The following is a 115,343-nucleotide window of genomic DNA, read 5'->3' as shown; positions in this document are numbered from 1 at the left end:
ATGTCGTGCCGTAATTGACCCGCCCCAGCTCGTTGGACATCACGTGGTTGAAATCCGACCGGCGTTTGCGCAGGTAGAACTCCCACTTGGCCCGCAGCAGCCCTTCATACGTCTCGGTCCGCAGCGTCCGGATAAAGGATTGAATAATCCCTGCGTTCAGGAGGGTCTGGCTTCGCTGCAGCAGCGCTTGTCCACCCAGGATGAGGACATAGGCCGCCAGGACCAGCGGCAGGCTGAGCTGCAGGGACCAGGAATGGATCAGCCCGGTAAGCGGGGCCAAAAACGGCAGGCTCCCCGAATCCATTTGCAGCAGGCCGATCATGCCCAGCAGCGGGACGATCAAATACATGCCGATGCCGTCCAACAGGCTGATGAGAAGGGTCATGGACATGTTCAGGTACAGTTTGCCTCCGGCGACCCGCTGGATTTTGCGAATATAGTAGAATAAATCCTTCATTGTACGTAGCTCCTTATCCGGATTGCCGCGTCATGAGCCCGGCCTCTCGGTCCGCTGCCGCCCCATTGCCGAAAATGCCCACAACCGTATACTTCTCGTGCCCTTCCCTTCCCGTCACGATGTACGACCCGCAGCGCAGCCAGGCGTGAGCCGCCAGCCGCCCCTGCTCGTCCCTGCCGCTTCCCAAATACAGCGTGCTCGACAGGCCGCGGCGTTCCAGCATTTTCATGGCAGCGATCGCCTTGACCAGGCATTGGCTCTCCCACCACGTGTACCGGCTCATCCCGTGAACGGCTTTGGAGACTTGGCGGATGGTCAGCAGTTCCTGCCGGCCAAGCTCCACCTCAGAAGTCTCCTTCATATAACTCCCCAGGGAAGGGGCGACTTTGGCGAACGGGAGTGCCTTCAGCACTCTTCCCCATGCCAGGAGCACGTAGGCTTCGGCATACATCGTCTTCTGGGCCAATGGAAAACGGACAAAAGCGCGCAGCTGCCTACTCCAGCTCATGCCCGCTTCTCACCTGTATCAGGCCTTCGGCCGCAAGCTTGTTGAGAAACGGATGCACCTGCTGCTCGCAGGCTTCCGGCCCGATATCATACTCTTCGACCAATTGGCCCACCAGATCCGTCAGACTGGTCGGCGCAGCTATCAGCTCCCAGATCCGCCCGCCGATCTGCCCCAGGTTGTAATACTTTCCGGTCTCGATGCTCAGCATGACTTTCTCCCCATCCATGTCGCTGACGAGATAGCCGGGGGATTGCTGGATAAATTGATCTAACTTAGCCATTTTAGTATTCAAGAGAAGGCCCCCTTGCACATTTTAAGTTACATTATGTATCATTATATCAAAAATTGTTCCATTATGTATACATTTGAATTTCTTTAAAAATGGGGTATATCCCCAGAGCAACTGTCACCGATAAATCAATATAATATTTGTGACATACATTTTGGGTATCAAAGGGATTGTTAAAAGGAGAGGGATACAAATGACCAAGGTATATGTTGACGATTTTCCTAGGACAGATTCAGAGGTTGATGATACCCATAGAATTCAACGCGCTATCGATTATGCCCGCAAACAGATTCAAGGGAGCAATTTTGTTGGAGGCAGTGCATATTACGGGAATGCGGTTTCGATTGTATTTGGCCCCTCTCAATATGTTACAAGCTCTCCGATCACCGTTTACAAAAATATCTATCTGGAGTCAGAAGGCCAGACCTACTTGATCGCTAATCCAGGCAATAATTCTTTTGACTGCATTAATGCTGCGAGTCAGGCAACTCAATTCAGGGCTGAAAATATAACCTTTGTAGGTTATAAAACAGCACTTTATTTAACAACCAATAATGTGGACGTATCAACAATTCATCTAACAGGGCTTTATTTTCATATGTGTAGAGTAGGCGTCGATACAGGAAGTTTTTCGGAAAGCCGAAGTACGATATTAACGTTGTCTCAATGCAGATCGTGGAAAACGTCTGTCATGTTAAGAAACTTTTGCGATATGGCATCAATGAACGATTGTTGGATTACTCATGATGGGTCGGATGGCCCAGCCATATATAACGATGGCTATTTGAACATTAGGGGGGGAGTTTTCGTATCTCTTTCTCCTCAACAAAATGCCAACCCTAGATGGATTGATTGCCATGAAGATTCTGGTCAACATAGCGGCTTATTTATTGACGGTGCCCGTTTTGGTGGTGAAGGCGGAGGAGGGTATCCCATTGTCTATAATTTCATGCCTCCTGTGCTGAATCTCAGTAATAACGAAGGCAACGTCATCTCCATTACCAATTCCATTCTCTATTCGTCATCGGGGACTAGGGATTCGTCCATTATCTTGTTCAATATCCCAAACAGAATAAGCATAAAAAATTCAGTTGGATTTACTGATTTACTAAACGGGATTATTTCTTGCGCTCCATCATTCAGTCCAGACCAAATTCCTTACTCTCCATATATTTCAATTGATTTAGATGATTCTGTATATCAAGCGTGGGGATTGAAAAGGCTAGATCCTAGATTAGAACGGTTCTTTTCATCAGGTAGTCGGCGATTTAAACGTACGTTTGGATTCAGTGAAAGACAGCTCGTTCCCAAGGCAACTTCTTCTCATGACGCGATGGTTACCATTGACATTGAACAACTTAATGGAAGTCGAACAGATCAACAGCGACAATTAGGATTCGCTATGCTTGCAGTAACTACAGCACCGGGATCATCTAACGATACCGGTTACAAATGCATCTCTACAGCACTAGTGACTTGCGTTGGCGGTAGCGACGGAACAGGCGTAGTCAAACGTTTGCAATTTTTCACTAAAGATTCCATTCCAGGCGGACTTCATTTTTCAGAAAACTGTGATATCATCTCCGTACATTGGGGAACAGGTGAAACAGGGACTACGGATCAAGCTAAATCTTCAACGAATACCAAAGTCACAATCGTATTTAAATGTCCTGGAAACATAAATGCAGCAGGAATCACGTTCACCCCGTTACTCGGCCTCGATTTATAACATTGGATCATTAAGTTCTTTTCATTAAACGCCAGAACCACAGAAAAGGACGAAGCGGAATATATAGAAAGAAAAACGGCTTGGCAATCGGCAGCACTTCTGCATCAAGAGAACTGGGGAGCAATTTCTTCACCAACAGCAGCGCCTTCTGTTTAGGAGTCATTGCAGAATGAATATTGCGTTTATACTTTGCCACATATTTGTCAGACATGTTAGGACCATACTGAATACCGGTAAGAGCTAGCTCAGCCAGTTCAACTGATTTTCGGTTAGCTTCATTCGGCAAAAACTGCTTTAATCGAAGGTTTGAACCTAGTAACGTTTCGCATAACCAAACCGCCTGTTGCACATATACTTCTCCCCCATAACGTTTAAAGTACTCGATTAATCCCTCTTTTTCAATCTGATGATCATTTACGAGCCGCTCGACATCCAATAGCCAGCGCAGTCGGGACCATCCATGTCTGGCGCCGTGATCCGCCAAATAAGCAAGCAGATCTTCATTTCCCAAATGATGAAATTCTTGATTATATACGGTTATCGTTCCTTTTCTGCGCCATAGTTCTTCAAATGAAGGAGAACTTATAATATTGGGGTTGAGACGCCAATGAATTTCAACTTGTATTGACTTTTCCGGATGAAAAAAAGACATATGATGTGATTTCTTCTCCCAAAATATAAACTGATCTGTTTGATCCGACTGATAGCCGAGTTGAAGTAATATTGCATTTGTTTTAGCGACATCGGACCCGTCAATTAATAAGTCCAAATCTTTAGATGTCCGGTAAGATAATTCACCATATAGTTGCAAAGCCAAGATGGGGCCTTTCAATTGTAATGTCCGAGTACCGCTTTCTGTTAATGTCCTGCATATTTCACACATTTCCCGGGTTAACTGCATCATCCTTATCGTATTATTTTTGTACAGTTTATGAAGATTCGAGGTAACCCTCTCAGGGATTAGATCTCCCCCCATATTTTTAATTCTGAGGTAGATAAGCGGATACACCCTATGATGAATAACGAGGTCCAAAAAAGCATCCCAATCGATTTGAGAGACATGCCCTCTTAAGTCTTCCGGCATTGTCTCTTTTCTTTTTAGTAATAGCAGCATAAACTTCAATTCATTGGTTTGGCCAAAATCATCAATGGGCTGAATAAGCATGGAATTTAACCTCACAAGATTAAAATAATAAATTACTATAAAATCACTGCAATAACACGGGATCGTTGACTCTTACACCCTTGTTCATGTTCGGCCGTCCGATGGAATAGTAATTAAGTTCCGTTCCGGCTAGGTCCTCTTCACTATAAATGTTTCTGCCGTCAATAAGGTTCGGCTGCTTTAACCAAGATTGAATGACCGACGGGGACGTATCGCAAAATTCTTTCCATTCTGTGAGAATACACAGTGCATCAGCATGCCAGGCAGCTTTCTGGGCGCTTACACAATATTCAACTGCCCCTTGAAAATGATTCTTGAAATTATCCGCTGCAATCGGGTCATAAGCCCGTACGACGGCTCCTTTACGCAACAGCGCTGATATAATTTCAAAAGCAGGGGCATCCCTTACGTCATCGGTTTCCGGCTTAAAAGCCAACCCCCAAATCGCAATTGTTTTACTCCGCAAGTCCCCCAGAATAGCCTCTAATTTTCGTAGCATATTGAATCTTTGATCACGATTCACCTCGACGACAGACTTTAAAAGTTTGAAGTCATAGTCCATCTGTCCAGCTATTTGAATCAATGCTTGGGTATCTTTCGGAAAGCAGGATCCCCCGTAGCCAATCCCCGCATTTAAAAATGAAGGACCGATTCGCTTGTCGCTGCCCATTCCAAAAGCCACCTGCGTTACATCGGCTCCTACCTTTTCGCAAATATTAGCAATTTCATTTATGAATGAAATTTTTGTAGCCAGGAAAGCATTCGAAGCATATTTAATCATCTCGGCGCTTCGAATATCAGTAACAATAATGTTATCCGTCAAAGGTGTGTGCAGTTTGGTCAACCATTTTCTTGCCGTATCATTAGAAGTTCCAATTATGATTCTGTCCGGGTACAGTGTGTCCTGAACAGCGGTTCCTTCACGCAAAAATTCCGGAACCGAAGCAACTTCGAACAAGCATGTTGTGTGCTGTTGAATTATGTTTCGTATTTTCTCATTCGTTCCCACAGGGACAGTGCTTTTAGTCACTACAACCTTGAAACCATTCATGGATCTCCCGATTTCCTCCGCAGCTTGTTCAATAAAGCTTAAGTTGGCTTCACCGCTTGGGAGCGAAGGCGTGCCAACCGCAATAAATATAATATCCGAGTCATGAACTGCTCCAGTTAAATCGGTTGTGAAGCGAAGTCTGCCCTCATTTTTATTTTTTTGGACTAACTCTTCAAGGCCAGGTTCGAAAATAGGTATCCGACCCTTATTCAACATATCGATTTTGGCGCTCACCTTATCGACGCAAACTACGTCATTGCCGAGTTCTGAAAAACAGACGCCGGACACCAGGCCGACATAACCAGTTCCAATGACGGTTAATCTCATAATCACCCAACTCCCCTCAGTTGCTAAAGCATATTTGAGCCAATTCAAACCTTTATACAGTGCTCTGCAATTTCGTTCCAGTTTTGATAAAGCTCTATAATCTGATTAGGCTCCTGTTTCATTCCGCTTTGCACCACAATGATTTCGAGCTCCGTCAAAGCTCTGATACTGTGAAGTGTTTTCATCGGAATATGAAGAACATTGCCGGCACTTACTTCCATATAATTTCCATTTTGAATAAATTCCCCTTTACCTTTAACAATAGTCCATACCTCTTCGCGACCGACCTGCATCCGGTAACTTAGGTTCTTTCCTTTTTGGATGCTGACCCGTTTCGTGCTAACACAGCGACCATCTTCATAGTATTGATCATCCAAAATCCGAATCCACCCCCACTGCCTCTCTTCATACATGGGGCCCTGATCAAAATTAACGTAGTTTTTTATTTTGGGACTTGCGCTCTTATCCGTTACCAGTATCCCGTCCGGACTAACGGCTACGACCACATTAGATAATCCTAATATCGAAACAGGGATATCAATCTCATTGATGAGATGGGTATTATCGCAATCATCACTCATAATCCCTTTGCCAATCTGTCTATTCTTCATTTCTTCCGTTAGCGTATTCCAGGTACCAAGGTCCTTCCAATACCCCTTATAGGGAATAACAACTATATTGGCCGCCTTCTCCAGCACTTCATAATCAAAACTGATTTTGGGAATTTTGTAGTATTCCCGCGACAATTCTTCAAACCGGACCGGCAGTCCTTTTCGTTCCAGCAAGTCGATCATGTAGCCGAGCTTGAATGCAAAAACACCGCAATTCCAAAGCGCGCCTTGGCTCATTAGCAATTCGGCTGCCTCTTCTGTTGGCTTTTCATGAAAGTGGCTGACCGGCAAATACACACTGTCAATTTCATGTTTTCTAAGTGATGGAATAATGTAACCATATTTGGATGACGGATAAGTCGGTTTAACGCCAATAAGTGCAATCTCTGCTCTGGCACTATTTAATACAGATTCCAATTGTTTTACGGCACTAAAAAAGTGGTTTTCTACATAAGGATCTACAGGTAATACAACGACTACTTCATCTAAAGAAACGAGCTCTTGTGAATATAAATAGGAAGCGGACAAAGACACCGCTGCAAAAGTATCCCTCCGTTCGGGCTCCACGATCAGGGGAACGTCTTCTCCAACTTGACTCCGCATGATTTCAATTTGAGATTTGCTTGTGGCAATATAACTTTGATGGGATAATCCGTTTGCTGTAATCTGGCTCCATACCCTTTGGACCATGGATACCATCTCATTGCTTTCATTCTCTAGCACTTTAAGGAATTGTTTGGATCTTGCATCGTTCGATAACGGCCACAATCTCTTGCCGGATCCTCCTGACAACAGCACGAGTTTCATATCTACCCCTCCATCATGGGAATCTCTTAGTTACTTATATAGACAATAAGAGGCTTCGGTATTTATCCAACGATTGCTCTCTCTTTAAGTGTTGATCCAAGTACTCCCTTCCTTTCATCCCCATTTCGGCCAGTTCATCTCGTTTGAGCTTATACAGATAGGTCAGTTTCTTGGTAACCGCAGCATAATCCTGTGGCTCGGCGACCACCCCACAACCGCTTGCCTGAATTAGTCGGCAGGCTTCGCTCCCCTCTTCCAAAACGCCTAAAATCGGTTTTCCTGCAGCCATAACACCATAGATTTTGCTAGGAACCGATACGCCCTTAATCCCCTTCTGATTGACAACGAGGTGAACGTCTGCGGCATTTAAAGAAAACTTTAGATCCGATTTCAATTGAAAAGGAAGAAACGCTACATTATTCAGCCGATTACTGCTTACGAATGCCTCCATTTCTGCCTTAACAGCGCCATCGCCTATAAAAACGAATTTCATATCCTCGAAGTGTGCTAGATCCTTTGTTATCTGAATTAGATTTTCCAAGTCGTAGTAAAGTCCCATATTGCCTGAATACATGACGATAAATTTGTTTGGCCAGCCGTGTGTGTGAATAAACTCTTGAACTCTTGGATGTTTTTTTGGTAAAGGCACAATTTCCTGTTCATCCGTCCAGTTGTTTATCACTGTATTTGCTGTAATCGCCCGGTTAGCAAACCTTTTATACAAGGTTTCTTGCATATCATGACCCACCGTAATAATATGGTCTGCATATTTGCAATTTAAGGTATCTACCCACTTGGCTATCCGATATAACGATTTGTTTTTCATAAAACTTACTGCTTCCGCCTGTTCTGGGTTAAAATCCTGAATATTATAAATATGCTTTGCCCGTTTAAAAAACTTGCCTATGGATCCGATGAATCCGCCAAGGATGGGCGGAGTAGAAATGGTGTACAAAATGTTGATATTCCTTTGTCTCAAAACAAGTAAGTTCGCATAAAAAAAATAGGCGGCAATATATCGCAGCCTACTCCATTTATTCTTTTTATCCTGTTTAGGGAGTCGAATTCTTATGATTTCAATATCCTGCAATCGATCATTCGTGAATCGAGTACCTAATGAACTGTCAGCGTTCATGTCTTCAGGTTGTGCCGCAATCACAATAATGTGAAAATCTTTTTGAATGTGGAGACAGAGTTCGGTTAACAGTTGCCCCGTTGATGCATAATCCGGATAAAAATAATTAATCACAAAAACAATCTTAGGTTTCATAGCCCAATCCCTTTCAATTGTCTCTTTTCTCGACTCTCATCAAATCTATATTTCTTAAATTGCGCAGGCGTACCCGCATGGATTTCATTTGCTGGCACATCACGAGTAACCGTACTTCTTGCGGCAACTACTGCCATAACACCAATAGTGATGCCTGGATTAATGAAAACGTCACTTGCTACCCAGGCCCCATCCTTAACTATTACGGGCTTAGTCATTAAACCGAATTTAGGGTCATGGATATCATGGGTTCCTGTGCATAGATAGGAACGCTGTGATATAACGCAATGCTCCCCAATTTCAATACGATCCAAACTGTAAAATTCCACCTGATCACCAATCCATGAGTAATCACCGATGCTCACTTTCCATGGGTATGTAAATTTTGCCGAAGCCCTGATTTGAACACCTTTACCAATATGGGCACCGAATAAGCGCAGCAGAAAATTTCGCCATTTATACATCGGATGAAGAGAAAAGCGAAAAAGACTTCCTTGAACAAGCCACCAAAACAGCACATACCAACCGCTTCTCCCTCTGGAATATCCTTCTTGATGATATTGATCCAATCGAATACGGTTACTGATCATGGACAATCGTGCTCCCATTCGAAATTGGTTTATTTTGCAGCAAGGTGTCATACACTTGGACCGTAGATTTAATGTAATGCTCTCTGGTAAAACTTCTCATCAAACGTTTTCTGCTGTTCATTCCAAGTTCATCTTTATTTTCTTTGCTGAAAATTTCCATGATCGCATCAGCAAGTGCTTCTCCGTTCATTGCAGGGACCAGTTTCCCTATATCGGTTGTGACCATCTCCGGGACTCCACCCACATCAGTAGCCACAATCGGCAGCGAAGCAGCCATAGCTTCCAAGATTACTGTAGGGAAGATGTCATAGACGGAGGGCAAAACAAAGAGATCCGCCTGCGACAATAATTCAGGAATGTCTCTGCGCAATCCCAGAAAGAAGACATTATCCAGTTCCAGTTCATCTGCCAAGCTCATTAATGACTCTTTGTAATGTAAGTCGGAATCAAAAGCAACATCTCCCACGATAATATACTTTAGCGATGGATCTGTTTTTTTTGTTAGATGAGCTGCCTTAAGCAGATACTCTATTCCTTTCATTGGCGATAAACGAGCAACCGTGATGATAATTTTATCTTGGTCTTTTAAATCAAGTTCCTTTTTTAAAGGATGAACCGTCTTGTTGTGAACCGCTAACTGTTCCACATGAATTCCGTTATAAATTTTGATCAGCTTACTAGAATGCTGCTTTCCCCACTTGAACATCGTCTTGCTCCGGTCACATAAAACAATGACTTTGTCATTAAAGCAATGATTCAAATAACCAACAAATTTATAAGCGATTAGCGGTTTTCTAGGCAGCTCGTGAACGGTTTGCAAAGTAGGTATTCCCATCAGCTTACCCGCTATGTTGCCTCCAATCAGCTCCATCTTATGAGAATGAATTAAATCGATGTTGTACTTTGATGCGATCTGCCGGATAGAGCGAATACTTCGAAATAAATTAACGAAATTACGAGCGAAATACATCGGATCCGTCGGCTTGCCAAAAACAGCAAGAACACTGAACAACACAGTAGCTCCAGCGGCTTCATACTTTTCTACATAGGGACTGTGACCAGGAAGAACAACATATGGTTTATACTTGTTTTTATCCAGTCCCTGAACAAGTTGAAGAAGGACTGTATCAACGCCCCCGACATGGCTGGCATACGGTTGAATGTAAAGGATATTGATCATTTTCAAGCACCTCATGAAATTGCTGTTTTGATTGCTTCAGAAACGGCCTTGGCATAGGAATGAGGATGTAATTTTCTCCATAATTGAAAACTCATTTTCCATTGGGAGCGTACGTAATCCTGATGGTCCATTAACCACCGGAATGCCTGTAACAGGTCATTAACATCCAATGGGTCAATAATCAGACCGTTCTGTTGGTTGATGATAATATCCTTCGTAGCACCAGCGTATTTGGATGCCAGTACAAAGGTGTTCGTGGCCAAAGCCTCGTTAACGACAAGCCCCCATACTTCGATCAAAGAAGGAAATAACAAGCAGTCGCTTTGAATAAGGTAATCTGTCAATTCTTCTTTTTGTTTGTAGCCCTCAAAATGGATCTGACTTTGTAAACCATAGTTCTTGACCCTTTGGGCTAATTTTTGTTCGTCTGGACCCGACCCGACAATCTTTAATTCCCAGGAGGAATCCCCAAGTAAATTCAATGCATCGATGATTTGCACTAATCCTTTTCGTTCAATTAACTGACCTATAAACAGTAACTTCAATTTATTCTGCTTTTTATAATCGGAATCTGCTCGATTTAAATACTCCTTGTATTTGTTTCTAAAAAATCGAATATCAACCGTGTTGTAACCAACCACGATTTTTTTCTGTTCGACTCCGTAATGCTTTAAGCAGTTGGCTGATTCCGTTCCGTACGTAATAAAAGCGTCCGCAGAATGAAAAAAAAGTTTCCTTGCCCGATTGACTAATCCATTATTGACTCTGCTGCTTTCCAGAGTGCTTCCCCACCAAACAATAAATTTCTTCCTGAACATTTTGCTATAATACAGTGCTGACCAGTAGCCCAAAGAATCGTAACCTGAAGTAATAATAACGTCCGGATTTTCCTTCACAAGTCTAAAAAAAATGCCTGGATTAATATGCACCCCCATATCCATCCTTTGGATATAAGTGTGAATTCCAGGCAAACAGGTATAGTTATAATTAATTTCTTGGTGATTAATATTCCACTGCCGATTCTTTTCACGTTCTTCCAAATACCATACCTTTAATTCGATGTCATTATGTTCTTTTAATCTATTCAGTACAGGAATTCGGTAAGGAGCAATAGTATTAGTAAGTAAAAGTGTTTTTATCATATCATTCACCCTATATTTTTTGCTTTTGTTGAACCAGTTCTCTTACGAAACAAATAGATAATAATGATAGGAAGTATGGCGAATTGGAAAGATAGCTTGATGAGGACGGAGATTCCCCCTCTATTCAGCTGAATAATGACAAAAGGAATAATGGATGAAAATAGGATCTGACCGATAAAATGATTGGTATGAATGGCCTTCCACATGGAACGGTTAAGGAATTTAGACATAAAGCCTAAGACCATCGAAAAAATAAAAATAAAGAATATACCTCCATTTACAAATAGCTCTGTAAGTAAATGGGCCGTGCCAACAGGTTTCATGTTTTCAATAGATGAATATCTGGCGATAAATTGCTCAAAAAACTGATAGCTGTTTTTATCATTCAATAGAAAAGAAGGAATCATTTCAATAATCGGATCCAGCATCGTTTTCCCATACAAAAAATTTATTGAGTATTCTTTAAACAAGTTCAGGCATTTTAGAAAACTTACATAATTGAACGTCGTTTCGTAAAAGAAGAAACGCAAAGGTGATTTGATTAAGGATAAAAATGAAAATGTTTGCTCTCCACCGGATCTAAACATTCCTATGAAACCAAAAAAGACAAGTCCCGTCAGGCCAATTACGATATCTCTTGTCCTCAGTCTGAATTGGTAATGAGTCAATTTGTATAACATGATCAGTTGAATAATGAATGTAAATGTCAGCTGCCTGATCCCTAATGGGAAGAGCAGTAAGTGAAAAAAAGCTGCGATCACTAGGTACTTTTTCTGAAAGTTGGTCATTCGAAGCAAAATCAATATACTGATATTGATGGCAAACACTGCTGTAAATAAATAGACATATCCTGGATTTTTCAGGCTGTAGCCTGACACGATAGCATTCATATAATTAATTTTGTAAATTCCGAGCAAGAATAAACCTGCTGACGCAAGCAACCAATAATGTATAAATAATTTTGAATGAAAATAATTAAACTTATTGGTGGCATTTTGGGATTTGGAATACTCTTTCGCTTTGTCAGGAGACAAAAAATAGGCAAAGTAAAAGGAACAGATAAATAGGATATTATAATAAAGCGACTCAGAAACCGTAACATACGAGTAAACTTCGTCAAAATAAATTTTCGTACCAAGGAAACGCTCTAGTCCTCCATTTGTCAATAAATACAAAGGAGTTCCAATAGAATAAACAAAAAAGGACCACCCCACGATTTTATCCCATGTGATCCCTCTGGAAGTAACCATAATATTGGAAACTCCGAGCAAAATGTATAACACATAAATCATCGATAAATCCGTCTTTAGATAAAGTTTAAAATGCAAGCCAATCATAGTTAGAATAATGACTAAAAACATACTAGTCAGGTATATGCCTCTTACCTGTGGCTTGCTTATAGAAATTTTCGGATAGCGGTATGTCGTCTCGGTTGTTTCAATGAACATAGGAATTCTCACATTTTTCCACCTATCTCCCTTGAATCATTGGCCATAGTTTAGGCATGCGTTGTTTCTGTAAGTATGTCATGGATTTTATTTTCTCCCTGCTTATTTGGTTTTATTGTTAGTATTCTCTTATGCACATAGACAATAGAGAATATGACAAGCGGGATACCTATTAATCTGGATATCCCTGTTGAGAGATCTCCAAAATAAGGTGTAAGGACAAAGATTGATGAGAATATAGCTATAGAGGTAGACATCGATAAGACGGTATTTAGCTTAATATAATTCGTTCCATTCAAACAATAATTTGGAATAACATTAAAGGCTCCGATCGCAACAGAAATGATAAGTACACGAAATAAAAACGCATGCTCACTGGCGAATCCGGGATCGATCCATACGCTGAGAATCGGATAAGCAAAAACTACAGCTATGGAAGAAGAAATAATAATAAATATGGATTTAAACAAAAAAGCCCTAAAATATATCTTTCTAATTTCTTTTACCTTTTTACCTTCATATAATGCGCTGAATTTCGCGAATAAAAAAGCGCTCGCCGCTGCAGGAATTTCATGAATTTTCATCGCAAGCTGCATACAGACAGAATAATATCCCAGCACATGGGATCCTAGCAAAGCACCGATGATAATTTTATCCGCCTGGTTATTCAGAGCACTGATGATCATTTGGAACCATGAAAAGACCCCATATTTGAATATTCTCACAAAAACCGATTTGCTAAATCTAATACGATACTGAATATTTGAATTCACCTTTTTAGCAATAAAGGCATTAATGATAAGGAGTAGGATAGAAGAGATAAACAAGAAAACGACGAGCATTTTAATATCCTTGTAAAGTACAGCCAGTATAGTAAACAAAATGGATGTTATCAGATTATAGGCAATATTAACTTTACTGTTGATATCGTATCTCTGCTTAGCCATATAGGATCCTGAAATTACACTATTAATAATTCTAAGACCAACGACACCACCAACGAGGTGAATTACTGGCAAAATAGAGTCTAAACTGGAATGACCAAAAAAAAGCGGAAAAAGGGTGGTATCCAATGCTAATGCCAGTACATTCATTACAACGGCCAGAATAACGGAAAGTGTAAATGATACAGAGAACATCTGCCCAAACCTAGGGTCATCTTCATCGGACGCATATTCCGATCCAAGTTTGATAAATGCATTTCCAAGACCAAAATTCGAGATGCCTAGAACATTTATCAGCGAATTAATTAGCACCCAAATGCCGTAATCGGAGCTGCCTAACGTTTTTAAAAGTATGGGAGTCGTTACAATAATGACAATGGGCGATACGAAATACGATGAGAGACTGTATAATACATTTTTTAAATCCCCGTTTTTTTTTAATGATTGCAGCTTATTAAGCAGTTTCATAAGACGCGTCTCCACTCCGAAAAGGATCAATTGTATTTCAACAAAAGCGCCGATCCACTAATTTGTTGCATTAATGTACAGCGGGGACTTCATATTTTACACTCTCATTTCTAACTCTCCTCAAATCCTCATCAACCATCATCTGAATCAACTGTTTAAAGCCTACTTCCAGTTGCCAACCCAGCTTTTCCTTGGCCTTCGAACAATCGCCCAGCAATAGATCCACTTCTGCGGGACGCACAAATTCGGGATCAATCACAACGTAATCTCTGTAATCCAAACCAACGTAAGAGAAAGCTACTTCGAGAAGCTCCTTAACGCTGTGCATTTCACCTGTGGAAATAACATAGTCATCCGGCTCGTCTTGCTGCAGCATCAGCCACATGGCCTTCACATAATCCCCGGCAAATCCCCAGTCCCGAAGCGAATCGAGATTCCCCATTCTCAGTTCGTGCTCCAGACCGAGCTTAATTCTGGCTACGCCGTCCGTTACTTTTCTGGTCACAAACTCAAGTCCGCGCCGCGGAGACTCGTGATTAAATAGGATTCCGGAACAAGCAAACATGTTAAAGCTTTCGCGATAGTTGACCGTGATCCAATGTCCATATACTTTCGCAACGCCGTAGGGGCTGCGCGGATAGAATGGAGTTGTTTCCTTTTGCGGCGTTTCAACGACCTTTCCAAACATCTCGGAGCTGGAAGCCTGGTAGACTTTAGCCTGCGGCTTTATAATGCGCACGGCTTCCAACATGTTGGTTACCGAAATCGCAGTCATTTGTCCCGTTGCCAAAGGCTGGGGCCAAGATGCGGCAACAAACGATTGGGCGGCGAGGTTATATACCTCGTCAGGATCGGATAAGCGTACCGCTTCAATCAAGGAAGCCAAGTCCGTCAAGTCCCCGGAAATCCATTTAATCTTGTCTTTGATGTGTTGAATATTTTCGTAATTTGGCGTGCTCGTCCGTCTCCGCAGTCCAAACACTTCGTAGCCTTTTGCCAACAATAACTCCGCCAAATAGGAACCGTCTTGTCCTGTAACCCCTGTAATCAGCGCTCTCTTCATATTATCCTCCGATATTTTCTATACTTGTTTGATTAAAAGGTCGTTCCGGTAAGCCTTATAAACCGATTCCAGACCTTCCTTAAGTGTAACTTTGGCTTTCCAGCCGAGCTTGTTGATTTTCGTAACGTCTACCAGTTTTCTGGGGGTACCATCCGGCACAGTCGAATTGAACACAATCTCCCCTTCATAACCAACCACCGACTGGATGAGCTCCGCCAGTTCCCTGATTGAAATATCCTGACCAACGCCGACGTTAATAATGTCGCTGTCATCATACTGATCCATAAGGAACAAACAGGCCTCAGCTAAATCATCCGAATGGAGGAACTCCCGTCTGGGGTTTCCAGTCCCCCATACCTCGACCGAGCTGAGATTGTTTTGCTTCGCCTCATGGAATTTGCGGATTAACGCCGGCAGAACATGGGACGTTTGTAAGTCAAAATTGTCGTTGGGGCCGTACATATTCGTCGGCATCACCGATATGTAATTCGTTCCGTATTGGCGGTTGTACGACTGGCACATGTTGATGCCTGCAATTTTGGCAATGGCATAGGGCTGATTGGTCGGTTCAAGTTCACCGGTAAGCAAGTATTCTTCCTTTAGCGGTTGCGGGGCAAACTTCGGATAGATACAGGTGGAACCAAGGAATAACAGCTTCTTCACTTGGTTTTGGTACGCAGCGTCAATGACATTGGTTTGGATGAGTAAATTGTCCCTGATGAAATCCGCCGGGTAATCATTGTTCGCCGTAATCCCCCCAACCTTGGCAGCCGCTAAAAAAACGTATTCGATCTGTTCCTGTCCAAAAAAACGATCGACCTCGGCCTTATTTCTCAAGTCCAGTTCTGTGCTTGTACGGGTGATTAAATGGTGGAACCCCCGCTGTTGGAGGGCCCGCAGAATCGCAGACCCCACTAATCCTCGATGTCCAGCCACATAAATTCTCGAATTCAAATCCATAAACCATCAGCTCCTGCCCGATCTTTAATAAGCATTCTTTGAACCTGCAAACATTCGGATCGTCATAAAAATAATCTTCCAATCCATCATCACGCCGCGCTGCTCGATATACCGCAAATCCAGCTCCACCATCTCGCTGAAGCTCAGCTCGTTTCGCCCGCTCACCTGCCAGAGGCCGGTGCACCCGGGGATGACCCTCAGGCGCAGCTTATCGTAGCTGCTGTATTCCGCGACCTCCCGCGGAAGGGCCGGCCGGGGGCCGACGAGCGACATATCTCCGCGCACAACGTTCCAAAGCTGCGGCAGCTCGTCGATGCTCGTTTTGCGGATGACGGCGCCCACCCGGGTGATGCGCGGGTCCTTTTTCATTTTGAACATGGCGCCGCTGATTTCGTTTTGCTCCAGAAGTCCATCCAGCAGCTCCTCGGCATTGGATACCATGGAGCGGAACTTGTACATCCGGAACGGCTTTTCGTCTTTACCGATACGGGTTTGTCCAAAAAAAACGGACCCTTTCGGGTCCTCCAGTTTAATCAGAATCGCAACGATCAGAAACAACGGTGAGAGCACGACAAGGCCGATCAGCGCAAGGACGATATCCGTCGCTCTTTTAAACGCTTGATAAATGACCCGGGGATTGTCGTTCTCCAGAACATATGGCGAGTACGCCGGCGTACCCTCGAATGCGACATCCGACTCGTTTCTTTGCGGTGTGGGAGAGATCACCACCTATCACCTCACTAGCGATTTATTTTGCCGAGCTGTTCCCGCTCGAGAATATGCTCCATCCCCTGCAGCAGCGGGGTGCGCAGTTCTTCGTACTGCAGCGCAAAATCCAGTGTCGTCATGATGAAGCCCAGCTTCTCGCCGACATCGTAACGCGTGCCTTCGAAATCGTAAGCATAGACGCCCTGGCTCTCGTTCAGCTTTTGAATGGCGTCGGTCAGCTGAATTTCCCCGCCGGCTCCTTCTTCCTGCAGCTCCAGGTAGCTGAAAATTTCCGGCGTCAGAACATACCTGCCCATAATGGCCAGGTTCGACGGAGCCTGTCCTGCCGGCGGTTTCTCCACAAAATAGCTCACTTCGTGCAAACGTCCGAACTTCTCCAAGGGCGCAACCACCCCATACCGGTGCGTCTGCTCGCTCGGAACAGTCTGCACGCCGATGACGGACTTTTCAACTTGCTCGTACTGCTCCACCAACTGGCGAATGCAGGGTACCTCGGACTGTACGATGTCATCCCCAAGCAGCACTGCAAAGGGCTCATTGCCAATAAAGTTGCGGGCGCACCACACCGCATGCCCCAGCCCTTTGGCTTCTTTCTGGCGTATGTAGTGAATTTCCACGTTGGAGGACCGGCGGACTTCGTCCAAAAGATCAAACTTCCCCTTACTGAACAGGTTGTTCTCCAGCTCAAACGCATGATCGAAATGGTCCTCGATGGAGCGCTTGCCTTTGCCGGTCACGATAATAATGTCCTCGATTCCGGACGCCACCGCTTCTTCTACGATGTACTGAATCGTCGGCTTGTCGACGATCGGCAGCATTTCCTTCGGCATCGCTTTGGTCGCGGGTAAGAACCGGGTTCCAAGCCCCGCGGCGGGAATAATCGCTTTTTTCACTTTCCTCATCTCATTCACTACCCATCTTTTATATTTTTCTTTGTACCCCAGATGCATGCTGTGTATGTAGAAAACCTAGCTATATGCTCTTCGCAAACAGGGAAAAGACCATAGCTCCATTTTCTAAAAAACAGGGCATTCAACCCGTCCTCACATCACACCCTCGACAATGAATGTCTAAGGTCCATAGGACCCACAGCGTGACCGAGTGCCTCCAGTGATAAAGGTGCAGTAGGCATTACCTTCTTGAAAAACATGTCTTTATTGAGCCTGCATACCGTAATGGTCCGCAGCAAAGGCCTGCTGGTCGCGGCTGCTTCGGTTAAGCACCAGTCCCAGCATGTTGGCCTTCACATGATCCAGCTGTTCCTTGGCCGCCCTCAGGTGGCTCCGTTTGACCTTGCCCGCGGCAACCACCATGATGACGCCGTCGCATAACGCACTCGTAATGACGCCGTCCGATACCGCAAGCACCGGCGGCGTATCGATGAGGATGACGTCGTACTCCTGCCGAAGCTGCACCAGCATGTCCCGCATGGCGGCCGAGTCCATCAGCTCTGCCGGATTTGCCGGCACGGGCCCGGCCGTCAGCATGGATAAATGGTTAATGCCCGTCTCCTGAACGGCCTGCTGCACCAGCACGTCCCCGGCCAGTACCGTACTCAGCCCGTGCCGGTTGGAAAGAGAATAGATGTCATGCAGCGCCGGTTTGCGCATATCCGCATCAATCAGGAGCACCTTCCGGCCTTCCATCGCATAAGTCACCGCCAAATTGCTGACCGTTGTCGTTTTGCCTTCGGAAGAACGCGTCGATGTGACCATGATGACCTGATGCGCCGCGTCTTTGGGGGAAAAATGAATTTTGGTCCGGAGCAGCCGGTATGCCTCGGATACCCGGGAGGTTGGATTCCCGGATACGACCAGGGCTTCTTTATTGATTGAGCGTCGCATACTTGCCTTCACCTACTTTTTGATTTGGTATACTTGTGCCGCTTCGGGTTTTCAAATCCGCCCGGTTCATTTCGCTGATGACCGCAAGCACCGGCATGTCCAAAATTTCCGCAGCCTCGGCCTCCGTTCTCACCGTATCGTCCAGATAGTCAAGCAGGAAAACCAGTCCGATGGCGAGCATCAGGGAAACGACAAAGCTGATCAGCATGTTCATAACCGGGTTAATGTTGATCGGTCCAGGGGAAGCTTTGGTATCGGCTTCGCTAAGAATCGTAATGTTGTCCACGTTCATAATGCGGGGAATCTGTTCCTTAAACACCATGGAGACGGCATTAACGATTTTGGCCGCCCGGGTATAGGACGGATCCTGATACACCAGGTTCATGACCTGCGAATCATTAGCTGAAGTGACCGAGATCATCGCTGCAAGTTCACCGGGCGATGCTTTCAGATCGGGATATTTTTGCACGACTTTGTTCATAATGGCGGACGACTTGATGATTTCTTTATAGGAGTTAATGAGGAAAATGCTGGTCTGGATCGTCCCGGCATTCAAGCTGGCCCCGCCGTCCGCAGAGGCAGATTGGTTTACGATCAGTTTGGCGTTGGCCTCATAGACTGGCGTCGTGAGGTAGAGGCTTTTGACTCCGGTAGCCGCAACGGCAATAACGACAATCGCCGCGATTAACCACCACTTTTTTACAATGATTCGAAAATACTGTTTAAGCTCCATAAACACGCTACCCCCGCTAATCATTTTTCAACTGCAGTTGTGGGTCACACCTTACCGATACAATATGTATTATTCATCCTACACTTTAAGATACAAAATGTATCATGTCAAGCAAATGACTCTAATTTTTTTCGAAAAGCGACATGATTATGCAGCGAAAAACCGCTTTCATCCGCATTTCCATGCATATTCAGACAGTTAAAATTCTCATTCTCTTTCCGGGCGATAAAAAAATTGACGGCCTGCAAACTTGAAATCCGAAAAATGCTGCTATATACTTGCCGAAAAAAGTTACATTATGTATCGTAAACACGCCTTCTCTCATCTCAGAACGGACACATATATAATGGAAGCGCTTTAAATGAAGGAGGAATTATGCGCATTTTTCTCACCGTGACCTGGGCGGTCTGCCTGTTCGTCTTTACTTGTTCTTTCGATTTCAACGCCCTTCTCCACCATCACCAGGCGGATTTCCGGCTGAACCCCTCACCCGATTGGAGTGAGCTGCTCAAGCTTGATTTACAGTGGTCGAGCGAGGCCTGGATCAACCGAAAAATTGGGCATTTTATCGGTTTCTTTCTATTGGAGCTGCTCTTGTCCAATTTGCGCGGCTCGAAGCTTGCCGTCATGACGGCGATCTTGTACGCAGCGTTAACCGAGGTTCTTCAGCTGTATTTTTTCCGAAGCGGACGGATTTACGACATCGTGAACGATACGTTCGGCATCCTCTGCGCCTACCTGTTCTGCCTTATGCTCCAGGCTTATATCAAGCGGACAAACCGTTCCAGAACGGCAGCGCGGCCTCCGCGTTCAGCTCTCCCATCCGACAAAAAGCAAACCAGGTAATCTTTCCTCATCCAAATTCACTAAATTTCGCAAGCTGAAAAAAAATGTTGATACAATATGTATACATGTAGTATGATACAGAAGAACTAGATACATATTGTCGCAAATTGTTTGAACGGTACATAACGGAGGAAGATCTCATGAGCGCAATTGCGGGGATTTACCGGTTTAGCCAAGACCCCTTAGACGTCAGCGCCGGAGCGCCCATTATGGAGTCGCTGAAACGGTATCCGGCAGACCGGAGTTCGGTATGGCAGCAGGGCCATGTGTGGTTTGGCTGTCACGCCCAGTGGATCACGCAGCAGTCTGCCCACGAATTGTTGCCCTTCTATTGCGCAGAACGCAGGCTGGCCATTACCGCCGACGCCATCATCGATAACCGGGATGAGCTGATGGATGGGCTGCAGGTCCCTTCCCGTGCAAGACAAGCTATGACGGACGGGGAAATTCTGCTGCTCGCTTACGAAAAATGGGGAGAGTCGATGCCGGAGCGTCTGGTCGGCGACTTTGCTTTTATGATCTGGGACGGCAACAAGCAGATGCTGTTCGGAGCCCGGGATTTCTCCGGTGCACGAACCCTTTATTACCACCGGAACGGGGAACAGCTGTCCTTCTGCACGGCCATTGGCCCGCTGTTATCCCTGCCGTATGTTCAACAGGAGCTGAACGAAGCTTGGCTGGCCGAGTTTCTTGCCATCAGCGGGGTTTTTGAGCCGCCGGACTTATCTACGACGGTTTACCGGCATATCGAGCAGCTGCCGCCTTCGCATACGCTCACGGTCCGCAGCCGCCAGGTGTCCGTCTCCAGATACTACAGCTTGACGGAGACTTCCCCCCTGCAGCTTAAGTCTTCCGAAGAATATCAGGAAGCTTTCCGCGACGTGTTTAACCGGGCCGTTACCTCAAGGCTGCAGCGGACAAGCCGGGTGGTGGGGGCTCATTTAAGCGGGGGATTGGATTCCGGATCGGTTGCCGGTTTTGCGGCGAAAGCGCTGGAACGTGATCACCGGAAACTGCATACGTTCAGCTACGTTCCCGAAGAAGGCTTCGAGGATTGGACGCCCAAGCGAAGACTGGCCGACGAAAGGCCGCTCATCCGGCAGACCGTCCAGCATGCGGGGAACATCGAGGACAGCTACCTCAGCTTTAACGGCCGCAGTCCATATTCGGATATCGACCACTGGCTGGACATTATGGAGACACCCTACAAATTTTTCGAAAATTCATTTTGGCTTAGAGGAATTTACGAGCAGGCGCATGAACGTGGGGTGGGCATTCTGCTAAATGGCGCAAGAGGAAATTACAGCATCTCCTGGGGCAACGCCTTGGACTATTACGCCAAGCTGATGAAGAGAATGGCGTGGGTCCGCCTGCGCGGGGAGATTAATCAATACAGTATGAACATTGGCGTAGGACGCAAGCGCATCATAGCCGAGCTGTGCAAGCAGGCTTTTCCGCTTCTGAAACGCCGGCATGCCGCCTCGTCCGCCAATGAATTTCCGCAGCTGGTTAACCCGGAATTCGCCAGACAGGCCGGCGTTTACGACAAGCTGACGGACAGGCAGTTCACCGAAATCGGATCGGGCGAAGACCTTCCCTCCGACCCGGTGGAGGCAAGAAAGTATCATTTTGACAGCTATAACGTATGGAGCACAACGGGAACGAGCGTCAGCAAGCTGTCGCTGCAGTATCCCCTCTGGGCGCATGATCCGACCAACGACCTGCGCGTCATCCGGTTCTGCCTTTCGGTACCGATGGAGCAGTATGTGCAGAACGGCCTCGACCGCGCGTTGATCAGACGCTCTGCCCAAGGCTACCTTCCCGACAACGTCCGGCTGAATCAGCGGCTCAAGGGGATCCAGGCGGCCGATATCCTCCACCGGATGACTCCGCACTGGGCGCAAATGGTCCAGGAGCTGGACCAACTGTGCCGGGACTCCCGCATGCAGCAGGTGCTGAACATTCCTGTCGTACGCAAAGCGCTTGACGAAGCCAGAAACGGGATGCACCCAAGCCAGGCCTACAGTCCGGCCATCAAGGTGCTGATGCGAAGCTTGATCGTGTACCGCTTTCTGGAGCGAAACTTTTGAAAGGAGGTGAAATCGATGAAAAAAGAATGGACTACACCTGAACTGGAAGTATTGGAAGTCAGCATGACGATGGCTGGCCCCGGAAAGGGCAAACCGGACTCTTTCCAACCGGACCCGGATGATCCTGTCTTCTACAGCTAATTCCAATTCATAACCGAGCGATCAGGAGCAGCCCTTGGTCCCAATGATATGGGGTAAGGGCTGTTCTTATATCCACATTCTTTTGACGAAGCGGAGAAAATATATGATCAAACCAGCGATATATACAGCCTTCGGGCTTACGATAGAAAGTGAAATCCCGCTGCCCGAGCTTCGGCCGGTCGGGCATTTCGGCCAAGATGTCCAAGTGCGGGTCGGTCTGGCCGATCTTAACGATGCCTGGGAACGACGGGAAACGCCCGTCAACAAATTCGCTGTAAGCGAGCAGCAGGTGATGTTCCGGATTCCGAAGCTGGCCGTGTTCAGCGCAGAGAACGGAACCGACATTTACGTCTCGCCGGAGGCAGACGCGGACGAGGATCAGATCCGGTTGTATGTCCTCGGGACCTGCATGGGAGCTATTCTGATGCAGAGAAGGATTTTGCCCCTGCACGGAAGCGCCGTCGTTATGAACGGCAAGGCTTACGCCCTGGTCGGCCATTCCGGACACGGCAAGTCTACGCTGGCATCAGCCCTGCTGCAGCAGGGATGCCAGCTGCTGACCGACGATGTCATCGCCGTTACGATGGATACGGAGCAGCTTCCACTGGTTGCCCCTGCCTATCCACAGCAGAAGCTTTGGCAGGACAGCCTTGACACGTTTGGCATGGACGCGGGCGGTCTCCGTCCTCTGTTCGACCGGGAAACGAAGTATGCGGTCCCGGTTCTCGCCAAGTTTGCATCCGAACCGATTCCGCTGGCAGGCGTTTTTGAACTGGTCAAAACAGACTGCGAGCAGCCCGAGATCCGGGAAATCGGGGGCCTGGAGCGCCTGCCGCTCCTCCATCGCCATACCTACCGCAGCTCGCTCCTCGCAGAGAGCGGTCTAACCCCGTGGCATTTTGAATGCACAACCCGCCTGTCGGGATCCGTGAACATGTATCAGCTGCAGCGTCCCCTGGATCAGCCTACGATCGGCAGATTGACCGAGATGGTTCTGGATGTTATTGGAGGCTGAGGAACCATGTTCATACCGGATACGGCCATCGCCGATCCATGACCAAGCCCTGTTCCTTGCTGGAAGCAGGGTTTTTATGCTGCAGAAATGCTATCATCTCCTCTATCCTTTCAACCGATAGGTCGTACCATACTTGCTGAGGCTCTTCAAATAAATCCCCTTTGACTCTATTGACATGTTACCATAAAGTAACATATATTATATGTGACTTATAAGTAACATATTTGAGGGGAGCGTACTCTATAATGAAACTAAATATGAACATGACTATGGAACACCCATTTTATGATATTGCCGTGATCGGCGGTGGGCTGACCGGTCTGACCGCAGCGATTTATGCAGCTCGGGCCGGGCGATCCGTCATACTGCTTGAAAAAGACAGCCGCCTTGGCGGCTTGGCCCAAACCGCCAGAATCGGGGGAGCCTTGTTTAATTACGGCCCCCGTGCCATGTACGAAGGCAGCGCTGCGCTGCGGATTTTGGAAGAGCTCGGCTGCAAACCTTCCTTGGGCAGCGGGACGAAAAACGCCATGTACGGCATTCTAGACGGGAGGCTGATCCATGCCACTGAAGAGCTGAGTCCCGAAGAGCAGGCGGAATGGAGTACGCTCATGGAAAACCTAAACCAGATCGATCCGGCACCGGTCCGCTCGATCAGCATAAAGGAATGGGCGCCGGGGCATGTCCGCTCGGACCGCGTCCGCCAGTTCTTTTACGCCATGTGCAGGCAGTGGGCCTACGATGACGACATGGAGCAGTTAAGCGCAGGCTACGTTTTGGAGCAGGGACAGCTCGCCAGCCAAGGCGTCCGGTATGTGTTGGGGGGCTGGCAGACGGTCATCGACAGCCTGCAGCGGGAAGCCGTCAGGTCCGGCGTTGTCATCGCCGCAGGTGCCGAAGCTGCCCAAATTGTGCATGAGCAGGGAACGGTCACCGGCATCCTTCTGTCCGAAGGGACCCTCCTCAGAGCAGGCAGCATCATCGCCGCGGCCGGACCGCATGCGGTCAGCAGATGGCTCAAGGATTCCGGATTACACAGCCGTTCGCTGGAGGTCTGGAAGGAGCAGGCTCACCCGCTGTACGTTTCCTGCCTGGACGTCGCTTTGAAGCAGATGCCCCATCCGGATCGGGCGTTTGTACTCGGACTGGATGAGCCGTTCTATTATTCGAACCATTCGGCAGCGATCCCGCTCACAGAAGACGGTTCCCAAGTAATCCATGTGATGACATACCACGGCTCCAGTTCTTCCCGTGATCCCGAGTTGGTCCTGGGGCGGCTGAAGGAAAGGCTTGAGGCCATTCAGCCGGGCTGGGAGCGGGAAGCCGCCGCCGTCCGTTTCTCCCCGAATCTGCTTGCCGCTCATGCGTCCCGGCCTGCGCTGCGAAGCGGGGATGCTCCCGCACCGGGACCGGCCGTTCCGGAAATTCGCGGGCTGTACGTCGCCGGCGACTGGGTGGGCCGCGAAGGGCGCCTTGCCGATACCGCGATGACGAGCGCCAAACTCGCCGGTCTGACGGCCGCGGGCAGGGATTGACGCGCCATGTAATAGTAAAAAGGACCTTCCCGAAGGAAGGTCCTTTTTATTGTGGTTCATCTATCGTATCGACTGATTAAGAGTTGTCTCTTTGACGGGCCCGGGCCTCTCCGCCCTTGCGGCCAGCTTCCTCACGGCTCATTTTGCCGTCCCTGCCATCGCTATCATTTCTCGCTTCTCCGCCTTGCCGGCCGATTTCCTGATAAAATTCGCGGTCATGCGAGTCTGATGTCGCCTCGCCGCCCTTACGCCCGATTTCCTCATAGAACTCACGGTCATGGGAATCAGCCGTCGCTTCGCCGCCTTTTCTGCCGATTTCTTGATAAAATTCTTTGTCATGCGTTTTGGCGGTTTTCTCGCCACCCATACGTCCGGCTTCTTCGACGGTCATCTTACGGTTATCTTTGTTATTTGCCATTTCGAATCACTCCTTCTAGGGTTTTGAGTGTTGCGCTTGCATTCATTACTTACCCGTGCCCCAGGATATGAAACATCGTATTTGTGCATAGATGGGTAATAACGATACGTAACCCCTACCCAAACCGCCGAGAGGAGAGAACCATGAAAAACCGCAGCATCCTGGAACAAACGAGCCATCGTCCGATACCTATGCCTGACGGGCCCTGGGTCATGAAGCAGGGTTGGAACGACCTGCTTTTCGCCCATTGGCCGGTAGAAGAACACAGCCTGCTTCCCCATATTCCCCCCGGCCTTGAGCTTGAGCGATGGGAAGGAAGGCCGTGGATCAGCGTCGCCCCGTTTCTGCTGGATCCGCTCCGCTTGCGGGGTATGCCGCCCATACCGGGGACCCGAAAGTTCCTGGAACTGAACGTTAGAACATACGTGAATTGCGGAGGAAAACCCGGCATTTGGTTTTTGACGCTTGAAGCGTCGAATCCGCTTGCGGTTGCGGGGGCCCGCATGCTGGCCCGCCTGCCCTACCGCTACGCCCGAATGCAAAAGGGCCATCAAGAGGGGTTCATCCATTACATCAGCGAAAGGGATCGCGGGCACGGAGAGTCCCCGGCGGTATGGAAAAGCCGGTACTGCGCGGTAAACCCGAAGGTTTATCATGCCGAGCCCGGGACCCTCGTCCATTGGCTGACCGAGCGGTATTGTCTGTTTTCCGCCGGATCCGACGGTAAGCTCCGAATCGGGGAGATTCACCACCTTCCCTGGCCGCTCCAGGAGGCCGGACTGTGGATCGAGGAGAACAGCCTGACGGCCTCATTCGGCTTGATCCATGATCCGGAGCCGGCACTGCTGACGTATACCCCGCGGCTGGAGGTACTGTTGTGGCCGGTACGGAAAATATAACCCCTGCTTCAGTAAATCCGAATGGCGCCGCATATAACCAAAGAGGCATTCGGGCAGACCGCAGAAAGGCGTTATTCTTCGTACCGCAATGCTGTAATGCGCAATACCGTATTGCGTATTACCGTAATGCGCATTACCGTATTGCGCATTACCGTAATACCGCAATTACTACAATTCAGCAATTCCAGCAATTCTGCAATTACAGCAATATCGCACTCCGCCATGCCGCAAATCCAAAAGGCAGAGAATCCTCTCATAGAGGACGCTCTGCCTTTTCCTGCAAATTCAGCGGTCGGATGCTTGAACGATGTACCTAAAGCGTATGCCCGATGGCGCGGCGAAACTCTTCGAGCGCCTGACGAACCGCCTGGGGCGTATCCAGCGTCAGAACGCTGTCGGCCAGCGAGCGGCAGGCTTCCCGGTCGAGAGCTGACAGTTCTTTTTTGATAACGCCCAGCCGTCCTGCCTCCATGCTCCACTCGTCCAAACCGAGCCCAAGCAGCAGCGGAGCAGCCAGCGGATCGCCGGCCATCCCGCCGCACATACCGGTCCATTTGCCCGCCCGATGGGAAGCTTCGATGACCTGGCGGATCAACTGTAGCACCGCCGGGTGGAAATAATCGTACAGGTAAGCGACCTTATCGTTCATCCGGTCCACGGCCAGCGTATACTGAACCAGGTCGTTCGTACCGATGCTGAAGAAATCGACCTCACGGGCAAAAGCCCCTGCCATGACGGCCGCCGACGGCACCTCAACCATGATTCCCGCCTCGATGCGCTCGTCGAATGCCACCCCGCTGCGCCTCAGTTCTTCCTTCGCCTCCTCCAGCACGCCCTTGGCTTCCCGCCACTCCTGCATCCCGGAAATCATCGGGAACATCACCTTGACGTTCCCGAATGCGCTGGCACGAAGCACCGCGCGCAGCTGAACCTTCAGGAGATCCTGCCTGCCCAGGCCGACCCGGATCGCCCGATAGCCGAGGAACGGATTGTCCTCCCGCGGCAGATCCAGATACGGCAGCGCCTTATCACCGCCGATGTCCATCGTGCGGATGATCACCGGGCGGCCATCCATGGCGGCCGCCGCCTCCCGGTACGCACGGAACTGCTCCTCCTCGCCCGGCATGGCCGGGGCGTTCATGAACAGAAACTCCGTGCGGAACAGCCCCACGCCGCCGGCGCCCTGCGCGGCGGCGGCCTTCGCTTCGGCGGCCGTCCCGATGTTGGCCGCCAGCTCCACGCGCGTCCCGTCGGCGGTCACCGCCGGAAGCACGGCGTAACGGGCAAGCGCGGCGCGCTCCCGCTCGCCCTCCTCCATCCGGAGGCGGCTCTGCTCCGCCTCCGCCTCGCTGGGCCGGACGATGCAGCGTCCGGCCGCCCCGTCGACGGCGATCAGATCGCCGTCCGCGATGCCGTCGATGGCGCTGCCGGCGCCGACGACGGCGGCAATGCCGAGCGAGCGCGCCAGGATCGCCGTGTGCGACGTCGCACCGCCGGAGCGGGTGATCAGCCCCACCACCCGCTCCGGGTCCAGCTGGATCGTGTCCGACGGCGCCAAGTCGTCCGCCACGAGGATGACCCGCTCCGTAATCGCGGATAACCCGCAGTCCTCTTTCTCCGCCAAAGCGTTCAGCAGACGTCCGCCAATGTCGCGGATATCCGCGGCCCGCTCCTTCATATAGTCGCTGCTCATAGCCTCGAACACGCCGGCTACCTGTTCCACGATGCCGGTAACGGCCTGCTCCGCGGGCACCCCCTTCTCCTGCACCCAGGCCTCCATCTTCGGATAGAAGGCCGGGTCATCCAGCAGCCTGCGCTGACCCGTCACGATCCCGGCCTGGTCTTCACCGAGCGTCTCCGCCGCCTTTGCCGCCAGCTCCTCCAGCTGCCGGGCACACCGGCGCTTCGCCTCTCCCAGCCTGGAGAGCTCAGCCCGAATCGCCCCCGGGTCGTCGGGAAGCTCCGCGGGAGCCGGCGCATCGCCGGCCTCTTTCCGCCGGTAGATGAAGGCCGGCGCGATCCGTACCCCTTCCGACACGCCGATGCCTTGAACATACAGCGTGTCCATCAGTCCTCACCGAACTTGCCGTCCACGAGCTCCGCCAAAGCGCGGACCGCTTCTTCGTCTCCCGGTCCGGCGGCTTCGATCGTGACGACCGATCCCGCTTCGAGCCCAAGCGTCATCAGCTCCAGCATGCTTTTGCCGTCGGCCCGGCGTCCATCCTCCGTTACGACCGCCACCTGCGCTTCATATTGTCCCGCCCGGTCCGAGAACTGCTGAGCCGGCCGCACATGAAAGCCCTGTTTATTCCGTATCGTCACCGTTTGTGTAATCATGTTGCTCCTCCCCTTTATGAAGCCGGTCACGCCAGCAGCGCGATCCGGCCCTTATAAGCTTCGATCAATGCCTCGTTATGCGCATCGGCCCCGTCGATGTTGCCGCTCAAAAATACCGGCGGCGTAAGCCCCTTGTCGAACATGATCCCGATCGCCTCCGCGAATACGGCGTTCAGAATCGCCGCTCCGATCACCGTCGAGCTGGGCGCAAAGGCGACCTCCATGCCTGGATACCGAAGCACCGCATCCCCTTTAACGGAAAAGTTGTCGATGACCAGATCGACGGCGTCGGCCAGATGCCGGCCGCTCTCATGGCGGGATGGTTGGCTCTTGGAATACGCCAGGGAGGTGACACCGACGGTAAAGGCACCTTTCTGCCCGGCCATTAGCGCAACATCCACCGGTACCGGATTACGCCCGGAGGTTGACAGCACGAATACCACTTCGCCTTCCCGGATATCCTGCTCATCCATGAAGTCTGCCGCAAGGCCGTTCTGCCGCTCCAGCTCGGATGAGCGCACTGCGCCTTCGTGCAGCATCAGCTTCTCCACGAAGATGGGACGGATGGGAGCAAGCCCGCCGGCCCGATAGAACACTTCTTCGGTAAGGATATGCGAATGCCCGCAGCCGAATAAATGGATGATGCCTCCCTGCTCTATGCAATCCGCGACCTTGACGGCAGCTCTCCGGATCTCCTCCGCCTGCTTCGTCCGTACCTTATGCAGCAGCTCGCCGATAATGTTGAAATACGCGTTCATCAGCATAATTCCTCCCCCTTCGCTTCAAAATCCAGCTTCCTTCTGGCCTGCAGCACCATGTCCGCCATCGCGTCCAGGCTGCGTTCGATGATCTTTTCCCCTTTCGCCCGGCTGGCCCGGGTGGCGTCGCCCAGCACTGCCGAAGACGTCATCTCCTCCCAGGGTGTGGGGGTGCAGTCTGCGTCGGCAGGGATATGCGGTTTCCCGTCGATCGCACGGTCCATGTCCACATGCTCTTCAGCCAAATACAGCATGTAGGACGTTTCGATTTCGTCGGCATGCATGTAGGTGCCATGAGCCGCAGGCGTTTCCCGGACTTCTGCGGTCACTTCCTTCGTCCCGGGATAGAAGAAATAGAATACCTTCAGGTCCGGCACCCGTTCATACAGCACCCTCGCGGCTTCCTTCAGGGCGACGGCATTTCCCAAATGGCCGTTGACCATGGCCAGAATGCGGAAGCCCTGGGTGTGCAGGCTTTCCCCGATATCGGCAAGGAGCCCAATCAGCGCCTCGTTAGACACATTTATGCTCCCCGGAAAATGACGCAGGCTCCACACCTGCCCGTAAGGCAGCGTCGGCAGCACGAATCCGCCGGTGCGCGCAGCCAGTTTGTCCGCGAGCCGTTCGGCAAGCAGATTGTCCGTGCCGAGGGGAAGATGCGGGCCGTGCGCTTCCACGGCGCCAACCGGCAGTATGGCCGTGCGGTGCAGGCGGATCTTATCCATGACGTCAGCCGAGTTTTCATGCTCGAATTTCATGACCCTGCCCCCTTACTTTTTGAATGTAAAGCAGCGGGCCGGGTTGGTGACAAAAAACTTCTCGATCAGCTTTTTGCCGTCAAACCCTGCTTGATCCGCCTCGTCGATGAATCGGGGCACCCATTTGGCAATGATATATTCCAGCCCCAGTCCATGATCGTAATGCTTGTAGTAGGTTTTGCGGGCGGTGTCCCCGCTGATCAGGATTTGGTCTTCGTACCCTTTGCGGACGAGATTCAGAATCAATGCGATCCGCGTGCTTTCAGGCGCGTATTTGATCTTGCCGATGCCGTCAAAGCTCAAAAATGCGCCGGTTGCGGCGATCTGCTCGTGGTAATACGGATCCGGATTCCGGTCCATGTGTCCGAGGCTCAAATAAGACAGGTTTACGCCTTCGCTTCTCAAGAGCTCAATTTGTTCAAGCGCCATCGTGCCGACCTCCGTATGGGAGTGGACGGGAGCTTTCGTTTCGTGATGCGCCCTTGCCACGGCCCGCAGCGTCTTTTCCTCCAGCGGCGTGATCCGGTTGTAGCCCGTTCCGAACTTGACCTGGCCTGCCTTGAACGGCGTCCCTTCCAGCCCTTCCTCGACCTCGCGAATGACGAAATCGGCCAGCTCGTTGATCGTCTTCGCCTCAATCCACTGGGCGTAAGTATCATAGGGCCCGATAAGGGGCTTCAGCTCTTCCTTGATGCCCGCGTCCCACAAAAAGCTTTTGTTGAATCCGGCCGTCCCGACGATCCGGATGCCCGTCTCGCGGGCGATCTCCTCTACGGCATGAACATCCCGGCCATAGTCGACCGCCGTTGCATCCACGATCGACTGCCCGCCGTACCGTTTGAAATCCAGCACGTCCAGCTTCGACTTCTCCTTGTCGTCCAGCAGCAGATCGTCTTCCCCCCGCTCCTTCCAATAGGCCGGGCGGCATACGATATGCTCATGGGAGTACGTAAACCCGAGCTCCTTCGGATCCATATCCCCGTGAAGTGTGCGAATAAAGCCCATAATCGTTCCTCCTCCATTCTTGGTGAGTGGTTGGTGTCGTTGGTAAGATCCGGCTGCATACAAGACCCGCTATGGCCCAGGAAAGACGGCGCTCCGACCGCTCGCCGTCTTCCGTTTGGCCGGTTTCAAATCTCCATTTTAAAAGAGCAGCTTGGCGATAAAGTGCAAAATCGGACCTATGATGAACATATCCGAGTCAGCGGCCCACATGGCCGTGTCCGGCACGGTTGAAGAGATCAGGAAGCTTACCATGACAAACTGCCCCCAGGCTACGATCGTCGATGTTACGAAGCCCCCGATTACCGCTCCGCGCACGCCGCCCGTCGAGTTGCCGAATACGCCGGCCGTCGCCCCGTGGAAGAACAGCACGATCATCGTCGGCACAAAAATGTAGGACACCGTGCTGCCGAGCACGAGCAGCCAGATGATGGCTCCGGCGAAGGCGCCGAGGAAACCGAGCACAACGGCGTTCGGCGCGTAAGGATACACGACCGGGGCATCCAGTGCCGGCTTGGCCCCGGGAACCAGTTTGGTCGCAATCCCGTTAAAGGCCGGCACGAGCTCACCGACAAACATCCGTACCCCCATCAGCACGATTGCAATACCGCCGGCGAACGTAAATGATTGGATAATGGAATAAATGATAAAGTTCTGGTCTCCCGCCTTGGCGATCAGGGCAGCGGCCTCCGGGGTTCCCTTGGTCGACAGAATGATCGCACCGATCAGGAACAGCACGCCCATGCTGAGCGCCGTAATGACGTTGGAGTCACGTAGAAATTCGAATCCCTTCGGTACTTTGATCTTCTCGGAATCGTTCTTTTTGTTACCGAGCACCTTGCCCAGCAGCGCCGCCAGCAGGGCGACGGAGGCTGAGGTGTGGCCCAGAGCGATGTTGTCGTTCCCGGTAACCTTTCTCAGGAACGGCTGGACCAGGGCCGGCTGGAAGGTCCAGTACAGGCCCAGAATGACAGCGATGACGACCACGAGTTTCCATACCGGAACGCCGGTGCCTGCCGCATGGACGATGACGCCCGCAAAGATCGTCGAGGTCCAGAACATCATGTGTCCGGTCAGATAAATGTATTTGAACCGGGTAAACCGGGCCAGCGCCACGTTGATCAGGAAGCCGACCAGCATGGCCAGCGTGACGGCGCTGCCGAATTTGGCGTTGAAGGCTTCCTGGCCCATGAAGCTGCCGAGCGAGCTGGTCTTCAGGCCGAACACTTCCTTCCACATCGGTTCGAACACGTTCAGCGCATTTACGATGACGTCCGAACCCGCTCCGATGATGAGGAAGCCGATGATCGCCTTGAACGTCCCGCTCACCAGCTGGCTGGTCGATTTTTTCTGAAGCATGAGGCCGACCAGAACGATGAAGCCGAGCAGTATAGCAGGTGTTCCGAAAATATTGGTTGCGATCCAATAAAGCACGTCCATGGATGGACACCTCCTCGGTTAGGTCAAGATAGGGCTTACAAGGCTTCCTCCAGCTTTTGCTTGATTTCGTCATTGTCGAAGTAGTTATTGACGACGATGATCCGGGCGGAATGGCCCTCCAGGCTTTGCGCCAGCTCTTGGCTAGTGATAATATAGTCGGCCGCCGTACCCGAAGCCGTGGAGACATCCGTATGCTCCACGTCGGCGCTGACGCCCATCGCACTCAGCACATTTTCCACGTTCATCCGTAGAATCAGACTCGTTCCTTGTCCCAAACCGCATACGCATAATACTTTCATTGCTCATTCCCCCTAATAATTTGTTGGATAGCTTCCACATCGGCCGCCTGTTTGAACTGTTCCAGATGCGCCGGACTGCTCAGCAGCGTCGTCAGCTGGCGCAGCAGGGCGATATGCTCGCCGCTGTCGGACCCGCCAAGAGCGAATACCAGCTGCACCGGATCGTTCGCGCTGTGGCCGAAGACGACCGGTTCCTTCAGCCGGACAAAAGACACCGCGGCCTCAATCACGCCGTCCTGCGCCCGGGCGTGCGGCAGGGCAATACTCGGGGCAAGGACGAAATACGGGCCCCTCTCCCGGTAGGAATCTACCATTGCGTCGGCGTAGCGTGCTTCCGCAGCACCCGCCTCCGTCAGCAGCGCACCTGCCAGCCGGATTGCCTCCTCGGCGGATGCCGCTTCCGCATCCAGCGCAATGAGCGGAGGTTCAAGAAATTTCATGTTCATCTCTCCCGTTCGGATAGTTTAGTCGGAACTTGAAGCCGTCCCGATCTGCTTCAGTATCTGCTCCTTCGTATGCGCCTCCTTCAGCCGGTTCAGGCCGGCTGCGTCCTTCAGCATGCCCGTCAGCTCTGATAATGCCTTTAGATGCGACTCTCCGTCGATGGCTGCCAGCACCAGAACGACCTTCACCTGGTGGCGCGCTTCCCCGGAAAAAGCCACGGGCCTCTCTAATTGCAGAAGGCTCATCCCCAGCCGCTTCACGCCATCCTCTGGCCGGCCGTGCGCGATGGCGATTCCGGGTGCGACCACAATGTATGGGCCAAGGGACTCCACTTTGCCGATCATGGCGTCGATGTAGCCTTCGTCGATGTATTCTTCCGCCAGCAGCGGCTGGGCTGCTTCCCGGATCGCTTCGCGCCAGCTCGCACTCTCCCGCTGCAGGCGGATCATCGGCGCGGGCAGCAGCTCGGCCAGAGAAGGCTTGGGCCGCTCGCCCAGCCATACTTTGCTCCGGCCGCCGGACAGATAGCGGCCGAGCTCGTCGGCGAGGCCCGCTTCGTCGGTCACGTCCGCGTGCTTACGAACGATATCAAGCAGTGCCTGCACCGAGCTCGCCTGTGTCCTTTGGCCTCTGCCGCCTGCCTTGTTCACCCTGCCGAGCAGATTCTCTTTGTCCTTGTCGCTGAGGATCGAATGGACGACATAAACGGGCACTTTGCTGTCCGGCAGCGGGACTGTTGAGAAAATTAAATCGACCCGCTCCTGGAACTGCTCGTATTCCCGCAGGGAAAGCATCGCGATAATGTCCAGAGTGGAGAAAAGCCCCTCCAGCTGGGCCTTCAGCATTCTCGATGCCGAGATCCCGTTCACGCAGACGATCGCCGCCTTCCGCCGGGCTGCCGGCTCCACTTCCTCCCGACGCAGCCATCCGCCGAAATGCATGGCCAGATAGCTGATCTCGACGTCGCTCAGCTTCCGGCCGACCAGCTCCTCGAAGGCATATGCCGAGCGCCGGGTGAGCTCAAATAAATCGCCGTATTTACTGCGGATGTCCTCCATAAGAGGATTGACCAGCTCCAAACCGTATATGATCCGGTAATACGCCGGCTTCAGGTGAACCAGCAGGTCCTCCTCCACGGCTTCCCGGCCGCCTAGCCAGACGCAGGCGCTGCGCTGGAACGCATCCGTCATCTCCCGGGCCGCGTCCCGCAAGCGTCCGATAATTTCATCCGAGCCTGTCAGCTGCTCCATCCGGTTCGCCCTTGCCCCAAGCAGATGCATCGTAAGGTAAGCGTTTTCTTCTTCCGGTACCGGACTGCCGAACAAGCGGCCAAGGCCGTCCGCAATTCGGGAAGCCGCGTCATATTCGGGCGTCTGCCGAAGCACCTCCCGCTCATCCTCATCCACGCGGATCACCCGGCCGGACTGGATCCGGCGGATAAACAGCAAAAATCGGGTAGTCAAATGAAAGAGCATCTCATCGGTGAGCTCCACGTTCAGCATCCGCTCGCTGGCCGCGATCAGCCGGTGGATCTGACGCCGGATGCCTTCGTCCGTATTCTCCGGCATGATGTCCCGCAGCGGATCCTGCTCTCCCCAGTAGCCCGTACGGCTGACCGCCTGCTCCCAGCTGACGCTGCCGGCAAGCTGATCGCAGCAGCGGGTCAGCTCTCTCCTGATCCTCGCCTCTTCGCCGTGCACTTCGTAGCCCCGCTTCCGGTCATACACCACCTCAAGGCCGGCCGTCTCCAGCTGCGCGCGGACCGCATTCAAATCCTTCAACACCGTCCCCCGGCTGACTTGGAGCAACTCGGTTAGTCGGTGGATGAAGACGGGACTCTTTGCCGTGAGCAGCCGGATCGCGATCCAGGCAAGCCGCTCTCGCTGGGACAAATAATACTGCTGGGCCGCAGAACTCTCTGCCCCTGCCGTGTCCGGGATCCCCCGGCGGCTGGCCTCCGGCAGAGAATAACCGGCCGTGCGCACGTACTCGACAGGGGGCAGCTCCAAAGTCTCCAGCCAGTCATTGATTTTGTTCATATCGTAATACACGGTTCTTCGGGAGATGCCGAGCCTCTGCGTCAGTTCATCCAGCGTCACGTAATCGTCCGTCTGCACCAGCAGTTTCAGTATTTCGGTACTGCGTTCATCAAGCATTCCGGCATCCCTCCTGTCATTGACGAAATATGTCGTTCCTTGTGACTCGATTATACCTATGGCCCTGCTGCGAATGACAGTTCAATTCCTGGAAGTCCGGTTTGTGCAAAAATGAATACTATCGATTTCCAGCACTGCATTTATCGGCTTTCTTTCGGCTCCTTCCAAGACGATGTGCATATTTTGGATGACAATCTATGTAAAGAATGGTAAAAAGGAGAATAGATACAGGAAGGGATGATACATCTGTGAATAGGTCGACGGCATGGTTCGCATTATCGTTTGTGTTCATTTTTTTCAGTGCGCCGATGGGTTACTTCTTCTTCAGGAATATATTTTTTCACAATACGAATTTGACCGGCGAATACGAGACGCTGCTGAACTGCACCCTGCTCTCCCCGCTTCTTATCGGCGTCCTCATGTTCTTGGTCGGGCTTGCCGAGCTGAAGCAGAACCGCTAAAAGAAGACCCTCTGCCTGTTGGCAGAGGGTCTTCTGGTTTCATCGTTTCATCTATTCATTTTAAATCAAAGATAACGTGAAATGCGGCATTAGGCCCGCTGTCTTCTGGCCGAACGGTCATCGCTCAGCAGCCACATGTGGTAGAAGTATTCGAAAATCCCTGCCACGATGGTGATAACCAGCATATCCGTATAAGACAAGGACCACAGATTCGATGCACGCACCGCCCAAAGCATGAGAAAAACCAGAACAGCATCGCACAGCGTGGAAACGATATTGTTCTGGGAAGCGCGGAGAATCAGCAGGTCGCCGACCAAATAGGAAATGACGCCGATCGCCAGCGCCGTGGCCAATGCCCCCCAGATCGTTGCCGTAGAGAGTACCAACAGCATCGCCGTGATCACAACCAAATGAGCCACCAATTTAACGGCAAATTTCCCCATATCCCTGACCTCCTTTCCTCATTTGGATTGTTTTTCATGTAAGTAATAAACAGGTTCGGGTGCTTTAAAACTATCAACTGCCTTACAGAAAATCGTTCTTTTTTATTACCATGCGCCAAAAGGGCAGTTTATATGCGCATGGACTTGCGCATAAGCCGGTTTATACCATATAATGACCACAGTCATTTATGACCAAGGTCATTTTTTTAATAATGAGGTGAACGGTTTGCTGAGAGACCAGAAGAAGAAGAGCACCCGGGAAAACATTACCCGCAATGCCATTCAAATGTTTAAGGAAAAGGGCTACGACAACGTCACCGTGGAGGAGATTGCCGCCGCGTGCGGAATCGCGAAAGGAACCTTTTTTAACTATTTCCCCAAAAAAGAGCATGTGCTTCTGTATGTAGCCGATTCGTACGCCGGCCTGATGGACGACATCGTCGCGCGTCATCAGGATGGTCCCTTGAAGCAGCGCGTTTTGCGAATCCTGCGCGACCTGCTGCACATCTATATGCAGCATGAGGAGCTTCTGCGGCTGACCTTGATGGAAACGATCAAAGCTGAAATCGTATCAGGCAGCGAATTAACCAACATTTCGAATTTCAAAAATGCACTGCGCCGGGTGATGTTGGATGCCGGAGAACAAGACCCGCAGCAGCGGCTGACAGACCCCGAGCTAAGCGCAGGAGTGGTGGTCGGGCTGTTCTTCCAAACGCTGATCACGCTGTCCTCCAAGATGAATGAAGACGGGATATACGGGTCGATTGAACGGCAGCTGAATGCCGTGTGGGAGGGAATCGGAAGGTGAAACGGCTGAAGCGGATCGTACGAAGCAAAACCTTTATGATTTTGGCACTATTGCTTGTTTTTATTTATCTGAATAACACCTCCCTGCTGGCCAAGCCCCGGGATGGTTCCCCTTTTCTGCTCGCCCATCGCGGATTGGCCCAAACCTTCACGATGGAGGGAATCACGAACGACACCTGTACCGCGGAACGAATTTATCCCCCCGAGCACCCCTATCTGGAAAATACGCTTCCGTCCATGGAAGCCGCATTTCAGGCCGGTGCCGATATGGTGGAACTCGATATCAAGCTGACAAAAGACGATCAGATCGCCGTGTTCCATGACTGGACACTGGACTGCCGCACCAATGTGAAAGGGATGACGACGGATTACACGATGGCCGAGCTGAAAAAGGTTGATATCGGCTACGGTTATACCGCCGACGGCGGACAAACGTATCCGTTCCGTGGAAAAGGCGTCGGGCTTATGCCTACGCTGGATGAGGTGCTGAAGCAATTTCCGGACCGGTCTTTTCTGATTCATATGAAAAGCAGTGATCCAAAGGAAGGCACCCGGCTGGCGGATGCGATGTCGGCGCTGCCCGAACAGCGGCTGAAGCAGCTCGCCTTCTATGGCGGGGATGAGCCGGTTGCGGCTCTCAAAGCAAAGCTTCCCGAAGCCCGCGTCATGTCCATCGCTACGATGAAGCGCTGCCTGATTCCGTATCTGGCCGCGGGATGGACGGGGTATATGCCTTCAGCCTGCAAGCATACGGAGCTGCATATTCCCGAGAAAATCGCCCCGCTCCTGTGGGGATGGCCAAACCGCTTCCTGAACCGGATGGACAAGGCTGACACGCGGGTCATCGTCGTGGGCGGCGACGGCAGCGATTTCTCATCGGGCTTTGACAGCCCCGAAGACATAAAGCGGCTGCCTGCCCACTACAGCGGCGGTATCTGGACGAACCGCATCGACCGGATCGCCCCTTTATTTAAAGGCAGTTCCGCGGAGGAACCCGCCACTTAGAGTCCTCTTAAAGCCGGGCCTCTCCCGAAATGATTTCAATATCCAGCTGCTTCAGGGCGTCGATCCATTCCCTGGAGCAGCCCGCATCGGTGACGACCATCGAGATCTGCGTAAGCGGCGCGATCTGGGCGAAGGTGGTGACCCCGAACTTGGAATGGTCCGCGACGAGAATAGCCTCTTCCGTTCGCTCGATCATTTTGCGGGACAGCAGCGCTTCTTCCAGATGATAATCGGTGATCCCGTCGGTCAGCGATATGCCCCCTGCGGAAATAAACGCCTTATTCACCTTGAAGCGATCGAGCAGCTCATGACTGATCATCCCCGTAGCCGCCTGATGCTCCGGATTGATTTCGCCCCCAGCAAACACGATTTTCCCCCGGAACCCCTCGAGGGCAAGGTTTAATATCGGCACGGAGTTGGTGATGACCGTGACTTGAGGGCGCTCCATCACATTCCGCATAATTTCCAGTGTCGTTGTGCCATTGTCTAGCAGCACTGTCTCCCCGTCTTCAATCAGGGACGCCGCCAGTTTGCCGATCTCCTGCTTTTCGCTCCGGTGCATCAGGGAACGGTTCGTAAACGTCGGCTCCGTGAAGCCGGAACGGACCCGGACCGCGCCGCCGTAAACTTTCCGAAGCTTGCCTTCCTTCTCCAGGCGGTCGAGGTCCCTGCGGATCGTCTCTGTCGAAACGCCAAACATCTCCGCCAGCACGTGCACGCGGACTTTCCCTTCCATCCCCAATTGGCCGAGAATGGTCTCCCGCCGCTCCTCATAGGTTAAGGACATATCGAAACCCTCCTTTATACCAAAGGCTTAGTATTGGACACATGTGGTTTTCATCGCTTACATGTGTTTTGTTGTTGTTTCTTATAAGTGTAGTTGGCGATCGAGAGGAATGTCAAACTTCGAAAAAATCAATTGACAGCAGCCTTGGCCAGGACTAAAATCAACTAAAACCACATAAACACACACAATACAACATTGATATGTGTGGTTTGTTAAATCAACGTAAAATGACGAGGGGGACACGTGAGATGAGCAAGAGCTTGTCTTTTCGAAAGGACGGCACCTTTACGATTGTACAGTTTACCGATTTGCATTGGATGGACGGCAGACCTGAGGACCAGCGCACACGTGAGATCATGGAACGGGTCATGGATGCAGAGAAACCGGATTTGGTTGTTATCACCGGAGACGTCATTTATACCGGACCCGTGTCCCCGGGAAATAAAGAATGCGAGCATCCCCGGGAAGCCTTCCGGGATGCGGTCGCTGCCATGGAAGAAAGCGGCATCCCGTGGGCGGTCGTCTTCGGCAATCATGATACGGAAAACCGGATCAGCCGGGACGAACTGATGCAGACCGTGCTGGAGCACCGGCACACGGTAACAGAGCCTGGTCCGGCGGACTTGAGCGGGTCGGGCAATTACACGCTGGAGTTGGTTGACGCGGAAGGGCGTCCAGCCGCCAACCTGTATTTCCTCGATTCCGGGGATTATTCGAGCCTCGAGCAGGTTCCCGGGTACAACTGGATCCAGCGGGACCAAATCAACTGGCTCGCCGCCGAATCCGCCAGGCTGAACCCGAGCGGGCAGGCGGAGAAGCTGCCTGCGCTGGCATTCTTCCATATCCCGATTCCCGAATATCAGGAAGTATGGGACACCCAAGTCTGCTATGGACATAAATACGAACGGGTCTGCAGCCCTCCGGTCAACTCCGGACTGTTTGCGGCACTGGTCGAAATGGGCGACGTCATCGGCACGTTCTGCGGACACGATCATATCAACGATTACAGCGGAACGCTGCACGGGATCCGCCTGAGTTACGGGCGGGCCACCGGCTGCAACACATACGGCAAAGAAGGATTTATGCGGGGTGCCCGCGTCATCCGCCTGTCCCTTGGCGAGAAGGACTTCGATACCTGGCTCCGGCTGGAGGACGGGTCCGCCGCTCTGGAACAGCCGATTCATGAACCCGATACCCAAGGAACCAACTAAACAACCAAGGGGCTGACTCATTTTGTTATTACCGATTGTCCTAGTGATTGCATCAGGCATGGCTCATGCCGTATGGAGCATGTTCACCAAGCGAAGCCGCAGCAAAAGCGTCTTTCTGTGGTCTATCATGATGGTCGCGACCATTCTACTGCTGCCGGTGCTGATCACCGAGCTCTGGAAAAATCCGATGAACGCCGCTTCCTACGGCCTGCTGCTGCTGTCGATGCTTCTTCAGGCCGTCTATTCCTGGCTCTTGTCGAAAACCTATGAGCTGGGCGACCTGTCGCAAATCTATCCGATCATGCGGGGCACCAGCACGCTGCTCGTCCCTGTGATCGGCGTCCTATTTCTGAACGAATCGCTGTCCGTCTTCGGCTGGCTCGGCATCCTCTGCATGCTCGGCGGATTCGCCGTGCTGAGCGGCATTGGCTCCAACAGCCGCAGCGGCGGGCAGCAGGCCCAAGGCTTGAAGCCCGTGCTTATGGCTTTGTGCGTCGGGCTGTGTACCACCTGCTACGTTTTCGTCGACAAGCTGAATTTAGAGCATGTCTCTCCGATCGCGCTGCTGGAGGTGACCAACATCGGATTTGTGCTCGGCCTGACCCCGGCCGTGATCGCCTCCGGAAAGATTGTTGAGGAATGGAAGGCCAACAAAACTCCGCTGCTGCTTGGGGCGGTTTTAAACCCGGGCTCCTATCTGCTGTTCCTGTTTGCCATGTCCCAGGCACCGATGGCCCATATCAGCCCGCTGCGTGAAATCGGCACCATCTTCGCCACTTTCCTCGGCGTCCTGCTTCTGAAGGAGCAGCAGGGATTGCGGCGGATGCTGTGCTCCGTCGTTATTTTTGGCGGCATTGTTCTGATCGGCATGCTGGGCTGACTGTATTACTCTGACATGAACTCAGCGTCTCAACAAAATAGCAAGCACCAACATGGTTGCGAATCGGTTGGTTTCCAGATAAACATCAGAAAAGTGCGCCCGGGGCGCGCTTTTTATTTACGGATGAGCCAGTATACCAAGTCCTCTGAATCTCTTGAGCTTTTTGCGGATCGTCCATGAGCAGAGTCTTGTACTCCAGCATCTTGTTAAGGGTGTCCAGCATTTGATCGTATTCTTCCCTCTTGCTTTCGATCTCCTTTTTCTTACCGCGAATCCAATCTATAATCTCTAGATTGGTACTCATATTGGTGTCGCATTCCTGCAAAGCTTCCTTCAGTTCGGCCAGCGAACAGCCGATGGACTGGAACTTCTTGATGAGCCCCAACCGCTCGACAGCCTCTTCAGAATAGTTTCGGTAATTGTTGCTTTCTCTCCGGACATGCCGATCATCCAGCAAGCCTTCCTTTTCATAAAAGCGGATCGTATGGATCGTTAATCCCATCTTGTCCGCCAATTCCTGAATTCTCATCATCATTTCTCCTTTGGACCGCTTGCCCTAGAGTTCGCTTCATAGTTTATGCTTAACACGATCAAACAGTCAACCTATGAAGGAGGATATCATCATGCATGTTTTTGTTACAGGAGCAACAGGGTTTGTCGGTTCTGCGGTCGTCCGGGAACTGATCGGCGCGGGACATACCGTAACGGGTCTTTGTCGTTCTGAGGAGAAAGCTGCAGGATTAAAGGCGGCGGGAGCTGAAGCGCTGTACGGCACGCTGGACGATCTCGATACTCTAAGCAGCGCCGCCGCGGCTGCGGACGGTGTGATTCATCTGGCGTTCAGTTCACCCACCAACGATTTTTCCAACTTTGAAGGTGCGCTGGCTCTGGATTTGCGGGCTGTCCAAGCCATTGGAGCGGCGCTCGAAAGCTCCGGGAAGCCGTTCATTACCACAGGTCACCCTCATGAAAATGGACATACCGTGGACGATGCAGTGCTCGCCATGGCAGAGCGGGGTATTCGGGCATCCATCGTCACGCTTGCACCGACCGTGCACGGCGAAGGAGATAGGGCATTCGTGCCGAAGCTGATCAACATCGCCCGGGAGAAGGGGTTCTCCGCCTACATCGGCGACGGATCGAACCGCTGGCCGGCGGTTCACCGCCTGGATGCGGCGGTTCTGTACCGACTGGCGCTGGAATCCGCCCCGGCGGGTTCACAGTTGCTTGCCGCCGGCGATGTAGGCATTCCGTTCCGCGAGATCGCAGAGGTCATCGGGCGGCAATTGAACGTGCCGACGGTCAGCATTACACCTGAAGAAGCTGCCGCCCATTTCGGCTTTCTTGGCCCCATTGCGGCATTCGACATCGCAGGCGTGTTCAACACTGCGCAGGCGAGTCAAGCAACACGGGAGCTTCTGGACTGGAAACCGGTTCAGCCCGGACTAATCGCCGATCTCGAAAAAGGGCATTATTTTGCATAAAAACAGGAGGGTGTACCCAAAGTTAAGCTTATGAATTGGCTTCTCGGGGTCCCCTATAATGACTTCGACTTCACCGAAATGTTCTGTGGCTGGATGATTAGCGTCATAGCAGAAAAGCGCGCCTTAGGCGCGCTTTTCGCATAACCATAATCCCGTTTTAGCCGGTTACACCCTGGCCTGCGATCGGGAACCATCCTGGCGTATTGACGATTTTGTGCCATAACGGATCGGCAATCCCCAGTTTTTCTTGATCGTTTAATGTGATCTCTGTGCGGATTTCGTTTTCCCTGCCTTGCGTCACCTTTTCAACCCAGTCCGGGTCGATAATCAGCTCACGTCCCAGTGCTATAAGCGGGACTCCCGATTGCAGCGCTCTAAGCGCCTCATCAGGTGTGCGGATCGATCCTACACCGATCACGGGAACTCTTGGCCCGGCGAGCTCATCAATCATCTCCATCCTGGAGCGATTGTCCTCTACTCCACGTCTAGGCTTAGACCAGAAGTCCATTAAAGAAACATGCAAATAGTCCAGGTTTTTATTGGCGAGGGCATCCACCAGTTTTAGTGTATCCGCCATCGTAATGCCAGGCGTCATTTCTTCTTCCGGTGAAAACCGGTATCCTACAAGAAACGGCCGTTTAGCATGTTCAGCCACTACTCTGTTCACTTCATCGACCACAGCAAGCGGAAACGCCATACGCTTGTCTAGATCTCCTCCCCAACGATCATCGCGCCGGTTGGTGTATGGCGAAAAAAATTGTTGGATCAGAAACCGATTTGCCCCGTGAATCTCTACCCCGTCGAAACCCGCCTCGATCGCCCTCCGGGTGCTGGCGCCGAACGCGCGGATGATCTCTAAAATTTCCTGCTCTTCAAGCGCCCGGGGGATCACGCTCTGGCCTTCCTTTGCAATCGCGCTCGCACTTACGATATCACCGTTTGATACCGCCTCCGGTAGAGCTTCGCGTCCTCCATGAAAGATTTGCAAAATGGCTTTGGCCCCGCGTTTCTTCATCGCTGCAGCCAGGCGCTGCAAGCTTGGGATCCGATCGTCATGGTCCGCCGCGATCTCCCCTCCGAATACCTTTCCGCTCGATGTGACGATCGCGCTTCCCGTGACCGCCATTCCAACACCGTTCGAACGGCTTTCATAATACGGGATGACATCATCCGATATCGTACCATCTTGCCGGGAATAAGAAATCGTCATGGGCGCAAGAACGACTCTGTTCTTGACTTCGACGCCATTTTTGAAACGATAAGGCTCCATTATAGGCTGATATTTAGGGTTCATGTGCGTCTCCTCCTTCATATGTCAGGGATATGTCTCCCTGATAGAGCACATTGTAAAAGTTGGAGTCGAATCGAAGTCAAGGCCCCTGATGAAGAGCCGTCGTATGAATAAAAAGTAAGCCGACCCCGTTTGACTTGGAGCCGGCTCTAAGATATATAATGCAGTTAAGTTTCCATTACAGGAGGTGCAGGATGATGACCGAGCAAACGTTCACGATCAAGCAAACCGCGGAGCTGACTGGACTTTCCGAGGACACGATCCGTTATTATGAAAAAATCAAGCTGCTCCCTCCGCCGGACAGAAAGGACAATGGGCATCGCGTCTACCGCCGGAAGGATATCCATACGATCAAATTAATATCCTGCCTGAAAAAAACGGGGATTTCCCTGGAGGCCATGAGGCCTTTCCTGAAGGCATCCGGTAACCCTGATCCCGCCGAATATATTGAGCTGACCCAGACTTTAAAAAACCACCGTGAACAGATCGTCGAGCAAATCTCCTCACTTCAGCAGCTCGTTGATTTCATTGACGTTAGACTGGAAGATGGGTACCCAAGCGGGGAATATTCGGACCAAAACCCGGACGGCGGTTTGGAAGACCGATTACAAGACCGTTTCGAAGCCGGATTAGAAGACAGTTTAGAAGATGACTTAGCAGACCTTAAGCAAATAGAAGCAAAGCCCATTTCCATCGAGGAGATGAACTATTTTCCACAGCTGCGAAAACGGGCAAACCGCCGAATCCGATGAGACAAGCAGCGCTGCTTCATGAAGTCCCACAAACACGATTGGTTCAAAAAAAGGCAGCAGCCCAGGACCTTTTTTCTGTCCTCGCTGCCGCCGTTTTTTCGGTCTCCGTCCTGCCACACCGCCATGCTTGTTCCGATTAGTTTACGCTCAGCCGTTTGCCGGTTAAGGCAGACTGCCGGATCGTTTCCAGCAGCCGGTGCAGGCGGGCAGCTTCGTAAAAATCGGGGGCCTGAAACGTCCCTAGACGAATGTCCTCTGCCATGACCTGATGCGCCTTCATCACGTGATTCACGATGACTGAAGGTTCTTCGGTCTCGTCGTACACCTTTTGAAACGGCTCCTGATCTCCGTAACCCTCGATATGTCCTGACGGGTACAGCGCCTGCTCGACCACCAGTCCACCAAACTGAACATGCCCTTGCGACTGGGGCTGGGAAATGCGGATGACCCCTTTCTCCCCTTGAATATCCAATTCAAATTTGGGATAGGTCCCGCCTTGAATATGGATTGATACCGACGCGCCGTTCTCGAGCGTGCCATGAACCATAATCTGGTCGGCTGTATCTTTGGGTACCGTCTCCCCGGTTCCCAGTACCCTGGCCTCCGAATAATTGCTATGCATGGTTGCGCTGACTTCTTTCAGCTCACCCAACACAAAGCTAAACGCGTCGAGCGAGTGTCCCCCGTTAATCGCCAGCAGGGTTGCTCCATACTTCTCCTGAAGCAGATAAATGTTGTTCCGTTCCGTGTACCCTCCCTTGCCCGGCGTAGACACCGACATGCTGGCGGATAACACCCGGCCGATGTCTCCGCGAGTGATGCGGTTTTTCGCATCCAGCAGCGCAGGCGACTGTCTCGCCTGGAGGCCAACGGCATGATGAATTCCTTGAACGGAAGCCATCTCCGCCAATTCCTCCGCCTCTTCCGGCGTGACGGTAAGGGGCCATTCGCTGTACACATGTTTCCCCGCGGCGATGGCCTCCTTGATCATTTCGTAATGATGGGGAACCTTGACGCTGACGACCACCAAATCCACATTCCCGGACTGCACCAGTTCACGATAGTCGTCGAAAGCCTGGGCGACACCCAGCTTGGCCGCGCTTTCCCGGGCGCTAGCCATATTCGAGGTGGCAATGGCTGTAATTTCATGGCTTGCGCTTCGCGTCAAAGCCGGAATGTGTGTTTTGCTGGCCCACTGATTGTTTAACGACCCTCCAATGATCCCGGTGCGTATTTTTTCAGAACCGCTTGTCTCCATTTCTCTTCTCCTCCTGCCTTTATGATTCTTTACGGTTCCAGTATACTGGGATTAAGACATCATGAATAATGCATGTTATCAATAGAGTCATCATCATTTTTGATACCTGGGAGGTCGACATGGATATCGATAATATGAAAGCCTTTGTCAGCGTTGCCGAGCTTAAAAGCCTGTCGGCCGCTGCCGTCAAGCTGAACCATCTCCAGTCCAACATGACGGCCAAGATCAAAAAAATCGAAGCCCATTACGGACAGCAGCTTTTCATCCGGAGTGCCAAAGGCATGGAGCTGACGTCGGAGGGGCGGAAGCTCTACCGCCAATATAAAAAAATGCTTGTTCTATGGGAAGAAACCGAGCTGGATATGAGCGATAGGGAGATGAAGCTGCGGATCGGCACCATGCAATCCGTCTTTGGCAAAGAGCTCACGGATGCACTGACCCGTTTATATGAAAATCACGCCGATCTGTCAGTCACGCTAAAGACCGGAACGACGCAGTCGATGGAGCACGAATTGCTCCAAGGAAACATCGATTTGGCCTTTACGATCGGCAGAACCGATTCGCCGCAGCTGAGTTACAAAAAACTGGGTACGGAGGAGATGGTGCTCATCGGCAAAAAGTTCGCCGACGGACAAAGCCTGGAATGCGCCCTCCACGGGGAGAACTGGATCATTTTAACCCGAGACTGCTTGTACGCTGCGATTCTGGAGCGGCTTTACGCCGAGCTTGGCCTGGAAAAAGGAGAAAGCACCGAAGTGGGGATTCTGGACACCCTCCTTCAGCTGACCTCTCTTGGAATGGGCATCTCCTTGATTTCCAAAAACATCGTGATGCAGCACGGATTTTCGGCGTTTGCCCAGCTGCCCGAGCCGTTCCGCTATGTGGACAAATATTTGGTGACCCGAGCGGGATATGAGATGTCCCCGTTGGAAAAAAGCTTTGTGGAAACGAGCCATTTTTTATAAAGAAATGCCTATCGTTCTAAACTCATCGCAGACAGACTGCAATATCTAAAAAACCGGATCCCCTCTCATGCAGCTCTAGAGGAGACCCGGCTTTTATTGTGCCTTGCTAACGTCATTTATTCAGGCAAAGTTCCGGTGCTTACAGCAGTCCCGAACCTTTAACCTGGTTGTAGAATTCCTGGAACTGCGGAATGTTGAACTGCTGGGCTGCGTCGGACAACGCCGTAGCCGGATCCGGATGCACCTCGACCATCACGCCGTCGGCGCCGGCGGCCAGAGCCGCTTTGGCACAAGGAGCCATGATGTCTTTGCGGCCGGTGGAATGGGTCACGTCGACCAGTACCGGCAAATGCGTTTCCTGCTTCAGAATCGGTACGGCCGAGATGTCGAGCGTGTTGCGCGTCGCTTTTTCGTACGTGCGGATGCCCCGCTCAATCAGTATGATCTGCGTGTTGCCCCGGGATAAAATGTACTCGGCCGCGTGTACGAATTCGTCGATGGTCGCTGCCAGCCCGCGCTTGAGCAGTATCGGCGTCCGGACGTCGCCAGCCGCCTTCAGCAGCTCGAAGTTCTGCATGTTTCTCGCCCCGATCTGGATGACGTCGATGTAATCGCACGCCAGCTCGATATGAGCCGGATCCACGATTTCGCTGATCGTCTTCAGCCCGAATTCGCTCGCCACTTCCTTCAGAATTTTCAGGCCTTCGATGCCAAGCCCCTGGAAATCATAAGGCGAGGTTCTCGGCTTGAAGGCGCCGCCGCGCATCACCGTGATGCCCGCTTCCTTCAAAGCGGCCGCCACGGTGCGGACCTGCTCATAGCTCTCAACCGAGCATGGTCCTGCGATCATGACCGGCTTGCCGCCGCCGATCGTCACATCGCCCAGCTGAATGACGGTATCCTCCGCCTTTTTCTTGCGGCTGACGAGCAGATGCTTCTTATGATCGACCTGCTGCAGTGTCAGCGTCGCTTGAAAAATTTGCTTGAACAGATGCCGAACCGTCTCATGGTCGAACGGTCCTTCGTTGCTGGCCACGAGCTTCTCGAGCATTTCCTTTTCACGGACCGGATCAAACTTCGGCACACCCTGTTTTTCCTTCTCTACACCAAGCTCCTGTGCGATCCGTGCCCGTTCGGACAGCAGCGACAGCAGCTGAAGATTCACCTCATCCAATTGATTGCGCAGTTCTTCCAAGCGCCCTTGACTCATCTCTCATCTCTCCTCACCTAGTGTTAAAAAAAATAAAAATCAAACAAAAAAGACCCCTGTCCGCCAAGGGACGAGGAGTCGTGGTACCACCCTTATTAGACATGCACACGTGTAGGCTGCACATCTCACTTGAACCTTTTAACGCAAGGGAAACGGGTATTCCTACGTCCTGCATTCCTCATGCAGGGAATCAAAATACCGGCTCAGGAATGAACTTCGGCGGGCAGTGTCCCTCGGATGCTTCCAGTCTATCGGCATACCGTCCCTGGCAGGAGCTTTCTCCGCTTACTCTTTCCTTCACAGCTTGTGACCTATGAATTAGCTCGAACTAAAATTTAAAAGCATTGTATTACAATCGGTGGAAGGGATGCAAGATCACAAGGTAACGCGTTAATGAGGTGAAATATTAAAAAATCAACGCCTTTCCTCATTTCAAATGATGCCGAATCCAGCTGAGAAGTCCCTCTTCCTTGGGCTGCCAGCCTAACAAATTCCGGGCATGAACCGAACGCACCCGGCTGTTGGAGGCAATAGCGAACCGCGCCCAGTCTCCCAGCTCCGCTATCGCCTCTTCTGCCGGCCAGCTGATTGTTTTGCCGCGGAAACCTAAAGCGTCACTCACCGCCCGGGCAATATCCCCGTAGGATTCCTCCCCGTCTGAAGCGTAGAAATAGGAGGCCGACGGAGCCTTTTCCAGTGCAAGCACATAGAGCTGCGCCAAATCTCTGATATGCACATTAGACCAACGGTTCACACCCTTGCCGACATGTACGCCCGCTCCCCATTCCCGGGATTTGCGGATGATTTGCGGCAGCTGATCACTTTCGACCGGGAGCCCAAGCGCATCTCCATAGATCATGGACGGGACGATAACAATGCTTCTTACATCTTCATCTACGCCGGCCCGGCGAACCCGCTTGTTAATGTTCACACGGTCGGCCCGGATGTCCATCGGGACAAAGGGCGTTTCCTCATCGTAAATATGGCTGCTGAGATGATCTCCTCTGGCGTCGTCTCCCACCACGCTGGAACCGGAGGTGTGAATGAACGCCTTGCCGGTGCCACGCAAAGACGCGATCAAAGTTTCAACCGCAAAATGATGGTCCGAGTCGGCCGTATGCACGACCGCATCGCTAGCTTGGGCATAGTCTGTCAGCAGCTGTGCGTCGTCCAGCGTGCCCAGCACCGGTTCAATACCGAGCTGCCGGAGTGGCTCCATCTTGTCCGGATTTCGGACCAAACCGTAGACGGTATGCCCTTGATCTACAAACGTCTTGCTTACGGATCCGCCTATATAACCAGATGCTCCTGTGATAAAAATCTTCATCAACTCTCCCCCATCTCTCTGGATTCCTTTTGCGTACCAGATCCTGCGAACGGGCTGAACCCGGGCACGATCACAGTCCTAAATCCCCGTGCTATACGGCTGGTCAAGGATTGTTTATTCCATTGTAAACACGGACTTATCCAGAAAACAAATTATGAATTATCTAATACATCATAAATTTATTTATCAATAGAAGAGGGAACATCCACTTGAAAGCGGCGCTCAAACAACCCCTTGCAGAAGGGACAACGTTTCCTGAATGTGAGGCACATGTTTATGCTTTAGCTGGTAAGCCAAGAAAATATCGTTGCTTACTTTTAATTCTTCCCACAGTATTCGATAGCCCGGTGATTCAGGCTCATGCGTTAGCATATACGTGGGCACCACGCTGATTCCTGCCCCACTCGCGACCGCGCTCAGAATCATATGCAGATTGGGGATGACATGAATGGGTCGGATCAGCGGGCGTTTATGAAAATGCTCCCGCCAGATCCGGCGGATGATCGGCAACTCCAGGCCGTAACTGAGCCAGGGCTGCGCGGAAAGCCACCGTTCGGCTTCTTCCGGATTCCGCACTTCCGGAACGTCCAAGGCCGCTGGCGCAACGATGACAAATTCCTCGACCATGGATTTCGTAAATCCAATGCCTGGAATCGGGTATTTTTTTGGCGTGATGACAATATCCAGCTGTTCATCCTTCAATTGGTCCAACAGGACATCGGCTGTCCCGAAACGGGTTACCGTACAGGTAGGGAACTCTCGAAGTGCGGGAAGTATCTTTTCTTTAAAAAATTCATGGGCTGTCCCGATCTTCGTCACCGCCATCGAAGGCAAAGATGCCGATTTAAAATCATGCGTTGTCGATTCCAGCGATTCGATCAAGGGAGCAACCCGGGAATACAACTCTTTCCCCCGCTCCGTCGGCAAGATTTTTCTGGACGTTCGAATAAACAATGCTTCGCCCACTTCCGCCTCCAGCGCGGCCAGATGCTGGCTCATCGCCGGCTGTGTCATGATGCGGCTCTTGGCGGCTTCCGACAGCGAAAGATGCTTATAAATCGCACAGAAGCTGCGGTACCATTCAAAATCCACCAAATCCACAAGCCTCCTTTTGCTCCTTATTATTTGATTTCCGTCCGGCAAAGATTGCAGACATCTCCTGCTTGCTGGCAAGTACAGCGGCTGTAATTACTTTTCCTAGGCCACGCCTACTCCGCAAAATATGCGGCCACGTGGTCCCTAAATTCGCATGCGGCGGCCGACAAATAACGCTGCTCGCTCCATACGAGGTAATATTGGCGCCGGCACGCTTGATCGGACACGGGCACTAGAGTGACACCGGGTATTTCTTTATCTCCTTTTTTGCAGCCGGACAGCGCCACCCCGACGCCCGCGCGTACGAGGCTTAGGATCGCCGGCGGTTCATCGACCCGGCAAATGTAGCGGGGAGCCGCTCCGGCCTGCTCAAAGAAGCCGTCATTGATTTGCTGGAAAACAAAGTCCTCCCGGTATCCGATAAAGGGCTCCGCCGCCGCTTCTTTCAAAGTAACCTGACGGCGGCCGGCAAGCGGATGCGCCGAAGGCACGGCCAAGTACAATTCCTCGCTCAGCACCGCCTTATAGGCATATCCCGCTTGGTCCAGCGGCAGCGGCGTAAAGCCGAGATCGGCCTCACCCGAGGTAAGAAATTCGCTCATCTGCTCAATGGGAGCCTGGGAAATTTGAAAGTTCACTTCCGGATGAGCCGATATAAATTCGGTGATCGGCCCCGTCATCCGCTCCAGCGTCGCCGTGACCAGACGGATGCTCCCGCGCTCCAGCCCGGCAAGATCCGCCACCTCCCGCTTTCCTTCCTCCAGCAGGCGGAGCGCTTCCTCAGCTTTTGTCAGAAACGCCTTCCCATAGGAATTCAGTCGAATTCTACCCGCTTGCCTGTCAAACAGCGGAACACCGATATCCTCCTCCAGCCGGGAAATCGTCTTGCTGAGCGCAGGCTGGGCGATCCTAAGCTCCTGCGACGCTTTTGTCATATGCTCCAGCCTGGCCACCGTCCTGAAATATTGAAGCTGCAGCAGCTCCATAGCTCTCCCTCCGTTTTCTATATACTTGAATATATAGAATCATAATTAAATATATATTTCCGTTTATCGCAGCCTGATTATAAAATAACCTGAAAAGGAAATCAATGGGATCTACAATTCAGGATAAGTCAAGGAGTGATTTCAATGAAAGCCATAACGTTTAACCGCCTGGGGCCGCCCGATGTGCTCCAGCTGACCGAGCTGCCCGTCCCGTCCGCCGGACCGGGAACCGTCCGGGTACGCGTCCAAACGGCAGGCGTCATGCCAATCGACGCCAAGGTCCGCAGCGGAAGCGTTCCGTACGCGCAGTCCCACCCTTTTCCGATCATCCCCGGCAATGAATTTGCCGGGATCATCGACGAGGTGGGGGACGGCGTCAGCGAATTCGTCCGCGGGGACGAAGTGATCGGCTTTACGATGTTTGGCGGATATGCCGAATATGTCGTCGTCAGCAGCGACCAGTTGGTCCGCAAACCGGCGGCCATGCCTTGGGAGACCGCCGGAGGTTTTACCGGCAACGGACAGGGCGCCCATATGGCGCTGGAAGAGATCCGGATTCAGCCCGGGGATACCGTGCTGATCCACGGGGCGGCCGGCGGGCTGGGCACCTTTGCCGTGCAGCTCGCGCTGGCCTGGGGCGCCGGCAGGGTGATCGGCACGGCCAGCGAGGCCAATCACGATCATCTCCGGCGTTTGGGCGCCATTCCGCTCGGCTACGGGGTTGGGCTTGCCGCCCGCGTACGCGCCATCGCTCCCGCGGGAGTGGACGCCGCCTTGCATGCCGGCGGCGCGGATGACCTCGCCCTGCAGGCATCCGTGGACCTGGTCCAGGACCTCAGCCGAATTGTAGCGATGGTCCCCAGTGTTCAGGCCCAAACGCTCGGCATCCGGCAGCTGATCGGCACGCGAAGCAAAGAACGCCTTGCCGAGCTTGTCCGTATCTATAACGAAGGAAAGGTCGACATCCATATCCGCAAAGTGCTGCCGCTGGATCAGGCCCGGGAAGCCCACCGGGAGATCGAATCCGGCCATGGCCGCGGAAAGATCGTCCTCTCGGTCTAATTTACCTTCGAAATCAAAAAGGGTGCCATCAATCATTGGATTGATGGCACCCTTTTTCGATGCGGGATGATTGGAATCATTATTGGTTTGTTCTAATGGACTTTCATCAAGGCATCAGGGCATCAGGGCATCAAGACACCGTCGGCGATTCCTTGCGGAAGCCGGTCTCGTCCGGCTTGCCCTGCTTCACGTCACGGCGCTTTGCACCAATAATCCAGCGCGAGCCCGGCAGATGCGACAGCGTGTAGCTGATGCCGAGCGAAGCGAGCACGGTCAGGCCGAAGGTCAGGAGCGTAAAAGACACGTGGCTGCCGGCCAGATCCATCGGCCGCGTAAAAAAGGCGATCACGTAAATGATCAGCGCGTGCACAAGATACCCGCCGAACGAATACCGGCCGATCCAGGTCAGCAGCCGCAGGAAAGCCTGGCTCCGCCCCTGCAGCATGATGAGCAGCCCGTACAGCAGGAGCATCTGCGCGACGATGATGACAAAGGTCGATGGCCGCAGGTAAGTGGATATATTTAAATTCACGACCTCGCCCGACCCCTGCAGCACGTCATAGCCCAGCTTGATGTACATCGCCAGGAACAGGAGTCCGGTCCAAGGCAGCAGCCGGGTGCACCACTTCCGCCAGTTGGAGACGGATGCCGCGCATACCGCGCCGGCCACAAAATAAAAACCGTACATCACAAACGAATAGCTGCGGTACTGCAGCAAAACGGACCAGGGTCCGCCAAGCCCCTCGGCCCAGCTCCCCATCCGGTAATAGGAGAGATACAGCAGAGCAGCGTAGATCATAAAAGAACCACCCAGGATCGCGGACAGCACCCCTGCCCGCTTCTTCGCCTCCATAGAACCGATCACGCGCCGCGCCGCCCGGAACGCCCAGGCAAACAGCGGAAACAGCAGGTAGAACTGAAAGATCATCAGGATAAACCACAGCTGGTATCCCGTCTGAGGAACGAACATCTCTTTCAGCAGCGCTCCCCAGTCCTGTCCTCCTTTTTGCCAGAAGGATGGGGTAAATACGTGGACATACAGCCAATAAATCACCGTCCAGCACAGGAAAGGGACATACACATCCCCGAACCGTTTGCGGATAAACGGACCGTACCGAAACCGTTCACCATAGTTGTAGAACAGCAGCACGGCGGACAGAAATACAAAGGTCGGCGTTCCGAAACGGGTCAGGTGGTAGATCATCGTCAGCATGGTGGAATCCGCGGCCACAATGTCGGGCCTGTAGATGTACTCGGCAATGGAATGCTGCATCACGATCGCCAGAAAGGCGAGGCCACGCAGCTGCGTCCATTCTTCGATTCGCGGTTTGCCCATGAGCATGAGGTCCTCCTTCTTCTTGGTCAGGGCCAGTATATCCGGTCAATATTAAATGAACCTTAAAGCAGGCGGAATTAACAGATTTTATCTCATCCAAAAGGTCATTCTTTTTGCCCCGTGCAGGTTCATGATTTTCCAGGTTCTAACAACCTCCCAATACATATAAAAAAAACCGGGAAGTCCATCTTCTGGACGTCCCGGCACGAAGCGCCGTGTATCACGTAAAATGCCTATCAAATGGCAATCCATCCGATTAAGGGGCCCCTTCATGCACCTTTGACGGCCGCACGCTCGGCAGCGGCACTGGGGCGGCTGGCGGATAATGACCGGGTCGCTGCGCTGACGATCAGGGAAACCACGATGTTGGCGAGCAGCGCCACGATCCCCACGTTCAAATCCTGGAACCAGCTCGGGGCCGCAGGGAAAAAGGTGCCCATGGTGGCGCCGATCAGGTTGATATAAGCGACGATCAGCACGCCGACCGTCACTCCGGCAAACACGCCGTACTTGTTCAACGGATTCCGTTTCATAAAGCTTGTGACCACCGCCGGCGTCAGCTGCGACACAAAACCGTACCCGCTCAGCATCAGCAGCAAGATCGCCGAGCCGCTGTTGAACGTGAAGATGAGCGCGACCGCGGCCACCACCGGCACCAGCCAGCGCGCCAAATTCATGACCGTGCGGTCGTCCGTCCGCGGACGGAGCGCTTTGACGACGTTGTTGGCGATCAGCGATGCCGTCGTCATCAGCAGCATCGATCCCGGGACGATCGCCGTCAGCAGCCCGGCAGCGCCAAGGAGACCGACGACCCAGGGGCTGAACGTCTGCTTCACGATGGCAAAAATGGCGATGTCGTTGTTGCTGACGCCATCCACCTGCAGTACCGCCGACGTCCCGATAAACAGGACGAACAGCGTAAACAGCATGTACAGCGGGAGCATGAGCGTATTTTTACGGATGGAGCGCGCATTTTTGCCGGAATAGGTGGCGATGAAGCCGTGCGGCCACATGTAATATCCGAAGGACAGCAGAATCAGGCTGGATACGTACCAGGACGTGCTGTACCCCTTGTCCTCCAGACCGAGGAAACCGGGCTTGGCGTTCTCCACCGCCCGGAACATATCCCCAATGCCGCCATAATAGTGAATCGGCAGGTACAAACCGAGAAACACGACGACCACCACGATGAGGATATCCTTGATGACGGCGGTCCACGCCGAGCCGTGAATGCCCGAAATCATCACATAGACCGTGACGGCGATCACGCCGATCCAGATGGCGGCGGTCGGGGAGATGGCGCCGTACGACGCCTCGGAAATGATCAGCCCCAGCCCCTTCAGCTGGATGATCAGATAAGGAATCATCGAAATGAAGCCGACGACCGCCACGAAAATGCCCAGAGCCGGACTGTTGTATTTTTTGATAAAGAAGTCGGATTGGGAGATCAGATTATGCTCCTTCCCATACTTCCAAATCTTCGGCAGCAGCCAGTATCCGATGATGAAATTGAGCATCGTGATGTTATAGAACGCAGCCCCGCCGCGCCCGAAAGCCCAGCCGCTGATGCCCATCAGGGCGTTGACCGTATACAGCTCGCCCGCCATCAGAAGAAAAATAAACACCGTCCCGAATCCGCGTCCACCAACGGACCATTCTTCAAGACTCATTTTTTTACCTTTCGACGCCCGGATGCCGAGATACAGCGCCAGAACTAGAAAAATGCCGATAATCGAGATGGAAATAGCCTGATGTGACATTACTCCGTCGCCTCCTTCTCTTCTTCCAGGTTGTCCGGATTGAGCCTATGAACCAACAGCATGATGCCAACCCCAAGGAGGATCCACAGCACCATCCAGAACAGCAATAAAGGCATGCCGAGCACGAACACATGGCGTTCCTCGTAAATCCGATTCATCCAGATGACGCCGAGCGGCATCCCCAGGTATGCAATAAGAGACAGCAGATATAATGGAACCTTGCTCTTCATCGTTCGATCCTCCGGTTCGTTGATTTTCAAGCTTCGGTCTGTTACATTAATAATCTGATCATTTTCCGGAGTGGTGGTTCATTGGGTTGAACCCCCTCCTTTTTTTGTATGAAAAATAGCTCTCCCGGTTCTACCGCCGTTATTCGATCTCGACGATGATCTCCACCTCGACCGGCGTATCAAACGGCAGCTCGTTTGTCCCGATCGCGGAGCGCGCATGTTTACCCTTCTCCCCGAACACTTCGATCAGCAGATCCGACGCCCCGTTCAGCACGTAAGGCTGATCTTTAAATCCCGGAGCGCTTTGGATGAAGCCGAGCATCTTCACTACTTTCTTCACCCGGTCCAAGCTGCCCAGATGGGCCTGCAGCGACGATAAAATGTTCACGATGCACCGGCGCGCCGCCTCTTGCCCCTGTTCGATCGTCAGCTCTTCTCCAAGCTTGCCTTTTAGAATCAGCTCCCCGTTCTTGCGGCAATCATGACCCGAAGTGTACAGCAGATTTCCTACCTGGTTTACGGGAACGTACGAGAACTTCGGCTCGCCAACCGGCTCCAGCTCGATGTTCAGTTCTTTCAATCTCTCTTGAATACTCATCATCATTCCTCCTGTAATGGTTGTTGTTGAAGCAGCCGCATGGCGAGCTGCATGTATACCTTGGCTGCGTCCGTGATCTGACGGACAGGAACCCGCTCATCCTTCACATGGGCTTGGTCCAGCGATCCTGGTCCGAATATAACCGTCGGTATGCCCAAGTCAACGGACAGAAACGGCGCCTCGCAGGTCGCTTCGAAAATGCCGATGGCGGACGGGTTCCCGAGAACATCGCCGGTGACTTCCACCAGTGCCTGCACAAGCTCATGGTCCTGCGGAATGGTCGACGCCGGTATAAACAAGTAGTCGTCCACTTCGTAGGTGACTTCACCAGTTCCGGCACTTAAGCCTTCGCCTGAGCTTGTGCCTGCAGCTGCATTTAGCGCCTCTTTCAGCTGCTCCAGCACCTGCGCCGCCGTCTCGCCGGGGATAACCCGGCGGTCGACCTCGATCTCGCAGTGCTGCGGCACGATGTTCGGCGCCGTCCCGCCCTTGATCTGCGTGACGTTCAGCGTCGCGTATCCGAGGAGCGGATCGGCGCTCTCTTTGAGGCGGCTTCGAAGCGGCTCCAGCGCCGAGATGAGCGCCGCCATCTTCGGAATGGCGTTGTCGGGCTCCAGCACCTTCGCCGCATGGCCGGCGACGCCCGCCGTGCGGATCCGGTAGCGGCCGACGCCTTTATGGGCGGTGCAGATGCCGAGATCGGTCGGTTCGCCGATAACGGCGAAATCGGCGTGTATGCCGCTGCGCATAAAGTGGCGCATGCCGACATTCTCCCGCTCTTCGTCCACGTTGAAGAGCAGGATCAGCTCCCCGGCGAACGGGCAGCCGCGCCGGTGCAGCAGGATGGCCGCGTACAGCATGGCCGCGACGCCCGACTTCATATCGGCCGCACCCCGGCCGATCAACTCGCCGCCCCGGACGACGGCGGCAAACGGGTCCTCGCTCCAGCCTTCCCCGGCCGGGACAACGTCGAGATGGCCGTTGTACAGGAGCGCCGGCCCTTCCGCCGTGCCCTTCAACCGGGCGACCACATTCGGCCGGTGCGGCGCGGCCCACTGCAGCTCGGCTTCGATCCCCTCGTCCCGGAGGAGCTGCAAGACGTACCGGGCGGCCGACTCTTCACGCCCCGGTGGATTTTCGCTCGGGATGCGGATCAATCCACAGACGATATCCAGCAGCTCCTGCTCGTGAAATGAACCAAGATCCTTCCCCATGAATCCCAGCCTCCTCTCTGTATCGCTTAGCTGTTCTTGCCCCTTGCGTCGATCCGGATCTTCTCGACCGGCACTCCTCCGCGGAAGCCGACGATTTCATCGCACAGATTCGGAAGGACGCAGGCATGGTTCGGGATAATCGTCAGGTGCTGGCCGATGTGAAGCGATACGGAAGCCGGATCATAGCTGAGGAACCCGTGCTCTTCATTCAGCTTGAAAATTTCGATGTCGGGATGCTCCACGATGTAGCCGAAACCTTTAGAGAACGGCATCGTGTCCGTGGTGAGCGTTTTGGATCCCGCATCGATGATCGCCCGGCCCGGAGCCGGAACGCTGACGACTGTCGTGATCACCCGCAGCGCGCAATCGTCCACCGTGATCATGCCCATCGACAATTGGCCCACGTCGTGGAATATGTAATTTCCGGCGCGGATCTCGGTTACACCCTCCAGCTCCCCTGCGAACTTGGACGACAGCGACGAACCGCCGCTGACGACCGGAACGTCGATCCCCGCTTCCCTCAGCAGATCGGCGGTATTCTTCAAGGTAGCCGCCTCCTGGCGTGCCGTGCTGCGGATCTCTTCCCGGCTCTCTTCGCCGTAAATCTGCCCCGCGTAGGACAACAGTCCGGTGATTTCGATCCCCGGCAGGCTTTGGATGCGCCGCGCAAATTGCAGCGTGTCCTCCCCCGGCTGGCGCCCGCAGCGCCCGATGCCTCCGTCAACCTCGATGTAGAGCGGTATGCGGCGGCCGAGACGCTCGCCCACCTCCGACACCGCCGTGGCGCCTTCCACGCTGTCGGCGACCGTCGTTACTTTCACCTTTTGCGCCAGCTGATACAGTCGCTCTTGCTTGTCTTCGCCAATGATGGGAAAAGCGATCAAAATATCGTCGATCCCCGCTTCAGCCATCACTTCCGCTTCCCCCAGCTTGGCGCAAGTGATGCCGGTGCTTCCGGCCTCCAGCTGCTTGCGGGCAAAATAAACCGACTTGTGGGATTTGATGTGGGGACGGTGCCGGATACCGGCCTTTCTCGCTTCCTCCGCCATGCTACGGATGTTGCGTTCGGCAATGTCCAAATCGACGATGACGGCAGGCGTTGATACGGTTTGAACCATCTTGCTCCCTCCTTGAATGACACAGATCTGGGTCATGGGTATGCCCTTGTGATAGGCTCGCTGAGACAATCAAACTCCATAACTACAAAAAAATAATTAGATCAAAAAAATATTTTTTTGATTGTTCACATTATGAATCCCCTCGTCGCGCATTGTCAATATCATTTCTATGATTCATCACAAATCTGAATGCGCTTTCAATTCATGACAAAGTATAGCCCGACATACAGGCCTACTCTTATGCAGCATCCGTTTCTACTCATATTCATGCGATTTGCGCGGACTCCTTCTGCCTTTGTCTGTCACTTTGCTATTCGAAAATCCATCAGGCCCTGGCCCGAGCAGCCTCTCCTTGCTATACCCTGTTTTTCGGCATGCCTTTGTCCTGGCTTGCCCGAATTTCGTCGAGATAGTTATACAGCGTAAACTTGGAAATATCGAGGAACTGACATACTTTATCTCCTGCTTTTTTCACGAGAAAAGCGCCGCGCATATCCAGAAACTGCACCGCCTTCACCTTGTCTTCCTTGCTCATATGCGAGACCGGCTTGCCGATTTCCTTCTGGCATTCCTGCAGCAGGTAATCAAGCAGATCGTTCACGTCGTTGACGAATACCTCTTTCACTTCCTGATCGAGGCTGTGCATCGTCAGTGAGCGGATCGTATTCTCCGCCACGAGCAGATCGGAAATATCTAGGTTCATGCAGAGCGCTCCGATCGTCTCCCCCTTGCTGTTCTTAAAGTAGGTTGAAGAGGAACGCAATATTTTGCCGTCCTTCGTCTGGGTAATGTAGTTGTAGCGGTCTCCCTCCGTCACGGTTCCGCGCAGCACCTCCAGCCCGAGATTGCTGCCGCAGTCCCCGACCTTCCGCCCGGTAATGTGGCCGTTCTCGATCGCCACGATGGTGCTTTCGTACCCTTGCGTCAAATCGTGAAGCACCACTTCGCATTTCTCCCCAAACTGGGCGGCGATGGCCCGGATAACAGGCAGCAGCACATTCAGCTCTTCCTTGATATGTTCCATAGATCCCACTCTCTTTAATCTGTCATCTAAAAATATTTTTGAACATCAAAAAAACTTTTATGTATCACTAGTTTCTTCAAAATCGTTCCTTTTGTCAAGGCATGACGGCAGATCCGCGGCAGGACTATACGAAAAATGATAAGAACAGAAGAAGCAGCGCATCCTGCTGCTTCTTCTGGGTTCGGACCTTAAATGCGGAGCCCGAACTGATTCCCAACCGCATAAATATGTTCGTCTCCGGCTGTACCCACAACCTCGGCCCCATACCTTATTGAATGGTCATTACCTGTCCGGCTGTCATTGCAACTAGCTCCTCCGGGGTGCAAGAAAATACCGCCTTCGGATGACCGGCTGCCGCCCAAATGGTACCGAATTTCAACAAGTCTTCATCAATGATCGTCGTGATTCTCTCCAGGTGACCAATCGGCGCTACACCTCCGATGACAAAGCCGGTGTGTTCCCGCACGAAATCTGCGTCCGCCTTCTTCAGCTTGACGTTAAGCGAGGAGGAAACAAGCTTTTCATTGACGCGGTTTACGCCGCTTGCTACAACAAGTACAGGTTCATTGGAACCGCTCAGACGGAAAATAATGGACTTCGCAATTTGTGCCACTTCGCAGCCAATCGCCGCCGCGGCTTCTTCCGCCGTGCGAGTGCTGTCCGGCAGTTCCACCACCCGATGGTCGTAGCCCATGTCACGGAGACGGCTCTGCACCCGCTCGGCACTCTCTTTTAATGCCATGATTTATGCCTCCTTTTACTCGCTTGCGCTCTGCACAGCCGCCTGCGGCTCGCCTGGTGCGTCCAGGACGGCGGCGTTGATGCCGTTGAGGAACGCCAGCGCGCTCGCCTTGATAATGTCGGTATCCATCGCCCGTCCCGAATAAGTTTTGCCCTGATATTCCAGCCGGATGTTGACGCGGCCAATCGCCTCTTTGCCCCGCGACAGGCTGTTAATTTTATAATCCCTCAGCTGCACGTCAAGTCCGACCAAGGCCTTGATCGCGCTGTACAGCGCATCGATCGGTCCGTCCCCGACCTTGCTGTCCGTATAGCTTTCGCCGCCTTTTTTCAGCTGGACGGTCGCCGTCGGCACAAGGTCGTTGGTCACAACCTGGAAGGATTCCAACTCATACAGATGGCTGGTGCCTTGATCGATCTTGCGGTGCTCGGTCACCAGGTAGAATACGTCATGGTCGTACACTTCCTTTTTGGCGTCGGCCAGCTGCAGAAACTTCGCAAACAGCTCCTCAAAATCGTTTGGATTGCTCGTGTCGAAGCCGATCTTTTCTACTGCATTTCTGAACGCATGCCGTCCAGAACGGGCGGTCAGGATCAATTCCATGCTCTCAGCCCCGACTTCCTCCGGCGACATGATTTCGTACACGTTTTTATCTTTCAGCAGCCCATCCTGATGAATGCCGGACGAGTGGGCAAAGGCGTTTTCGCCCGTAATCGCCTTGTTGACCTGCACGTCCAGGCCCGTCAAATGCGTCAGCAGCCGGGAGGTGCGCAGTATTTCCTTCAGTTGGATCTGGGTATGGCAGTTAAAATGATTCTCCCGCACCTTCAGCCCCATCACCACTTCCTCAAGTGAGGTGTTGCCGGCGCGTTCGCCAAGCCCGTTGATGGTGCACTCCACCTTCTCGGCCCCGTTCTTGATGGCGGCCAGCGTGTTTGCCGTGGCCAGCCCCAGGTCGTTATGGCAGTGCACGCTCAGGACGACCTTGTCGTTCAGGTTTTTCAGCCGGTCGTTGATTTTGCGGATCAGCTCGCCGAACTCTTCCGGAACGGCATAACCTACCGTGTCTGGAACGTTGATGATCGTCGCGCCGGCTTTGACCACCGCTTCGATCGTCTGCCACAGGTACTCGAATTCCGACCGGGACGCATCCTCCGTGGAGTACTGCACCTCCGGCAGCAGCGTCTTCGCAAATTTGACCGCATCCACACCCATCTGCATGACGGCGTCTTTCGAGCGGCTGAACTTTTTCTCCACATGGATGTTGGACGTGCCCAGCACGATATGGATAAACGGATTTTGTGCCAGCTTGATGCTTTCATACACGCTTTCGATGTCGCTTTTCACTGCGCGGGCGAGCGCGGTTACAGAGACGCTGTCCCCCACGGTTCTGACGATTTCCTGCACGGCTTGAAAATCCCCCGCCGACGACGCAGGGAAGCCCGCCTCGATGATATCTACATTGAGGCGCTTCAGCTGCTGCGCGAATTCAACCTTCTGCTGCGTGTTGAGCTTGGCGCCAGGCACCTGCTCTCCGTCGCGTAACGTCGTGTCCAATACGATAATTTTGCGGTTCATCTGCTATTCCTCCCAAATGAGTGTAGTTTATATATATTTAAAGCGGTGCCGGCCAAACCCGGAATTTGGCCAACAAAAAAACCCCGTCTCTACGCTAGAGACGAGGTTTAACCCGCGGTACCACTCTAATTCATTTTCAGCAAAGCAAAAATGATCTTCTTCGATGGCAATCACCATCTATCCCTGTAACGGTGGAACTCCGGCAGACCCTACATTGTCAGGTGGCGGTTCATAGACGAGTTCGAAATGATCGACCATACCGCTTCGCACCACCCAGCGGCTCTCTGAAAAGTCACTTCACTTCTACTATTTCTAATCGAAACCTTTATGAGGTATGAAATTGTTAATTATATTATGGCATCCATTTGCTTTTGTCAACCCTGGATTTCCCAAAAAGTTGAAGCCAGGAGGTTAAGCAGAACGGAGATGTTCCATCAGCTTCCGGAGCCAGTTGGCGTCATTCGACAGGGCGTGGTAGGCGTGCTCGCTAATAAAAAGGGCCGAATCCCGATACCTGTCCGGAACCTCGGAAAAGCCGGGCCGCTCCTCGATCAGCCGGATTTTTTTCTCCAGCCGGGCGATGGACTCTTCGATGATGTAAGCCAGCTTATGCTTATCCACTTTATCCAGAAACAACAGGGATGAATACAGGCTCGTGATGCTCGTGAAATTTTGAAATACCGTGTAAATTTCCTCTTCCAGCGCCCTGCGGCCCTCGTCGGTAATGCCGTAGGTCGTTTTCTCCGGCCGGTTTTCGGATTGGACGACTTTGATTTTGCGGATGTAGCCCTTTTTCAGCAGGACCTCAAAATTGTAATACAGCGTCCCGTCGTTAATTGTGATCGTATTTTCCAGAGGCTTGAACACCTGTTTCTTGATGTCGTACGGATGGTGCTCCCCCTCGCTGAGCAAGCCGAGAATAAAGATCTGAAGCGACATTGCGATCCCCCTCATCATATGAAAAAAGGGCCGACAGGACCTTTTCCTGTCAGCCCATCCGATCTTATTTTACATGAATTGCGGTTCCGCTGCAGGCTCCTTTTCCGCCTTGGCCGTTTTGACCGGCTTAAACTGGTGAATGAACAGGTTGATGACGAGCGCACCTGCACCCACCAGGACCAAGCCGAGGACGTATTCCGCCGTTTTCCCGCCTCCAAAGAGCAGGTTGTAATCCAGATGAATCGTGTAGAACATCGGCGAAATGTGGCTGAAAGCCTTGAAAAATCCCGGCATCATCTCCGGCGGCAGCACGGCTCCGCCCGCAATCGTCTGCGACAGCAGCAGCGGCAGATTCAGCATCATGCCAGCCTGGCCGAGCAGCAGCACGCAAATGCTGGTGAACTCGATGGCGACGAGCATTTCCAGGGAGTGCACCATCCACATGTTCAGGAACGTCTCCGCCCCGTAGTTGTGGAAGCCGAAGTAAATGGCCAAGCCGACCAGCGGCGCGATCACGGACAGCACCACATGGACGCCCTGCAGGGACAGGAACGCTCTCCATTTGCCTACTTTGGCTTTCAGCTGATTCAGCGCTCCGGAGCTGATCATCGAATAAATCATCGCACCTACGTAGGACGCCATCGTCAGGAACATCGGTGCCATCTGATTATGCATGCCGGCAGGCGGCGTGTTCGTAGACACGATATTCGGCGTCACCTTCGACATCACGCCTTCGACCATCTGCTTGGATTGTTCCGCGGGCACCTTCATGCCCTGCAGCATGGCTTCAAAGCTCTGTGTCTGAATCTGCGTGCTGATCTTGGAGGATACCTGTGTCGCAATGCTCTGCATCGTGCTGTTGACCGAGGCCGGATTGGATTCGTTGATGAAAAAGTCCAGCTTCACCTGTTCGCCCTGGGCGGCCAGCTTCTGCGTAAAATCCTGCGGGATATGCATGATGAACTGAATATCGCGGTTATCCAGGTCCTTCTGCGCCTGCTCAAGCGATTCGTCCGTGACGACGTGCAGCGGCAGCTGCTTCTGCAGCTGCTCTACAAATTGTGCGCCCGACTGCTGGTCTTCATTCACGATCGCCATCGTCAAGCGGTCCACGTTTTTCGGAAGCGCGCTGTAACCGGACATGAAGATCCCGATCATGATCATTTGATAAAAAATCATCATGAAAATGCCGCCGAGGACGGCTTTATTTTTAAAATATGCTTTCAAACTCCACTCCACCTTTTCTCTTTACTTTGTTTTATATACTTTAATTAGAGTAATAAATTTAGAGTTAGATGTCAAATCGAGGCGCGGGTGACTGGAGTTAAGCGGCTAAACGCCAGTTATCTTCAAACGTGAACCACATCGGTATGGTAGAATATTTAATCATATTACTTGTGGGTCAGGTGAAAAGAATGAATGCGGATATCAAGGTAAGGCTGGCATCACTAACCGATGCAGAGGAACTCTCGAGGCTAAACCAAGCGTTTAACGGAGGTGACAAGCGGCCTCCCCATCAAATCATGGAGAGCCTGAAGATCAACAACGAATTAATTGCTGTAGCGGAAATAAAGGGCAAGGTCGTTGGTTTTGGTTGTGCCCAAAGTTTTCATTCATTTTGTTATGAAGAGCCGCAGGGGGAAATAACGGAACTGTATGTTGAAGAAGCCGCACGTAGGAGAGGAATTGCGGGTGCAATCATTTCATGTCTGGAAGAAAATCTCAGGGAACGTGGCGTAAAAAGCGTAAAAGTGTTGACTGGCAAGAGGAATGACGCTGCCATTAAAACGTATGAACATTGCAATTATGTTAAAGGCCACGAGCTGCTGTTGACCAAAAGGATAGAAGACTGACGATTTATTCAACAAAGACCGCCTTGGAAAAGGCGATCTTTTATCAAAGCCTGTGGAGGACGTGCTCCTCCACGGCTTAACCAAAGAACAGGTCGAGAATATTCGATCCCGTCGACGATTGCTTATTGTAAAATTCGGAATAGCCGCAATTTTCGCAATAGACGACAACAAATTGGTTGTGCTGGATATCAAACATCTTGGACAGGCCTGTGCCGGTCATGGCCACCTCTTTCGTTTTGGCGTTGCGGCTGCCGCATTTCACGCATCCCTGTTGTTCATTCATCTCTCATTACCTCCCTATTCGCGTTCGCGATTTGTATCCTAATACGGTTCGTGTTACGCATGGTTGCAAACCGTTACTCTTCCGAATACTTCCCCCGGCCCTTCTATTGGTATAATTCCTCCAAGGCGACGTTGTAATTCAGCCCTTCGATGCTCCAGACCTTCTTATAGACGTACTGATCCCTCGGAATCGGCTCGAAAAGATAATATTTATTTTTTATAGGATGATATAAACACCGAACCTTTTTTCCATCGAGCGACAATATAGGGTGTAAGCTGCTTACCCAGGAGGGCCCTCTGAATGCAAAACGAATCCATGTACCACGTGCTCACAAAAATGATCGAAGGAGATCAGCAGGCGTTTCACACATTGTATGATGCCACCTATCGGGACGTCTACCGGACCGTCTCTTTTCTGGTGGACCATCCGCAGGATCGCGAAGATATCATGAATGAGATTTACATGCAAATGTGGACCTCGCTTCCCAATTATGATCCGAATCGTCCTTTCCACTTCTGGCTGCACGGCTTGGTCATCCGCCAAGTGCAGAGATTCCGGATGAAAAGCTGGAGGAGGTTTCGAATTTTCGAACGCATTCGTGTCTTTTCCCGGGAAGAGCATCACTGGGATCAGCCCGCGGTGAACACTGATGGGACAGACCCCGAGATATCAAAGGCCATGTACAAGCTGACCGATAAACAGCGAACGGTGATCATTCTCCGCTTTTACCACGACTATACGCTGGAGGAGATTGCAACATTACTCGATATTCCGCTGGGAACCGTCAAGTCCAGATATCATGCCGGCCTGCAGTCGCTTCGAAAACACTTGGGAAACCTCCCCCTGGAAAGGATGGAAAAGAACAATGCCTATTGAAAGCCAAATCCGCGAATACCTGACCCGAGAGGCAAAGACCATGGAATGCCCCCCGGCTGTTTCCAAACGAATCGAACAATCCTATTCACAATACGTACAACGACAAAGGAGCAAAAAAACGATGAAAAAACGATGGATCGGCGGTATTGTTGCTGCCGCAATTATGATTCCAACCGCGGCATTCGCGGCCCCTCCCCTGATTGAAATGGCGACGAGAACACCGATGACGGCTGAACAAGTCAAGGTGGATGCGGTTGGCCAGGCAGCGCTTGACAAGCTGTATCGCTCTTACCCGGAAACCAAGTCCTTTGAAATCGTCGACGCCAGCCAGCTTGGAGGAAATCCCGCGAATGCAAGTCAGGGGAAAGCTATCCAAACCAGTATCGTGCTGCAGGAAAAGAGAGCTCACGGCAAAAAGATCCGGCTTGATCTGAACGGTATTACGGGTGAAATCGAACATGTGAATCAGGAGAACTGGCAGCCTCAGGAGAAGCCGGTCATCTCCTTAACCGATCAAGAAATCAAGTCGAAGGTCGATGATCTCATTAACAAACTGTACGGCAGCACCGGTAAGTACGAATACAGCATGGAGCCGATGCAGAATTCGGACTCAAAAACGTTGATATTGAACTATACGGAAAAGGGATCAACAACGCCGTTCTATCAGGCAATGGTTCAAGGGAATACGATCAGCGTTTCGCTGATCGGAGGCGGCCCTGCTCTATCCGTGGAAGGCTTTTTCACTACAAACGGCAAGCCTGACTATACTGCGGATGCCTTTTTAAACGATGAAAAGCTCTTTGCTTTACTTCACATGAGCCCGGCAGAATTGAAACAAGAATTGGCGAAGGGTGCAACTGTCGTCGAAATCGCAGCATCCAAAAAGATCTCCAAGCAACAAGTCATAGACGTCATCGCAAGTACTCAGGCTAAAAAACAAATCCAGGCCGATTCGCATGGAGGAGCTTCCGATGACGAGCGTGCGCTGGAACAATTGAAACAAATGGTTGAACCCAAAGTATTGCAAGTGATTGAACATAAAACGGAAACACCTTGGTAGAAAGAGCAGTACAGGCGCCAGAAATGGCGCCTGTTTTTTTGGGATGCTCCCCTATAGAACTGATCGTCTCAATAAGGGAACCATCCATTTTCTTAAAAACCTAAAATTTTGAGGAAAAGACCTATAAATCTTGTAGGTTTTTGACCCGGTTTGTTTGTTAAAATGGAAAGGAGCACCTATTGCAGCATCCATCCAACCACTGATTAAGGAGGAAACGAGATGACTCAGCCTGTGACACAGCGCGAGCCTTTGGTCACCCACATCTATACCGCCGACCCTTCGGCTCACGTGTTTGAAGGCAAATTGTATATTTACCCTTCCCACGACCTGGACCATGAGCACACGTCCAACGATAACGGGGACCAGTACGACATGGAGGACTACCACATCCTGTCCATGGACGATGCGAACTCTCCATGCCAGGACCACGGCGAGGCGCTGCATCTCCGCGATATCCCTTGGGCCAAGCAGCAGCTTTGGGCTCCGGATGCAGCCTATAAGAACAACACTTACTACCTCTTCTTTCCGGCACGTGATCACGAAAACATTTTCCGGATCGGCGTAGCCACCAGTTCCTCGCCCGCAGGGCCATTCACTCCGCAGCCGGAATATATTCCGGGCAGCTTCAGCATTGACCCGGCCGTTCTTATGGATGATGACGGAAGCGCTTTTATGTACTTCGGCGGGTTGTGGGGCGGCCAGCTGGAAAAATGGCAGACGGGCACCTTTGATCCGAACGCAGAAGGCCCGGCGGCCGACGAACCGGCGCTGGGGCCAAGAGTAGCCGAGCTGAGCGACGACCTGCTGACCTTCAAGGACGCACCACGCGAAATCTCCATTCTTGATGAGAACGGCCAGCCGATTTTGGCAGGGGACGAGGAACGGAGATATTTTGAAGGACCGTGGGTACATAAGCATAACGGACTGTATTATCTGTCCTACTCGACCGGCACGACCCATAACATCGTATACGCTGTGAGCGAGAACCCGCAGGGACCTTTTACGTACAAAGGAAAAATCCTGACGCCGGTCATCGGCTGGACGACCCACCACTCGATCGTGCAGTTCCAGGATAAATGGTATTTGTTCTATCACGACAGCTCCCTGTCAGGCGGTGCGGACAACAAACGCTGCGTCAAATTCACCGAGCTGACGATCCATGAGGACGGTACGATCGAAACGATCGATCCGTACGGGAAGTAATTGCATGTGACACGCTCGAGGCAAAATGAAAAGGCTTACCTCCACCAAATGGAGATAAGCCTTTTTTTGTTTGCAGCGCCGTACAGGCATCACGAAATGGAAAGATAGATAAGCCGGCGATGTCCCTGCCGTCCGGGTCTACTCTGTCCCTTCGGCAAAATTCCGGATCGCGTCCATATAGGACGAGGCCGGATACTCTTGCTTGGCGTGTTCGTATCCCGGATTGCCTTCGGACCACGCACAAGTGAGCTCCAGCTTGGTCTGATCCCCTACCGGCGTCAATTGATAAGTCATATCGCAAAATACGGACTCATGCTGTTCATTGTACGCCGGAGCGGGATGCTGTTCATACGAGAATACGCGGTTCGGCTCGTACTGCTTCACGAATCCGTACACATGAAGTGTCCGATCCCCATCCGGCCCCGGTCCCCGGAATTCGACACGGGCTCCCGGCTCAAAGGTCGATTCGATGCTGGACCCGAACAACGTGGCGCGTGTACCTTCCGATGTGGCAATGGCCGCCCACACCCGCTCGGGCGGAGCTGCGATCAAGACTTCGTACGTCAAGCTGCTGCTTGATGGATTGACTGCCATTTCATTCACCTTCCATTGCTTGATAGGAACTGGTGTTGCTGGATCGTTTCATCCATTTTTTCACTTTAGCATGCAGGCTGGTTGAAGCCAATCTATTTTTTGCTTAAACGAAACGCATGTTCACTCATCCATCTTAAGCAGCAGCTTCCCGCGCGTGGATCCGGTCTCCAGAATACGAAGCGCTTCATTGGCTTCATGTGCCGGGTAAATCCCGAAGATGTCGGCATGGACTTCTTCCTTGGCCAGCATTTGCAGCGATTCATTGGCCCGTTGGCCTGCCCTCTCGGGGAACGCATCGCTGTATGTACCAAGCTGAAATCCGGCGACGGACAGATTTTTAAACCACAGCTCTTGGGTCGATTGCAGTGTATCCGGCTCCCCACCAGCGTTGCCAAGCACAACGAGCTGACCAAATGGCTTCATCACGTCAAGACTCGCCCTTCTCATGGCTCCACCTACGGGATCCAGTACGGCATCAACGCCTTGACCGCCGGTAGCCCTCATCGCCTCTTCGACGAATCCGGAGCGCACAAATAATTCATCGTACCCAATAGTGGAGGCCAGGCTCTTTTTACTTTCCGATCCAACCGTGCCCAACACCAAGCCGGCACCCAGCCGGCGGGCGACCTGGCCAAGGAAACTTCCCAGCCCTCCGGCAGCGGCATGGACCAACAGGCTTCCGCCTGTCTGCAGGCGGATCACGTCTTTCATCACGATCAGAGCCGTAGTCAAATTGACGATGGAAGCGGCAGCCACTGCCAGATCCAGGGTGGAATCGAGCTCTGCAAGCCGTACGGTCAGTTCGGGTCTGACCGATACCACCGTAGCAAATCCCCCAATCTCAGACAGCGTCATCGCCGCAACCGGCTCGCCTACACGGAAGCCCGTGACGCCTGCGCCTATTTCCCGCACATAGCCGGCAACCTCTAAACCGGGAACATAAGGCGGCTGAACGTGGTCAAATTCCCCTCTGGCCAGCATCACATCCACGAAGCCTACGCCGGCATACGCGACGTCGATGGTCAATCTGCCCGGTGCTGCAGACAGAGTCTTTACTTCTTTCAGGCGAAGGGCTTGCGCCTCCCCCGGTTGTTCTACGATTAGAGCTTTCATCAGGTGTACACTCCCCTTCCTAATTTTTAACTGGAATCGCCTGCTGCTGTTTTCGCCTAATCCTTCTGCGCCTCGTTTCCAGCAGGATCATGAAGACGATCAGCGTCAATCCCAATAGCGTAACCCCTCCGGAAAAAAGCGGTACTGCTCGAAGCCCAAACCGGCTGTCGATGACCATTCCTCCCAGCCAGGCCCCCACTGCGTTGCTGATATGCACCGCAGATACGTTCATGGTGGTGGCCAGATTTGGCGCTTCCTTTGCCTTGCTCATTACGAGGACGGTAAGACAGGGAAGAATGCCGAAGCTGAACACCCCCAGAAGAAAAATATCCGCCACGGCAAAAATCTTGCTTTCCAGCGTCACGGTAAGGGCAAAGAGGCATACTGCGAGCCCCGCGGTGATTCCGATCAGCGCAGGTCTCAAGCGCCAATCGGCCAACCTCCCTCCCGCTACATTGCCAAGGGTTACGCCAATGCCGAACAAAACCAGAATCCACGAAACGGAGCGGCCGTCAAACATGGCGATCTGCTCCAGAAGCGGAGCTACGTACGTAAAGGTCATAAACACGCCGCCAAAACATAAAGCGCTCACCAGCAGCGCGAGTAATACTTCCGGTTTGCCCAGAACGCCGATCTCCCGTTTCAGCGGCGCAGGCCGGGTGCTCAGATGGCCGGGAAGCAGCCGGAAGAGCCCCGCCAGCGCCGCAGCCCCGATGACGGCAATCGCTGCAAACGTATAACGCCAGCCAAAGGCATGGCCAACCCACGTACCAAAGGGAACGCCGGCGATGTTCGCTATGGAAGAGCCGCTGACGAGAACGGATATCGCCCAGGCCCTCCTATCGGCGGTCACCATCTCGGCCGCCATGACCGTCGCCACGCCGAAAAACGAGCCGTGCGTTAAGGACATCAAAATCCTCGCTGTCATCAGCACGGAGAAGTCTTGAGCGGATACGGCCAAAGCGTTGCTGATAACAAACAGCAGCATAAGGAGGAGAAGCAGCGTTTTCCGGGGCAAACGTCCCGTCAATATCATGATGAGCGGGGCGGTAACGGCAACGCCAAGCGAATAACCTGAAATGAGCAGCCCGGCATCCGATATCGTGACCTGCAGGTTCGAAGCGATGTCGGGCAGTATGCCCATGATCACGAATTCAGCCATGCCGATGGCAAATGCGCACAAGGAAAGCACCAATAGAGGGCGTAACGGTGAAGATAAAGGCCGGGGAACTTCAGGTGATGGTTTCATACAGACGCCTCCTTTCGGTAAATCACATTACGTTAAGGAGGCAGAGGGAACCAGATCAAATTTTTAACTAGTATAAAAACTAACAGGAAGCTTCAGGGCAAAAAGAAACCCGCACTTCGGCGAAAATATTCGCTTACATGCGGGCAGCGGGGCGAGTCTTCAACCATGCCTCCAGCTTTTCGGGCGTACGTGTCTCCGGCAGCGGCATATAGATGCAGCACATCAGATTTTCCAGATCATTGATTTGGGTAAACGTAATGATTTCAAAGTGCAGATGTCCCATTGCCGGGTGCTTCACTTCGATTCGCAGGCCGTTCTTTTCGGCTACTTCATGAAGAGGCCACCATTCGGCAAATTCTTTGCTGTTAGTGGTCAGTTCCTCAATGAGCCGGGTATACCAAGGCTGACCGGCCGAGCGGTCGTACAGCTTCCTGTAGAAGGAAAGCGCGATTTTGGTCGAGGGCTCCCAATTGATAATTTTGGTCCGAAATGCAGGATGCATAAAAGTAAGGCGAAGCATCTGCATGTCCTCGGGAGGTATCGCTGAAAAATCCGTCAAAATTTCGCAGGCGAGCTCGTTCCAGGCGATAAGGCGATTTTCCGGTCCGATGACGAAAAAGGGATACGGCGTGCTCGTCACCAAATTCATAAAGGCGGGCGACAGCCTGTATGCCGACATATCTCTGGATGGTACCGGATATCTCCCCGCAAGAAGATACAAATATTCACGCTCCGTAGGGCTCAGCTGGAGCGCAGAGGACAGGCGATCCAGTACCTCGGGCGATGCGGATACTTCCCGGCCCTGCTCTAACCATGTGTACCAAGTAATGCTTAAGTCGGCCAGCTGCGCCACTTCCTCCCGGCGGAGTCCTGGCGTTCTGCGGCGCGTATGTCCCTGCGGCAGCCCAAACTGCTCCGGTGTCAGCTGCGCTCGCCGGGCTTTCAGGAAATCTCCGATCGCTTTTCGGTTCAAACCGGCTTCCATCGGTCGAGTCCACTCCTATCCAGGTAGTTTTTATGCTAGTTACGTTTGCTACTGCCTTCAGTATAAACGGCATGTTAATCTCGCTTCAAGCCATGATGTCCCCTAACCAAATATCAGGAAAGAAAGGAACGGATTCTATGACACTGCATGCACAAGCCAAAAAATTTATACAGGATACGGCATCCCTGCCGCCCTCCCACACACTGGATCCTGTAGAGCTGCGCAAAATAGCCGCAGGAACCGTCATTTCAGATACGTTCGAGCTGGCATCGGTTCAAGATAGGAGCATCGAGGGGCCATACGGTGATCTGCCGCTGCGGATCTACCGGCCAGAGCGGGAAGGCGCGCTGCCCGTTATCGTATTCTATCACGGCGGAGGCTTCGTCATCTGCGATGTGCAGAAGTATGACCCGATGTGCCGCATGCTGGCGGCAGTAACCCGTTGTGCCGTCGTATCGGTGGACTACAGGCTAGCTCCCGAACATCCTTTTCCCGTCGCTCCGACAGAGGCCATCTTCGCCGCCAAGTGGGTGGCGGATCATGCCGGGGAGCTCGGATTTGACCCCTCCAAGCTGACCCTAGCGGGGGACAGCGCCGGTGGAAATCTGGCCGCCGTGGTTGCCCAGCAGCTGCGCGATTTGGGACAAGTCGATGTTGCTGGGCAAATATTAATTTGCCCCCTCACGGATTATTCGCAATGCTATGAATCGGAAGATCGATTTGCCGAAGGTTATTTTCTAAACCGTAACGTGCTGGATTACTTCAGGAAGCATTACTTAAAGGAGGGCACCGACCTTTCGAACCCGCTCGCATCGCCGATGCTGGGCCGGCTTGACGGCCTGCCGCAGACACTAATCATCACGGCCGAGTATGATCCGGTCCGCGACGAAGGGGAAGCGTATGGCAGACAGCTTGCGGAGGCCGGGGTCTTAGTCACATTCAGGCGTTATCCCGGCATGATTCACGGCTTCTACGCCATGACCGACCTGTTCGACGACGGCCGCCTCGTTTACGAGGATATCCGCAGATTTCTGCAAACCCTGGTATAATCAGCGGCTTTCTCATTTCTCCTTCCCCGCCGACATATATTGCTATCAATGGTCAACAAACGGAGGGAAGCGGCAAAATGAGCAATAGGCTAAGCACGGTAGATGAGGAGATCGGGCGTTTGACGGCCTATCTCCTGAAGACGCAGCAGCCGGACGGCTCCTGGCGGTTTTGCTTTGAAAACGGAATCGGCATCGACGCCTTCGTTATCATCCTCTTTCGTATTCTGGAGGCGGATCCGGAAGGTCTCATCCGGCAGCTTCACGACCGGATCTGCAAAAAGCAGCAGCCTGACGGATGCTGGAGGCTGTATCCCGATGAGGAAGAGGGCAGCTTATCGGCTTCGGTGGAGGCTTACTACGCCCTGCTTTGCTCCGGTTACAGCCGGCCGGAGGAGGAGCATATGCAGCGCGCCAAACGGTATATCCTTTCGCGTGGAGGAATCGGTAAGGTCGACAGCATTTTGACCAAGGCGATCCTGGCAGCGACGGGCCAGCGCCCATGGCCCCGGTCGATCTCCATGATCCCGCTGGAGGTGCTGCTGTTCCCCTCGTATTTTCCGATCAACTTTTTCGAATTTTCGGGCTATTCCAGGGTCCATCTCACACCGCTGCTGATCATGGCGGACCGGAAGTTTTCGGTTTCTCCGCCGGACGCTCCCGACCTCTCCGACCTTGCCTCCCCGCGCCTGGATGCCGACGAAGATGATCCGCTGCCGCCGGAGTACGAGGACATGCAGGCGGAACTCCACCGAGGGTTGAACAGGCTGATCGGTACACCGCGTTTCATCCATGAAGTCGCCGTGGAACGGGCCGAGCGGTTTATGCTGGATCGAATTGAGCCGGACGGCACTCTGTACAGCTACGCAAGCAGCACGATTCTGATGGTTCTGGCGCTGCTTGCCTTGGGCTATGAGCGGGAGCATCCCGTCATTATTGATGCCGTCAAAGGGCTGACTGCCATGCAGTGTCAGGCGGACGGAACAACTACGATCCAGAACTCGCCTTCCACCGTCTGGGACACCGCCCTGATCGCCGATGCCCTGCAGGAGGCCGGGGTTGCGGAGAATCATCCGGCCATCCGTCAGGCCGCCTCCTATTTACTGTCCCGACAGCAGGACAAACCGGCCGATTGGAGCCTCCATAACCCGGATACGGCTCCCGGCGGGTGGGGATTCTCCGAGTCGAACACGATCAACCCGGATGTGGATGACACAACGGCGGCGCTGCGCGCGATATCCCGCCTAACGGAAACAGACCCGCTGTACCGGGAAGCATGGAACCGCGGGCTGAATTGGGTGCTGTCGATGCAGAACCGTGACGGAGGCTGGCCAGCGTTCGAAAAGGATACCGACAAGCACATCCTGACCTGGCTCGCAATCGAAGGGGCCAAGTCCGCGGCCATCGATCCCTCCGAGGCGGATCTGACGGGCCGGACGCTGGAGTACCTCGGCCATTTTGCGGGTTTGACGCAGCGGCATGAGTTCATCCGGCGGGGCGCAAACTGGCTGATCCGGTACCAGGAAAAGGACGGCTCGTGGTACGGGCGCTGGGGAGTATGCTACATCTACGGCACCTGGGCGGCATTAACAGGATTGGCGGCTGCCGGTGTACCGGCCAGTCATGATGCGATCCATAAAGGCGTCCGTTGGCTTGAGCAGATCCAAAACCCGGACGGCGGATGGGGCGAATCCTGCCGGAGCGACCGGATCATGCGCTATGTCCCCCTCGGAGCGAGCACACCGTCGCAAACGGCCTGGGCTTTGGACGCGCTCATCGCCGTGCAGGAGCAGCCGTCGCCTTCCGTGGACCGGGGCGTCCAAAGGCTGACTTCCCTGCTGCAGCAGGACGGCGTCGGCGGCATGACGGCCTATCCGACGGGGGCCGGCCTTCCCGGCACCTTCTACTCCCGTTACCACAGCTACCGGTACATTTGGCCGCTACTGGCGCTGAGCCATTACAAGCGCAAATACGGCCATGCCGCCCCGGAAACACCAAAGCCGCCGGACCTCTGACAAGAGTCCGGCGGCTTTTTTCAAACCGTTTTTACTGAAATATGAAGTATTGTTCTTATTCCATTGAAGACGTTCCCTGTATCCGCTCCAGCTCATCGCGTTTCTGCCGGAGAAGGTTCTCGATCCGCTCAAGCTCTTCCCGCGCCCGGTTTGAAGCGCTCTCGGCTTGCTGGATCTGCTGTTCATATTCCATCCGCCGGCGCATGGGCATCAGCATGCAATCGTAGACCCATTCGCCATCCCGTTCCACTGCCGAAGCGTTAAGAAGCACGGGAAGGGCTTCTCCGCTGCTCGTCTTAAACGTCAAATACATCTCCTCGACGCCCCGGTTCAGCTTTATGAGCGGAAGAAAATAGAATTGAAAAAAAATCCGGCTGGAACGGGTCAACAGCGATTCGAAGCTGCTCCCGCACATTCCCCGTTTCTCATATCCCAGCATGCGGCACAGCGTGGCGTTGACTTCCTGAATAATGCGATTATCGGCCATGGTCACATATCCGCAAGGCACCTGATCCAATCGTTCGTCCATACTACCGTGTGGACTCGCTTGTCTGACAGGCTTTGGCCGAAGTCAAGTAGGCTTGAATCAGCTGAATCGTTTCATCGGGATGGCTCATGTGCGGACAATGGCCGGTGGCATCCATGAGCTGAAATTCGCTACCCGGCATGTGGGTATGGATATAAGCCCCTGCTTCCAGAGGCGCGATCACGTCCTCGGCGCATTGGAAAATCAAGGAAGGCACGGTTACCTTTCCAAGCGCCTCCCGGTAATCCGAGAGAAACGTCGCTTCGGCAAACCGCCGGGCCACCTTCGGATCGGTTGCGCAGAAGCTCTGCTCGAGCTCGCCGGACAACTCGGGACGACCCAGATTGCCCATGATGACAGGTGCCAGATAACTGGCCCAACCCTGATAGTTTTTGTCCATCATATCCATTAGAGCGAGCAAATCCTCGCGTTCAAAGCCTCCGATATAATCGGGAAGGTCGTTTAAATACCGTGCAGAAGGGCCTATCAGAATCAGCCGTTCAAAATATTCGGGTCTGCGGATGGAAGCGAGAATGCCGATCATGGCACCTACGGAATGACCTACGAAAATCGCGTCCCTTGCCCCCAGTGCCTCGCATATATCCAGCACATCCTGGGCATAGCCGTCCAGATCGCTGTAGCGGACCGGATTATACGCCCGTATGTCTGACCTGCCGGATCCGACAAAATCAAACAAGACCACTTTGTAATGATCTTCGAAAGCAGGTGCAACAAAACGCCACATGTTTTGGTCGCAGCCGAACCCATGGGCAAAAATCAAATACTGCGTGCCGCTCCCGGTGACTTGAACGTTGTTACGGACGAGAATCTGTTGATAGTCCATGTTGCTTCCTCCCGTATACACAGAGTTATTTTCATTAAATTGAAAGGCGATCATTCGACACTAAACTTCATTATACTGCTAAACTCATCCCTCGGGACAAGAGATTAACCATTCTTTTTGAAAGATGGAATCAAAATCCAGGACCACAAGGGTGAACCCTCACCTATACGCTTGAATCATTCCGGCCAGTCGAATCAATCCCCGCTCGAGGTCGTGAAGGGATGCATACGCATACGATAAGCGCAGATGCTGCCGGTCATGCCGGTCATAAATTTGCCCCGGGTTTAAGAGGATCCCCTCTTTCAGGGCCTGCTCGAACAGCTGGTGAACCGGGATGGGAACGTGCAGCCGCAGCCAAATGTAAAACCCGCCTCCGGGTACCTCCCACGTTGCCATATCTTGAAAATATTGCTGAAGGATCGAGAGGGCAAAATCTCTGCGCAGCTTCAGCTTCTGCCGGATATCGGCAAGATGCGGCTCGTACCGGCCTGTGCTCAGCCACTCCGCTACGGCATATTGGGACAGCGAGCTGGCGCCGTAGTCAGTTTGCATTTTGATGTCGGCCAGCCGGTCGATGACCGGTTCCGGCCCGGCCACCCAGCCGATCCGCAGTCCCGGGCCAAGCGTTTTGGACATGCTGCCCATATAGAGGACAAGGCCCTGCGGATCGGCCGACTTGAGCGGCGGGGGCGGCGGTGCGTCCAGCCACAAATCTCCGTATACGTCATCCTCGATGACCGGCAGCCGCTCCAAGGACGCAGCCTTCATCAGCTCTGCCCGGCGCTTCCCTGACATGACCCGTCCGGTTGGGTTATGGAAGCTCGGGATCGTATACAGCAGCCCTGCCTGATGCTGACGTTTGGCCGGTCCCACCGCATCCGGACGAATCCCTTCCAGGTCCATCGGAACGCCGGCGAGCCGGATCCCTGCCGACTGAAACACGTGGATCGAGTTCAGATAGGACGGAGTTTCCGTCAGAACCGTCGAACCGGGCTGGAGCAGACCGACCGATATCAGCTGCAATCCTTGCAGTGCACCCGACACGATCAGAATCGACGACGGGGAAGCGGAGATTCCCTTGGACCGTAAATATTCGCTGAGCGTTTCCCGGAGGAACCGGCTTCCTTTCGGCTCGGAATACCCCAGCGACAAATGCCCACCGGTCCCCTTCCCGATGACTTCCTGCATATGGGCTGCAGGGAGCAGCTCAGGCGACAGCTCTCCCGTTCCAAGCCGGATGATGTCCACCCTGGCCTCGGCCTGGTTAATTCGCTGAATCAGCTGGATGTTGGGCGGATAAGCCCCTGCCCGGACGTAGCGGTTCCAGTCGGGAGCCGGACCAGCCGCAAGCAGATTCCACGTATTGTTGACCACCACGGTTCCTTGTCCAACCTTGGATTCGATGAGCCCATTGGCCGCAAGCTCTCCGAGCGCATAGACCACCGTGCTGCGGTTCACTTGAAACCGGACAGCCAGTTCCCGCTGTGGAGGGATTCTCGTGCCGACAGGCCATTCCCCGTTCATGATTTTCCCCTGCATATATTCGTAAATCTGCCGGTGAAGCGGCACCGGAGACGACTTGTCCAAATGCCATTCCTCGTAACGCATAGACCCTCTTCCTATCATGATTGATTTCGTTTATTCTAACAGATTGGTTGGGTCTTTAACCAACCAATTGGATGGAGACCTAGAGTGGCGCCTTCGATAAAATAGGGACATTACAGGAGGAATGATATGATACATGCCCTATTTCACGGATTTATATTGGCCCTTGGGCTGATTTTGCCGCTCGGCGTTCAAAACCTGTTTGTGTTCGGTCAAGGCGCCGCCCACACCCGCTTGAGCCGGGCACTGCCGGCTGTCATTGCCGCCTCCCTTTGCGATACGCTGCTGATCTCCCTGGCGATCATGGGCGTTTCCGTCGTCGTGCTCGAATATGCCTGGATCAGAACGGTCCTATTGGGGCTGGGGATTCCTTTCCTGCTGTACATGGGCTACGTCACGTTAACCAGCAAACCGACCGTCCATAACGGGGAGGACACCCGTTCTTTATCGACTCGAAAGCAAATCGCTTTTGCCGTATCGGTATCCCTGCTCAATCCCCATGCGATTCTGGACACCGTCGGCGTGGTAGGCACAAGCTCCTTAAACTATACCGGCTGGGAAAAGCTGGCGTTCGGCGCGGCATGCGTCATCGTCTCCTGGGTATGGTTCGCCGGACTCGCCGCGGCGGGACGGGCCGCCAGAAACCTCGATTCGACAGGCAGGCTCAGATCGTGGCTGAACCTCCTGTCCGCCGTCATTATGTGGGTTACGGCCACTTATTTGGCTTTCAGCCTGTTTAGGGGATGATGACGAAGAGTGAAGGATCCGGAGGGTCCAATGAGATCAACGCAGGTTAGTTCAAAGCAGGTCCAAACAGGCTCAAGTAACACGAGATTCACTTAGTATACTTTTTTTCAGTGCTTACCAGAAACCGAAAGAAGAATTATAATGTTACCGAATCCACCAGGAAAAGGAGGAAATTGAAACGTGAAGTATACCTATTTGGGAAAAACAGGATTAAAGGTCAGTCGTCTCTGCCTCGGTACGATGAATTTTGGTCCAAGCACCGAGGAGAAGGAAGCCTTCAAGATTATGGATGCAGCCCTCGACGCAGGTGTCAATTTCTTCGATACGGCCAACGTCTACGGCGGTAATGAGCACCGCGGATGGACCGAGGAAATCATCGGCCGCTGGTTCGCCCAAGGCGGCGGAAGACGGGAAAAAGTCGTGCTCGCCACGAAAGTATACGGCAACATGGAACATCCTATCGTGGATCCCAATGAGCAAGGGGGACTTTCCGCGTACAAGATCCGCCGCCACCTGGAAGGCTCACTCCGCAGGCTGCAGACGGACCATATCGAGCTCTATCAAATGCACCATGTGGACCGGAACGTGTCCTGGGATGAGCTCTGGAACGCTTTCCAAACTCATCAGAACCAGGGAAAAATCGGATACGTCGGCGCCAGCAACTTTGCCGGCCGCGACCTGGTGAAGGCGCAGTACGAAGCGGAGAAGCGCGGACTGCTCGGCCTGGTGTCCGAGCAGCACAAATACAGCCTGCTCTGCCGGCTGCCGGAGCTTGAAGTGCTCCCTGCCGCGGAAGAGCATGGCATCGGTGTCATCGCCTGGAGCCCGCTGGACGGAGGCGTGCTTGGCGGCAACCTGAACCCGAAGGAAGGATCGCGGACTGCGCGCCAGACCGAGCGGCTTGAGAAGCTGCGCCCGCAGCTGGAGCAGTTCTCGAAGCTGTGCAAGGAGCTGGGCGAGTCCGAAGCGACGGTAGCGCTCGCCTGGACGCTCGTGCATCCGGCGATGACGGCCCCGATCATCGGACCGCGGACGTTGGAGCAGTTTGAGCAAACGCTCCGGGTTGTAGAGCTTGAGCTTAGCGAAGACGTGCTGGCGCGCCTGGACGAAATTTTCCCGGGTCCCGGCGGAGAAGCCCCTCGGGCTTACGCTTGGTAACCCGCAGTAAAAGAAAGCAAGCCTGATCGAACTCATCCTGTTCGATGAGCTGATGGCCTTCCGGACATGTTCCGAGTGCTAAAAATCACGCCAGTCTGACAAGAAAAATCCTATATGCTCTTATGCCTTCAATAGAGAACACACCTTGAAGCTTCAAGGTGTGTTCTTGCTGTTTATTGATTAGTCTCTGAACTGCCGGAAGAAGGAACGCAGATCTTCGGCAAGCCGATCCGGTACCTCCATGGCGGCGAAATGGCCGGCCCGGTCGAACTCCGACCAATGCACGACGGTGTACTGGCGCTCGGCAATCCGGCGGACCGGCTGAACCAGATCGTACGGGAGCACTGCGACACCTATGGGAGCCGGGCAAGGAATCGGCTGGCCTTTAAGCTGCGCGTTTTCATAGTACAGCCGCGCGGCGGAACCTGCGGTGCCCGTCAGCCAGTATACCATCACATTGGTCAGCAGCTGGTCGGCCGTGACCGGGTACCGGGAATCCGTCCAATCGGCAAATTTATCCGCAATCCAGGCCAATTGGCCGATCGGCGAGTCGTTCAGGGCGTAGGCCAGCGTCATCGGCCGCGAACCCTGGATGCCCATATGCCCCGCCGGCTGGGCAAGGTAGGCTTTCATTTTGGCGATTCTGCGCGTCTCCTCTTCAGTAGGAGCGTCCGGCCCCTCCTTCGGCATCCAGGGCAAATAGTTGAGATGCACGGCGCAGGCATGCTCCGGATCCACGGCTGCCAGCGTCCGGGAAATATTCGATCCCCAATCGCCGCCCTGCGCGCCGTACCGCTCGTAACCAAGCCGCTTCATCAATTCCGCCCAGGCACGCGCGATCCGCGGGACGTTCCAGCCGGTTTCCGTCGTCGGTCCGGAAAATCCGTATCCCGGCATGGACGGTATAACCACATGAAAGGCGTCCTCCGGATTTCCACCGTAAGCCTTGGGATCGGTTAGCGGGCCGATGATGTCCAGAAATTCGACGAAGGAGCCGGGCCAGCCGTGCGTAAGAATGAGCGGAAACGCGTCCGGTTCGGAAGAGCGGACATGCAGAAAATGAACGGAGGCTCCGTCAATGGTCGTCATGTACTGCGGATAGCGGTTGATCCGCTCCTCATGAGCACGCCAATCATAGCTATTTTGCCAATAATCCGTTAGTTCCCGGATGCCATCCAGTTCTGCACCGTATTTCCCTGCCGTCCCCGGAATTTCATCCGGCCAGCGGGTGCGGCTCAAACGCTCCTGCAGGTCATCGAGCGCTGTTTGAGGAACATCAATCCTGAACGGTCTTACCGAAGTGTCGAGCGTCAAATCCAAATTCATAACGATCTCCTCCTCTAAAATGGGGGCATGCCAGCACATATTGTTGAGTTATCAACTTAATTCCGATCATAAACGATTAACGTTGATTAGTCAACAATATGGTTGGAGGCCACTGACTGAATCCCGAATTGTTGCTTCAGTTCCTGTATATTTCCTATTTTCCCGGGTAAGCCCCTCGTACGGAAGACAGTTGGCCCCACTTTTCGGTTATATCAACAAAAAGATTCCGCAGGAGCCGCGGAATCTTTTCGCTTTAACTGTATGACCTCAACCCGGCATAGAAGAAAGCCGGTCCATATGGCGATGCAGCACATACACCAGATCCGCTTCGTCCCCCTGCTCCAGCCATTCCTCGATGGAGACGCGCAGAGCCGCCATATAGACGGCCACCAGAAACCGGACTTCATCACGGTCCGCCCCGGTTTCGAGCCTCGAGCACAGCGCATCGCAGAGAGCCGGCTCCGTCTCCATCAGCGTATACAAAAATAAGGACGCGATAGAGGGCGTCTGCCCGGCAATCCGGTACCGGAGCACAAGACCCGGGCGCTGATTCTCGTATTGGCTGGCCAGGTAACCAAAGACCGACTGCAGGGCGGCATGGGGTGATGCCGGAGGCTCCGCTTCCAGCAGGTATCGAATCCCATCCAGCTGCGTGCTGCGGATCGGTCCCGACAGCACTTCCTCCTTGGACGCATAATACCGGAAGAACGTGCGCGACGACATCGTGACCGCATCGGCAATGTCCTGAATCGAGGTCTGCTCATAGCCCTTCTGCTGAAAAAGCCTTAGCGCTGCTTCCTCAATCGCCGCCTGGGCCAGACGCTTCTTTCTCTCCCTTAAACCTGCCGGCGCTTCTATGGGATGTATGTTTTCTTTAGGATTCATCTCGAATTCTTCCTTCATTGACTTTTGTCACTCAGTGACATTATATTAAATTTAAGCGCAATCCACAATGCAAAATACGAACACAGCAGCGCGAAGACGTACGCCCAAGCCTTTCGGGACGGGCCATTTCATGATTCCACCTGTTATCACAGCTTATTTCTATCATTCGATCATCCCTAAAGACAGCTCCGTCCTGCTACGGCAAGGCCAAAATACTCTGCTTATGAAAGGATGGTTTGCTGATGAATCCGTCAGATCCCATTGCACCGGAAGCGCTGAATCTGTTCAGCGGTGCCAGCGGGGACAATCCGTTCCCTGTATTCGCCCAGATGAGAGAAATGAACGCCGTCATTCCGATCCCGTTTCCGATGGGCGGGCCGGATCGTCAAGCGTGGATGGTCACCCGGATGGAGGAAGCGATGCAGGTGCTCAAGGACCATGCCCATTTCACGGTGGACCCCGCTTCGATCGACGGGAATGAAGATTTCAGAAAGAGCTTGGCCGGCGGTTCGGATCCGTCCGCACCTCCCACCTTTTTCACCGGACACTCCATGCTCACGGTCGATGACCCGGACCACCGGCGGCTGCGGAGCCTCGTATCCAAGGCGTTCTCGCCGCGATACATGGAGAGCCTTCGTCCCCGCGTGCAGGAAATCGCCGACGAACTGCTGGACCAAGTCGAGGCGCAAGGCGAGATGGACCTCGTCAAAGACTACGCCTATCCGCTCCCGATCAACGTCATTTCCGAAATGCTGGGCGTTCCCCAGGAAGACCGGGAGCAGATACATACCTGGTCGGCCGCTCTCGCCCACGGGCTGGGACTGGGAAGACGCGAGCCGGGCGTTGAAGAGAATATGCGCGCCTTCGGTGAGTACACCGCCCGGCTGGTGGCTTCCAAACGGCGGCAGCCTGCGGACGACCTCATCAGCCAGCTGATCGCGATCGAAGAGGAAGGAGACCGGCTCTCGGAAACCGAGCTTGTGTCGATGATCACCCTGCTCATCTTTGCCGGCCACGAAACGACCTCGAACCTGATCGCCACCGGCAGCCTGATGCTGCTGGATCATCCGGAGCAGCTGGAGAATCTCAAGGCCGAGCCGAGCCTGGTGCCTTCCGCCGTTGAGGAGCTGCTGCGCTTCAACGGGCCGGCCACCATTGCCGGACCGCGCTTTGCCACGGAGGACATCGTGCTCGCCGGGCAGTCCATCCAGAAAGGCGATGCCGTGATCCCCGTGCTGAAATCGGCCAATCGGGACGAGCGCCAGTTCGACCAGTCCGAAGAGCTGGACATTACGCGCCAGATCAACCGGCATCTCGCCTTTGGCCACGGCATCCATATGTGCCTGGGAGCGCCGCTGGCCCGCATCGAAGGGGACATCGCCTTTACTACGCTGCTGAAGCGCATGCCGAACCTGCGGCTGAGCATTCCCCGGGATGAGGTCCCTTGGAACTTTACGCTCAGCTCCCAAGGGCTGGCTGCCCTGCCTGTGGCCTTTTAAATCCATATTCAGTAAAGCCCTTGGGATCCAAGGGCTTTTTCGTTTGCGGGATGAAGCCGTGGTACTCCGATTGGTTCGTAACGTATAAAAATAGAAAACCACGGATAAAGGAAGGGTATCCCATCCTTTATCCGTGGTTTTTATCGTGATATGAGTTCATTTCGGTTGGTTTACCAAGCTGCGGGGAGGACTTAGACGATCCCCTGAGCGATCATAGCGTCCGCTACTTTCCGGAATCCGGCAGCATTGGCGCCTACGACGAGATTGCCATGATATCCGTATTCATCGGCTGCCTGAACGCAGCTCGCATAAATATTTTTCATGATATCATTCAGCTTTGCGTCAACTTCTTCAAAGCTCCAGGACATTCTCATACTGTTTTGTGCCATTTCCAGCGCGGATACGGCCACACCGCCTGCGTTCGCTGCTTTGGCCGGTGCAAACAGGACATCGTTCTTCTGGAAAATTTCGATCGCCTGAAGGGTGGACGGCATGTTTGCGCCCTCTCCGATCGCCTTCACGCCATTCTTAACGAGCAGAGCGGCCGATTCCTCGTCGATTTCGTTTTGCGTGGCGCAAGGCAACGCGATATCGCATGGAACGGTCCAAATGTCACGGCAGCCCTCGACATAAACGGCATCCGGATGTTCATTGACGTACTCTTTAATCCGTTTCCGTTCTACTTCTTTCAGGCGCTGAACCGTATCGATGTCCAGTCCTTTTTCGTCATAGATATAGCCGTTGGAATCGCTGCACGCGACGACCGTAGCGCCGAGCTCTTTCGCTTTGCGCATCGCATAAATGGATACGTTTCCGGAACCGGATACGACGACTTTGCTTCCCTCAAAGGACAGATCGTTGTCTTTCAGCATTTCATCCACGAAATACACGCATCCGTAGCCGGTCGCTTCCGTACGCGCCAGACTTCCGCCGTATCCGATGCCCTTGCCTGTAAGCACGCCGGCTTCGTTGCCGCCCCGGATCCGCTTATACTGCCCGAACATGTACCCGATCTCCCGGGCTCCTACGCCGATGTCGCCGGCAGGGACGTCCGCATCGGGTCCGATATACTTATACAGCTCCGTCATGAAGCTTTGGGTAAACCGCATGATTTCACGGTCCGACTTGCCCTTTGGATCAAAATCGGAGCCGCCCTTGCCTCCGCCGATCGGCTGGCCGGTCAATGCGTTTTTCAAGATTTGCTCAAAACCCAAAAACTTGATGATGCTTGCATTGACGGAAGGATGGAACCGGAGTCCTCCCTTATATGGACCGAGTGCACTGTTGAATTGTACCCGAAATCCCCGGTTGACCTGAATCTTGTTGTTATCGTCCACCCAAGGCACGCGGAATGTGATGAGACGCTCGGGTTCGACCATGCGTTCTAAAATGCCTTCTTCCATGTACTCCGGATGTTTTGCAAGAACAGGTACCAGCGAGTCAAAAATTTCCTTAACGGCCTGGTGGAACTCATCCTCGGAAGGATTCCGGGAAACGACTAAATTGTACACATCGTTAACATACTTTTCGGCTGTATTTAAACCCTTCGTATCCATTACACTATTCATAACCCAACCCCTTTTGCACAATACGCACATTTTTTTGCACTATAACGCTTTGCTTCACTAAATTCTAATGCAGGTTTAGGGGTTTTTTCCAATAAAAAATATTTTTTTAGTCGATTAAATGCATTTATCGGTGCAAAATTACAGCAATTGCTGGCGCAGCTCCGCATCGCTTTTCGCGGATAGATAACCGAGCGGGATATCAAATACCGTTTTGGCGCCAACGGCTCCTTCTTTGGCCAACCGGACGGCCGCTCTGGCATAAGCGGTCAATACGCTTGCGGTAAATTCCGGGTTGCTCTCCAGTTTCAGGCTGAATTCGACGATTTGCTTCGTTCCTTGGCCGTTCACTCCGCTCCGGATCACAAATCCGCCGTGCGGCATGCCGCTGTGCTCGGATTTCAGCTCTTCTTCCGTAATGAAATGAACCGTTGTGTCATAGTCTGCAAAATAGTTAGGCATGTCCACGATCGTCTTTTCAATCTCGGCACGGTCCGCACCCTCTTCAGCAACGACATAGCAAATCCGTTCATGCTTCTCGCGGGTTGCCAGTTCCGGCGTTTCGCCGCTGCGGATTTGTTCGATGACGCTTTCTACCGGTACGGTATACTGCACTCCTGCTTTGACGCCCGGAACGCGGCGGATGGCATCCGAGTGGCCCTGGCTGACGCCTTTACCCCAGAATGTGTATTCCTTGCCCTGCGGGAGAATCGACTCAGCGAGCAGTCTGTTCATGGAGAACAAGCCCGGATCCCAGCCGGTCGAAATGACGCTGACGGTTTGTCCGTTTTTAGCCGCTGCATCCACGCTTGCAAAAAACTCAGGAATCTTGGCATGCGTATCAAAGCTGTCCACCGTGTTAAACAGGGCGGCAATGGCCGGTGTTTGCTCGGGAAGATCGGTTGCGGATCCTCCGCACAGAATCATGACATCGATCGATCCTTTATATTGTTCCACCGTCGATACATGCTCAAATTTGACGCCCGCTTCAGCAGGCATCTGCGACGGATCACGCCGTGTGAATACCGCCACCAATTCCATATCTTCGTTCTGCGCGATGGATGCCTGGACGCCTCGTCCAAGGTTACCATAGCCTACAATTCCAATTCTGATTTTCGATGCCATTTTATGTCCCTCCACTTATTCTGATTATCCTTTTGATTATATGACATGAGATGTCATATGCAAAGCAAAAATACGAAAGAACGAGAAAAAGCCCTTGATCTCCAAGGGCTTTTGCCGATATATAGAAGTATTTACCACGGAAGCTTGTCATCCATGTAGAAAAATCCGCCGGTCGGGCCGTCCTCAGGTATCGTTGCCAGCCGAACAGCCGTCACCGCGCCTTCTTCGGCCGTCAGTTCGGCCTTGTCACCGCCCATGCGGGTCTTAACCAACCCCGGATGCACCGCGTTTACTTTCAGGTTCGTCCCGCTGGTCTTTTGCGCCCAATAGGCCGTCAGCATATTCAGCGCCGCTTTCGAGGCCGAATAGGCCGGAGTCGCAATACGCTGCGCCAGCTCGTTCGTCAGGATGAATTGAATCGAGCCGAGCGCGCTGCTTTGGTTCACGATCCGCCCCGCCTCACTCTTCAGCAGCAATGGCAGCAGTGCCTCCGTAATAAAATAAGGCGCAAACGTGTTCACTTCAAACGTATCTCTGAAAGCGTCCCCTTCATATCCGGGCTTTTCCAACGAAACGCCTGCATTGTTGACCAGGATATCGAGCCGGCCGTATTCCGTTTCAATCCACTTCGCAAGCTCCGCGATATGGGCTTCATCCGTAACCTCCAGTTGAACGCCAACCGCTTCGATCCCCTGCTGACGCAGCTCCGACGTCGCCTGATCTGCCGCTTCTTTCGTCCGGGCTGCTGTTAATACCGTAATCCCCTGCTGCCCCAATTGTTTGGCCACCTCAAATCCGATTCCTTTGCTGGCTCCCGTCACAAGTGCAATTTTACTGTTGTTCATCATCATTTCCTCCCTGTTATTGTTTTGACGAAAATGGTCATTGTTATGAAATGGTCAATAGACTTCAAGTGCTTCGTATCGTACGGGCTGCGCCTCAACCAAGTGCTTGACATACGCGGCCTGGCTGTCGGCGATCTCCTCATCCGTCACATGATGCGCGTTATGCAGTGCAAAGGGCGGAAGATAGCGGGCGCTAACATAGTTGGCCAGCGCTTCCACCGGCTTTGCGATATCCCTGATTGTAAACAGGTTGTATCCTCCCGGTTGGTACGAAGCCGCGGTGCCTGAAGTCGATATGGCAATACCGATTTCTTTCCCCTTCAACCGGTCCCCTCCAGGACCGAAAGCCCAGCCGTATGTGAGAACCTCATCAAACCACTGTTTGAGGAGCGGCGGCGTGCTGTACCAGTACAGCGGGTATTGAAAAATAAGGCGGTCATGGTTCTCCAGCAGAGTTTGCTCCCGTGCGACGTCGATCTTTTTGTCCGGATAGGCTTCATACAGCAGGTGTACGGTCGTCTCTGCTTGCTTTTGTGCCGCTTCGGTCCAGGCTCGGTTGATCCGGGAGGCCTGTAAATCGGGATGTGCAGCAATAATTAACGTCTTCATAATGATCGTCTCCTTTTTTGGGAATGATTGTTCTATTAACAATGCGTCATGCTATGCTCATTAAAAAGTTTTAGCACGGTCATTTTGAGAACGATCATTCTATAATGATTAAAAAAAATATGTTTTTATTTTTTGACGAAGCGTATCGATACGTCTGCGATCCGTTCCAGTTTTTCTTGGGGAATGGACGTCCGTTTCATCACTCGAATTCCCACCAGAGCGTTATGAAGGTACTCCGCCAATTCTTCCGCTTCGTATTCCCTTGTAAACTCTCCGTTCTGCTGCCCCCAAAACACGATTTCCCTCACCAGCTGCTCGGCTTTGGCAAATGCCTCCGTCGCCTTTGCGTCCACTTCTTCATCACGGATCCCCAGTTCCACGGCCGAGTTCACGACCATGCAGCCTGGCGGCACGTCTTCATCCCCGTAGATCATGTATTGGAAAACAAACTTCAGTGCTTGTTCGGCCGTTTCCGACTGCTTAACCCCTGCGGACATTCTGGCGTTGAACCGTTCCCCAAAGCGGTCGATCGCTTTCAGGAACAACGTATGCTTATCGGTGAACGTATCATACAGGCTTCTGCGGTGAATGCCCATATGCTCGACAAGGTCGTTCATGGATGTCTTCTCGTATCCCTGTTCCCAGAACAGCTTCATCGCTTTCTCGAGAACGGCGCTTTCCTCAAATTCTTTGCTTCTGGCCACCCCGTACACCTCCTTCCGTTATATTATTATTTCGGGAAACAGTATTGCCTATTTTGAGAATGCACATTCTACTTCGGACGCTGTGAACCGTCTTCTTTACGAATTGAGCATAACATATTGGGAACGATCGGTAAAGTATTATTTTTATGCATCGGAACACGAACACCTATAATTTGAAGGGTAAACGCTTTAATTTTTAGAGTGCCCCTTATGGTACGATAAGCTTAAACTAACAGCTGGAGGTTGATTATGGCTCTAACGATGCAAGGAGCGTTTTATACCGGCCAATATCGGAATGTATTCCTGGAAGCGGGTTATTCGCAAGAGGAGATCGACGCCAGGCTTGACCAGGCGTGGAACGACCTGTTTGACGGTGCACCTGAGGTTCGGATCTACTTTCCTCTTGGCGAGGATAAAGGTTATGTTCTGGATACAGGCAACTCGGACGTCCGCACCGAAGGCATGTCATACGGCATGATGATGGCCGTTCAGATGGATAAGAAAGACATCTTCGACCTGCTCTGGAATTTTTCCAAATCGTATATGCAGCATAAGGAAGGACGCTACAAGGATTATTTCGCCTGGCACTGCAAGCCGGACGGCACCCGCCTGTCTCCTGGACCCGCTCCTGACGGGGAGGAATACTACGCAATGGCCCTGTTCTTTGCTTCAAGCCGGTGGGGCGACGGACTGCCGCCGTACGATTACTCCGTGCAGGCGAGGACGATTCTTCGCGCTTGCGTCCATAAAGGCCGGGACCAGGAAGGAGATCCGATGTGGGACCCTGCAACCAAGCTGATTAAGTTCATCCCGGAGTCTCCCTTCAGCGATCCATCCTATCACCTTCCCCATTTCTATGAGCTGTTCGCCGAGCGTGTCGACGAACGGGATCGGACTTTCTGGAAAGAAGCTGCCGTCGCCAGCCGGGCTTATCTGCATCTGGCCTGTCACCCCGAAACAGGACTGTCTCCGGAGTATGCGAATTATGACGGCACGCCGGCTGAACCGCAGCCCCATGGCGATTACCGCCATTTCTTCAGCGATGCGTACCGGGTGGCGGCCAACATTGCCCTCGACTGGGAATGGTTCCGCCAGGATCCATGGCAGGTCGGGCAGTCCAACCGGATTCAGCGGTTTTTCCGGGAGATCGAGCCTTCCGAATACCGAAGATACCGCATCGACGGGAGCCCTTTCGAAGAGCCGGCCTTGCACCCCATCGGGCTGTTGGCCACCAACGCGATGGCATCGCTGGCCGCCGACGGTGAAGATGCGCTCCCCTTTGTTCACAAGTTCTGGAGCACACCGCTTAGAACCGGTATTCGCCGATATTATGACAACTGCCTTTATTTCTTTAGCCTCCTCGCGCTAAGCGGAAAATATCGCATCTATTAAACGTGCATAGAAGAAAACCAGAAAACCCTTATTAACAAGGGTTTTCTTTCTGCTTAATTGCAGGTCCTCCGCTGGTGATCTTTAATCCTCCTTCACATTGCGTGTAACCGTCCTTTTCGTGGATTGGGTCGAAATAGACGCCATAATGTGACTATGTAGAGTAAATAAGTCTTGATCCACAAATCATCTTAATATAATGTTTATCTTAACGAGAAAAGACATAAGTCGCATACGCGGAGGAATCAAGATGTCAAAAGAAAAGGACCGCGTGTCACCTGAACTCGCTTCCTTACAGCAGGAAATGGTGCACGAGCTGCGCCAGAACAGCACCCGTGCCGTGATGTTCCATCAGCTCATTTCGGAACGATTGGGTTTGAACGCCACCGACCACAAATGCCTGGATTACTTGAATCAAGCCGGACCTGTCACGGCCGGCCAGCTGGCCCAGTTAACCGGGCTTACAACCGGTGCTGTGACCAGCGTCATCGACCGGCTCGAACAAGCGGGTTATGTCATCCGGGATAAGGATCCGAACGATCGCAGACGTGTCGTCGTCAAACCGGTGCCGGAAGGCTCGGCATCCATCTCTCCAATGTTCCAATCGATTATGCAGTCGACGCTCCAGATCATCTCGCAGTATACGGAGCAGGAACTGCAGCTGATTTTGAACTTCATCCGGCAGTGCAATGAGATGACTTTAACCGAGATGAACAAGATGAAGAACGAGAAAGACAGGATGAGCTGAGTATGAATCACCGTCATGAAAGCCGTTTGCTCAAGCAAATGGCTTTTCTTTTTGGGCAAAAGCCCGCATTTACTTTGCAATTCACATTATTTAGCAATTCTCATTTTTCTCACCGCGTTCTCGGCGGCCTCCATTATGACTTCCCCTAACGTAGGATGGGGATGAATCGTCATCGCCAGATCCTCTACGGTCGCTCCCATCTCTATCGCCAAGGCCAGCTCCGATATGAGGGTTGACGCCTCTATGCCTACGATTTGCGCTCCTTTGACGATCCCCGACGCTTGATCCGCAATGATTTTCACAAATCCTGGCTCTTCTTTCAGCGCCAAGGCTCTGCCATTAATACTAAAGGAGGATTTGCCCACGATGACCGGGATACCTTGCTCCTTGCATGCTGTCTCTGTCAGACCAACGCTGGCCAATTCAGGTTCGGAAAACACAACAAGCGGAATGGCTCTGTAATCCACGATAGAAGGTTTGCCGGCGATAGCTTCTGCCGCGACTTTAGCTTCGTAGGAAGCTTTATGGGCCAGAGCCGGACCTTCTGTAATATCACCGATCGCAAATATATGCGGAACTGCCGTTCTGCACTGAGCGTCCGTTTCGATCAGCCCCCTGCCTGTTGTCTGCAAGCCGACGTTCTCGAGCCCTAATCCGCCGTCCGTATTCGGTCTTCTTCCGACAGTCACCAGCGCATATTCTGCTCTAACAGTACGCTGCTCATCTTGACACACATAGCGGAGTGTCAGCCCGCCCGCATCCTGTTCTGCATGGACGGCTATAGCGTCCGTAATGATAGTTACACCGTCTTCGTTTAACTGCCGTACAACCGGAGCCACAAGGTCCGCTTCGAATCCGGGCAGCACCTGTCCTCCTCCCTCCAGAATCGTAACTTTGGTTCCGAATTTGGCATACATTTGTCCCAGTTCAACGCCGATATAACCGCCGCCGATCACGACCAGGCTCGATGGAATTTGGGAAAGGGACAACGCTTCCGTGGAAGACATAATACGTCCGCCGTAGGGCAAAGCCGCAAGCTCAATTGGACGAGAACCGGTTGCTAAGATGGCGTGTTTAAAAGAAATCCTAAGTTCGGCTCCCGCTTGTTGAATGGAAGCGGTGTGCTCGTCAATCAAGCGGGCCTCTCCTTCAAGAACCGAAACTCCGGCCGTCTTTAACAAATATTGAACTCCACCGGCTTGCTTATTTACGACGGCTTGTTTAAAGCCCTGAGCATCCTCAAAGGAAGCAGCAGCAGCAACTGTGTGATTCCATTGCTTACGCTGCTTGAAGCGATGCGCTTCCCCAATCAACGCTTTGGAAGGAATGCAGCCTATGTTGGTGCACACTCCACCGATCCGGCCGCGCTCAACGACAGCCGTTGTCATTCCAAGCTGTGCTGACCGAAGCGCCGCCACATAACCTCCTGGACCCGATCCTATTACCAGGGTGTCTACCGATTTAAGGTCATTCATAACTTTCCACCTCCGAAATAAAATATGATGAACATAATATATTATAGTCATCATATTTTAAAACAGTCAATATCATCTGCTCATTTGCCGCAAAACCAACCGACTGGACCGAGTGAAATTGACAGGCTTTATTATGATGACTATAATATTTTAAAATGCGTATTTTGCCAGTAGGAGTGATTGCTTTGCCTTATCCGGAAGGTCACAAATTAAAGGTTCGCGGCCGTATTATTGACAGTGCAGCCAAAGCCATTCGAGCCAGCGGAGTACAGGGCATCAGCGTTCCCTTTATTATGAAAGGTGCCGGTCTGACGCACGGAGGGTTCTATTCACATTTTGACAATAAAGAGCAATTGGTCGCTGAAACCTGCCGCTTTGCGATCAGCGAGACCATTGCCCTGCTGCAGAAGGCGGCGGACCAGGAAAAGGAAGCACCCAAGATCCACGCGGTCATTCATTATTATTTGAGTCCGCAGCATCGCGACCAAACCGAGGTGGGGTGCATTCTTCCCGCCCTTTCCGCTGAAGTATCCCGGATGTCCGAAGAGGTGCGCCAAGTCTTTACCGAGGAGCTTCAGCGCATGATTGATTTTATCTCCGACCTGGCAGAAGTCGATCCATTGACTGGCCAAGCTTTGCTGAGTCTTATGGTCGGCACGATTGTACTGGCGCGTTCCGTTAGAGATGCCGAGCTGAGTGACAGTCTATTATCGACAGGCAGGCAGCATGCCAAAGATCTTATCAAGACAAGCGCACAGAGCTAAAATTGAGATTGAGATGGTCACAGCCTTTTTTTCATGAGACCAATATGATTTTCAAGCCCCGTTATTCGGGGCTTTTTTGCTCCTCGTGGGTGTTTTCAACCGCAGAGATTTATTTTTATTGCATTTACAACATAATTCATCCTATAATTTGAATAACGATCATTGAATACATCATGAAAGGGACGAAAACGATTGAAAACCCAAAGAATTAATCTGCCTGAAGAGTTAGAGGCTGCATTTTCTATCCGGAGGAACGTATTTGTTGAGGAACAGGGCGTGCCGCTGAATGATGAATTCGACGAGTTTGATACTTTGGGTGGACCATGTGAGCACATCATCGCCTATTATGATGAGCAGCCCGTCGGGACGGGAAGGATACGAATTCATGAAGAATCCGGAAAGCTGGAGCGGATTTGCATCCTGCAGCCTTACCGCAAATTCGGAATCGGAAGAAGGATCATTGCATCGTTAGAAGAAATCGCTAAAGACAAAGGGGTACAGCAGGTTAAATTGCACGGGCAAAGTCAGGCGGAAGGGTTCTATAAGAAACTTGGGTATCGAACTTCTTCGGAGGAATTTATGGAAGATGGCATACCTCATATCCTCATGGTCAAACAACTGACAAATCAACCTAAATAACGAATAAGGGAGGGTTGTATGATACATACGAGGCCCTCCCCAGCTTATTTTTAACAGATGCATGTTAAGCAGCTGCTCCATGACCTTCATGACATACTCATGCAGTCAGCTGCCGCTTCGGGTCACGTCCAGCGCCATTTCCTGCGCTTTCAAGCACAGCTCAGCCGCCATAAAGGCATGCTCCTGCGTCATGGCATTTTCGGTCCGGTTCAGACAGTCAAGAATGAGTTCTCCAAAGAACGGATATCCGACCTGTCCGTCAACATGAAAATGGTATTCCCCTTCCTGATTGACCAGGTAGACATGATTGCCGGTCCGGTCGCGGGCGATATCGATATATTTTCTCAGCTCAATATAACCTTCGGTTCCCAATATCAGGGTGCGTCCGTCTCCCCATGAACCTAAGCCGTCCGGCGTAAACCAGTCCACCCGGAAATATTGCGTGGCCCCGTTGTCCCCTAGCAGGGTGGCATCGCCAAAATCCTCAAGCTCCGGATACTCAGGGTTATTGTAGTTTGCCACTTTACTGTGCAGCACCTCCGCTTGTTTACAACCCGCATAAAAAAGAAACTGCTCGACCTGGTGGCTGCCAATATCGCATAGAATTCCACCATATTGCTTCTTTTGAAAAAACCACTCCGGCCGGGACGAAGCGTTTAACCGATGCGGTCCGAATCCCGTCACCTGCAGCACCCGCCCGATCGCGCCCTGCTCAATGAGCTGCCCGGCATAAACCGCCGATTCGACATGCAGCCTTTCACTGTAATAAACCATATACTTTCTTCCGGTTTCACGCACTTTGGCGCGGGCCGACTCCAGCTGCTCAAGTGTGGTAAAGGGAGCTTTATCCGTAAAATAATCTTTGCCTGCGTCCATCACCCGAAGCCCCAGCGCACAGCGTTCCGAAGTGACGGCTGCTCCTGCAACAAGCTGAACCTGCGGATCTGCCAGAACCTCTTCCTCGGACTCAGCAATCGTTACTTGGGGATAGGTTCGTGCGAATGCTTCCGCTTTGGCCCGGTCACGGTCATAAACCCACTTTAATGTAGCGCCTGCCTCGATCAGTCCGTTGACCATTCCATAGATGTGCCCATGATCGAGCGCTACCGCGGCAATCACAAATTCACCCGGCCCGACTACTGGATTCGGTTTTCCTTTCGGGGCATAATTCATTCCGTCGTTCTTCTGCATCTCCTTCATCCCTTTCATGCTTAAGGTTCTCCATCCCGATGATCGGGATTTACTGTTCGCCTGACGTTTGTCCATTCGTTACGCCGCCGTAACGGCTTCCTGTCGTTATTTTCAGATCTGCAAAATTTTCAACGCTGCTGCCCTTTTCATAAAAATGAGGTGCATTCTTCATCAGACCTTCCCGCGTATAAAAAGGATCGTCCTGCTGCAGGGGAAGTTTGACCTTTTCTCCGGTGCTTGCGGATTTGTAAATACTCATAATGAGTTCCAACGTATTCCGCCCGCTGATTCCGTCAATCATGACCGGCGCCCCCGTCTCGATGGCATTCAGCACATTATCGATCTGTGCCGTATGGCCTTCGTATGGCAGATCCGGCAGCTCGCTGTAGTATTGCTGGATTTTCTCCTCGAAAGAGGGTTCCCGCTCCGGAAAGCCGTTCGGCAGTGACCTGGAAGCCGTGACCCGCCACGGCGCCGAGATCCGGGCATGCTCACCCTGGAAAATAAACTGCTGTTCTTCACCATGATGAACGACGGAGCTTGTAATTTGTCCCAAGCTGCCATTCGGATATTTCAAAATCGCGATGGACAGATCCTCCACTTCCGCATTGTTATGCGCGACGTTGCTCATATAAGCCTGGAGCTCGCTGGGCTGACCCAGCATCCAGAGCAAGGCGTCGATATGATGAACCGCATGATTCAGCGTCGGACCGCCTCCCTCCTTCTCCCACGTGCCGCGCCACCATAAATCGTAATAGCAATGGCCCCGCCACCAGAACGAATCCACCTGGGCATGAAGAATTTTGCCGGCCAATCCGCTGTCCACAACATGCTTCAGCTTCATAATCGGATTTCTGAAGCGATTTTGGGCAATGACGGATAATACTTTCCCGTTTTGTTCCGCGGCTTTGATCATGGCATCGCATTCCTCAAGAGAAGAGGCCATGGGCTTTTCCACGATCACATGACTGCCTGCATTCAGAAAATCAATGGTGACCGGCGCATGTTCGAACGGAGGCATACAAATGGAAACCAGATCGATCTCCTGATCAAGCAGTTCCTTATAATCCTTGACGATGACAGCGTCCAAACCGTATTGCTCCCGCTTGGCTTCGGCCTTCTCGGGATAAAGATCGCATAACGCAACAATTTGGCAACGGTCCTTCAGCCGCAGATAACCTTCGATATGAGCGGACGAAATCGCCCCGGTCCCTATAATCGCAACCTTGATCATCCCTTTAACCTCCCCTGAGCTTTCTTCATTGGTATATAAGGATATTAACTGAAGCTGCGAGAACATTGTGCTTCGCTGTGGGGGAAAAAATAACACTGGGTTGCGGTTCTGCGATAGAATAGATTCGAAAGCGAGTACATACGGGGGAAGAAGGAGGCAGCAGCCATGTCTTTTGTAGCGGGTAACTATAGCGAGGTGCCCCTGCATTTTGCCTATAAACGAAAAAGCGTCAACTATGAGCATAAGGAAACCTTTCATTCCCACCTTGGGGTGGAAATCTTGTTGATCCATCAAGGGAAAGGGACGATGATCGTCAATAACATCCGCTACGACATCAAACCGGGCATGCTCTGCATTTTTCAGCCTTATCAGCTTCATCATCTCAAGCTCGAATACGACGAAGGCCAATGTTTCGAACGTTCCCTTGTGACCTTTGAACCGACGATGTTTGAGTCTTATTTTGAAAAATGGCCTTCGCTTCATACCTTTTATCGATTCATGTATTTAGGAGAACTCCCTGTTCCGTGCTTGTATGATACCGGGGATGAGCTTCACATCTTGGACGCTGTCTACAAAAGCTTGGATGATCAATTACCGATGCTTTCAGAGGCAGAAAGATATGAGGAATTTTCTTTATTTCTCGTCATGCTGTATCGTTCGATCCAACACGTATGGGATCAGCGGACGGAAGCCGGACTGCCGAAACCTGCCCTTCGCCAAAATCATCAGGTGGAGCACATATTGACATGGATCGAGGCCAACTATACGTTACCGTTTCGGCTGGACGACATGGCCAAGTCGCTGCATTTATCTCCCTATCATGTATCGCATCTCTTCAAAGAGGCGACAGGCATCAGCATCTCCGAATACATCATGGCCCGCCGGGTCCATCAATCCGTTCTGCTGTTAACGACCACCAAAAAACCAATCTCGCTCATTGCTGAGGAGATTGGTTTAGCAAACAGCTCTTATTTTTGTAAATTGTTCAAACAGCGCATGGGCACTACGCCGCACCAGTATCGGAAGAAGTGGGCCAGGGCTTAATATTAAAAAACAAAAAACCTTGATTTGGTGTTAACCCTGTCAAACTGGACAAACAAATAACCCTATTGAAACAAATGAAGTATTATTATGAATTGATTAGTTTCTCAACAATTTGAGCCCCATATGAAATGAGGCATTTTTCTATTCTATAACAGATTAGCGTTCGCGTCCCTAAAATGCCATCGATTAGTCCAATGACCCTAAAGAGCCGCTGTTAAATCTTTACTACAAAAAGGATTGCACTAACATTAGGGAATTCAAAACACAGTTAAAAAAAGGTGCCATTGGATAAGCTAGCATGGCTGATCGAGCTGCTTGAGAATAAAAGGGTTAGGGAAGAAGGAGCATTATCTTAGTTATTAAACCGTCCCGTCCTTCGCTTTGTTTCCAGGGGTATAGATTTGGATCGTTATGCCAAATCGGTCAGTCACGATACCTAAAGCGGGGCTGAAGTACACTTCTTGCAACGGCATCACCACTTGGCCGCCATCCAGGAGAGCATTAAAGAAGCGGGCAGATGTTTCGGTATCGGGGGTTGTGATGCAGATCTGCAGGCGATCGCCGGTCTGATTCGGCCTGTCCGAAATTGTATCCGCAACAAATAATTCCGCTTCTCCGATTTTTAGAACAGCGTGTGCTACCCAATCCTTTGAGTGTGACGGCAGTGGGTGCGACTGATCCTCAGGCCCTTCTCCGAAGGTTTCCATGAATACAACTTTGGCCTCCAGCGCGGATTCATAGAATCGAATTGCTTCCCTGGCATTTCCGTTCAGCATGATAAAAGGTGTAATTTGAAACGTCACGATATAACAACTCCTTCTTGTTTAGTTTAGCTCGGACTGTTATGCCGGGCTCAAGTTCTATTGTATTCCTTATTAGTGACATACCTTGTCATAAACTATGTGGTCGTCAAACTGAGTGAGTTGTGGAGATTGTATGAAGCGGACAAACGCATTCAAGGATCAATCCGAAAACACTAAGGCGTACGCCCTTCAGCTAAAGGGCAGTCAGGTGGAATAGATGTTTACTCAATGATCTCCCCATCCCCCTGCAAAATGACATATACATATTTTCACAATTTCATCTTGGCTATTGACCCATATAATCCTGCTCAGAAATGAAAAAGACACGGAAACACATCTCCCGTGTCTAAGCGATTCGAGACTCTATTGGCTCATTTCTGCCACTTCACTTAAAATCTTTTCCCCGCCCTGTTTATTCCACTTGTCTACAAACTCATCAAAAGACTCGATTGGAGCACTACCCATTACGATTTTGGCAAAGGTTTCTTTCTCGAGTTTCTGCAGATTCGCCCATCTCGAAGTCATGGTGTTTGTCTGACCATAGTAAAGGCTGTACACTTCCTTAATATTTGTATCTGTAGCCAGTGGTCGACCGCCAACCATAATAGAGACGAGTCGCGGAAGATTGGATGCGATAAGATCGCCTCCGCCATCCAGATCCCAGTTGTTAATCGAGTAATCATCCAACGGCTCTTTTTTCAGCTTCTTGATTGCGTTCATGTCATCCTTCAAAAGCTTATGCGAACTGAAATCGACAGCATTCATGTCTATTTCGCCTTTTACATACTTGCTGAGCATATCATGGGATACTTCAATTTCATTCAGATTGTCAAATACGGTAAACAGCGGATATGCGCCTCCTGTGCCGGGATTTTTACCCAGACCGTTTTCCACCCATTTCGGTTCATCCCGAATCAGGAGATTAATGATTTTTAGAGCTGCTTCCGGATATTTGAAATTTTTATTTACAACCAAAAATTGACTGGCTGGAGCCGACATATGGGCATAGAAATTACCGTCATCCGCCTGTGGATAGGCATAAGCCTGCCAATCCTGGGGAGGGTTCTTTTTATACGCATCGGCGATCGTGTATCCTGTCCACCAAGGTCCAAAGAAAATACCGGCTTTTCCGTCAAGAATCAGTGGTAGGCTGTCATCCCGTACCAGGAGTTCCTTATCGATCAAACCTTCCTTATACATTTCGGCCAGCGTTTGCAGAGCTTGCTTGGTCTCCGGTTGTGTCGAACCGTAAACTACGTTTCCGCTGCCATCCTTCAGCCAATACGACGGGAACGATTTGTGGGCAGCAAAAATCGGATCCAGTCCATACAGGTTTCCGTCTGTGCCGCTGAGGACACCGGACTTGGACGGACCGACGATGCCAATAGTATCCTTCTTTCCATTACCGTCAGGATCTTGTTCGATAAAGGCTTTAGCAACCGCTTTCAACTCATCAAGATTTTTAGGCGCTTGAAGCCCCAGCTTGTCCAGCCAGTCCTGACGTATCCACATTTCATTCATACCTGATGCTTTAGGTGAAGGAGCCGGAATAGCCATCATTTTCCCGTCAGATTCAACTAATTGTTTCAACGTATCCCCACCGCTATTGTAGAAATTTTTCAGCATATCACTGCCTGAGGTATTAAATACATCTGTCAAATCCGCAAGCTGATCGTATTTCTGCATCGTTTTGAACTGTGTCAAATTCACGATCGCAGCATCCGGAAGATTATTCGAAGAAATGGCCAAACTGATTTTCTGGTCCCAATCGGACGGTGAGCTGACCCAATCGTACTTCACATCAATATTGAACTGCTTTTTGATTTCATCAATAAATTCATTATTTTCGATCGACTTACCGTCATCAAACTTTGAATTCGGATCAAGCGTACGAACAAGGTGAATGGTCACCGGTTCACTATACTTTCCAAACGGGTCCGGAGATGAGGAAGGTGATGTTACTGTTACATCGTTCCCTTGGTCTTCTGTGGGTGTGCCGCTACATGCTGCCATACTTGTCATAACGATTGTCAATAGCAAACCCAAAACTAGCATTCTTGTCACTTTCATTGCAGTTCCCCCTTATTGTGTAATAGTCCAATCACTATAATTCAATTGCACAGAGGTACAATTAAAATCAGTGCATGTCATTCTTTCACCGAACCGAGCGTAATGCCGGTGATAAAAAACTTTTGCAAGAATGGATAAATGATCAGAACTGGAACCATCGCGATAAATATTTTCGCTGCGTTTAAGGATTTGTTATTCAGTTGTGAGGACAGTTTAATCTGTTCCGTATCCATATTAGATAAATTGAGACTCACCACCAACTGCTGAATGTAAGTCTGTAACGGATAATTCGACTGCTTCGTGCTCAAAACCAAGCCTTGAAAGAATTCGTTCCAGTAGCCTACGACCGTGAACAGCGTAATGGTTGCAATGACTGGCGCCGAAACCGGAACATAAATTTGCAGAAATGTACGCCAGGGGCCAGCCCCGTCCACATAAGCAGCTTCCTCCAATGCGGATGGTACATTTCTGAAAAAGTTGATGACCAGAATGACACTGAATATCGGTAAGCCGCCGGCAAGCACTAATCCCCAAATTGAATCGATTAAACCATAACTGCGGATGGTAAGGTACCAAGGTATGGTTCCGCCGTTGAAAAGCATACAAAATATGAGCACCCACATATAAACATTCCGGTGAGGTAATTGCCTTGATGTTCTTGACAAAGGAAATGCCATCATCAAGACTGCCCCGAGAGTCACGATTGTGCCAAGCACAACTCTTTTCACAGATACCCAAAAGGACATGAAAAACGCCGCTTCAGAAACGATTTTTTGATAAGACAGCAAATTAAATCCCACTGGCCAGAACGTAACCGCACCCGCATTAACTGCCGACTTTTCACTAAGCGAAATCATCAGGATGTACCACAGAGGCGTCAGACACAATAATGTAATTAACATCAGAAAGCCTGCATTTAGACCGTTGAACATTCTGGCCCCTAAAGATTTGTGTTCAATCAAAATGCCACGTCCATTCCGTTATAAATTGTTAAAATATCTTATATCCCGTAAATTTATTTGCTAATACGTAACTGAATACGATTAGAATAAAACTGACAACCGATTTCAAGAGTCCAACCGCAGTAGCAAGGCTGAATTGCAAGTCGATCAGACCTGCCCTGTAAACCCATGTATCAATAATATCCCCGGTGGAATAAACCAATGGATTGTACAAGTTATATATTTGGTCAAATCCCGCATTCAGTACATTTCCTAAAGAAAGGATGATCAAAAGTATAATTGTGGTTCTAATGCCGGGAAGCGTAATATGTATTAGCCTTTTAAACCGGCCTGCGCCATCAATGGCTGCTGCTTCATGCAGAGACGGATCAATGGCCGTGAGGGCTGCAAGATAAATGACCGCATTATATCCGAAGCCTTTCCATATATCCGATCCAATGACCAACGGTCTGAACAAATCCGGACGCCCGAAGAATACAATCGGGTCAACGCCGAATATCCCAAGAAAATTGTTTACAGGACCCGTTGTGCCAAAAATGTTGAGCACGATACTCCCGAGAATAACCCAGGATAAAAAGTAAGGAAGATATACGATCGTCTGAATCGGTCTAACCAGTTTTTTTATCGTAAGTTCATGAAGTAACAACGCAAATATCAAAGGAAAAATAATGTTTCCGATTAATTTGCCTACCGCAATGATAATCGTATTGATAAATACCTGGTGGATATCATCCATACTGAACATGTAGCTGAAATTTTCCAGTCCGATCCATGGAGATTTCATTATCCCTAACGTCGGGTTATAATCCTGGAAAGCCATCACGATGCCAAACATCGGGACGATACTGAATAAAATCAGCCAAATATAACCGGGCGCCATCATGATCCAGTAATGCTTCAAATTCTTTTTGCTGTACATGCTACCGATTTTCCCCTTCCCGTACTTCAAATGTCATTTTGAAAGAAGTTGGTGATAAAGCGCATTCATAAATCCTTTGATTTCGCTTACCAACTAACTATAGCATCGATAAAATTTTGCAAGTATAGAGAGATATCCACGAAAAAGCGGTGTTTTATCACATGCACCCGAGTACTTTTTTGCTTATAGCACTATCATTTTACATTTACAGAACAATACACATCATGTTTAATTTTCGTCTCTAGACACAAAAAAGGCTGCTACGGTGCTAACTTTGAGTTAGTCTCGCAACAACCTCCCGCGGCCTATTTTATTCCGTTTCGTTTTCTGTATTCACCGGGTGTCATTCCCGTAAAATCGCTGAATACCCGGATAAAATAGTTAACATCCTCATAGCCGATTTTCTGTGCAATATCCGATACCAGACTTTCGGTCTCGACTAATAACATTTGAGCAGCCCGAACCCGCTCCTGGCGGACAAACTCATTAAATGCCATTCCGGTATATTTTTTAAAATTGACGGAAAAATAACTCCTGCTTAGGTTAACGGTTTGGGCAACGTCCTCTACATGCATCTTCGTCCCCAAATGTTCCTTTGCATAAATGACCGCTTTCATAACACAAACCTGTATGTTACCGTATTTGGCCTCTTGTGAAGCTGTTTTGTACAGCCCCTCCCTGAAAGAAGTGATCCATTCAAAGAAGTCATCGAGATCTTTATATTCCTGTAATACTTTTTCGACAACACCGATATTTTCTTCAGCCACACTCGTTAAAGGAAGCAGCACCTGCGCAGCTCTCCACATGGGGATATGAAGGGCTTTCGTACGATTACATAGATGTTCAAAAGTCATGTCATCATACAACCAATACATCTGCTTCCATTTATCAACGAGATGCTCCCATTCATGTTCATTAAAATCCTGGGGATTACTGTCAGCTTCAGGCATCTTAATTTTTCTCTTCACGGTTCCTTCGACTTTTTTACTGATATCTCTAAGCAGTTCATTACAGTCAGCGCTTTCCATCTGCAATTTAGAAATATAATCGATGGCTCCCATTCGCAACGCACTCTGTACATAATGAAAGTCTTCGTGAAAGGTAAGCACGACAAAAAGTACCTCGGGATAAAGCGCTCTGCTTTTCTCCATCAAAGCAATACCGTTCATGACGGGCATTTCTAGATCTACAAATAATACGTCAACCGGTGATTTTTCTAAAAAAGACTTTTCTAAAAATTCCAGCGCTTTTTCACCATTCTGTGCCTCACCAACAACATGCATCCCATACTTTTCCCATTGCATCATTGAAATGATACCCTGCCGAGCCAGGCGGTCATCATCTACAATCAACACACGATACATAGCAGCTTTTTCTCCTCCTTCGCTGTCTCATTCTTGCCGGGGCGGCGCTATCGATTTCTCACGATCGATCGGTAACAGCAAGGTGACCTTCGTTCCCCGGGTGAACTCGCTTTCAATATTAATGATGGCTTCATTTCCATAGAATGATTCCAGCATGTAATGCACATACCGCAGACCAATGCCCGACATTTTTCTGTCACCATCCGAGGTTTTTAGCATCGTTTGTTTAATGCTGTTCAGTTCTTCAGTGGTGAGCCCCTTTCCGTTATCTTCCAACACAATGATTACAGCATTGCGTTCATCCGAGTGAGACACGCTAATGCTAAGGCATCCCTTATCCCCGAGACCATGATGAATCGCGTTTTCCGCTATCGGCTGTAGAATCATCCGTGCTGTGGGTGTTTCCAGATAGTCTCCTTCTTCCACCTTTAGATCCGTCTGAAAATCATAGCGCATTTTTTGTAAATGAAGATATGAGTGCAGCATTTTCAATTCCGTCCTTACCGTTGCTTGCTTATCGATTTTGCCGAGACTATAGGCCAGAATATAATTAAGCTCCGTTATAAAGGTTTGTATTTTAGTTTGTCCATCCATTTTGGCAAGCCAGTGTATGGAATGAAGAGCATTCATCAAAAAATGCGGATTGATTTCATGATATATTTTCTCGATTTCGAGCTTATGTTTTTCTTGAGACACTTGCTCGGCATCCAGCATAAGATTGTGAATTTGTTGTTTCATCGTATTAAACTGTCGAAACAGCTGATCAAATTCGATGACCCCGCTGTGAACCGAAACGGTATTCAAGTCACCTCTGCCCATTTTTCTCATCTCGCTCATAAATACGGTAAGCGGTGTATAAATTAAGCGGGACAAGACGAAGTAAGATGCGCCAAACAATAATAACGCTAACAACAAAATGCTTGTGACGTCTCGTATCCACGCGAACAGTTCACGATTATAGTCGGCACTGGGCAATAACAACACGTTGGCATATCCCATATCCGACGCGAGTCGAACGCCTACATACTCTCCGGATTTTCCAAATAGGCCGCTGCCTACCGTTTCCTCATCAGTCATCTGAAACTGTTCCCCGCTACCAAACGTGTCATCACTTGAGTACTGGATTCTATTGTCGGCATCCAGTTGCAGCAGAACATAATTCATACCTTGAGATTTGGAAAGGTTTTCGATTTGCTCTTTGGCCTCGAATCTGGACTCGATGTAAATGACAAGCTCCCTTCCGTCCCCGATATTGATTTTACGAAGCATCGATAAAACCTGATAATCCCCCAGGCCTTTGACATTCGATAGATGCAAGGAGTGAAAGTAAAAGTTCCCGTTTTGTTTTAGCACATGAAATCGTTGGGGTGCGTTCGTCGGCAAAAAATTATAAAAATAATATTTGCCTATTACCGGATCAAAATATGCTCTGCAAATGAGATCAGTATTCGCGAAAGTGATCTTAACCAAACTATCTAGAATCTGTTCTCCAGTCTGATATTTATCAAAATTTGAATTGGCCTGAAAATAATTATCCAACAAGGAGCCAACGTTACCCTCCGGCGACATCTGCTGGGAAATCTGGGTCATATTCATATACTTTTCCGTCGTTTTTTCAGTAATCTGCTGCAGGTCGACTACCATTGATGTCTTTAATTTATTCTTCTGTATGGAGTGGATTGTCTGATAAGAAATCAGCACTAATATCAGTAAAACGACAATGCTCTCGATTACTATTATGAAAACCAGTCGCTGTTTTAAGGTTTTGAACGCAAAGAACTTTGATGCAATTTTCACTTGATTCATCATCCTCATATCATTTCCCCCATCGAATCTTGAAGCACGATAAAACCATAACTTTAATCGTTCTGTACAGAATGACGCTAGTTGATGGCGTCATCTAAGAAAACGTTTGCACAGAGGCACAAAAAAGAAAAGATCCCATTCTAGTAAGCGCTTACGAACTTTGGGAAGCGAAATAGCTCGATCCTTGTCACTCGACTCATTATAAACTCAAATAATAAAAGCTCACAATAGATAATATACAACGAACTGTGTTCGAGTATAATGCTCCCATAGGTTGAAACACTTGAGAGGAATGTAGTACGGGAATAGATCTTATTTTATAACCAAAGTATGATTTCAGAAAAAATTGAACAACCGTTTCCCGGTGAAATACCGGGAAACGGTTGCTACTTAGATGATATGTAACCTCTAGATGCTTAGATCAAGGGCAGACGTGACCTCATCAAATATTAGTATGGACGGGTTTCTTAACAAAGCACGGGCAAGTGCAATTCTCGGCTGAAGACAATCCATACAAAAGGTTTCTCCTTTAATGTACGGTTCCAAATAACCACATTTTGTGGGACTATACCAATCGTTTGTCTTAATAACTTCTTGTTCCACTGAACAGTTGCGCAGCCTGCGATTTCCACCTTTCCCTTTAGGGGATCATACAAACCAGTAATGAGATCAATACCCTAGGGCCCAATCTCAAGCATTTCCTGAAAATAGACTTGTACCAGTAAAGCCAACGGCCAAACAATGTTTAACAACGTTCAAATGATGAATGATGTCTGAAGTATATACCCGGTAATTATTTTGATCCCTTAATACGTGTTCATCCGTGATAATGCCGATTTGCTCATAGTAACGGATCGTAGAAATCGGAAGATCAACACGTTTTGCTACTTCGCTTATCTTCATAACCAACACCTCGTTTTTAGCGCTTGCTATAAAGTTTACTTTATAGTTTACCATCTTGTTAGTAATGATGAGTAACATCATTGCCAGACTAAACCAAAAAAGGAGAGGAACCGAACCGTAGATGCGATTACTAGATGGGCTTGATCGAAGCTCGAGTTAGTTTGGCGATCACGAGGGATTGGAGGCCGGCAGTATTTTATAAGATAAGGCGTGCAATGCGCGTCTTTTTATTTGCTTAAGGGAAGTCTGCTTAATGCTGCACTTCTCTTTTTTTGAATCTCTTTGGTTATTTGAGAAAATTGGGTTATTTTACCGTAACTTCTTCTTTTCTTTAACCGTCATGAATATGACACATATTTTTTAAAATTAATTCATGTTACAAGAAGGAGGAACCATTTGAAAAAGCTTTTTCTTGGATTAGCAATTGGATTTGCCGGAGCAGCGATTGTTTTTAATATGTCTTCAGTTTCTGCGAAAAATATTGAAACAAATATTTCTGCAATTTTTAATTCCATAACAATAATGGTGAATGGCAAATACGTAGATACCGATAACTTTAATTATAAAGGTGTAACTTATGTCCCTCTTCGCAGTATTAGTGATCTTTTAGGTAAAGAAATAAATTGGAGTAATGAGAATAAGACTGTGTATATTGGAGAGCAAGTCCCGGAAGAAGATCAGAATCCTCCTCTTACAATAGGGGAATACGGAAATACTGCAAGTAACTTAGCCAACGGTGGTTTAATTGCTGGAAATGATAACTGGGTCTACTTATCTTATAAAGAAAGCCTTGCTACTCCTTCCACAAAAGATGGTCTTTATAAGATGAAACCAGATGGAACTCAGCAAATTAAAATTGCTTTTAATGCGGCGACATATTTAAACTTAGACTCCGACAATATTTATTTCGTTGATAATGGGATTTACAAACTGAATTTAAGCAATAACCAACTTCAAAAGCTATCGAGCAGTGGTACAAGACTAGTTTTAGTTGGTGATTGGCTTTATTATAACGATGAAGATAATCGTATCTATAGAATGAAGAGAGACGGATCACAGAAACATTCGGTTGTTAATGATGGAACGTTGATTAACATAGTTAATAATGATTTGTTCTTTATGCGTAAAAATGTACTCTTCAAAACCAATATTTTAAATCCACAGGAGAGGAAATTATATACGTTTTCTAGTGAAACTACACTTGAACCAATAACACAATATGGAAAAATATATTTTCATGACCATAGAATTGTTTATTCAATGAATTTTGATGCTACGGACAGAAAAGCTATTTATCAGTCAGAAAAAGACAACATTTTCTCGTTAATTGTAGACAATAAATTTATATTGTTGAACGAGGGGAATGATGGTAATCACGGACAGAAAACGCTGGTTAAATTAACGTTAGATGGAAAAGTAAAAGATGAAATTGGAGAAAGTGGTCTTCGATTGTACTCTTCATCAAACCACTATTATGTAACGGATATTTCTGCTGGTTATAATGAATGGTACTATATTGATGGAAATAAGCGGATCCCAATTAATATAAATTAAATTTAGTATTGCTTGAATTATAGAAAGGCGTTATTTGTTGCGATTTGTGCAACAAATAACGCCCTTTCAGTGTCAGCCAGGCTTTATGAGCGATAAACTGAATTTTCATCCAGCAATAACTCCCAAGGGTTCTTTCCGGATGCGCACAGTTCGGTCATACCACATATCTTTAATGCTATCTACGATTCTTTTCAAGAACTCCATTCTACTTTCCAGCTTAATACAGTTAATATTAAAGCTATCGTTCAAAATTATCTGAGAAAATACCCCCGTACTTCCAGCCAATTGTTAACTCTAACGTATCCTGTTTCATTTATATTATGCGGTGCAGTAAACAAAATTCCTTGACCCTTAAATCTTTGAAAGTGTCTTACATTATCATCAATGAGGTAATCCGCATGGATAATACTCTTATCTCCACAAAAAACAAAATTCATCTCATCTAAAAAAGGGAAATGTTCCTTTAACCATTCATATTTTGCTGTGAAAGAAGATGGAAACTCCATCGCCGCTGTGGTGATGAAAACTTCAAACCGCTGACTTAATTGCTTGATTACTTCTTGGCAATCTTTCATTACATCTAAATCACGGAAAAACGTAGGGTCATTCAAATAAGCAATAATCTCATTCTGAAACTGAGGACGCAATTCCCTAAGACGAGTTCCCATCAAGTCATTCAAAGTGAGATTCTCATTGTAATCACGATTGAACACTCTTAAGTGTTTAGGATTAAAATCAGCTATAACTTCGTCCATATCAATTGCAATTCTTTGCATATAGCCTCTCTCCTCCTATCTTTAAACACCATTATACATGTTTGTTGCTAAAACCGTTACATAGTATGCTGAAATCAGAAAGGAGAATTGGTAAGGCTCTTCTTTTTGATTTTAAGATATGCAACTCGGCAAGAATCCGGTTGGCATCGACCGGGTCTTTATTGGATATAGGCTTACTCTCCAATCGATGCAAGAAATCTATTGAACGATAAATGTTCATTTCAATCCCTCACCCATCCGCTAAATTCCGGACAACGAAACGGGAATCAAACTAAAAGGAAACGGGAACATTACCGCTCCCGTTTCACTTTTTGGATCTTAAGAAATATGACCTACATCGATTGAACTTGCTGGAATATTTTAATACTCCATCTTCCACATATAACGGCGCACCGAAAGCGCATGTCCGGTTTCTTCAGATAAATGCTGTGCGTACTGTCTGAGTACTACACCAGCTACAAGGTTCGTAAAGTACGGACGCACATCCGGGGAGATTCCCTCCAGGTCGAAAGTCTCCGCGTCAATCAGAATAGTTTTGTCGGAATATTTTGCACAGAAATCGTAAGCACGGTCATCCAGCGGTCGGGTTTCTCCCAGCCCTTTAATTACGATAAACGGTACATCAAAGTCTGTAATTTCAAAAGGTCCATGGAAGTATTCCCCGGCATGGATGGCACTGGAATGAATCCATTGCATCTCCTGCAGCAGGCAGATGGCGAAAGAGTAGGCTACAGAATAGTTAATTCCGCTGGCCATGGTGTAAATCAGCTTTTCCCGCTTGTAATTGCGTCCGAATGCTTTGGCAGCTTCCAAGGTTAAGGCCTTATTCCGTTCATACACACCATGCAGGCCGTTCTCAATGGAACTGATCGCGTTGGCATATTTCTCATTCGGATACAAAGTCTGGAGAATTCCGAATACCAGCCGGTACAGGATAGCCATACTGGTCTCTTCCCCTCGGAGAGCCTCACCATAAGGGGCATAATTGTAATGCAGTTTGAATTCCGCAGCCTCCCAGAGCGGTGAATCCACCAGATTGGTCAGGCAAATCGTTAATGCACCCTTCTCACGGGCAAATGTCGTTGCCGCAACCGTTTCCGGGGTGTTTCCGGAGTGAGAGCAGGTAATGACCACGGAACCGGGTCCAAGCGCTTTGGGGGAACGGTGAATAAATTCGTTAGAGGAATAAGCGGCTGAGGGGATCTCAATCTCACGATCCAGAATATATTGCGCTGGTGTAACGTTTGCGAGCGAGCCGCCGCAGGCTACAAAATAGAAATTGGATACCTTTCTTTGGGCTACGGCCTGAATCGCTGCTTCCAGTTGTTGCACATGCTCTTGGTTCATTGATAAATTCCTCCTCTTGTAGTAGATATCTCCGGCAGGCCAGAAACACCTATTTGTTACTATATGTAACGTAATGTACCTATATGTTACTATACATATCCTCTGAAATCAACCCTTTTACTGAAGTTCAAACAGGTTACATTATAAAAAAAGTATTATATATTACCTGTGGTTGGCTTTTGACAGCAATAATCGCCAACGTTATAATAGTTAGTTGAACTCTAATAACGTTCTCAAAAGGAGCTGCAATGAGACAATTACAGCCGGATAGCATTATCCCTCTTTATGTGCAGTTAAAAGACATTATCAAATCCGATATAGAAGCCGGTATTATGAAGCCAGGGCAGAAGATTCCCACTGAATTTGAGTTATGCGAAATGTACTCGATCAGCCGGCGCACGGTCAGAACTGCGATCAGTGAATTGATTGAAGAAGGTTTGCTTGACCGCAAGCAAGGGAAAGGTACCTTTATCACCACACCTAAGATTCAAGCGAAATTCGGTCCCTCGGTATTGGGATTTACAGAAATTTGCAAGCTTAACAACCTTAGACCTTCCTCCAAATTGGTTGAACAGCGGCAGATCAGTGCCACCTCCAAACTGGCTGAAGCGCTGAATGTTCCTTTGAACTCCAGTCTTGTAGCGATCCGCCGCATTATGCTGGCCGACGAAGTTCCGGTAATGTTGGATTACGCTGTGTTTACAGATGCCTATAACTTTTTGCTGCAGGAAAATTTGGACAACCATTCGCTGTACGCTACTATCAAAGCCAAACGTGATGTCTCCTTCATGCGCCAGCGCAAATCGATCCAGACCGTATTTGCCGATTCGGCACAAGCACAATACTTGGAGATTCCGGTCGGCTATCCGCTGCTGCTATCCCAGGGCACCGTTGTTTCCTCCACCATGGAAATCATTCATTACGGGGAACAGCATATCGTAGGCGACAAATTCGTTTTGTATGTTTAGTATGCAATAAATAACATGTCAAAAAGCTGTTCAAGTAATGAACAGCTTGTGACCATGCATTCAGGTGTATAGTTACTCACCTATGGGTTTGGGATACCCGAACCCCCCGTAAAAGGTGCAGGTATACGCGGCAGAATTTGCCCCGGACTGCAGTGCCTCTTCCATAACTCCTTTTTTTAGATAAGATACCAGAAATCCGGCAATGAAGCTGTCTCCCGCTCCCATCGTATCCACGACCTCCGCTGGAGTGACCCCTTGTTTGTACAGCATACCGTTTCTGGAGAACAGCGCCCCTTCACTTCCTTTCGTTATGCCTACAATTTCCGTCCCCAATCGGTGGCAGGTCTTTATTAGTGCTTCGATCTGCACAGAGTCAAGCTCCGCACCCGAAAAAAATGCATATTTAATATGAGGGCATACCTGCCCCAAATAATCTTCATCCGTCCTTGTGGAGAAGTCGAAGGAAATATCGCAGTGTTCCTTAATTACAGGAAGCTCCCTCTCTATGCTGGAATAACAGCTGGTATGGCAGACGTCATGTCCCGCAATATATTCCAGATCCGCAGGCGTTAGGCGCAGCCGAAGCACATGCTGAGCTGTATCCTGGGCACCGCGTACGAATACTCTGTCATTGCCGACCAGCTTCACACCGGGCGAGCCGCTGTTCGCATACACTCTGCGTGAATAACGGTAGCTGATTCCTTCCTTATCCAGCGAGTCCATAATATGATCGGACTTCTTGTCATTCCCGAATACACCGATATAGGACACTTCCTCGCACCCGTTCCGCTTGCAGTTCACGGCCACATTGACGGCATTACCTCCGGGATAGTAGAGCCCTTGATCCAAATAACAATCCGCAACATTGTCGCCTACGGCAATCATTCTCATGGATAAATCCTCCCAAGTTCTTATGTGAGATATTCAGCCTTTTACAGAGCCTTCAGACATGCCCTGAATGAAATATTTCTGCATAAAAATAAATAGAATAATAAGCGGCATTGAAGAGATGACCAGCCCGGCCAGCAGAACTCCCCAATCGGTTGACAATGCATCTTTAAAGTTCATCAGTCCGGCCGGAATGGTTCTGTATTTGTCAGAGTCAATAAAGATAATAGAGAACAGAAACTCGTTCCAGGCATAGTAGGAGGTAAGGATGATGGTAGTCATAATAATAGGAAGAGACATGGGCAGGAAAATATTGAGATAGGTCCGGAAGACCGAACAACCATCTATGGTTGCCGACTCTTCAATCTCTTTGGGGATGCCCAGGAAATAAGAGCGGATAAGCAGCACTGCGATCGACAGCCTGAAGGCAATGTAGGGCAGAATCAGGGCGAAATACGTATTATGAATATTTAAATTCTGCAAAAGCTTGTACAGTGGTACCAGACACACCTGCGGGTCCAGCATCATTCCACCGAGCACGAACATAAATAGTGTCTTGCTGTACCGGAAACGGAAGCGGCTCAGTCCATACGCACACAGTGAAGCAATGATGACAACGCCCGCAATCGTGCTGACGGTGACAATCACACTGTTCATAAAATAATTGCCTATCCCTTTGGTCCAGGCGGTTGCGTAGTTCGAAAACAACCACTCGCTTGGCAGATTCCAAACAGCTCCAAAAATTTCATCGTAGCTTTTAAATGATGAGGACACCATCCAGAACAACGGGTACATCACCAGCACTACCCCTATCAGAAGAGGCAGCAGCACAATGAGTCTGTAAACAGGCAGCTTGCCGGCCATTTTCAGTCCCCCTTCCCTGTTCTGAATGATAATGTCTGTATGAGCGCCAGCACTGCTGTAATGACAAAAATAAGCAGTGAGATGGTCGCGGCATAACCCATGTTGTCTCTGACAAAACCGTTCTGATACATCAGAACTGCAATCGTAATAGAGCTGGTTCCGGGACCTCCACCCTTGGTCAGAATAAAGGGTTCGTTAAATACCATGAACGCCCCTGTTATGGTCAGAAGTGAATTTACAAAAATCATTTCTTTCACCTGAGGCAGCGTGATGCTGAAAAAGACTTTTACTCTGCCTGCCCCGTCGATTTTGGCCGCTTCATAGAGGTCGCGCGGAATTTTCTGAATGGCCACAATGAACAACATCATGCAATAGCCGATACTCTGCCACTGCGATACGGCAATAACGGCATAAATGGCTGTAGCACCGGAACCCAGCCACGGTTTAGCCCAGGCATCAAGTCCCACGGCTTGCAGAAACATATTCAGCAGACCGTCCGTCGGGTTATAGACGAAGGAAAATAGCAAACAGATAACCGTAATAGAAATAATAACGGGAATAAAAAAGATCGTCCGGAATACCGCCGAGACCTTTCTCAGAAACTCTTCCTCCAGGATGGCAGCCAGAACCAGCCCAAATCCTACCTGGCAGATTAAAGAGATCACGGCATATTTCACATTATTGATTAAGGCTTTGCCCACAACAGGGTCGGAGAAAAGCGTTTTATAGTTATCCAAACCGGCGAATGAGCTTTTTCCTGACAGCAGTGAGATATTCTGAAAGCTATAGAAGAAATTCTGGATCAGAGGCATATATACGAAGACTGCAAGCATCAGCACACACGGCAAGACAAACAAATAAGGAGCTATCGTTCTTCTTGTTCTCATCACTTTCCCCCTGTTTTATCCCGGGAACCCAGTTAGACGCATTTCCCTGTATCTTAGAAGAAAAGAGGGGAGCGAAGCCCCTCTTCACAGCTAAAGCACTTCGTTTCTACTTTTTGACGGCTTGAAGCTTCGCCGCTGCAGCTTGAACTTCTTTGAGCACATTTTCAGGCGTCTCAATACCCGCGGCAATGGCTTGGCCTCCACGCATAAAGGCATCAGCTACGCTGGGATCCACCGCATTATCAAGCCAAGGGGTGGTTTCTGCCGCATTCTGGATCACTTTGATCGCTTCCAGGGTTCCCGGCGGGGAATTCTCCTTCGTAGCCGCACCTATTATAGTTGTCATAGAACCTACATCCTGCTGAAACTTCGCTGCATTCTCAGGGGAGACAATGAATTTTACAAATTTCTCGGCAAGCTCTTTATTGGCTGTTTCCTTGCTGATCATGAATCCTTCAGGTGCACCTGTCAGACCTTCGGGATTCCCTTTACCTTCGGAGAACTGCGGAAAGTTAAAGTAATCAAACTCAAGATCGGGTTTATTTTTCAGATAACCTAGCTCGGCAAACTGCAAATAATGGATCGGCACTGCTCCGGCGATGAACATATTTCTCGTAGCTTCATGATTGACGGAAGTCGCGTTTGGTCCCATATATGAGGATAATTTCTGCCAATACTTCAGTACTTGTAGATATCCCGGATCCGTAAACTTGCCTGTACCCACTGCATAGTCAGTTGCCAACACCTCCGGACTCAGCATCCGCTGATTCATTGTGCCCAGGTAGTGCCCTACGGCCCAGGAATCCTGAAGGCCTTCGATAATCGGCGTGTCGTAGCCGGAAGCCTTAAGCTTGTCCAGCAGGGCTATGAACTCGTCCCAGGTCTTTGGTTTTTCCAGACCCAGCTTGTTGAATATTTTCTTATTATAAAAGAAGACCTTTCCATCCATGGTAAAAGGCACACCATATATTTTGTCATCAAAAGTGAAGGATTTCAGCTGATTCTGAACCAGGGTTTTTGTCCAGTCCGGATCGGAGTCGTACATAGAAGTAAGATCTTCAACCCGGCCGGAGGAGACCAGACTTTCGGCAAAGCTGTCCGACCAGGAGGAGAAGACATCCGGAATGTCCCCCGAGGAGACAAGAACCTTGATTTTCTCCTTGTAGTTATCGTTCAGGACGGATTCCATCTCAATTTTGACACCCGGATTCTGTTTTTCGAATTCCTCCTTAATGTAATTGAAATACGAATTTCTAGGTTCATTGGGCCAGCGGTGAAAAAACTTAAGCGTTGTTGTCTTGCCTTTCGAATCCCCATTCCCGTTGGCTGAAGAAGTAGAATTATTGCTGCTACACCCCGTCATTACTACCAATAAACCCGCCAACATTAACAAGCCCAATCTTCGTCCCATCCGATACATTGTAAATACCTCCCATCGATGATTAACTTATGTAGCATAAAATAGATCACGTATTGTTACGTAACAACACTATATCATACCAATATTAAATTTAAAATCTTTTTTTACAAATCATTTGATTAGCTTATTCAATGGGAAAATAAGAACCATTCATATAAATTTTAAAAAACGCCCCTGTTTTTTGAACCATTGGATCAGCTCGGCAGATTCCGCCGCTGTCCCCGGCCGGTCCGTAAGGCCGATCCCCCAAACGACGATATTGCCGTTCTGTTTGGCATAAGCCGGGGAAGAGATTAGGTGTATGGCTTACCCGTCCCTTGACTGCAGACATTCAATGGGGGCATTATCAGGAGGCGTACTCTTGCGGGACACGCTCATGACTTAAGCTCAAAATGCCGATCGGGCTTGACATGTAAGACGGGGGCGTCAGGCAAAGGGGTGTCCTAATCGAGAAACAAGAAAGCGCTGACAACAGTAGCTGTTCCTTCGTAGCGAAGAAGCGGAACACGTAAGGCTGTGAGATTTGAACCGGAATTTTCATAACGAATTACTAATAAATGCGGTAATCTAGACTCATTACGAACAGGAAGGTGCACG

111 protein-coding genes, 1 pseudogene and 1 other annotated feature (1 of these 113 cut by a window edge) are annotated in these 115,343 nt (G+C 51.0%); of the genes and pseudogenes, 32 read left to right on the top strand and 80 right to left on the bottom strand.

Translation table 11 applies throughout. The annotated features are described in order from the left end of the window. The 3 genes in view from ABID47_RS09665 to ABID47_RS09655 are tightly spaced (at most 13 nt apart) and all read right to left on the bottom strand, a layout consistent with a single transcriptional unit that may run on beyond the window. Positions 1 to 457: the beginning of an ABC transporter ATP-binding protein gene (locus ABID47_RS09665; protein ID WP_354496218.1), read on the bottom strand. 1,352 nt of this gene lie to the left of the window's left edge; 457 of the gene's 1,809 nt are visible here — the first part of the coding sequence; its start codon is at positions 455 to 457; its stop codon lies beyond the left edge, outside the window. Positions 458 to 470: 13 nt separating this feature from the next. Next, positions 471 to 965 (bottom strand): lasso peptide biosynthesis B2 protein, encoded by a 495-nt coding sequence (locus ABID47_RS09660; RefSeq protein WP_354496216.1) that lies wholly within the window; start codon positions 963 to 965, stop codon positions 471 to 473. Beyond that, positions 952 to 1,245 (bottom strand): lasso peptide biosynthesis PqqD family chaperone, encoded by a 294-nt coding sequence (locus ABID47_RS09655; RefSeq protein WP_105441681.1) that lies wholly within the window; start codon positions 1,243 to 1,245, stop codon positions 952 to 954. The genes ABID47_RS09660 and ABID47_RS09655 overlap by 14 nt, the downstream gene beginning before the upstream one ends. A 202-nt stretch (positions 1,246 to 1,447) precedes the next feature. Here ABID47_RS09655 and ABID47_RS09650 point away from each other — a divergent pair, with 202 nt between their 5' ends. Continuing rightward, positions 1,448 to 2,983 (top strand): hypothetical protein, encoded by a 1,536-nt coding sequence (locus ABID47_RS09650; protein ID WP_354496214.1) that lies wholly within the window; start codon positions 1,448 to 1,450, stop codon positions 2,981 to 2,983. Positions 2,984 to 2,993: 10 nt separating this feature from the next. Here ABID47_RS09650 and ABID47_RS09645 read toward each other — a convergent pair whose 3' ends face one another. From ABID47_RS09645 to ABID47_RS09575, 15 genes are all read right to left on the bottom strand, one after another. Beyond that, entirely contained in the window at positions 2,994 to 4,148 is a 1,155-nt protein-coding gene (locus tag ABID47_RS09645) for a nucleotidyltransferase domain-containing protein (protein ID WP_354496212.1), read from the bottom strand. Between the two features lie 43 nt (positions 4,149 to 4,191). Beyond that, the gene (locus ABID47_RS09640; RefSeq protein WP_354496210.1) at positions 4,192 to 5,526 is read right to left on the bottom strand and encodes a UDP-glucose dehydrogenase family protein; all 1,335 of its coding nucleotides are present in this window, start codon (positions 5,524 to 5,526) and stop codon (positions 4,192 to 4,194) included. Between the two features lie 44 nt (positions 5,527 to 5,570). Next, positions 5,571 to 6,944 (bottom strand): sugar phosphate nucleotidyltransferase, encoded by a 1,374-nt coding sequence (locus ABID47_RS09635; RefSeq protein ID WP_354496208.1) that lies wholly within the window; start codon positions 6,942 to 6,944, stop codon positions 5,571 to 5,573. A 34-nt stretch (positions 6,945 to 6,978) separates the two neighbouring features. Further along, positions 6,979 to 8,214 carry a glycosyltransferase family 4 protein gene (locus ABID47_RS09630; RefSeq protein WP_354496206.1) on the bottom strand — a complete coding sequence of 412 codons (1,236 nt, stop codon included), beginning with the start codon at positions 8,212 to 8,214 and terminating at the stop codon, positions 6,979 to 6,981. Further along, the gene (locus ABID47_RS09625) at positions 8,211 to 8,804 is read right to left on the bottom strand and encodes a WcaF family extracellular polysaccharide biosynthesis acetyltransferase (RefSeq protein ID WP_354496204.1); all 594 of its coding nucleotides are present in this window, start codon (positions 8,802 to 8,804) and stop codon (positions 8,211 to 8,213) included. Before ABID47_RS09625 ends, ABID47_RS09630 begins: the two co-directional genes overlap by 4 nt. Next, positions 8,794 to 9,984: a glycosyltransferase gene (locus ABID47_RS09620; protein WP_354496202.1), complete on the bottom strand. Its 1,191-nt coding sequence runs from the start codon at positions 9,982 to 9,984 to the stop codon at positions 8,794 to 8,796. Before ABID47_RS09620 ends, ABID47_RS09625 begins: the two co-directional genes overlap by 11 nt. Positions 9,985 to 9,995: 11 nt before the next feature. Then, positions 9,996 to 11,126: a glycosyltransferase family 4 protein gene (locus ABID47_RS09615; RefSeq protein ID WP_354496200.1), complete on the bottom strand. Its 1,131-nt coding sequence runs from the start codon at positions 11,124 to 11,126 to the stop codon at positions 9,996 to 9,998. Positions 11,127 to 11,131: 5 nt separating this feature from the next. After that, complete coding sequence (locus ABID47_RS09610) at positions 11,132 to 12,376, bottom strand: O-antigen polymerase (protein WP_354496198.1); 1,245 nt, start codon at positions 12,374 to 12,376, stop codon at positions 11,132 to 11,134. A gap of 248 nt (positions 12,377 to 12,624) precedes the next feature. Next, the gene (locus tag ABID47_RS09605) at positions 12,625 to 13,986 is read right to left on the bottom strand and encodes a lipopolysaccharide biosynthesis protein (protein WP_354496196.1); all 1,362 of its coding nucleotides are present in this window, start codon (positions 13,984 to 13,986) and stop codon (positions 12,625 to 12,627) included. A 70-nt stretch (positions 13,987 to 14,056) separates the two neighbouring features. Continuing rightward, positions 14,057 to 15,049, bottom strand: a complete 993-nt coding sequence (gene gmd / locus ABID47_RS09600; RefSeq protein ID WP_354496194.1) for a GDP-mannose 4,6-dehydratase — start codon at positions 15,047 to 15,049, stop codon at positions 14,057 to 14,059. Between the two features lie 18 nt (positions 15,050 to 15,067). Then, positions 15,068 to 16,009, bottom strand: coding sequence for a GDP-L-fucose synthase (gene fcl, locus ABID47_RS09595; protein WP_354496192.1), 942 nt, complete (start codon positions 16,007 to 16,009; stop codon positions 15,068 to 15,070). A 24-nt stretch (positions 16,010 to 16,033) separates the two neighbouring features. After that, positions 16,034 to 16,732 carry a sugar transferase gene (locus ABID47_RS09590; protein ID WP_145137868.1) on the bottom strand — a complete coding sequence of 233 codons (699 nt, stop codon included), beginning with the start codon at positions 16,730 to 16,732 and terminating at the stop codon, positions 16,034 to 16,036. 17 nt (positions 16,733 to 16,749) lie between these two features. Then, on the bottom strand, positions 16,750 to 17,640 hold the full coding sequence (gene galU / locus ABID47_RS09585) for a UTP--glucose-1-phosphate uridylyltransferase GalU (protein WP_076170786.1): 891 nt from the start codon (positions 17,638 to 17,640) through the stop codon (positions 16,750 to 16,752). Between the two features lie 252 nt (positions 17,641 to 17,892). Next, a complete protein-coding gene (locus ABID47_RS09580; RefSeq protein WP_354496190.1) occupies positions 17,893 to 18,582 on the bottom strand; it encodes a CpsD/CapB family tyrosine-protein kinase in 690 nt (229 codons plus the stop codon). Further along, positions 18,563 to 19,315, bottom strand: a complete 753-nt coding sequence (locus tag ABID47_RS09575) for a YveK family protein (RefSeq protein WP_076170381.1) — start codon at positions 19,313 to 19,315, stop codon at positions 18,563 to 18,565. Before ABID47_RS09575 ends, ABID47_RS09580 begins: the two co-directional genes overlap by 20 nt. A 375-nt stretch (positions 19,316 to 19,690) precedes the next feature. Between ABID47_RS09575 and ABID47_RS09570 the strand changes: the two genes are divergently transcribed. The 5 genes from ABID47_RS09570 (at position 19,691) to ABID47_RS09550 (ending at position 24,942) form a co-directional block, all read left to right on the top strand. After that, on the top strand, positions 19,691 to 20,161 hold the full coding sequence (locus ABID47_RS09570; RefSeq protein WP_354496188.1) for a VanZ family protein: 471 nt from the start codon (positions 19,691 to 19,693) through the stop codon (positions 20,159 to 20,161). A gap of 140 nt (positions 20,162 to 20,301) precedes the next feature. Further along, positions 20,302 to 22,251 (top strand): asparagine synthase-related protein, encoded by a 1,950-nt coding sequence (locus ABID47_RS09565; protein WP_354496186.1) that lies wholly within the window; start codon positions 20,302 to 20,304, stop codon positions 22,249 to 22,251. A gap of 15 nt (positions 22,252 to 22,266) precedes the next feature. Further along, the gene (locus tag ABID47_RS09560) at positions 22,267 to 22,392 is read left to right on the top strand and encodes a paeninodin family lasso peptide (protein WP_105441696.1); all 126 of its coding nucleotides are present in this window, start codon (positions 22,267 to 22,269) and stop codon (positions 22,390 to 22,392) included. 103 nt (positions 22,393 to 22,495) lie between these two features. Further along, entirely contained in the window at positions 22,496 to 23,407 is a 912-nt protein-coding gene (locus tag ABID47_RS09555) for an aldolase (protein ID WP_354496184.1), read from the top strand. A 245-nt stretch (positions 23,408 to 23,652) separates the two neighbouring features. Next, on the top strand, positions 23,653 to 24,942 hold the full coding sequence (locus ABID47_RS09550) for a phytoene desaturase family protein (protein ID WP_354496182.1): 1,290 nt from the start codon (positions 23,653 to 23,655) through the stop codon (positions 24,940 to 24,942). 76 nt (positions 24,943 to 25,018) lie between these two features. Here ABID47_RS09550 and ABID47_RS09545 read toward each other — a convergent pair whose 3' ends face one another. Then, a complete protein-coding gene (locus tag ABID47_RS09545) occupies positions 25,019 to 25,360 on the bottom strand; it encodes a KGG domain-containing protein (protein ID WP_145135924.1) in 342 nt (113 codons plus the stop codon). Between the two features lie 143 nt (positions 25,361 to 25,503). On the opposite strand from ABID47_RS09545, the gene ABID47_RS09540 reads away from it, so the two are divergent. Further along, positions 25,504 to 26,259 (top strand): YqjF family protein, encoded by a 756-nt coding sequence (locus ABID47_RS09540; RefSeq protein WP_354496179.1) that lies wholly within the window; start codon positions 25,504 to 25,506, stop codon positions 26,257 to 26,259. A 313-nt stretch (positions 26,260 to 26,572) separates the two neighbouring features. On the opposite strand, the gene ptsP is transcribed toward ABID47_RS09540, so the two are convergent. The 9 genes from ptsP to ABID47_RS09495 form a co-directional block, all read right to left on the bottom strand. Beyond that, positions 26,573 to 28,327 carry a phosphoenolpyruvate--protein phosphotransferase gene (gene ptsP / locus ABID47_RS09535; protein WP_354496177.1) on the bottom strand — a complete coding sequence of 585 codons (1,755 nt, stop codon included), beginning with the start codon at positions 28,325 to 28,327 and terminating at the stop codon, positions 26,573 to 26,575. Further along, positions 28,327 to 28,596, bottom strand: coding sequence for an HPr family phosphocarrier protein (locus ABID47_RS09530; protein WP_076170389.1), 270 nt, complete (start codon positions 28,594 to 28,596; stop codon positions 28,327 to 28,329). Before ABID47_RS09530 ends, ptsP begins: the two co-directional genes overlap by 1 nt. A gap of 26 nt (positions 28,597 to 28,622) precedes the next feature. Further along, positions 28,623 to 29,357, bottom strand: coding sequence for an SIS domain-containing protein (locus ABID47_RS09525; protein WP_432807113.1), 735 nt, complete (start codon positions 29,355 to 29,357; stop codon positions 28,623 to 28,625). Then, positions 29,354 to 30,112, bottom strand: coding sequence for a creatininase family protein (locus tag ABID47_RS09520; protein ID WP_354496175.1), 759 nt, complete (start codon positions 30,110 to 30,112; stop codon positions 29,354 to 29,356). The genes ABID47_RS09525 and ABID47_RS09520 overlap by 4 nt, the downstream gene beginning before the upstream one ends. Before the next feature lie 12 nt (positions 30,113 to 30,124). Then, positions 30,125 to 31,117, bottom strand: coding sequence for a phosphotriesterase family protein (locus tag ABID47_RS09515; RefSeq protein ID WP_354496173.1), 993 nt, complete (start codon positions 31,115 to 31,117; stop codon positions 30,125 to 30,127). A 138-nt stretch (positions 31,118 to 31,255) separates the two neighbouring features. Then, positions 31,256 to 32,554 (bottom strand): PTS ascorbate transporter subunit IIC, encoded by a 1,299-nt coding sequence (locus tag ABID47_RS09510; RefSeq protein ID WP_116232339.1) that lies wholly within the window; start codon positions 32,552 to 32,554, stop codon positions 31,256 to 31,258. Positions 32,555 to 32,589: 35 nt separating this feature from the next. Further along, positions 32,590 to 32,853 (bottom strand): PTS sugar transporter subunit IIB, encoded by a 264-nt coding sequence (locus tag ABID47_RS09505; RefSeq protein ID WP_089545873.1) that lies wholly within the window; start codon positions 32,851 to 32,853, stop codon positions 32,590 to 32,592. Then, positions 32,850 to 33,293 carry a PTS sugar transporter subunit IIA gene (locus ABID47_RS09500; RefSeq protein WP_076170394.1) on the bottom strand — a complete coding sequence of 148 codons (444 nt, stop codon included), beginning with the start codon at positions 33,291 to 33,293 and terminating at the stop codon, positions 32,850 to 32,852. Before ABID47_RS09500 ends, ABID47_RS09505 begins: the two co-directional genes overlap by 4 nt. Positions 33,294 to 33,317: 24 nt before the next feature. Next, positions 33,318 to 35,453: a BglG family transcription antiterminator gene (locus ABID47_RS09495; protein WP_354496170.1), complete on the bottom strand. Its 2,136-nt coding sequence runs from the start codon at positions 35,451 to 35,453 to the stop codon at positions 33,318 to 33,320. A 248-nt stretch (positions 35,454 to 35,701) separates the two neighbouring features. On the opposite strand from ABID47_RS09495, the gene ABID47_RS09490 reads away from it, so the two are divergent. Continuing rightward, complete coding sequence (locus ABID47_RS09490; RefSeq protein ID WP_354496168.1) at positions 35,702 to 35,914, top strand: hypothetical protein; 213 nt, start codon at positions 35,702 to 35,704, stop codon at positions 35,912 to 35,914. Positions 35,915 to 36,003: 89 nt separating this feature from the next. Here ABID47_RS09490 and ABID47_RS09485 read toward each other — a convergent pair whose 3' ends face one another. Beyond that, positions 36,004 to 36,357 carry a DUF2512 family protein gene (locus ABID47_RS09485; protein WP_076170396.1) on the bottom strand — a complete coding sequence of 118 codons (354 nt, stop codon included), beginning with the start codon at positions 36,355 to 36,357 and terminating at the stop codon, positions 36,004 to 36,006. 226 nt (positions 36,358 to 36,583) lie between these two features. Here ABID47_RS09485 and ABID47_RS09480 point away from each other — a divergent pair, with 226 nt between their 5' ends. Both ABID47_RS09480 and ABID47_RS09475 read left to right on the top strand, forming a co-directional pair. Continuing rightward, on the top strand, positions 36,584 to 37,165 hold the full coding sequence (locus tag ABID47_RS09480) for a TetR/AcrR family transcriptional regulator (RefSeq protein ID WP_354496166.1): 582 nt from the start codon (positions 36,584 to 36,586) through the stop codon (positions 37,163 to 37,165). Between the two features lie 35 nt (positions 37,166 to 37,200). After that, entirely contained in the window at positions 37,201 to 38,169 is a 969-nt protein-coding gene (locus ABID47_RS09475) for a glycerophosphodiester phosphodiesterase family protein (protein WP_435530617.1), read from the top strand. A 7-nt stretch (positions 38,170 to 38,176) separates the two neighbouring features. Here ABID47_RS09475 and ABID47_RS09470 read toward each other — a convergent pair whose 3' ends face one another. Beyond that, positions 38,177 to 38,956: a DeoR/GlpR family DNA-binding transcription regulator gene (locus ABID47_RS09470; RefSeq protein WP_089545869.1), complete on the bottom strand. Its 780-nt coding sequence runs from the start codon at positions 38,954 to 38,956 to the stop codon at positions 38,177 to 38,179. A gap of 248 nt (positions 38,957 to 39,204) precedes the next feature. Between ABID47_RS09470 and ABID47_RS09465 the strand changes: the two genes are divergently transcribed. Both ABID47_RS09465 and ABID47_RS09460 read left to right on the top strand, forming a co-directional pair. Next, complete coding sequence (locus ABID47_RS09465) at positions 39,205 to 40,167, top strand: metallophosphoesterase family protein (protein WP_354496161.1); 963 nt, start codon at positions 39,205 to 39,207, stop codon at positions 40,165 to 40,167. Positions 40,168 to 40,189: 22 nt separating this feature from the next. Then, positions 40,190 to 41,047 carry a DMT family transporter gene (locus ABID47_RS09460; protein WP_354496159.1) on the top strand — a complete coding sequence of 286 codons (858 nt, stop codon included), beginning with the start codon at positions 40,190 to 40,192 and terminating at the stop codon, positions 41,045 to 41,047. An 85-nt stretch (positions 41,048 to 41,132) separates the two neighbouring features. Here ABID47_RS09460 and ABID47_RS09455 read toward each other — a convergent pair whose 3' ends face one another. Beyond that, the gene (locus tag ABID47_RS09455; protein ID WP_240913246.1) at positions 41,133 to 41,576 is read right to left on the bottom strand and encodes a MerR family transcriptional regulator; all 444 of its coding nucleotides are present in this window, start codon (positions 41,574 to 41,576) and stop codon (positions 41,133 to 41,135) included. A 94-nt stretch (positions 41,577 to 41,670) separates the two neighbouring features. Between ABID47_RS09455 and ABID47_RS09450 the strand changes: the two genes are divergently transcribed. Then, on the top strand, positions 41,671 to 42,531 hold the full coding sequence (locus tag ABID47_RS09450; RefSeq protein WP_354496157.1) for an SDR family oxidoreductase: 861 nt from the start codon (positions 41,671 to 41,673) through the stop codon (positions 42,529 to 42,531). Between the two features lie 157 nt (positions 42,532 to 42,688). On the opposite strand, the gene ABID47_RS09445 is transcribed toward ABID47_RS09450, so the two are convergent. Beyond that, on the bottom strand, positions 42,689 to 43,825 hold the full coding sequence (locus ABID47_RS09445; RefSeq protein ID WP_354496155.1) for an NADH-dependent flavin oxidoreductase: 1,137 nt from the start codon (positions 43,823 to 43,825) through the stop codon (positions 42,689 to 42,691). A gap of 191 nt (positions 43,826 to 44,016) precedes the next feature. Between ABID47_RS09445 and ABID47_RS09440 the strand changes: the two genes are divergently transcribed. Then, positions 44,017 to 44,574: a MerR family transcriptional regulator gene (locus ABID47_RS09440; RefSeq protein WP_354496153.1), complete on the top strand. Its 558-nt coding sequence runs from the start codon at positions 44,017 to 44,019 to the stop codon at positions 44,572 to 44,574. A 136-nt stretch (positions 44,575 to 44,710) separates the two neighbouring features. Here ABID47_RS09440 and ABID47_RS09435 read toward each other — a convergent pair whose 3' ends face one another. After that, positions 44,711 to 45,832, bottom strand: coding sequence for a Gfo/Idh/MocA family protein (locus ABID47_RS09435; RefSeq protein WP_354496151.1), 1,122 nt, complete (start codon positions 45,830 to 45,832; stop codon positions 44,711 to 44,713). Positions 45,833 to 45,951: 119 nt separating this feature from the next. Here ABID47_RS09435 and ABID47_RS09430 point away from each other — a divergent pair, with 119 nt between their 5' ends. Continuing rightward, positions 45,952 to 46,797, top strand: coding sequence for a LysR family transcriptional regulator (locus ABID47_RS09430; RefSeq protein WP_354496149.1), 846 nt, complete (start codon positions 45,952 to 45,954; stop codon positions 46,795 to 46,797). 139 nt (positions 46,798 to 46,936) lie between these two features. Here the strand turns inward: ABID47_RS09430 and ABID47_RS09425 are convergent, their stop codons facing one another. From ABID47_RS09425 to ABID47_RS09410, 4 genes are all read right to left on the bottom strand, one after another. Then, positions 46,937 to 48,007 (bottom strand): bifunctional 3-deoxy-7-phosphoheptulonate synthase/chorismate mutase, encoded by a 1,071-nt coding sequence (locus ABID47_RS09425; RefSeq protein WP_354496147.1) that lies wholly within the window; start codon positions 48,005 to 48,007, stop codon positions 46,937 to 46,939. A 427-nt stretch (positions 48,008 to 48,434) separates the two neighbouring features. Next, positions 48,435 to 49,334 (bottom strand): NAD-dependent epimerase/dehydratase family protein, encoded by a 900-nt coding sequence (locus ABID47_RS09420; protein ID WP_354496145.1) that lies wholly within the window; start codon positions 49,332 to 49,334, stop codon positions 48,435 to 48,437. Positions 49,335 to 49,556: 222 nt separating this feature from the next. Then, on the bottom strand, positions 49,557 to 50,426 hold the full coding sequence (locus ABID47_RS09415) for a LysR family transcriptional regulator (protein ID WP_354496143.1): 870 nt from the start codon (positions 50,424 to 50,426) through the stop codon (positions 49,557 to 49,559). 116 nt (positions 50,427 to 50,542) lie between these two features. Next, a complete protein-coding gene (locus ABID47_RS09410; protein WP_163878382.1) occupies positions 50,543 to 51,415 on the bottom strand; it encodes a LysR family transcriptional regulator in 873 nt (290 codons plus the stop codon). Positions 51,416 to 51,559: 144 nt separating this feature from the next. Here ABID47_RS09410 and ABID47_RS09405 point away from each other — a divergent pair, with 144 nt between their 5' ends. Continuing rightward, positions 51,560 to 52,477, top strand: a complete 918-nt coding sequence (locus tag ABID47_RS09405; protein WP_354496141.1) for an NADP-dependent oxidoreductase — start codon at positions 51,560 to 51,562, stop codon at positions 52,475 to 52,477. Positions 52,478 to 52,607: 130 nt separating this feature from the next. Here ABID47_RS09405 and ABID47_RS09400 read toward each other — a convergent pair whose 3' ends face one another. The 11 genes from ABID47_RS09400 to ABID47_RS09350 form a co-directional block, all read right to left on the bottom strand. Then, positions 52,608 to 53,813: an acyltransferase gene (locus ABID47_RS09400; protein ID WP_354496139.1), complete on the bottom strand. Its 1,206-nt coding sequence runs from the start codon at positions 53,811 to 53,813 to the stop codon at positions 52,608 to 52,610. 269 nt (positions 53,814 to 54,082) lie between these two features. After that, complete coding sequence (locus tag ABID47_RS09395) at positions 54,083 to 55,573, bottom strand: sodium:solute symporter family protein (protein ID WP_354496137.1); 1,491 nt, start codon at positions 55,571 to 55,573, stop codon at positions 54,083 to 54,085. Then, positions 55,573 to 55,803 carry a DUF3311 domain-containing protein gene (locus tag ABID47_RS09390; protein WP_116232318.1) on the bottom strand — a complete coding sequence of 77 codons (231 nt, stop codon included), beginning with the start codon at positions 55,801 to 55,803 and terminating at the stop codon, positions 55,573 to 55,575. Before ABID47_RS09390 ends, ABID47_RS09395 begins: the two co-directional genes overlap by 1 nt. 139 nt (positions 55,804 to 55,942) lie before the next feature. Next, complete coding sequence (locus tag ABID47_RS09385) at positions 55,943 to 56,404, bottom strand: RidA family protein (protein ID WP_076170412.1); 462 nt, start codon at positions 56,402 to 56,404, stop codon at positions 55,943 to 55,945. Continuing rightward, a complete protein-coding gene (locus ABID47_RS09380) occupies positions 56,404 to 57,615 on the bottom strand; it encodes a M20 family metallopeptidase (protein ID WP_354496135.1) in 1,212 nt (403 codons plus the stop codon). Before ABID47_RS09380 ends, ABID47_RS09385 begins: the two co-directional genes overlap by 1 nt. Before the next feature lie 26 nt (positions 57,616 to 57,641). Beyond that, positions 57,642 to 58,733 carry an alanine racemase gene (locus ABID47_RS09375; protein ID WP_354496133.1) on the bottom strand — a complete coding sequence of 364 codons (1,092 nt, stop codon included), beginning with the start codon at positions 58,731 to 58,733 and terminating at the stop codon, positions 57,642 to 57,644. 355 nt (positions 58,734 to 59,088) lie between these two features. Continuing rightward, a complete protein-coding gene (locus ABID47_RS09370; protein ID WP_354496131.1) occupies positions 59,089 to 59,757 on the bottom strand; it encodes a helix-turn-helix transcriptional regulator in 669 nt (222 codons plus the stop codon). Between the two features lie 268 nt (positions 59,758 to 60,025). After that, entirely contained in the window at positions 60,026 to 60,499 is a 474-nt protein-coding gene (locus tag ABID47_RS09365; RefSeq protein ID WP_354496129.1) for a YbaK/EbsC family protein, read from the bottom strand. A gap of 15 nt (positions 60,500 to 60,514) precedes the next feature. Further along, entirely contained in the window at positions 60,515 to 62,077 is a 1,563-nt protein-coding gene (locus ABID47_RS09360; protein WP_354496127.1) for a 2-isopropylmalate synthase, read from the bottom strand. Positions 62,078 to 62,170: 93 nt separating this feature from the next. Continuing rightward, positions 62,171 to 62,406: a binding site (T-box leader), on the bottom strand. An 82-nt stretch (positions 62,407 to 62,488) separates the two neighbouring features. Next, positions 62,489 to 63,016 (bottom strand): PadR family transcriptional regulator, encoded by a 528-nt coding sequence (locus tag ABID47_RS09355; protein WP_354496125.1) that lies wholly within the window; start codon positions 63,014 to 63,016, stop codon positions 62,489 to 62,491. A gap of 69 nt (positions 63,017 to 63,085) precedes the next feature. After that, the gene (locus ABID47_RS09350; protein WP_354496123.1) at positions 63,086 to 64,243 is read right to left on the bottom strand and encodes a YhgE/Pip domain-containing protein; all 1,158 of its coding nucleotides are present in this window, start codon (positions 64,241 to 64,243) and stop codon (positions 63,086 to 63,088) included. A gap of 188 nt (positions 64,244 to 64,431) precedes the next feature. Between ABID47_RS09350 and ABID47_RS09345 the strand changes: the two genes are divergently transcribed. After that, positions 64,432 to 64,869 carry a GNAT family N-acetyltransferase gene (locus ABID47_RS09345; RefSeq protein ID WP_354496121.1) on the top strand — a complete coding sequence of 146 codons (438 nt, stop codon included), beginning with the start codon at positions 64,432 to 64,434 and terminating at the stop codon, positions 64,867 to 64,869. A gap of 76 nt (positions 64,870 to 64,945) precedes the next feature. Here the strand turns inward: ABID47_RS09345 and ABID47_RS09340 are convergent, their stop codons facing one another. Next, positions 64,946 to 65,152, bottom strand: coding sequence for a zinc ribbon domain-containing protein (locus ABID47_RS09340; RefSeq protein ID WP_089545849.1), 207 nt, complete (start codon positions 65,150 to 65,152; stop codon positions 64,946 to 64,948). A 300-nt stretch (positions 65,153 to 65,452) separates the two neighbouring features. Here ABID47_RS09340 and ABID47_RS09335 point away from each other — a divergent pair, with 300 nt between their 5' ends. From ABID47_RS09335 to ABID47_RS09325, 3 genes are all read left to right on the top strand, one after another. Continuing rightward, complete coding sequence (locus ABID47_RS09335) at positions 65,453 to 66,028, top strand: sigma-70 family RNA polymerase sigma factor (RefSeq protein ID WP_354496119.1); 576 nt, start codon at positions 65,453 to 65,455, stop codon at positions 66,026 to 66,028. Next, positions 66,018 to 67,088, top strand: a complete 1,071-nt coding sequence (locus tag ABID47_RS09330) for a hypothetical protein (RefSeq protein ID WP_354496117.1) — start codon at positions 66,018 to 66,020, stop codon at positions 67,086 to 67,088. The genes ABID47_RS09335 and ABID47_RS09330 overlap by 11 nt, the downstream gene beginning before the upstream one ends. A 219-nt stretch (positions 67,089 to 67,307) precedes the next feature. Then, on the top strand, positions 67,308 to 68,291 hold the full coding sequence (locus ABID47_RS09325; RefSeq protein ID WP_354496115.1) for a glycoside hydrolase family 43 protein: 984 nt from the start codon (positions 67,308 to 67,310) through the stop codon (positions 68,289 to 68,291). Positions 68,292 to 68,429: 138 nt separating this feature from the next. Here the strand turns inward: ABID47_RS09325 and ABID47_RS09320 are convergent, their stop codons facing one another. The 4 genes from ABID47_RS09320 to ABID47_RS09305 all read right to left on the bottom strand — a co-directional run bounded on the left by ABID47_RS09320 (position 68,430) and on the right by ABID47_RS09305 (position 72,232). After that, complete coding sequence (locus tag ABID47_RS09320) at positions 68,430 to 68,885, bottom strand: SRPBCC domain-containing protein (RefSeq protein WP_116232308.1); 456 nt, start codon at positions 68,883 to 68,885, stop codon at positions 68,430 to 68,432. A gap of 120 nt (positions 68,886 to 69,005) precedes the next feature. Beyond that, positions 69,006 to 69,998 (bottom strand): quinone oxidoreductase family protein, encoded by a 993-nt coding sequence (locus ABID47_RS09315; protein WP_354496113.1) that lies wholly within the window; start codon positions 69,996 to 69,998, stop codon positions 69,006 to 69,008. A 19-nt stretch (positions 69,999 to 70,017) separates the two neighbouring features. Next, the gene (locus tag ABID47_RS09310) at positions 70,018 to 71,247 is read right to left on the bottom strand and encodes an MFS transporter (protein ID WP_354496111.1); all 1,230 of its coding nucleotides are present in this window, start codon (positions 71,245 to 71,247) and stop codon (positions 70,018 to 70,020) included. Between the two features lie 133 nt (positions 71,248 to 71,380). Continuing rightward, positions 71,381 to 72,232: a helix-turn-helix transcriptional regulator gene (locus ABID47_RS09305; protein ID WP_354496109.1), complete on the bottom strand. Its 852-nt coding sequence runs from the start codon at positions 72,230 to 72,232 to the stop codon at positions 71,381 to 71,383. Positions 72,233 to 72,369: 137 nt separating this feature from the next. Here ABID47_RS09305 and ABID47_RS09300 point away from each other — a divergent pair, with 137 nt between their 5' ends. Then, on the top strand, positions 72,370 to 73,281 hold the full coding sequence (locus ABID47_RS09300; RefSeq protein WP_354496107.1) for an alpha/beta hydrolase: 912 nt from the start codon (positions 72,370 to 72,372) through the stop codon (positions 73,279 to 73,281). A gap of 77 nt (positions 73,282 to 73,358) precedes the next feature. Beyond that, positions 73,359 to 75,293 (top strand): squalene--hopene cyclase, encoded by a 1,935-nt coding sequence (gene shc, locus ABID47_RS09295; RefSeq protein WP_354496105.1) that lies wholly within the window; start codon positions 73,359 to 73,361, stop codon positions 75,291 to 75,293. A 55-nt stretch (positions 75,294 to 75,348) separates the two neighbouring features. Here shc and ABID47_RS09290 read toward each other — a convergent pair whose 3' ends face one another. From ABID47_RS09290 to ABID47_RS09280, 3 genes are all read right to left on the bottom strand, one after another. Next, positions 75,349 to 75,822, bottom strand: coding sequence for a PAS domain S-box protein (locus ABID47_RS09290; protein WP_354496103.1), 474 nt, complete (start codon positions 75,820 to 75,822; stop codon positions 75,349 to 75,351). Between the two features lies 1 nt (position 75,823). Next, entirely contained in the window at positions 75,824 to 76,663 is an 840-nt protein-coding gene (locus tag ABID47_RS09285) for an alpha/beta fold hydrolase (RefSeq protein WP_354496101.1), read from the bottom strand. A 159-nt stretch (positions 76,664 to 76,822) separates the two neighbouring features. Further along, positions 76,823 to 78,271, bottom strand: a complete 1,449-nt coding sequence (locus ABID47_RS09280; protein WP_354496099.1) for an aminotransferase-like domain-containing protein — start codon at positions 78,269 to 78,271, stop codon at positions 76,823 to 76,825. A gap of 126 nt (positions 78,272 to 78,397) precedes the next feature. Between ABID47_RS09280 and ABID47_RS09275 the strand changes: the two genes are divergently transcribed. Both ABID47_RS09275 and ABID47_RS09270 read left to right on the top strand, forming a co-directional pair. Beyond that, positions 78,398 to 79,015, top strand: coding sequence for a LysE/ArgO family amino acid transporter (locus tag ABID47_RS09275; protein ID WP_354496097.1), 618 nt, complete (start codon positions 78,398 to 78,400; stop codon positions 79,013 to 79,015). Positions 79,016 to 79,195: 180 nt separating this feature from the next. Further along, a complete protein-coding gene (locus ABID47_RS09270) occupies positions 79,196 to 80,173 on the top strand; it encodes an aldo/keto reductase (protein ID WP_354496095.1) in 978 nt (325 codons plus the stop codon). Positions 80,174 to 80,353: 180 nt separating this feature from the next. Here the strand turns inward: ABID47_RS09270 and ABID47_RS09265 are convergent, their stop codons facing one another. Then, positions 80,354 to 81,499, bottom strand: a complete 1,146-nt coding sequence (locus tag ABID47_RS09265) for an epoxide hydrolase family protein (RefSeq protein WP_354496093.1) — start codon at positions 81,497 to 81,499, stop codon at positions 80,354 to 80,356. Positions 81,500 to 81,766: 267 nt separating this feature from the next. Next, positions 81,767 to 82,384, bottom strand: a complete 618-nt coding sequence (locus tag ABID47_RS09260) for a TetR family transcriptional regulator (RefSeq protein WP_354496092.1) — start codon at positions 82,382 to 82,384, stop codon at positions 81,767 to 81,769. Between the two features lie 242 nt (positions 82,385 to 82,626). Between ABID47_RS09260 and ABID47_RS09255 the strand changes: the two genes are divergently transcribed. After that, positions 82,627 to 83,883, top strand: a complete 1,257-nt coding sequence (locus ABID47_RS09255; protein WP_354496090.1) for a cytochrome P450 family protein — start codon at positions 82,627 to 82,629, stop codon at positions 83,881 to 83,883. A 191-nt stretch (positions 83,884 to 84,074) separates the two neighbouring features. Here the strand turns inward: ABID47_RS09255 and gdhA are convergent, their stop codons facing one another. The 5 genes from gdhA to ABID47_RS09230 form a co-directional block, all read right to left on the bottom strand. Then, a complete protein-coding gene (gene gdhA, locus ABID47_RS09250) occupies positions 84,075 to 85,439 on the bottom strand; it encodes an NADP-specific glutamate dehydrogenase (protein WP_435530616.1) in 1,365 nt (454 codons plus the stop codon). Positions 85,440 to 85,589: 150 nt separating this feature from the next. After that, positions 85,590 to 86,573 carry a diaminopimelate dehydrogenase gene (locus ABID47_RS09245; protein ID WP_354496086.1) on the bottom strand — a complete coding sequence of 328 codons (984 nt, stop codon included), beginning with the start codon at positions 86,571 to 86,573 and terminating at the stop codon, positions 85,590 to 85,592. Between the two features lie 131 nt (positions 86,574 to 86,704). Then, positions 86,705 to 87,421, bottom strand: coding sequence for an SDR family oxidoreductase (locus ABID47_RS09240; RefSeq protein WP_435530615.1), 717 nt, complete (start codon positions 87,419 to 87,421; stop codon positions 86,705 to 86,707). A gap of 51 nt (positions 87,422 to 87,472) precedes the next feature. After that, a complete protein-coding gene (locus ABID47_RS09235) occupies positions 87,473 to 88,027 on the bottom strand; it encodes an NAD(P)H-dependent oxidoreductase (protein WP_354496082.1) in 555 nt (184 codons plus the stop codon). Positions 88,028 to 88,152: 125 nt separating this feature from the next. Further along, positions 88,153 to 88,731, bottom strand: a complete 579-nt coding sequence (locus tag ABID47_RS09230; RefSeq protein WP_354496080.1) for a TetR/AcrR family transcriptional regulator — start codon at positions 88,729 to 88,731, stop codon at positions 88,153 to 88,155. 249 nt (positions 88,732 to 88,980) lie between these two features. Here ABID47_RS09230 and ABID47_RS09225 point away from each other — a divergent pair, with 249 nt between their 5' ends. Together ABID47_RS09225 and ABID47_RS09220 are read left to right on the top strand one after the other, a co-directional pair. Then, the gene (locus ABID47_RS09225; protein ID WP_354496078.1) at positions 88,981 to 90,123 is read left to right on the top strand and encodes a glycosyl hydrolase family 8; all 1,143 of its coding nucleotides are present in this window, start codon (positions 88,981 to 88,983) and stop codon (positions 90,121 to 90,123) included. 247 nt (positions 90,124 to 90,370) lie between these two features. After that, entirely contained in the window at positions 90,371 to 90,868 is a 498-nt protein-coding gene (locus tag ABID47_RS09220) for a MarR family winged helix-turn-helix transcriptional regulator (RefSeq protein WP_354496076.1), read from the top strand. A gap of 86 nt (positions 90,869 to 90,954) precedes the next feature. On the opposite strand, the gene lpdA is transcribed toward ABID47_RS09220, so the two are convergent. Then, positions 90,955 to 92,343 carry a dihydrolipoyl dehydrogenase gene (gene lpdA, locus ABID47_RS09215; RefSeq protein WP_354496074.1) on the bottom strand — a complete coding sequence of 463 codons (1,389 nt, stop codon included), beginning with the start codon at positions 92,341 to 92,343 and terminating at the stop codon, positions 90,955 to 90,957. Positions 92,344 to 92,528: 185 nt separating this feature from the next. Between lpdA and ABID47_RS09210 the strand changes: the two genes are divergently transcribed. Together ABID47_RS09210 and ABID47_RS09205 are read left to right on the top strand one after the other, a co-directional pair. Further along, positions 92,529 to 93,107: a TetR/AcrR family transcriptional regulator gene (locus ABID47_RS09210; protein ID WP_354496073.1), complete on the top strand. Its 579-nt coding sequence runs from the start codon at positions 92,529 to 92,531 to the stop codon at positions 93,105 to 93,107. A gap of 192 nt (positions 93,108 to 93,299) precedes the next feature. Continuing rightward, the gene (locus ABID47_RS09205; RefSeq protein WP_354496071.1) at positions 93,300 to 93,746 is read left to right on the top strand and encodes a GNAT family N-acetyltransferase; all 447 of its coding nucleotides are present in this window, start codon (positions 93,300 to 93,302) and stop codon (positions 93,744 to 93,746) included. A gap of 105 nt (positions 93,747 to 93,851) precedes the next feature. On the opposite strand, the gene ABID47_RS09200 is transcribed toward ABID47_RS09205, so the two are convergent. Then, on the bottom strand, positions 93,852 to 94,937 hold the full coding sequence (locus ABID47_RS09200; RefSeq protein WP_354497275.1) for a Gfo/Idh/MocA family protein: 1,086 nt from the start codon (positions 94,935 to 94,937) through the stop codon (positions 93,852 to 93,854). A 49-nt stretch (positions 94,938 to 94,986) separates the two neighbouring features. Then, positions 94,987 to 96,171 (bottom strand): Gfo/Idh/MocA family protein, encoded by a 1,185-nt coding sequence (locus tag ABID47_RS09195; protein ID WP_354496069.1) that lies wholly within the window; start codon positions 96,169 to 96,171, stop codon positions 94,987 to 94,989. Positions 96,172 to 96,336: 165 nt separating this feature from the next. Here ABID47_RS09195 and ABID47_RS09190 point away from each other — a divergent pair, with 165 nt between their 5' ends. Next, positions 96,337 to 97,215 carry an AraC family transcriptional regulator gene (locus tag ABID47_RS09190; RefSeq protein ID WP_354496067.1) on the top strand — a complete coding sequence of 293 codons (879 nt, stop codon included), beginning with the start codon at positions 96,337 to 96,339 and terminating at the stop codon, positions 97,213 to 97,215. 359 nt (positions 97,216 to 97,574) lie between these two features. Here the strand turns inward: ABID47_RS09190 and ABID47_RS09185 are convergent, their stop codons facing one another. From ABID47_RS09185 to ABID47_RS09155, 8 genes and pseudogenes are all read right to left on the bottom strand, one after another. Beyond that, the gene (locus tag ABID47_RS09185; protein ID WP_354496065.1) at positions 97,575 to 98,018 is read right to left on the bottom strand and encodes a VOC family protein; all 444 of its coding nucleotides are present in this window, start codon (positions 98,016 to 98,018) and stop codon (positions 97,575 to 97,577) included. 363 nt (positions 98,019 to 98,381) lie between these two features. Next, complete coding sequence (locus ABID47_RS09180) at positions 98,382 to 100,088, bottom strand: extracellular solute-binding protein (protein WP_354496063.1); 1,707 nt, start codon at positions 100,086 to 100,088, stop codon at positions 98,382 to 98,384. Positions 100,089 to 100,165: 77 nt separating this feature from the next. Next, positions 100,166 to 101,050, bottom strand: a complete 885-nt coding sequence (locus ABID47_RS09175) for a carbohydrate ABC transporter permease (protein WP_354496061.1) — start codon at positions 101,048 to 101,050, stop codon at positions 100,166 to 100,168. Between the two features lie 28 nt (positions 101,051 to 101,078). After that, positions 101,079 to 101,969, bottom strand: a complete 891-nt coding sequence (locus ABID47_RS09170) for an ABC transporter permease (RefSeq protein ID WP_354496059.1) — start codon at positions 101,967 to 101,969, stop codon at positions 101,079 to 101,081. Positions 101,970 to 102,274: 305 nt separating this feature from the next. Continuing rightward, a complete protein-coding gene (locus ABID47_RS09165; protein WP_354496057.1) occupies positions 102,275 to 103,333 on the bottom strand; it encodes a response regulator transcription factor in 1,059 nt (352 codons plus the stop codon). A gap of 27 nt (positions 103,334 to 103,360) precedes the next feature. Next, a complete protein-coding gene (locus ABID47_RS09160) occupies positions 103,361 to 105,142 on the bottom strand; it encodes a sensor histidine kinase (protein ID WP_354496055.1) in 1,782 nt (593 codons plus the stop codon). A 417-nt stretch (positions 105,143 to 105,559) separates the two neighbouring features. After that, positions 105,560 to 105,634: pseudogene (locus ABID47_RS33580) on the bottom strand (peptide ABC transporter ATP-binding protein); the annotation flags it as partial. A 195-nt stretch (positions 105,635 to 105,829) separates the two neighbouring features. Next, a complete protein-coding gene (locus ABID47_RS09155; protein WP_354496053.1) occupies positions 105,830 to 106,042 on the bottom strand; it encodes a MerR family transcriptional regulator in 213 nt (70 codons plus the stop codon). A gap of 396 nt (positions 106,043 to 106,438) precedes the next feature. On the opposite strand from ABID47_RS09155, the gene ABID47_RS09150 reads away from it, so the two are divergent. Continuing rightward, a complete protein-coding gene (locus ABID47_RS09150; RefSeq protein WP_354496051.1) occupies positions 106,439 to 107,596 on the top strand; it encodes a DUF5050 domain-containing protein in 1,158 nt (385 codons plus the stop codon). Positions 107,597 to 107,847: 251 nt separating this feature from the next. On the opposite strand, the gene ABID47_RS09145 is transcribed toward ABID47_RS09150, so the two are convergent. Both ABID47_RS09145 and ABID47_RS09140 read right to left on the bottom strand, forming a co-directional pair. Continuing rightward, positions 107,848 to 108,372 (bottom strand): 5' nucleotidase, NT5C type, encoded by a 525-nt coding sequence (locus ABID47_RS09145; protein WP_354496049.1) that lies wholly within the window; start codon positions 108,370 to 108,372, stop codon positions 107,848 to 107,850. Between the two features lie 360 nt (positions 108,373 to 108,732). Next, entirely contained in the window at positions 108,733 to 109,719 is a 987-nt protein-coding gene (locus ABID47_RS09140; protein WP_354496047.1) for an SIS domain-containing protein, read from the bottom strand. Between the two features lie 248 nt (positions 109,720 to 109,967). Between ABID47_RS09140 and ABID47_RS09135 the strand changes: the two genes are divergently transcribed. After that, a complete protein-coding gene (locus tag ABID47_RS09135; RefSeq protein WP_354496045.1) occupies positions 109,968 to 110,687 on the top strand; it encodes a GntR family transcriptional regulator in 720 nt (239 codons plus the stop codon). Positions 110,688 to 110,759: 72 nt separating this feature from the next. On the opposite strand, the gene ABID47_RS09130 is transcribed toward ABID47_RS09135, so the two are convergent. From ABID47_RS09130 to ABID47_RS09115, 4 genes are all read right to left on the bottom strand, one after another. After that, the gene (locus ABID47_RS09130; protein WP_354496043.1) at positions 110,760 to 111,578 is read right to left on the bottom strand and encodes a PfkB family carbohydrate kinase; all 819 of its coding nucleotides are present in this window, start codon (positions 111,576 to 111,578) and stop codon (positions 110,760 to 110,762) included. A 33-nt stretch (positions 111,579 to 111,611) separates the two neighbouring features. Next, the gene (locus ABID47_RS09125; protein ID WP_354496041.1) at positions 111,612 to 112,439 is read right to left on the bottom strand and encodes a carbohydrate ABC transporter permease; all 828 of its coding nucleotides are present in this window, start codon (positions 112,437 to 112,439) and stop codon (positions 111,612 to 111,614) included. A 2-nt stretch (positions 112,440 to 112,441) separates the two neighbouring features. Beyond that, the gene (locus tag ABID47_RS09120) at positions 112,442 to 113,326 is read right to left on the bottom strand and encodes a carbohydrate ABC transporter permease (RefSeq protein ID WP_354496039.1); all 885 of its coding nucleotides are present in this window, start codon (positions 113,324 to 113,326) and stop codon (positions 112,442 to 112,444) included. Positions 113,327 to 113,432: 106 nt separating this feature from the next. Next, the gene (locus ABID47_RS09115) at positions 113,433 to 114,746 is read right to left on the bottom strand and encodes an ABC transporter substrate-binding protein (RefSeq protein WP_354496037.1); all 1,314 of its coding nucleotides are present in this window, start codon (positions 114,744 to 114,746) and stop codon (positions 113,433 to 113,435) included. Positions 114,747 to 115,343: the final 597 nt, after the last annotated feature.

The organism is Paenibacillus favisporus, assembly GCF_040545415.1.
Lineage (GTDB): Bacteria > Bacillota > Bacilli > Paenibacillales > Paenibacillaceae > Paenibacillus_AQ > Paenibacillus_AQ favisporus.
This window is presented reverse-complemented; position numbering and strand designations above follow the sequence as displayed.

Bases quoted from the DNA above. Each gene is read 5' to 3' on its own strand.
- ABID47_RS09660 (WP_354496216.1), bottom strand. From the start codon at position 965: ATGAGCTGGAGTAGGCAGCTGCGCGCTTTTGTCCGTTTTCCATTGGCC.
- ABID47_RS09655 (WP_105441681.1), bottom strand. From the start codon at position 1,245: ATGGCTAAGTTAGATCAATTTATCCAGCAATCCCCCGGCTATCTCGTC.
- ABID47_RS09650 (WP_354496214.1), top strand. From the start codon at position 1,448: ATGACCAAGGTATATGTTGACGATTTTCCTAGGACAGATTCAGAGGTT.
- ABID47_RS09645 (WP_354496212.1), bottom strand. From the start codon at position 4,148: ATGCTTATTCAGCCCATTGATGATTTTGGCCAAACCAATGAATTGAAG.
- ABID47_RS09640 (WP_354496210.1), bottom strand. From the start codon at position 5,526: ATGAGATTAACCGTCATTGGAACTGGTTATGTCGGCCTGGTGTCCGGC.
- ABID47_RS09635 (WP_354496208.1), bottom strand. From the start codon at position 6,944: ATGAAACTCGTGCTGTTGTCAGGAGGATCCGGCAAGAGATTGTGGCCG.
- ABID47_RS09630 (WP_354496206.1), bottom strand. From the start codon at position 8,214: ATGAAACCTAAGATTGTTTTTGTGATTAATTATTTTTATCCGGATTAT.
- ABID47_RS09625 (WP_354496204.1), bottom strand. From the start codon at position 8,804: ATGATCAGTAACCGTATTCGATTGGATCAATATCATCAAGAAGGATAT.
- ABID47_RS09620 (WP_354496202.1), bottom strand. From the start codon at position 9,984: ATGATCAATATCCTTTACATTCAACCGTATGCCAGCCATGTCGGGGGC.
- ABID47_RS09615 (WP_354496200.1), bottom strand. From the start codon at position 11,126: ATGATAAAAACACTTTTACTTACTAATACTATTGCTCCTTACCGAATT.
- ABID47_RS09610 (WP_354496198.1), bottom strand. From the start codon at position 12,376: ATGGTTACTTCCAGAGGGATCACATGGGATAAAATCGTGGGGTGGTCC.
- ABID47_RS09605 (WP_354496196.1), bottom strand. From the start codon at position 13,986: ATGAAACTGCTTAATAAGCTGCAATCATTAAAAAAAAACGGGGATTTA.
- gmd (WP_354496194.1), bottom strand. From the start codon at position 15,049: ATGAAGAGAGCGCTGATTACAGGGGTTACAGGACAAGACGGTTCCTAT.
- fcl (WP_354496192.1), bottom strand. From the start codon at position 16,009: ATGGATTTGAATTCGAGAATTTATGTGGCTGGACATCGAGGATTAGTG.
- galU (WP_076170786.1), bottom strand. From the start codon at position 17,640: ATGAGGAAAGTGAAAAAAGCGATTATTCCCGCCGCGGGGCTTGGAACC.
- ABID47_RS09580 (WP_354496190.1), bottom strand. From the start codon at position 18,582: ATGCGACGCTCAATCAATAAAGAAGCCCTGGTCGTATCCGGGAATCCA.
- ABID47_RS09575 (WP_076170381.1), bottom strand. From the start codon at position 19,315: ATGGAGCTTAAACAGTATTTTCGAATCATTGTAAAAAAGTGGTGGTTA.
- ABID47_RS09570 (WP_354496188.1), top strand. From the start codon at position 19,691: ATGCGCATTTTTCTCACCGTGACCTGGGCGGTCTGCCTGTTCGTCTTT.
- ABID47_RS09565 (WP_354496186.1), top strand. From the start codon at position 20,302: ATGAGCGCAATTGCGGGGATTTACCGGTTTAGCCAAGACCCCTTAGAC.
- ABID47_RS09560 (WP_105441696.1), top strand. From the start codon at position 22,267: ATGAAAAAAGAATGGACTACACCTGAACTGGAAGTATTGGAAGTCAGC.
- ABID47_RS09555 (WP_354496184.1), top strand. From the start codon at position 22,496: ATGATCAAACCAGCGATATATACAGCCTTCGGGCTTACGATAGAAAGT.
- ABID47_RS09550 (WP_354496182.1), top strand. From the start codon at position 23,653: ATGAAACTAAATATGAACATGACTATGGAACACCCATTTTATGATATT.
- ABID47_RS09545 (WP_145135924.1), bottom strand. From the start codon at position 25,360: ATGGCAAATAACAAAGATAACCGTAAGATGACCGTCGAAGAAGCCGGA.
- ABID47_RS09540 (WP_354496179.1), top strand. From the start codon at position 25,504: ATGAAAAACCGCAGCATCCTGGAACAAACGAGCCATCGTCCGATACCT.
- ptsP (WP_354496177.1), bottom strand. From the start codon at position 28,327: ATGGACACGCTGTATGTTCAAGGCATCGGCGTGTCGGAAGGGGTACGG.
- ABID47_RS09530 (WP_076170389.1), bottom strand. From the start codon at position 28,596: ATGATTACACAAACGGTGACGATACGGAATAAACAGGGCTTTCATGTG.
- ABID47_RS09520 (WP_354496175.1), bottom strand. From the start codon at position 30,112: ATGAAATTCGAGCATGAAAACTCGGCTGACGTCATGGATAAGATCCGC.
- ABID47_RS09515 (WP_354496173.1), bottom strand. From the start codon at position 31,117: ATGGGCTTTATTCGCACACTTCACGGGGATATGGATCCGAAGGAGCTC.
- ABID47_RS09510 (WP_116232339.1), bottom strand. From the start codon at position 32,554: ATGGACGTGCTTTATTGGATCGCAACCAATATTTTCGGAACACCTGCT.
- ABID47_RS09505 (WP_089545873.1), bottom strand. From the start codon at position 32,853: ATGAAAGTATTATGCGTATGCGGTTTGGGACAAGGAACGAGTCTGATT.
- ABID47_RS09500 (WP_076170394.1), bottom strand. From the start codon at position 33,293: ATGAAATTTCTTGAACCTCCGCTCATTGCGCTGGATGCGGAAGCGGCA.
- ABID47_RS09495 (WP_354496170.1), bottom strand. From the start codon at position 35,453: ATGCTTGATGAACGCAGTACCGAAATACTGAAACTGCTGGTGCAGACG.
- ABID47_RS09485 (WP_076170396.1), bottom strand. From the start codon at position 36,357: ATGGGGAAATTTGCCGTTAAATTGGTGGCTCATTTGGTTGTGATCACG.
- ABID47_RS09475 (WP_435530617.1), top strand. From the start codon at position 37,201: ATGATTTTGGCACTATTGCTTGTTTTTATTTATCTGAATAACACCTCC.
- ABID47_RS09470 (WP_089545869.1), bottom strand. From the start codon at position 38,956: ATGTCCTTAACCTATGAGGAGCGGCGGGAGACCATTCTCGGCCAATTG.
- ABID47_RS09465 (WP_354496161.1), top strand. From the start codon at position 39,205: ATGAGCAAGAGCTTGTCTTTTCGAAAGGACGGCACCTTTACGATTGTA.
- ABID47_RS09455 (WP_240913246.1), bottom strand. From the start codon at position 41,576: ATGAGAATTCAGGAATTGGCGGACAAGATGGGATTAACGATCCATACG.
- ABID47_RS09450 (WP_354496157.1), top strand. From the start codon at position 41,671: ATGCATGTTTTTGTTACAGGAGCAACAGGGTTTGTCGGTTCTGCGGTC.
- ABID47_RS09445 (WP_354496155.1), bottom strand. From the start codon at position 43,825: ATGAACCCTAAATATCAGCCTATAATGGAGCCTTATCGTTTCAAAAAT.
- ABID47_RS09440 (WP_354496153.1), top strand. From the start codon at position 44,017: ATGATGACCGAGCAAACGTTCACGATCAAGCAAACCGCGGAGCTGACT.
- ABID47_RS09435 (WP_354496151.1), bottom strand. From the start codon at position 45,832: ATGGAGACAAGCGGTTCTGAAAAAATACGCACCGGGATCATTGGAGGG.
- ABID47_RS09430 (WP_354496149.1), top strand. From the start codon at position 45,952: ATGGATATCGATAATATGAAAGCCTTTGTCAGCGTTGCCGAGCTTAAA.
- ABID47_RS09425 (WP_354496147.1), bottom strand. From the start codon at position 48,007: ATGAGTCAAGGGCGCTTGGAAGAACTGCGCAATCAATTGGATGAGGTG.
- ABID47_RS09420 (WP_354496145.1), bottom strand. From the start codon at position 49,334: ATGAAGATTTTTATCACAGGAGCATCTGGTTATATAGGCGGATCCGTA.
- ABID47_RS09410 (WP_163878382.1), bottom strand. From the start codon at position 51,415: ATGGAGCTGCTGCAGCTTCAATATTTCAGGACGGTGGCCAGGCTGGAG.
- ABID47_RS09405 (WP_354496141.1), top strand. From the start codon at position 51,560: ATGAAAGCCATAACGTTTAACCGCCTGGGGCCGCCCGATGTGCTCCAG.
- ABID47_RS09400 (WP_354496139.1), bottom strand. From the start codon at position 53,813: ATGGGCAAACCGCGAATCGAAGAATGGACGCAGCTGCGTGGCCTCGCC.
- ABID47_RS09395 (WP_354496137.1), bottom strand. From the start codon at position 55,573: ATGTCACATCAGGCTATTTCCATCTCGATTATCGGCATTTTTCTAGTT.
- ABID47_RS09390 (WP_116232318.1), bottom strand. From the start codon at position 55,803: ATGAAGAGCAAGGTTCCATTATATCTGCTGTCTCTTATTGCATACCTG.
- ABID47_RS09385 (WP_076170412.1), bottom strand. From the start codon at position 56,404: ATGATGAGTATTCAAGAGAGATTGAAAGAACTGAACATCGAGCTGGAG.
- ABID47_RS09380 (WP_354496135.1), bottom strand. From the start codon at position 57,615: ATGGGGAAGGATCTTGGTTCATTTCACGAGCAGGAGCTGCTGGATATC.
- ABID47_RS09375 (WP_354496133.1), bottom strand. From the start codon at position 58,733: ATGGTTCAAACCGTATCAACGCCTGCCGTCATCGTCGATTTGGACATT.
- ABID47_RS09370 (WP_354496131.1), bottom strand. From the start codon at position 59,757: ATGGAACATATCAAGGAAGAGCTGAATGTGCTGCTGCCTGTTATCCGG.
- ABID47_RS09365 (WP_354496129.1), bottom strand. From the start codon at position 60,499: ATGGCATTAAAAGAGAGTGCCGAGCGGGTGCAGAGCCGTCTCCGTGAC.
- ABID47_RS09360 (WP_354496127.1), bottom strand. From the start codon at position 62,077: ATGAACCGCAAAATTATCGTATTGGACACGACGTTACGCGACGGAGAG.
- ABID47_RS09355 (WP_354496125.1), bottom strand. From the start codon at position 63,016: ATGTCGCTTCAGATCTTTATTCTCGGCTTGCTCAGCGAGGGGGAGCAC.
- ABID47_RS09345 (WP_354496121.1), top strand. From the start codon at position 64,432: ATGAATGCGGATATCAAGGTAAGGCTGGCATCACTAACCGATGCAGAG.
- ABID47_RS09340 (WP_089545849.1), bottom strand. From the start codon at position 65,152: ATGAATGAACAACAGGGATGCGTGAAATGCGGCAGCCGCAACGCCAAA.
- ABID47_RS09335 (WP_354496119.1), top strand. From the start codon at position 65,453: ATGCAAAACGAATCCATGTACCACGTGCTCACAAAAATGATCGAAGGA.
- ABID47_RS09330 (WP_354496117.1), top strand. From the start codon at position 66,018: ATGCCTATTGAAAGCCAAATCCGCGAATACCTGACCCGAGAGGCAAAG.
- ABID47_RS09325 (WP_354496115.1), top strand. From the start codon at position 67,308: ATGACTCAGCCTGTGACACAGCGCGAGCCTTTGGTCACCCACATCTAT.
- ABID47_RS09320 (WP_116232308.1), bottom strand. From the start codon at position 68,885: ATGGCAGTCAATCCATCAAGCAGCAGCTTGACGTACGAAGTCTTGATC.
- ABID47_RS09315 (WP_354496113.1), bottom strand. From the start codon at position 69,998: ATGAAAGCTCTAATCGTAGAACAACCGGGGGAGGCGCAAGCCCTTCGC.
- ABID47_RS09310 (WP_354496111.1), bottom strand. From the start codon at position 71,247: ATGAAACCATCACCTGAAGTTCCCCGGCCTTTATCTTCACCGTTACGC.
- ABID47_RS09305 (WP_354496109.1), bottom strand. From the start codon at position 72,232: ATGGAAGCCGGTTTGAACCGAAAAGCGATCGGAGATTTCCTGAAAGCC.
- ABID47_RS09300 (WP_354496107.1), top strand. From the start codon at position 72,370: ATGACACTGCATGCACAAGCCAAAAAATTTATACAGGATACGGCATCC.
- shc (WP_354496105.1), top strand. From the start codon at position 73,359: ATGAGCAATAGGCTAAGCACGGTAGATGAGGAGATCGGGCGTTTGACG.
- ABID47_RS09290 (WP_354496103.1), bottom strand. From the start codon at position 75,822: ATGGACGAACGATTGGATCAGGTGCCTTGCGGATATGTGACCATGGCC.
- ABID47_RS09285 (WP_354496101.1), bottom strand. From the start codon at position 76,663: ATGGACTATCAACAGATTCTCGTCCGTAACAACGTTCAAGTCACCGGG.
- ABID47_RS09280 (WP_354496099.1), bottom strand. From the start codon at position 78,271: ATGCGTTACGAGGAATGGCATTTGGACAAGTCGTCTCCGGTGCCGCTT.
- ABID47_RS09275 (WP_354496097.1), top strand. From the start codon at position 78,398: ATGATACATGCCCTATTTCACGGATTTATATTGGCCCTTGGGCTGATT.
- ABID47_RS09265 (WP_354496093.1), bottom strand. From the start codon at position 81,499: ATGAATTTGGATTTGACGCTCGACACTTCGGTAAGACCGTTCAGGATT.
- ABID47_RS09260 (WP_354496092.1), bottom strand. From the start codon at position 82,384: ATGAATCCTAAAGAAAACATACATCCCATAGAAGCGCCGGCAGGTTTA.
- ABID47_RS09255 (WP_354496090.1), top strand. From the start codon at position 82,627: ATGAATCCGTCAGATCCCATTGCACCGGAAGCGCTGAATCTGTTCAGC.
- gdhA (WP_435530616.1), bottom strand. From the start codon at position 85,439: ATGGATACGAAGGGTTTAAATACAGCCGAAAAGTATGTTAACGATGTG.
- ABID47_RS09245 (WP_354496086.1), bottom strand. From the start codon at position 86,573: ATGGCATCGAAAATCAGAATTGGAATTGTAGGCTATGGTAACCTTGGA.
- ABID47_RS09240 (WP_435530615.1), bottom strand. From the start codon at position 87,421: ATGATGAACAACAGTAAAATTGCACTTGTGACGGGAGCCAGCAAAGGA.
- ABID47_RS09235 (WP_354496082.1), bottom strand. From the start codon at position 88,027: ATGAAGACGTTAATTATTGCTGCACATCCCGATTTACAGGCCTCCCGG.
- ABID47_RS09225 (WP_354496078.1), top strand. From the start codon at position 88,981: ATGGCTCTAACGATGCAAGGAGCGTTTTATACCGGCCAATATCGGAAT.
- ABID47_RS09220 (WP_354496076.1), top strand. From the start codon at position 90,371: ATGTCAAAAGAAAAGGACCGCGTGTCACCTGAACTCGCTTCCTTACAG.
- lpdA (WP_354496074.1), bottom strand. From the start codon at position 92,343: ATGAATGACCTTAAATCGGTAGACACCCTGGTAATAGGATCGGGTCCA.
- ABID47_RS09200 (WP_354497275.1), bottom strand. From the start codon at position 94,937: ATGCAGAAGAACGACGGAATGAATTATGCCCCGAAAGGAAAACCGAAT.
- ABID47_RS09195 (WP_354496069.1), bottom strand. From the start codon at position 96,171: ATGATCAAGGTTGCGATTATAGGGACCGGGGCGATTTCGTCCGCTCAT.
- ABID47_RS09190 (WP_354496067.1), top strand. From the start codon at position 96,337: ATGTCTTTTGTAGCGGGTAACTATAGCGAGGTGCCCCTGCATTTTGCC.
- ABID47_RS09180 (WP_354496063.1), bottom strand. From the start codon at position 100,088: ATGAAAGTGACAAGAATGCTAGTTTTGGGTTTGCTATTGACAATCGTT.
- ABID47_RS09170 (WP_354496059.1), bottom strand. From the start codon at position 101,969: ATGTACAGCAAAAAGAATTTGAAGCATTACTGGATCATGATGGCGCCC.
- ABID47_RS09165 (WP_354496057.1), bottom strand. From the start codon at position 103,333: ATGTATCGTGTGTTGATTGTAGATGATGACCGCCTGGCTCGGCAGGGT.
- ABID47_RS09160 (WP_354496055.1), bottom strand. From the start codon at position 105,142: ATGATGAATCAAGTGAAAATTGCATCAAAGTTCTTTGCGTTCAAAACC.
- ABID47_RS09155 (WP_354496053.1), bottom strand. From the start codon at position 106,042: ATGAAGATAAGCGAAGTAGCAAAACGTGTTGATCTTCCGATTTCTACG.
- ABID47_RS09145 (WP_354496049.1), bottom strand. From the start codon at position 108,372: ATGCAAAGAATTGCAATTGATATGGACGAAGTTATAGCTGATTTTAAT.
- ABID47_RS09140 (WP_354496047.1), bottom strand. From the start codon at position 109,719: ATGAACCAAGAGCATGTGCAACAACTGGAAGCAGCGATTCAGGCCGTA.
- ABID47_RS09135 (WP_354496045.1), top strand. From the start codon at position 109,968: ATGAGACAATTACAGCCGGATAGCATTATCCCTCTTTATGTGCAGTTA.
- ABID47_RS09130 (WP_354496043.1), bottom strand. From the start codon at position 111,578: ATGAGAATGATTGCCGTAGGCGACAATGTTGCGGATTGTTATTTGGAT.
- ABID47_RS09125 (WP_354496041.1), bottom strand. From the start codon at position 112,439: ATGGCCGGCAAGCTGCCTGTTTACAGACTCATTGTGCTGCTGCCTCTT.
- ABID47_RS09120 (WP_354496039.1), bottom strand. From the start codon at position 113,326: ATGAGAACAAGAAGAACGATAGCTCCTTATTTGTTTGTCTTGCCGTGT.
- ABID47_RS09115 (WP_354496037.1), bottom strand. From the start codon at position 114,746: ATGTATCGGATGGGACGAAGATTGGGCTTGTTAATGTTGGCGGGTTTA.